The 115,343-nt window shown below is 39.3% G+C and carries 117 protein-coding genes, 1 other RNA gene, 3 pseudogenes and 3 other annotated features (2 of these 124 only partly in view); of the genes and pseudogenes, 16 read left to right on the top strand and 105 right to left on the bottom strand.

The genetic code is table 11. The features are described from left to right. The 7 genes from grpE to gpr all read right to left on the bottom strand — a co-directional run. Positions 1–332, bottom strand: partial view of a nucleotide exchange factor GrpE gene (gene grpE / locus BR30_RS0102060; RefSeq protein WP_026563527.1) — the 5' portion only. Its footprint begins 268 nt before the window's first position; only the first 332 of its 600 coding nucleotides appear in the window; the start codon lies at positions 330–332; its stop codon lies beyond the left edge, outside the window. Between the two features lie 105 nt (positions 333–437). Further along, on the bottom strand, positions 438–1,469 hold the full coding sequence (gene hrcA, locus BR30_RS0102055; protein WP_026563526.1) for a heat-inducible transcriptional repressor HrcA: 1,032 nt from the start codon (positions 1,467–1,469) through the stop codon (positions 438–440). Between the two features lie 132 nt (positions 1,470–1,601). Continuing rightward, complete coding sequence (gene hemW / locus BR30_RS0102050) at positions 1,602–2,735, bottom strand: radical SAM family heme chaperone HemW (protein WP_026563525.1); 1,134 nt, start codon at positions 2,733–2,735, stop codon at positions 1,602–1,604. A gap of 79 nt (positions 2,736–2,814) precedes the next feature. Next, the gene (gene lepA, locus BR30_RS0102045) at positions 2,815–4,650 is read right to left on the bottom strand and encodes a translation elongation factor 4 (RefSeq protein WP_026563524.1); all 1,836 of its coding nucleotides are present in this window, start codon (positions 4,648–4,650) and stop codon (positions 2,815–2,817) included. Between the two features lie 116 nt (positions 4,651–4,766). Beyond that, on the bottom strand, positions 4,767–5,093 hold the full coding sequence (locus BR30_RS0102040) for a DUF3679 domain-containing protein (protein WP_026563523.1): 327 nt from the start codon (positions 5,091–5,093) through the stop codon (positions 4,767–4,769). Between the two features lie 19 nt (positions 5,094–5,112). Further along, positions 5,113–6,309, bottom strand: coding sequence for a stage II sporulation protein P (gene spoIIP / locus BR30_RS0102035; protein ID WP_026563522.1), 1,197 nt, complete (start codon positions 6,307–6,309; stop codon positions 5,113–5,115). 126 nt (positions 6,310–6,435) lie between these two features. Continuing rightward, a complete protein-coding gene (gene gpr, locus BR30_RS0102030; protein WP_026563521.1) occupies positions 6,436–7,560 on the bottom strand; it encodes a GPR endopeptidase in 1,125 nt (374 codons plus the stop codon). A 210-nt stretch (positions 7,561–7,770) separates the two neighbouring features. On the opposite strand from gpr, the gene rpsT reads away from it, so the two are divergent. Next, entirely contained in the window at positions 7,771–8,031 is a 261-nt protein-coding gene (gene rpsT, locus BR30_RS0102025) for a 30S ribosomal protein S20 (protein WP_026563520.1), read from the top strand. A 43-nt stretch (positions 8,032–8,074) separates the two neighbouring features. Here the strand turns inward: rpsT and holA are convergent, their stop codons facing one another. After that, the gene (gene holA, locus BR30_RS0102020) at positions 8,075–9,091 is read right to left on the bottom strand and encodes a DNA polymerase III subunit delta (protein ID WP_026563519.1); all 1,017 of its coding nucleotides are present in this window, start codon (positions 9,089–9,091) and stop codon (positions 8,075–8,077) included. Positions 9,092–9,395: 304 nt separating this feature from the next. Between holA and BR30_RS35590 the strand changes: the two genes are divergently transcribed. Continuing rightward, positions 9,396–9,530, top strand: a complete 135-nt coding sequence (locus tag BR30_RS35590; protein ID WP_026563518.1) for a YqzM family protein — start codon at positions 9,396–9,398, stop codon at positions 9,528–9,530. A gap of 72 nt (positions 9,531–9,602) precedes the next feature. On the opposite strand, the gene BR30_RS0102010 is transcribed toward BR30_RS35590, so the two are convergent. The 3 genes and pseudogenes from BR30_RS0102010 to BR30_RS0102000 form a co-directional block, all read right to left on the bottom strand. Then, on the bottom strand, positions 9,603–11,930 hold the full coding sequence (locus BR30_RS0102010; RefSeq protein ID WP_026563517.1) for a DNA internalization-related competence protein ComEC/Rec2: 2,328 nt from the start codon (positions 11,928–11,930) through the stop codon (positions 9,603–9,605). A gap of 91 nt (positions 11,931–12,021) precedes the next feature. Further along, positions 12,022–12,468, bottom strand: a pseudogene (locus tag BR30_RS0102005) (ComE operon protein 2); the annotation flags it as partial. 74 nt (positions 12,469–12,542) lie between these two features. Beyond that, complete coding sequence (locus BR30_RS0102000; protein WP_026563515.1) at positions 12,543–13,184, bottom strand: helix-hairpin-helix domain-containing protein; 642 nt, start codon at positions 13,182–13,184, stop codon at positions 12,543–12,545. Positions 13,185–13,271: 87 nt separating this feature from the next. Between BR30_RS0102000 and comER the strand changes: the two genes are divergently transcribed. Beyond that, a complete protein-coding gene (gene comER / locus BR30_RS0101995; RefSeq protein WP_026563514.1) occupies positions 13,272–14,096 on the top strand; it encodes a late competence protein ComER in 825 nt (274 codons plus the stop codon). Positions 14,097–14,151: 55 nt separating this feature from the next. Here the strand turns inward: comER and BR30_RS0101990 are convergent, their stop codons facing one another. The 8 genes from BR30_RS0101990 to BR30_RS0101955 are packed head-to-tail and all read right to left on the bottom strand — an operon-like array spanning position 14,152 to position 19,201. Beyond that, entirely contained in the window at positions 14,152–14,913 is a 762-nt protein-coding gene (locus BR30_RS0101990; RefSeq protein WP_026563513.1) for a class I SAM-dependent DNA methyltransferase, read from the bottom strand. After that, complete coding sequence (rsfS, locus tag BR30_RS0101985) at positions 14,910–15,266, bottom strand: ribosome silencing factor (RefSeq protein ID WP_026563512.1); 357 nt, start codon at positions 15,264–15,266, stop codon at positions 14,910–14,912. Before rsfS ends, BR30_RS0101990 begins: the two co-directional genes overlap by 4 nt. A gap of 3 nt (positions 15,267–15,269) precedes the next feature. Then, positions 15,270–15,836, bottom strand: coding sequence for a bis(5'-nucleosyl)-tetraphosphatase (symmetrical) YqeK (yqeK, locus tag BR30_RS0101980; protein ID WP_026563511.1), 567 nt, complete (start codon positions 15,834–15,836; stop codon positions 15,270–15,272). Beyond that, on the bottom strand, positions 15,826–16,395 hold the full coding sequence (locus BR30_RS0101975) for a nicotinate-nucleotide adenylyltransferase (protein WP_026563510.1): 570 nt from the start codon (positions 16,393–16,395) through the stop codon (positions 15,826–15,828). The genes yqeK and BR30_RS0101975 overlap by 11 nt, the downstream gene beginning before the upstream one ends. Before the next feature lie 24 nt (positions 16,396–16,419). Beyond that, entirely contained in the window at positions 16,420–16,710 is a 291-nt protein-coding gene (gene yhbY, locus BR30_RS0101970; RefSeq protein WP_026563509.1) for a ribosome assembly RNA-binding protein YhbY, read from the bottom strand. Then, positions 16,704–17,543, bottom strand: coding sequence for a shikimate dehydrogenase (gene aroE / locus BR30_RS0101965; RefSeq protein WP_026563508.1), 840 nt, complete (start codon positions 17,541–17,543; stop codon positions 16,704–16,706). The genes yhbY and aroE overlap by 7 nt, the downstream gene beginning before the upstream one ends. 32 nt (positions 17,544–17,575) lie before the next feature. Then, the gene (gene yqeH / locus BR30_RS0101960) at positions 17,576–18,682 is read right to left on the bottom strand and encodes a ribosome biogenesis GTPase YqeH (protein ID WP_026563507.1); all 1,107 of its coding nucleotides are present in this window, start codon (positions 18,680–18,682) and stop codon (positions 17,576–17,578) included. Between the two features lie 3 nt (positions 18,683–18,685). Beyond that, positions 18,686–19,201: a YqeG family HAD IIIA-type phosphatase gene (locus BR30_RS0101955; protein WP_026563506.1), complete on the bottom strand. Its 516-nt coding sequence runs from the start codon at positions 19,199–19,201 to the stop codon at positions 18,686–18,688. A 471-nt stretch (positions 19,202–19,672) separates the two neighbouring features. On the opposite strand from BR30_RS0101955, the gene BR30_RS35585 reads away from it, so the two are divergent. Continuing rightward, positions 19,673–19,813, top strand: a complete 141-nt coding sequence (locus BR30_RS35585; RefSeq protein WP_081825323.1) for a sporulation histidine kinase inhibitor Sda — start codon at positions 19,673–19,675, stop codon at positions 19,811–19,813. Between the two features lie 45 nt (positions 19,814–19,858). Here BR30_RS35585 and BR30_RS0101945 read toward each other — a convergent pair whose 3' ends face one another. Next, on the bottom strand, positions 19,859–20,638 hold the full coding sequence (locus BR30_RS0101945; RefSeq protein ID WP_026563504.1) for a phosphatidylserine decarboxylase: 780 nt from the start codon (positions 20,636–20,638) through the stop codon (positions 19,859–19,861). A 128-nt stretch (positions 20,639–20,766) separates the two neighbouring features. Here BR30_RS0101945 and pssA point away from each other — a divergent pair, with 128 nt between their 5' ends. After that, a complete protein-coding gene (gene pssA, locus BR30_RS0101940; protein ID WP_026563503.1) occupies positions 20,767–21,306 on the top strand; it encodes a CDP-diacylglycerol--serine O-phosphatidyltransferase in 540 nt (179 codons plus the stop codon). 163 nt (positions 21,307–21,469) lie between these two features. Continuing rightward, positions 21,470–22,183, top strand: coding sequence for an RNA polymerase sporulation sigma factor SigK (sigK, locus tag BR30_RS0101935; RefSeq protein WP_026563502.1), 714 nt, complete (start codon positions 21,470–21,472; stop codon positions 22,181–22,183). A 20-nt stretch (positions 22,184–22,203) separates the two neighbouring features. Here the strand turns inward: sigK and BR30_RS0101930 are convergent, their stop codons facing one another. Beyond that, complete coding sequence (locus tag BR30_RS0101930; RefSeq protein ID WP_051633425.1) at positions 22,204–23,181, bottom strand: F510_1955 family glycosylhydrolase; 978 nt, start codon at positions 23,179–23,181, stop codon at positions 22,204–22,206. 35 nt (positions 23,182–23,216) lie between these two features. After that, entirely contained in the window at positions 23,217–23,900 is a 684-nt protein-coding gene (locus BR30_RS0101925; RefSeq protein WP_026563500.1) for a response regulator transcription factor, read from the bottom strand. Positions 23,901–24,082: 182 nt separating this feature from the next. On the opposite strand from BR30_RS0101925, the gene BR30_RS0101920 reads away from it, so the two are divergent. Further along, on the top strand, positions 24,083–25,879 hold the full coding sequence (locus BR30_RS0101920) for a M3 family oligoendopeptidase (protein WP_026563499.1): 1,797 nt from the start codon (positions 24,083–24,085) through the stop codon (positions 25,877–25,879). 451 nt (positions 25,880–26,330) lie between these two features. Here the strand turns inward: BR30_RS0101920 and BR30_RS35580 are convergent, their stop codons facing one another. From BR30_RS35580 to cymR, 27 genes are all read right to left on the bottom strand, one after another. Next, on the bottom strand, positions 26,331–26,471 hold the full coding sequence (locus BR30_RS35580; protein ID WP_081825322.1) for a YrzI family small protein: 141 nt from the start codon (positions 26,469–26,471) through the stop codon (positions 26,331–26,333). 44 nt (positions 26,472–26,515) lie between these two features. Then, positions 26,516–26,656 (bottom strand): YrzI family small protein, encoded by a 141-nt coding sequence (locus BR30_RS35575; RefSeq protein WP_081825321.1) that lies wholly within the window; start codon positions 26,654–26,656, stop codon positions 26,516–26,518. 43 nt (positions 26,657–26,699) lie between these two features. Beyond that, the gene (locus BR30_RS35570; RefSeq protein ID WP_081825320.1) at positions 26,700–26,840 is read right to left on the bottom strand and encodes a YrzI family small protein; all 141 of its coding nucleotides are present in this window, start codon (positions 26,838–26,840) and stop codon (positions 26,700–26,702) included. A gap of 487 nt (positions 26,841–27,327) precedes the next feature. Then, positions 27,328–28,464: a bifunctional cystathionine gamma-lyase/homocysteine desulfhydrase gene (locus BR30_RS0101895; RefSeq protein WP_026563498.1), complete on the bottom strand. Its 1,137-nt coding sequence runs from the start codon at positions 28,462–28,464 to the stop codon at positions 27,328–27,330. Between the two features lies 1 nt (position 28,465). Beyond that, positions 28,466–29,389, bottom strand: a complete 924-nt coding sequence (locus BR30_RS0101890; protein ID WP_026563497.1) for a PLP-dependent cysteine synthase family protein — start codon at positions 29,387–29,389, stop codon at positions 28,466–28,468. A 13-nt stretch (positions 29,390–29,402) separates the two neighbouring features. Further along, positions 29,403–30,098, bottom strand: coding sequence for a 5'-methylthioadenosine/S-adenosylhomocysteine nucleosidase (gene mtnN / locus BR30_RS0101885; RefSeq protein ID WP_026563496.1), 696 nt, complete (start codon positions 30,096–30,098; stop codon positions 29,403–29,405). A 295-nt stretch (positions 30,099–30,393) separates the two neighbouring features. After that, a complete protein-coding gene (locus BR30_RS0101880) occupies positions 30,394–31,089 on the bottom strand; it encodes a YrrS family protein (RefSeq protein WP_026563495.1) in 696 nt (231 codons plus the stop codon). A gap of 113 nt (positions 31,090–31,202) precedes the next feature. Then, positions 31,203–32,963: a peptidoglycan D,D-transpeptidase FtsI family protein gene (locus tag BR30_RS0101875; protein ID WP_026563494.1), complete on the bottom strand. Its 1,761-nt coding sequence runs from the start codon at positions 32,961–32,963 to the stop codon at positions 31,203–31,205. 88 nt (positions 32,964–33,051) lie between these two features. Continuing rightward, positions 33,052–33,528 carry a transcription elongation factor GreA gene (greA, locus tag BR30_RS0101870; protein WP_026563493.1) on the bottom strand — a complete coding sequence of 159 codons (477 nt, stop codon included), beginning with the start codon at positions 33,526–33,528 and terminating at the stop codon, positions 33,052–33,054. Between the two features lie 161 nt (positions 33,529–33,689). After that, on the bottom strand, positions 33,690–34,325 hold the full coding sequence (gene udk, locus BR30_RS0101865; protein ID WP_026563492.1) for a uridine kinase: 636 nt from the start codon (positions 34,323–34,325) through the stop codon (positions 33,690–33,692). A gap of 1 nt (position 34,326) precedes the next feature. Further along, a complete protein-coding gene (locus tag BR30_RS0101860) occupies positions 34,327–35,598 on the bottom strand; it encodes a peptidase U32 family protein (protein ID WP_026563491.1) in 1,272 nt (423 codons plus the stop codon). Between the two features lie 14 nt (positions 35,599–35,612). Continuing rightward, positions 35,613–36,542 (bottom strand): peptidase U32 family protein, encoded by a 930-nt coding sequence (locus BR30_RS0101855; RefSeq protein WP_026563490.1) that lies wholly within the window; start codon positions 36,540–36,542, stop codon positions 35,613–35,615. After that, complete coding sequence (locus tag BR30_RS0101850) at positions 36,539–37,189, bottom strand: O-methyltransferase (RefSeq protein WP_026563489.1); 651 nt, start codon at positions 37,187–37,189, stop codon at positions 36,539–36,541. Before BR30_RS0101850 ends, BR30_RS0101855 begins: the two co-directional genes overlap by 4 nt. A gap of 303 nt (positions 37,190–37,492) precedes the next feature. Beyond that, a complete protein-coding gene (gene mltG, locus BR30_RS0101845; protein WP_026563488.1) occupies positions 37,493–38,629 on the bottom strand; it encodes an endolytic transglycosylase MltG in 1,137 nt (378 codons plus the stop codon). 166 nt (positions 38,630–38,795) lie between these two features. Next, entirely contained in the window at positions 38,796–39,107 is a 312-nt protein-coding gene (locus BR30_RS0101840) for a DUF1292 domain-containing protein (RefSeq protein ID WP_026563487.1), read from the bottom strand. Positions 39,108–39,119: 12 nt separating this feature from the next. Next, positions 39,120–39,536 (bottom strand): Holliday junction resolvase RuvX, encoded by a 417-nt coding sequence (gene ruvX / locus BR30_RS0101835; protein ID WP_026563486.1) that lies wholly within the window; start codon positions 39,534–39,536, stop codon positions 39,120–39,122. A gap of 2 nt (positions 39,537–39,538) precedes the next feature. After that, complete coding sequence (locus tag BR30_RS0101830; protein ID WP_026563485.1) at positions 39,539–39,805, bottom strand: IreB family regulatory phosphoprotein; 267 nt, start codon at positions 39,803–39,805, stop codon at positions 39,539–39,541. Between the two features lie 73 nt (positions 39,806–39,878). Continuing rightward, positions 39,879–42,515 (bottom strand): alanine--tRNA ligase, encoded by a 2,637-nt coding sequence (alaS, locus tag BR30_RS0101825; RefSeq protein WP_026563484.1) that lies wholly within the window; start codon positions 42,513–42,515, stop codon positions 39,879–39,881. A 52-nt stretch (positions 42,516–42,567) separates the two neighbouring features. Beyond that, positions 42,568–42,796 (bottom strand) — a binding site (T-box leader). Positions 42,797–42,859: 63 nt separating this feature from the next. Beyond that, the gene (locus BR30_RS0101820; protein WP_026563483.1) at positions 42,860–43,939 is read right to left on the bottom strand and encodes an AI-2E family transporter; all 1,080 of its coding nucleotides are present in this window, start codon (positions 43,937–43,939) and stop codon (positions 42,860–42,862) included. Between the two features lie 86 nt (positions 43,940–44,025). Next, the gene (locus tag BR30_RS35565) at positions 44,026–44,160 is read right to left on the bottom strand and encodes a YrzQ family protein (RefSeq protein WP_081825319.1); all 135 of its coding nucleotides are present in this window, start codon (positions 44,158–44,160) and stop codon (positions 44,026–44,028) included. 81 nt (positions 44,161–44,241) lie between these two features. Beyond that, positions 44,242–44,433, bottom strand: a complete 192-nt coding sequence (locus tag BR30_RS0101810; RefSeq protein WP_026563482.1) for a hypothetical protein — start codon at positions 44,431–44,433, stop codon at positions 44,242–44,244. Between the two features lie 11 nt (positions 44,434–44,444). Beyond that, positions 44,445–44,918 carry a PRC-barrel domain-containing protein gene (locus BR30_RS0101805; protein WP_026563481.1) on the bottom strand — a complete coding sequence of 158 codons (474 nt, stop codon included), beginning with the start codon at positions 44,916–44,918 and terminating at the stop codon, positions 44,445–44,447. A 33-nt stretch (positions 44,919–44,951) separates the two neighbouring features. Then, positions 44,952–47,402 carry an SF1B family DNA helicase RecD2 gene (gene recD2, locus BR30_RS0101800; protein WP_026563480.1) on the bottom strand — a complete coding sequence of 817 codons (2,451 nt, stop codon included), beginning with the start codon at positions 47,400–47,402 and terminating at the stop codon, positions 44,952–44,954. A gap of 32 nt (positions 47,403–47,434) precedes the next feature. Further along, a complete protein-coding gene (locus BR30_RS0101795) occupies positions 47,435–48,088 on the bottom strand; it encodes a tetratricopeptide repeat protein (RefSeq protein ID WP_026563479.1) in 654 nt (217 codons plus the stop codon). Between the two features lie 96 nt (positions 48,089–48,184). Continuing rightward, positions 48,185–49,303 (bottom strand): tRNA 2-thiouridine(34) synthase MnmA, encoded by a 1,119-nt coding sequence (gene mnmA, locus BR30_RS0101790; protein ID WP_026563478.1) that lies wholly within the window; start codon positions 49,301–49,303, stop codon positions 48,185–48,187. A gap of 40 nt (positions 49,304–49,343) precedes the next feature. Continuing rightward, positions 49,344–50,486 (bottom strand): cysteine desulfurase family protein, encoded by a 1,143-nt coding sequence (locus BR30_RS0101785; protein ID WP_026563477.1) that lies wholly within the window; start codon positions 50,484–50,486, stop codon positions 49,344–49,346. A gap of 45 nt (positions 50,487–50,531) precedes the next feature. Continuing rightward, positions 50,532–50,951, bottom strand: coding sequence for a cysteine metabolism transcriptional regulator CymR (gene cymR, locus BR30_RS0101780; protein ID WP_026563476.1), 420 nt, complete (start codon positions 50,949–50,951; stop codon positions 50,532–50,534). A 164-nt stretch (positions 50,952–51,115) separates the two neighbouring features. Here cymR and BR30_RS0101775 point away from each other — a divergent pair, with 164 nt between their 5' ends. Continuing rightward, a complete protein-coding gene (locus BR30_RS0101775; RefSeq protein ID WP_026563475.1) occupies positions 51,116–52,387 on the top strand; it encodes a replication-associated recombination protein A in 1,272 nt (423 codons plus the stop codon). A 53-nt stretch (positions 52,388–52,440) separates the two neighbouring features. Here BR30_RS0101775 and BR30_RS0101770 read toward each other — a convergent pair whose 3' ends face one another. Both BR30_RS0101770 and BR30_RS0101765 read right to left on the bottom strand, forming a co-directional pair. Continuing rightward, positions 52,441–53,385, bottom strand: a complete 945-nt coding sequence (locus tag BR30_RS0101770) for an ABC transporter permease (RefSeq protein ID WP_026563474.1) — start codon at positions 53,383–53,385, stop codon at positions 52,441–52,443. Then, positions 53,378–54,307 (bottom strand): ABC transporter ATP-binding protein, encoded by a 930-nt coding sequence (locus BR30_RS0101765; protein WP_026563473.1) that lies wholly within the window; start codon positions 54,305–54,307, stop codon positions 53,378–53,380. Before BR30_RS0101765 ends, BR30_RS0101770 begins: the two co-directional genes overlap by 8 nt. A 175-nt stretch (positions 54,308–54,482) precedes the next feature. On the opposite strand from BR30_RS0101765, the gene BR30_RS37625 reads away from it, so the two are divergent. Continuing rightward, entirely contained in the window at positions 54,483–54,869 is a 387-nt protein-coding gene (locus tag BR30_RS37625) for a nuclease-related domain-containing protein (RefSeq protein ID WP_231507606.1), read from the top strand. 285 nt (positions 54,870–55,154) lie between these two features. Beyond that, positions 55,155–55,391, top strand: a complete 237-nt coding sequence (locus tag BR30_RS37620; protein WP_231507605.1) for a hypothetical protein — start codon at positions 55,155–55,157, stop codon at positions 55,389–55,391. 698 nt (positions 55,392–56,089) lie between these two features. Here the strand turns inward: BR30_RS37620 and BR30_RS0101755 are convergent. The 5 genes from BR30_RS0101755 to BR30_RS37210 form a co-directional block, all read right to left on the bottom strand. Then, positions 56,090–56,857 (bottom strand): tRNA threonylcarbamoyladenosine dehydratase, encoded by a 768-nt coding sequence (locus BR30_RS0101755; RefSeq protein ID WP_026563472.1) that lies wholly within the window; start codon positions 56,855–56,857, stop codon positions 56,090–56,092. Positions 56,858–57,017: 160 nt separating this feature from the next. Beyond that, a non-coding RNA gene (gene ssrS / locus BR30_RS35560) (6S RNA) lies at positions 57,018–57,216 on the bottom strand. 66 nt (positions 57,217–57,282) lie between these two features. Next, complete coding sequence (gene aspS / locus BR30_RS0101745) at positions 57,283–59,052, bottom strand: aspartate--tRNA ligase (protein WP_026563470.1); 1,770 nt, start codon at positions 59,050–59,052, stop codon at positions 57,283–57,285. A gap of 13 nt (positions 59,053–59,065) precedes the next feature. Then, entirely contained in the window at positions 59,066–60,337 is a 1,272-nt protein-coding gene (hisS, locus tag BR30_RS0101740; protein ID WP_026563469.1) for a histidine--tRNA ligase, read from the bottom strand. A gap of 98 nt (positions 60,338–60,435) precedes the next feature. Continuing rightward, positions 60,436–60,677: a binding site (T-box leader), on the bottom strand. Positions 60,678–60,737: 60 nt separating this feature from the next. Continuing rightward, on the bottom strand, positions 60,738–60,914 hold the full coding sequence (locus BR30_RS37210) for a hypothetical protein (RefSeq protein ID WP_026563468.1): 177 nt from the start codon (positions 60,912–60,914) through the stop codon (positions 60,738–60,740). Positions 60,915–61,081: 167 nt separating this feature from the next. Between BR30_RS37210 and BR30_RS0101730 the strand changes: the two genes are divergently transcribed. After that, positions 61,082–62,620, top strand: coding sequence for an N-acetylmuramoyl-L-alanine amidase family protein (locus BR30_RS0101730; RefSeq protein WP_026563467.1), 1,539 nt, complete (start codon positions 61,082–61,084; stop codon positions 62,618–62,620). 40 nt (positions 62,621–62,660) lie between these two features. Here the strand turns inward: BR30_RS0101730 and dtd are convergent, their stop codons facing one another. The 6 genes from dtd to BR30_RS0101700 form a co-directional block, all read right to left on the bottom strand. Further along, entirely contained in the window at positions 62,661–63,104 is a 444-nt protein-coding gene (dtd, locus tag BR30_RS0101725) for a D-aminoacyl-tRNA deacylase (protein WP_026563466.1), read from the bottom strand. 10 nt (positions 63,105–63,114) lie between these two features. Continuing rightward, positions 63,115–65,313 (bottom strand): RelA/SpoT family protein, encoded by a 2,199-nt coding sequence (locus BR30_RS0101720; RefSeq protein ID WP_026563465.1) that lies wholly within the window; start codon positions 65,311–65,313, stop codon positions 63,115–63,117. Between the two features lie 179 nt (positions 65,314–65,492). Further along, positions 65,493–66,005 carry an adenine phosphoribosyltransferase gene (locus BR30_RS0101715; RefSeq protein ID WP_026563464.1) on the bottom strand — a complete coding sequence of 171 codons (513 nt, stop codon included), beginning with the start codon at positions 66,003–66,005 and terminating at the stop codon, positions 65,493–65,495. Beyond that, entirely contained in the window at positions 65,996–68,359 is a 2,364-nt protein-coding gene (recJ, locus tag BR30_RS0101710) for a single-stranded-DNA-specific exonuclease RecJ (RefSeq protein ID WP_026563463.1), read from the bottom strand. The genes BR30_RS0101715 and recJ overlap by 10 nt, the downstream gene beginning before the upstream one ends. Positions 68,360–68,459: 100 nt before the next feature. Further along, positions 68,460–70,724 carry a protein translocase subunit SecDF gene (secDF, locus tag BR30_RS0101705; RefSeq protein WP_026563462.1) on the bottom strand — a complete coding sequence of 755 codons (2,265 nt, stop codon included), beginning with the start codon at positions 70,722–70,724 and terminating at the stop codon, positions 68,460–68,462. 144 nt (positions 70,725–70,868) lie between these two features. Continuing rightward, complete coding sequence (locus tag BR30_RS0101700; protein ID WP_026563461.1) at positions 70,869–71,165, bottom strand: post-transcriptional regulator; 297 nt, start codon at positions 71,163–71,165, stop codon at positions 70,869–70,871. A gap of 138 nt (positions 71,166–71,303) precedes the next feature. Here BR30_RS0101700 and spoVB point away from each other — a divergent pair, with 138 nt between their 5' ends. Then, positions 71,304–72,851 (top strand): stage V sporulation protein B, encoded by a 1,548-nt coding sequence (spoVB, locus tag BR30_RS0101695; protein WP_026563460.1) that lies wholly within the window; start codon positions 71,304–71,306, stop codon positions 72,849–72,851. Positions 72,852–72,883: 32 nt separating this feature from the next. On the opposite strand, the gene BR30_RS0101690 is transcribed toward spoVB, so the two are convergent. Continuing rightward, positions 72,884–73,543, bottom strand: coding sequence for a DUF421 domain-containing protein (locus BR30_RS0101690; protein WP_026563459.1), 660 nt, complete (start codon positions 73,541–73,543; stop codon positions 72,884–72,886). A 227-nt stretch (positions 73,544–73,770) separates the two neighbouring features. Here BR30_RS0101690 and BR30_RS35555 point away from each other — a divergent pair, with 227 nt between their 5' ends. Next, positions 73,771–74,163 (top strand): TIGR04086 family membrane protein, encoded by a 393-nt coding sequence (locus BR30_RS35555; protein WP_331280757.1) that lies wholly within the window; start codon positions 73,771–73,773, stop codon positions 74,161–74,163. A 50-nt stretch (positions 74,164–74,213) separates the two neighbouring features. On the opposite strand, the gene yajC is transcribed toward BR30_RS35555, so the two are convergent. From yajC to BR30_RS0101650, 8 genes are all read right to left on the bottom strand, one after another. Further along, a complete protein-coding gene (gene yajC, locus BR30_RS0101685; RefSeq protein WP_026563458.1) occupies positions 74,214–74,504 on the bottom strand; it encodes a preprotein translocase subunit YajC in 291 nt (96 codons plus the stop codon). 29 nt (positions 74,505–74,533) lie between these two features. Continuing rightward, complete coding sequence (gene tgt, locus BR30_RS0101680; RefSeq protein ID WP_026563457.1) at positions 74,534–75,673, bottom strand: tRNA guanosine(34) transglycosylase Tgt; 1,140 nt, start codon at positions 75,671–75,673, stop codon at positions 74,534–74,536. A 27-nt stretch (positions 75,674–75,700) separates the two neighbouring features. Beyond that, complete coding sequence (gene queA, locus BR30_RS0101675) at positions 75,701–76,729, bottom strand: tRNA preQ1(34) S-adenosylmethionine ribosyltransferase-isomerase QueA (protein ID WP_026563456.1); 1,029 nt, start codon at positions 76,727–76,729, stop codon at positions 75,701–75,703. Positions 76,730–76,763: 34 nt separating this feature from the next. After that, positions 76,764–77,765: a Holliday junction branch migration DNA helicase RuvB gene (ruvB, locus tag BR30_RS0101670; RefSeq protein WP_026563455.1), complete on the bottom strand. Its 1,002-nt coding sequence runs from the start codon at positions 77,763–77,765 to the stop codon at positions 76,764–76,766. A 10-nt stretch (positions 77,766–77,775) separates the two neighbouring features. Further along, on the bottom strand, positions 77,776–78,387 hold the full coding sequence (gene ruvA / locus BR30_RS0101665) for a Holliday junction branch migration protein RuvA (RefSeq protein WP_026563454.1): 612 nt from the start codon (positions 78,385–78,387) through the stop codon (positions 77,776–77,778). Between the two features lie 373 nt (positions 78,388–78,760). After that, positions 78,761–79,315, bottom strand: a complete 555-nt coding sequence (locus tag BR30_RS0101660) for an intercompartmental signaling factor BofC (RefSeq protein ID WP_026563453.1) — start codon at positions 79,313–79,315, stop codon at positions 78,761–78,763. Positions 79,316–79,445: 130 nt separating this feature from the next. Next, positions 79,446–80,141, bottom strand: coding sequence for a YhcN/YlaJ family sporulation lipoprotein (locus BR30_RS32535; protein ID WP_197032277.1), 696 nt, complete (start codon positions 80,139–80,141; stop codon positions 79,446–79,448). A 105-nt stretch (positions 80,142–80,246) separates the two neighbouring features. Further along, positions 80,247–81,239, bottom strand: coding sequence for a phosphotransferase (locus BR30_RS0101650; RefSeq protein WP_231507604.1), 993 nt, complete (start codon positions 81,237–81,239; stop codon positions 80,247–80,249). A 1,739-nt stretch (positions 81,240–82,978) separates the two neighbouring features. On the opposite strand from BR30_RS0101650, the pseudogene BR30_RS38785 reads away from it, so the two are divergent. Continuing rightward, positions 82,979–83,068, top strand: a pseudogene (locus tag BR30_RS38785) (pentapeptide repeat-containing protein); the annotation flags it as partial. A gap of 167 nt (positions 83,069–83,235) precedes the next feature. On the opposite strand, the pseudogene safA reads toward BR30_RS38785, so the two are convergent. From safA to nadB, 4 genes and pseudogenes are all read right to left on the bottom strand, one after another. Further along, positions 83,236–83,370 (bottom strand): annotated as a pseudogene (gene safA, locus BR30_RS38780) (SafA/ExsA family spore coat assembly protein); the annotation flags it as partial. A 173-nt stretch (positions 83,371–83,543) separates the two neighbouring features. Next, the gene (nadA, locus tag BR30_RS0101640; protein ID WP_026563451.1) at positions 83,544–84,638 is read right to left on the bottom strand and encodes a quinolinate synthase NadA; all 1,095 of its coding nucleotides are present in this window, start codon (positions 84,636–84,638) and stop codon (positions 83,544–83,546) included. A 1-nt stretch (position 84,639) separates the two neighbouring features. After that, complete coding sequence (gene nadC, locus BR30_RS0101635; protein WP_026563450.1) at positions 84,640–85,488, bottom strand: carboxylating nicotinate-nucleotide diphosphorylase; 849 nt, start codon at positions 85,486–85,488, stop codon at positions 84,640–84,642. Then, positions 85,457–87,040: an L-aspartate oxidase gene (gene nadB, locus BR30_RS0101630; RefSeq protein ID WP_026563449.1), complete on the bottom strand. Its 1,584-nt coding sequence runs from the start codon at positions 87,038–87,040 to the stop codon at positions 85,457–85,459. The genes nadC and nadB overlap by 32 nt, the downstream gene beginning before the upstream one ends. A 125-nt stretch (positions 87,041–87,165) precedes the next feature. On the opposite strand from nadB, the gene BR30_RS0101625 reads away from it, so the two are divergent. Together BR30_RS0101625 and BR30_RS0101620 are read left to right on the top strand one after the other, a co-directional pair. Then, entirely contained in the window at positions 87,166–88,317 is a 1,152-nt protein-coding gene (locus tag BR30_RS0101625) for an IscS subfamily cysteine desulfurase (RefSeq protein WP_026563448.1), read from the top strand. A gap of 55 nt (positions 88,318–88,372) precedes the next feature. Continuing rightward, positions 88,373–88,912, top strand: a complete 540-nt coding sequence (locus BR30_RS0101620; protein WP_026563447.1) for a transcription repressor NadR — start codon at positions 88,373–88,375, stop codon at positions 88,910–88,912. A 45-nt stretch (positions 88,913–88,957) separates the two neighbouring features. Here BR30_RS0101620 and pheA read toward each other — a convergent pair whose 3' ends face one another. The 30 genes from pheA to BR30_RS0101475 form a co-directional block, all read right to left on the bottom strand. Continuing rightward, a complete protein-coding gene (pheA, locus tag BR30_RS0101615; protein ID WP_026563446.1) occupies positions 88,958–89,812 on the bottom strand; it encodes a prephenate dehydratase in 855 nt (284 codons plus the stop codon). A 56-nt stretch (positions 89,813–89,868) separates the two neighbouring features. Further along, complete coding sequence (locus tag BR30_RS0101610; protein ID WP_026563445.1) at positions 89,869–90,309, bottom strand: ACT domain-containing protein; 441 nt, start codon at positions 90,307–90,309, stop codon at positions 89,869–89,871. 40 nt (positions 90,310–90,349) lie between these two features. Then, complete coding sequence (obgE, locus tag BR30_RS0101605; RefSeq protein ID WP_026563444.1) at positions 90,350–91,645, bottom strand: GTPase ObgE; 1,296 nt, start codon at positions 91,643–91,645, stop codon at positions 90,350–90,352. A gap of 50 nt (positions 91,646–91,695) precedes the next feature. After that, the gene (locus tag BR30_RS0101600) at positions 91,696–92,247 is read right to left on the bottom strand and encodes a Spo0B C-terminal domain-containing protein (protein ID WP_026563443.1); all 552 of its coding nucleotides are present in this window, start codon (positions 92,245–92,247) and stop codon (positions 91,696–91,698) included. A gap of 207 nt (positions 92,248–92,454) precedes the next feature. Next, complete coding sequence (gene rpmA, locus BR30_RS0101595; protein ID WP_026563442.1) at positions 92,455–92,748, bottom strand: 50S ribosomal protein L27; 294 nt, start codon at positions 92,746–92,748, stop codon at positions 92,455–92,457. After that, positions 92,749–93,093: a ribosomal-processing cysteine protease Prp gene (locus tag BR30_RS0101590; RefSeq protein ID WP_026563441.1), complete on the bottom strand. Its 345-nt coding sequence runs from the start codon at positions 93,091–93,093 to the stop codon at positions 92,749–92,751. It lies immediately after the preceding gene. A 15-nt stretch (positions 93,094–93,108) separates the two neighbouring features. Continuing rightward, complete coding sequence (rplU, locus tag BR30_RS0101585; RefSeq protein ID WP_026563440.1) at positions 93,109–93,417, bottom strand: 50S ribosomal protein L21; 309 nt, start codon at positions 93,415–93,417, stop codon at positions 93,109–93,111. 13 nt (positions 93,418–93,430) lie between these two features. Next, positions 93,431–93,513, bottom strand: a sequence feature (ribosomal protein L21 leader region). Positions 93,514–93,582: 69 nt separating this feature from the next. Continuing rightward, positions 93,583–95,046 carry an Rne/Rng family ribonuclease gene (locus tag BR30_RS0101580; protein WP_026563439.1) on the bottom strand — a complete coding sequence of 488 codons (1,464 nt, stop codon included), beginning with the start codon at positions 95,044–95,046 and terminating at the stop codon, positions 93,583–93,585. A gap of 37 nt (positions 95,047–95,083) precedes the next feature. Next, complete coding sequence (locus BR30_RS37615) at positions 95,084–95,239, bottom strand: hypothetical protein (RefSeq protein WP_231507603.1); 156 nt, start codon at positions 95,237–95,239, stop codon at positions 95,084–95,086. 4 nt (positions 95,240–95,243) lie between these two features. Then, positions 95,244–96,113 carry a M50 family metallopeptidase gene (locus BR30_RS0101575; protein WP_026563438.1) on the bottom strand — a complete coding sequence of 290 codons (870 nt, stop codon included), beginning with the start codon at positions 96,111–96,113 and terminating at the stop codon, positions 95,244–95,246. Then, a complete protein-coding gene (locus BR30_RS0101570; RefSeq protein WP_026563437.1) occupies positions 96,106–96,894 on the bottom strand; it encodes a M23 family metallopeptidase in 789 nt (262 codons plus the stop codon). The genes BR30_RS0101575 and BR30_RS0101570 overlap by 8 nt, the downstream gene beginning before the upstream one ends. A 123-nt stretch (positions 96,895–97,017) precedes the next feature. Beyond that, the gene (gene minD, locus BR30_RS0101565) at positions 97,018–97,821 is read right to left on the bottom strand and encodes a septum site-determining protein MinD (RefSeq protein ID WP_026563436.1); all 804 of its coding nucleotides are present in this window, start codon (positions 97,819–97,821) and stop codon (positions 97,018–97,020) included. A gap of 1 nt (position 97,822) precedes the next feature. Beyond that, positions 97,823–98,503, bottom strand: coding sequence for a septum site-determining protein MinC (gene minC, locus BR30_RS0101560; protein ID WP_026563435.1), 681 nt, complete (start codon positions 98,501–98,503; stop codon positions 97,823–97,825). A 152-nt stretch (positions 98,504–98,655) separates the two neighbouring features. Beyond that, positions 98,656–99,174 (bottom strand): rod shape-determining protein MreD, encoded by a 519-nt coding sequence (gene mreD, locus BR30_RS0101555; protein WP_026563434.1) that lies wholly within the window; start codon positions 99,172–99,174, stop codon positions 98,656–98,658. Then, the gene (mreC, locus tag BR30_RS0101550) at positions 99,171–100,052 is read right to left on the bottom strand and encodes a rod shape-determining protein MreC (RefSeq protein ID WP_026563433.1); all 882 of its coding nucleotides are present in this window, start codon (positions 100,050–100,052) and stop codon (positions 99,171–99,173) included. Before mreC ends, mreD begins: the two co-directional genes overlap by 4 nt. Positions 100,053–100,136: 84 nt before the next feature. After that, a complete protein-coding gene (locus BR30_RS0101545) occupies positions 100,137–101,159 on the bottom strand; it encodes a rod shape-determining protein (protein WP_026563432.1) in 1,023 nt (340 codons plus the stop codon). A gap of 161 nt (positions 101,160–101,320) precedes the next feature. Then, on the bottom strand, positions 101,321–102,010 hold the full coding sequence (gene radC / locus BR30_RS0101540; RefSeq protein ID WP_026563431.1) for a RadC family protein: 690 nt from the start codon (positions 102,008–102,010) through the stop codon (positions 101,321–101,323). Positions 102,011–102,052: 42 nt separating this feature from the next. Next, entirely contained in the window at positions 102,053–102,625 is a 573-nt protein-coding gene (locus BR30_RS0101535; RefSeq protein WP_026563430.1) for a Maf family protein, read from the bottom strand. 279 nt (positions 102,626–102,904) lie between these two features. Continuing rightward, positions 102,905–104,263 (bottom strand): IS1182 family transposase, encoded by a 1,359-nt coding sequence (locus tag BR30_RS0101530; protein WP_026563429.1) that lies wholly within the window; start codon positions 104,261–104,263, stop codon positions 102,905–102,907. Positions 104,264–104,401: 138 nt separating this feature from the next. Continuing rightward, entirely contained in the window at positions 104,402–105,496 is a 1,095-nt protein-coding gene (locus tag BR30_RS0101525) for a hypothetical protein (RefSeq protein WP_026563428.1), read from the bottom strand. 135 nt (positions 105,497–105,631) lie between these two features. Further along, positions 105,632–106,417: a hypothetical protein gene (locus BR30_RS0101520; RefSeq protein ID WP_026563427.1), complete on the bottom strand. Its 786-nt coding sequence runs from the start codon at positions 106,415–106,417 to the stop codon at positions 105,632–105,634. Then, the gene (locus BR30_RS35080; protein ID WP_051633423.1) at positions 106,414–107,277 is read right to left on the bottom strand and encodes a PilN domain-containing protein; all 864 of its coding nucleotides are present in this window, start codon (positions 107,275–107,277) and stop codon (positions 106,414–106,416) included. The genes BR30_RS0101520 and BR30_RS35080 overlap by 4 nt, the downstream gene beginning before the upstream one ends. Next, positions 107,277–108,272, bottom strand: coding sequence for a type IV pilus biogenesis protein PilM (gene pilM / locus BR30_RS0101510; protein WP_026563426.1), 996 nt, complete (start codon positions 108,270–108,272; stop codon positions 107,277–107,279). Before pilM ends, BR30_RS35080 begins: the two co-directional genes overlap by 1 nt. A gap of 16 nt (positions 108,273–108,288) precedes the next feature. Beyond that, positions 108,289–109,050: a prepilin peptidase gene (locus BR30_RS0101505; protein WP_035444936.1), complete on the bottom strand. Its 762-nt coding sequence runs from the start codon at positions 109,048–109,050 to the stop codon at positions 108,289–108,291. Between the two features lie 34 nt (positions 109,051–109,084). Continuing rightward, the gene (locus tag BR30_RS35075; RefSeq protein WP_081825331.1) at positions 109,085–109,591 is read right to left on the bottom strand and encodes a type IV pilin protein; all 507 of its coding nucleotides are present in this window, start codon (positions 109,589–109,591) and stop codon (positions 109,085–109,087) included. A 144-nt stretch (positions 109,592–109,735) separates the two neighbouring features. Beyond that, complete coding sequence (locus BR30_RS0101495) at positions 109,736–110,953, bottom strand: type II secretion system F family protein (protein ID WP_026563424.1); 1,218 nt, start codon at positions 110,951–110,953, stop codon at positions 109,736–109,738. Beyond that, positions 110,946–111,995 (bottom strand): type IV pilus twitching motility protein PilT, encoded by a 1,050-nt coding sequence (locus tag BR30_RS0101490; RefSeq protein ID WP_026563423.1) that lies wholly within the window; start codon positions 111,993–111,995, stop codon positions 110,946–110,948. The genes BR30_RS0101495 and BR30_RS0101490 overlap by 8 nt, the downstream gene beginning before the upstream one ends. A gap of 12 nt (positions 111,996–112,007) precedes the next feature. Beyond that, positions 112,008–113,669, bottom strand: a complete 1,662-nt coding sequence (locus BR30_RS0101485) for a GspE/PulE family protein (RefSeq protein WP_026563422.1) — start codon at positions 113,667–113,669, stop codon at positions 112,008–112,010. 15 nt (positions 113,670–113,684) lie between these two features. Further along, the gene (locus BR30_RS0101480; RefSeq protein WP_026563421.1) at positions 113,685–115,013 is read right to left on the bottom strand and encodes a G5 domain-containing protein; all 1,329 of its coding nucleotides are present in this window, start codon (positions 115,011–115,013) and stop codon (positions 113,685–113,687) included. Positions 115,014–115,086: 73 nt separating this feature from the next. Beyond that, a protein-coding gene (locus BR30_RS0101475; RefSeq protein WP_026563420.1) for a hypothetical protein crosses the window boundary here: on the bottom strand, positions 115,087–115,343 show its 3' end. Its footprint extends 550 nt past the window's final position; only the last 257 of its 807 coding nucleotides appear in the window; its start codon lies off the right edge, out of view; its stop codon occupies positions 115,087–115,089.

Here is a 115,343-nt window from a genome sequence, read left to right as displayed (position 1 = left end):
GCTCTTTCAAAGTTGTCAATTGCAGGCAATAAATCTGTAATAAGTTTTTGTGCTCTATATTTTTGGCCCGCTTCTAGATCTAATCTAGAACGTCTCCGGAAATTATCAAAGTCTGCTTGCAAGCGTAGATATCGATTATCTGCTTCCTCTAACTTTTCTTTCAGCAATTGAATTTCTTGGTCCTTTTCATCAACCACTGAATCCTCTGCTTGTTCTGCTGCTGCACCTTCGTCAAAAACAGTCTCAACCGTTTTTTCTTCGGTAAGTTCAACATTATCAGTACTTTCAACTTCCATTTCTTCATTTAACGTTTTGTTATTCTCATTTGTCAACTTACTCACCTCCCTTAAAGCATTTGCTGTCATTTATAGGATAATTCATCTTCATAGTAAAGGGGGGTGAAACAGGTATTTCACCCATATTCAATATTACCCGAGCTATTTATTTTGATACAATTTCGTCCATACAGCCGTTAAATCCTTACTTAAAAATTGTAATAAGCTAATGACTCGGGAATACTCCATCCTTGTAGGGCCTAGAATGGCGATCGTCCCTAAATTTTCAACACCAGCCGAGTAGGTAGCTGTGATTAAGCTGCAATTATCCATGACACTATTATTATTTTCCGTACCAATTTTCACCTGAATTCCAGCCGAATCATTTCTGATTAAATTATAAATCCACTCTTCCTGGTCAATCATCGTTAATAGGCTGCGGAGTTTTGTTACATCATGAAACTCTGGCTGGCTTAACATATTGGTCTTTCCAGCGAAGAAAAGTTTTTCATTAACTGGCATTTTTAATGAATCTGCGATAGTATGCAGCATGAAGTCATAACCATGGATATGCTGCCTTAAAAGCATTGCTACTTCTTTATAAATCTTATCATTTAGGTCTTCAAGAGGAACGCCTGATAAACGATCGTTCAAAATATTTACTGTTTTTTCTAAATCACTGGCATCTACTGATGCTGGTAAAGAAAAGGTCCTATTTTCTACATGGCCCGTATCAGTAACAAAAATAGCTACGGCTGTTTCTTTGTTTAACGGGATAATTTGAATTTTTTTCAACTTATTAATACTAACAGCCGGACCTAGAACAATTGATGTGTAGTTCGTTAAGTCCGATAATATTTTTGCGGACCTTTGGATAATTTTTTCAAATTCAAAAATTTTCTCTGCAAAAATCGACTGAATGATAGATGTATCATGTTGATTTAATACCTGCGGAGACAATAGATGATCCACATAATAGCGATATCCTTTTTCCGACGGGACACGACCTGAAGAGGTATGTGTCTTTTCAATATACCCCAACTCTTCAAGGTCGGACATTTCATTTCGAATGGTTGCCGAACTGAAAGAAATCTCTTTCTTTTTTGACAAACTTCTTGAGCCGACTGGTTGGGCAGATCGAATAAAGTCATCAACAATAACCTGAAGAATTAACAATTGACGATCTGTTAGCAACATTCATCACCTCTGTTAGCACTCTTAGTTAACGAGTGCTAATTATATTAATAAATTATCAAATGAAGGGGGATGGTGTCAATCAAAAAGAACAGTAAACCTCTTTTATCAAGACAATAATTATTATCTTGCTTACCTTAAAAATGCCTGGAATACCTCATTTCCTAGCAGTCTCCCCTTTTTCGTTAAAAATATATGATTTTTTCCCACATCTAACCACTGTTTTGCCGTTAATTCACTAATCTCTTTTTCGAATAATTGAAGGGGGTCTTTCGCAAATTTTTCAATAAAATGAGGAATGAAAACACCGGCAGTTTTTCGCAGCCCCAAAAACATTTCTTCTTCCATTTGCTCAATTTTTGAAGTTTGATGTTCTTCCATTACCGGCAGGATCCCATTGTTTATTTGCTCCATATACCTTTTTAAGGGACCAATATTCGAACGTCTTATCCCATTTAAATAGCTATGTGCACCTGCCCCAAACCCATAATAGGAATCGTTATTCCAATAGGTAAGGTTATGTCTGCTCTCATACCCTGGTTTAGAAAAATTACTAATTTCATATTGGTTGAAGCCATGCTTTTCCATTTCTTCCATTAGCAATTCGTACATCGCAGCTTCCACATCCTCACCAGGAGTTGGCAGTTTTCCTTTTTTCAGTAAATTATAAAAAACTGTTTTTGGTTCAATGATTAAGGAATAGCCAGAATAGTGTGTGATATCAAGCGAAAAAGCCTCTTTTAATGTTTCTTTAAAATCTGAGAGAGTTTGAGAAGGTAAACTAAAGATAAGATCAATACTGATATTTTCAAATCCTAAAGATTTTGCGTTATCAATTGTTTGGTATACATCTTTCGCTTTGTGGACACGGCCGATTTTTTGCAGTAGTTCCTCATTAAACGTTTGAACTCCAAGGCTAATCCGGTTAACCCCAGCCTCTTTTAATATTTCTAATTTCCCTGCCGTTAAGTCACCAGGATTCGCCTCGAAGGTAAATTCTATAGTCTCATGCTTTGGTAAATTTCTGTTAATACTTTCACAAAATTGATAAAGTTGCTTCTCATTTAACGATGTCGGTGTACCCCCACCAACAAATATCGTTTCAAGAGCAGTTGTTGGAAATTGGGCTAAAGTCAGTTTCATTTCTTGTTCAAGTGCTTTTAAGTAGTCATCAACCGGCTGCCCCTTTAGATATACTTTATTAAAATCACAATAATGGCAAATATGCTCACAAAAAGGGATATGGAGATAGGCTGATTTAATCATTTCGTTCACTTCCTCATTCTTCAACAAAAAGAGGCTAGAATTCGCCTGAAAAAATGGCTTGTCCTAACCCCCAGCTAGTTTATTTTTTTGTGTTGCTATCGTCCATTTTTAAGACAGCCATAAATGCTTCTTGTGGTACTTCAACGGATCCTACTTGCTTCATCCGCTTTTTACCTTCTTTTTGCTTTTCTAATAATTTTCGTTTACGGGAAATATCTCCGCCATAACATTTGGCTAAAACGTTTTTACGCATAGCCTTAATTGTAGAACGTGCAATAATTTTCTGACCTACTGCTGCCTGTATAGGAACTTCAAACTGCTGCCTTGGAATTAGCTCCTTCAGTTTTTCAACAATAATCTTCCCTCGTTCATAGGCGAAGTCTTTATGGACAATAAAGCTTAATGCATCCACTTTTTCAGCATTTAACAATATGTCCATTTTAACAAGGCTGGACGGTTTATAACCAATGAGCTCGTAATCAAAGGATGCGTAACCTCTAGTGCTTGATTTCAATTGATCAAAGAAATCATAAACAATTTCTGCTAATGGCATCTCATAGATAATACTTACCCTATTTTCTGCCAGGTATTCCATTGTCACAAAAATACCACGTTTTTGTTGGCAAAGTTCCATAATGGTCCCTACATAATCATTTGGAGCCATCATAGTAGCTTTAACATAAGGCTCTTCGACACGGTCAATTTTTTGTGGATCCGGTAAATCTGATGGATTGTCGACCCTTATTTCAGAGCCATCTGTCATATGAACATGATAGATAACACTCGGTGCTGTCGTAATTAAATCAATTTTAAATTCGCGTTCAATCCGTTCTTGAATAATCTCCATATGAAGCAATCCTAAGAATCCACAACGGAAACCGAATCCAAGTGCTTGTGAAGTTTCTGGTTCAAATTGAAGGGAAGAATCATTTAACTGAAGCTTTTCAAGTGCTTCACGCAGATCATTAAACTTCGCTGTATCAATTGGGTAAAGTCCACAGTAAACCATTGGGTTTAGTTTCCGGTAACCTGGAAGTGGCTCTGTTGCCCCATTTTTTGCATTTGTAATCGTATCCCCCACACGAGTGTCGCCGACATTTTTTATTGATGCTGATAAAAAGCCAACATCACCAATGGTTAACTCATCACGCATGGTTGCTTTTGGTGTAAATACGCCTACCTCATTTACTTCAAATTCTTTCCCGGTAGCCATCATTCTTACTTTATCGCCCACCTTAACTGTTCCTTCGACCACACGAATGTACGCGACAACACCACGGTAGGCGTCATAAAGAGAATCGAAAATAAGGGCCTTTAATGGTGCTTCTGGGTCTCCCTGTGGTGCAGGGACTTTTTGAACGACTTGTTCAAGGATTTCTTCAATCCCAATCCCAGCCTTTGCTGAAGCTAACACGGCTTCCGAAGCGTCCAAACCGATGACATCCTCAATTTCTCCTCGAACACGCTCTGGATCTGCACTAGGTAAGTCAATTTTGTTAATGACTGGTAAAATTTCAAGGTCGTTATCAAGGGCTAGATAAACGTTGGCTAGTGTCTGTGCTTCAATTCCTTGTGCAGCGTCAACGACTAAAACAGCCCCTTCACATGCTGCAAGGCTCCTTGATACCTCATACGTAAAATCGACATGTCCCGGTGTATCAATTAAATGGAAAATATATTCTTCTCCATCTTTTGCTTTGTATGTTAACTGGACGGCATTTAATTTAATGGTAATTCCACGTTCTCTTTCAAGGTCCATCGAATCAAGGAGCTGATCTTTCATTTCCCGAGAGGTCAATGCATTGGTTTTCTCCAAGATTCGGTCAGCTAATGTTGATTTCCCATGATCGATATGGGCAATAATTGAGAAATTTCTAATCTTTGATTGTCGTTTGAGTCTTTCATTATTGTTCACGGTCTTTCACTCCTACTATACTCGCACATATACACTATTTTGAATTATATCAATAGGATTAACAAGATTCAATCAAAATCGAAAAGCGGCACCCAACTGGTGCCACTTCGATTATTTTAATCAGCAATAAGATGAACTAATTTTTCAGAAACCCCTGATATCCCCTCAGACATCTTCTTCCCCATAGAAGAGAAAAAATTATATGCACTTATTTGTTCGAGTTTCTTTTGCTTAGCCTCAAGATCATGACTTGAGATTTCGTTTCCCAAGAAGGTAGCTTGAAAGTTATTGTCTGTCCCATTTAAACGAACAGCATTTTGAAAGTTTGGATCATCATAGCCTTTCATTTTATGAATACCATCATTAGCCAATTGCATACCTACTAAAACAGAGATTAACATGAGAGCAGCCAAGCATAAGCTTTTTAACATGAACATCTTCATAAAAAATGCTCCCTTACATCTATTGTTCTTTTGTTGATTGTTCAACATCCTGGTTAACTTTTTCAGCCTCCCAGTAAAAATCACTAAACACATCGGCAAGGGCATCAGCCGAACGATTTAATTCTTCAAACGTATTATCAACACCGCCAAATTCAATCAAGATTACATTATTTGATAGGTTTTGATTATAAACAGCATTCCCACTATATTTCACGAAAACACCTCTGCTTAAACCTTTATACTTTTTTTCTAAACTTTTATGCAGTTCGGTTGCTAATTTCTCGTTCTTCTCATGATTTGGATTTTTACCGCCGATGATAAAGGCGAGCTTTGCATATGACTTTCCGTTAATTGTAATGGTTGATTTATCTTTGCGGTTAGAATCCCTATGAATATCGATAAAGTAATGTAAATCACGATCCGATGCCATTGCCGTTTGAACAACTGAGCGGGATTCCTGGTAAGAACTAGGATATTTCAAACCTTTTTTATTGAGGTTTGCCTGAACATCCGTTTTATCTAAAAAGGTTCCAATTCCTCTATCTTCCAAACTTGTCTTTAAGTGATCACCAATTTTTGTTACGTTGATTTTTGAATGAAAGGCTAAATTCGGATTGGTAACACCCTTTAAATAGGGCAAATAAGATTCCCTGTTATGTGTAAAGTATAGATAGACAACCTTACGTGAGCCTGTTGTCTGACTAGGTGCAGGAAGTGAATTTTCATCCTCAGGCTTTTCTAAACCCTCTAAATTTTGTAACGATGCCTCTCGCTCTGCTTTCATTATTTCAATGGGCGGGGCAGATTCAATTGGCATATTTGTGTAGTTTGTCCCTTCACCAGCCACTAGAATTTTACCATCAAATTGATAAAATCCTGGCAGCTCTCTACCAAGGAGACTGCGGGGATCATTTAAGTTAATATTGCTTGATAACTTAAATACCAAGTTCGTTAAAGTAGGAGTTGAAGTCCAATCTTGTTCAACCGACAAGAAATGATGATTTTCCCAACCCATTAATTGATAGAGCAATTCCCCATTCACATTTGTTGCTGCCTGATTAACCGAAGACGACATAAGTCGATATTGTGGCTTTAACGAGGTTAATAATCCACTAATAGAGAAAATCAATAGTATAAATAGTAACAATAATCCAGCGGCTTTAAGTAGACTTGTCCCTTGCACCATAACAAAAGTTCCTGAATTTCTAGCTTTCATGGTTCCACCTCGCAAAACGTATTCTAGTAAATGATATGAAGCTACTAGAATTGGTAGAACCCGAATTTTAACTTAAGAGGCATCCTTTCAAATAAATAGATTTGAAAGATGCCTCTCGTCGTTCCTTTATTTTGTATAGTAGCCAGCATTCCCTTGGTCAACAGCACCATGAAGTGAAGAATTTAAACCGTTGGCAATAAGATTGGCCATATCTTCAATAAAAACATCAACTTCCTTAGGAGTAACCATTAAATTATGACCAATTGGAGATAAAACTTCATAAATTAATTTTCTTTTCTCCTCATCTTCTAAGGTCCCAATCATTCCAAGAAAGGTTTTCCTGTGCTTTTCTTCCGGTAAGTCCTCTTCAGTCAACTTTCGCTTTTCACCGAAACTCATGCCTGCTGGTGCAAGTGATCTTGAAGGACGATTGCCCTCCTTAAGCTCTTTTCCAAAGTGCTTAAGTATAAAATCGATGGTGTCACTTGTAATGGACACAGCATCTACCACGGTCGGAACCCCAATTGCAATAACAGGTATCCCTAAGGTTTCTTTACTCAATTCTTTTCTTTTATTACCAACCCCCGAACCAGGATGTATACCTGTATCGGAAATTTGGATGGTTGAATTAACCCGTTCAATCGAACGAGATGCAAGGGCGTCAATAGCAATAACAAAATCAGGTCTTGTTTTTTCCACTACACCAAAAATAATATCGCTTGTTTCAATCCCCGTTAATCCCATAACACCTGGTGAAAGGGCACTAACGGACCTGAAGCCTTCCTCTACATTTTCCGGCTGCAACTGAAACAGATGGCGGGTAACCAGCAAATTTTCACACACCATCGGTCCTAGGGCATCCGGGGTCACATTCCAATTACCTAGACCCACCACAAGACATGAATCTGTTTTTTTTATTCCAGACCCCTCCAAAAAGTAGGAGAACTCTCTAGCAAAAATTTCCTCCACCTTTTGCTGTACCTCTGTATTTTGCTGGCGAATCCCTTGTACTTCAACAGTTAAATACCTGCCTGCTTTTTTTCCCAGATGCTGTTCGCCTTGTTTTGTCACTTCGACTAAAGAAATCTTTATGTCATCCACATCTTTTTCCTTAATAATCACGCCTTCAATTTGCGAAAGATCTTTCTCTTGCCCGACTGACCCTTTTTGCTGTGTAAGGACCATCTCTCTAGCTTCAATCGCCAAATCCGTTCGAACAGAATATTGACTTAAGTCAATTGACTTATCCATTAATATTCACTCCCATCAAATCTTTCAAAAGTCTAGCAACTATTTCCTATTTTTGCCCTTACCATCTTAAATCATGCAAATGATATTCTTCTGTGAAAACAGTATTGCATTATAGCCTTCCATTTGATAAAATATTTCATGTTCTGAATTATTTTTAGGAATGTTAAGTCGAGTTCATATAGTCTCGATTCTTTGTAGGAGGTGAAAGTAATGCCTAATATTAAATCTGCTATTAAGCGTGTAAAAACAAGTGAAGCTCGTAACGCTCAAAATACAACTGCGAAATCTGCAATGCGTACTGCTGTTAAGAAAGTAGAAGCTGCAATTTCTACTAACGACGGTGCTGCTGCTAAAGAAGTATTTGCTGCTGCTGCTAGTAAATTAGACAAGGCTGCTGCAAAAGGTCTTATCCACAAAAATGCTGCTGCTCGTAAAAAATCTCGTCTAATGAAAAAGACTAACTCTCTTTAATTTAGTAAAAAAAAACGATTCCCTTTCAAAGGAATCGTTTTTTTTATTTCTTCAAATGAAAGAGAAACATTTCAATTAATAAAGATTTATTCATGCCCCCGGTTTTCATTTGGTAATCTGCTTCTGCGAGGAGATCCATTAAATGGGCTAATTCTTCATCAGTAAATTTATTCGCTTGTCCGAGTGCCAGCTTAACACGGAAAGGATGCGTTCTTAAGTAACCAGCAATTTGCTGCTGCCCATACCCTCTCCTCGACAGTTCCTTTACTTGGTATATTAACCTAAATTGCCCTGCAAGTAAGGCCAAAATCTTTATCGGTTCTTCATTTTGTTTTAACAAATCGTAATAAATCCTTAACGCTTCATCAAGTTTTCGCTGGACTACTTTTTCAATTAGTGTAAAGATATTCTGCTCAAGGGATCGTGCCACTAATTTCTCTACTAAACCTATGTCTATTCTTTTTTCACCGGCTGCATATAATGCCAATTTATCTACTTCACTGGTAATCATAAACATATTTGTTCCAACTAATGCCAATAATTGGTCGATCGCATCTGGTTCGAATTCAATCCCACTGTTCTTTGCCCTGCCCTTAACCCAGTTCTTTAAGTCATGTTCATTTAACTTTTTAGCTTCAACAACTTCAGCATGTCTTTTTAATTCCTTCGTTATTTTCTTCCGTTCATCCAACTTTTCATATGGCGCCGAAATGACTAACACCGAATAAGGTGAGGGCTCTTTCAAATACATTTCGAACCTGGATAAGTTGTGGACCGCCTTATCCTTGGATTTTTCTGCTGTTAAAAAAACAGGATTATGTAAAAAGATAACTTTTTTTTCTCCTAAAAAAGGAAAGGTTTCAGCATCTTCGATGGCAACCTCGATTGATGTTTCCTCTAAATCATAACTAGCAAAATTAAAATCCTTCTCTTCTTCGGTCAAAATATGATTGAGTAGTAATTGCTTTGTTTCATTAATTAAAAAAGACTCAGTTCCAAATAATAAATAAATAGGAGCAAATTCCTTTTTTTTGATTTTTTTCCAACTATCCATTACCATGTTTCAGCGCTCCCCTTCTTTCCATTCATACCTATGGTAAAGAAGCTTGGCCATTTTGACAAGCATTTTAAAGGGAATTAACACCTATTTGAAAAGTGCTAATTCCCTATCTATAATGAACGCCTGCAATAGAAGCCCTAGGATATTCTATTGTCTGGCGGAGTTCCTTAAGTAACTATAGTTTAGCCGTTTATCAGTCTCAGTATTTTGACAACTCTTGTCAGTTGTGGAAAGCAATTTGAAGTATGCTGGATTTTTTTTCGAGAATGACTTATACTATAATGTGAAATAGGAGGGGTAGACTGTGAATGAATTTGAAAAAGATGTGCAAAGTAAACGAAACGACGCGATCGATTCTGGGGTAGGATTTGGGGTTTCTTTTGGTTTTTTTGCCATAATGTTTATTGTTGCAACAGTCATTAAGGTAATCGGTTCGTAATGATTGGCTACATATGTGTTAGGCAGAAGACTGCATTGCTGCAGTCTTTTTTTATTAGTAAGATGCTTTATCCTATGGTAAATAAGGTAAAAAGGTTCCTTTCTGATGATAAAATTTATAGGTGATTGCGCCTTGCTGATCGGTTCGAAAAATAATCGTATTTGTTGTTTCTAAGCGCTCAAGCACCTCTTGATGGGGATGACCAAAGCGGTTATTTTCCCCTGCTGAAATGAGGGCAACTTTGGGTTTTATTTGATTAATAAAAGAAACTGCACTTGAAGTTTTACTGCCATGGTGACCAGCTTTTAATACATCAATATGTAAATGGGGATATTGATGTATGATTTTCTCTTCCCCTGCTTGATTTAGATCCCCTCCGAAAAACCAACTTACGCCTCCTAATTGAGCAATAAAAGCAATGGATCCACCGTTCCTTTCTCCCGTATAATTCTTTTCTGGTGAAACAATATAAAAGCCATTTTCTTCATTTGTCCACTGATCGCCTGCCGAAACTTTTATGACAGGAATATTTAATTTTTTGGCCTCCTTAATAATATCAAGTTCAGTACTCGATGGTTCAACCACAGCAGGCATTAAGATTTGTTTAACTTTAAGCTCTTTAATAATCGAAATTGTCCCCCCAATATGATCCATATCCCCGTGTGTTAAAATTAGTTTATCAATTTGCGTTATTCCCTTTCCTTTTAAAAATGGAACAACTACATCCCTTCCCACTTCAAAGGCTTTTGCACGTTCTCGCCATTTTTCTTCAGCAAAGTGCATGGTTCCACCTGTATCGATGAGATAGGTCCCTTTTGAATGTGGTAAATGGATTAAGATACTATCCCCTTGACCAACATCAATCATTGTTACCTCCCCATATGGAGATAACCAGTTCCAACTTTTTTGTGAAATTACCAACAGGATACTTAAAAAAATCAGGAAAGCCTTTCTTTTGGGATACGTTTTTGACTCCCAAAGATAAAAAATAGCAAGCAGCAGTAAAATATAAGTGATGAGGAAAATCAAATTTGGTCTCCCGGGGATAAAATGGAAGAAAGTAAAATCGGCGAGATATTCAATAAGGTGATTAGCGACAGTAATAATGGCTAAAAAGAATTTATTAAGTAGTAGTGGAGTTTTTCCGAAAATAAACTGAATAAAAAACAAAAGATATAATCCCGGAAGATATAGGAATGAAAAAAGCGGAATATAGACCATATTGGCAATGATGCCGATTAATGAAACCTCAAAATAATGATATAGCAAGAAAGGCAGTGCCCCTAATTGAGCAATCAATGAGGTCGCAAGCATTCGCGTTAAATTATTTGCATAATCTGTAAGAATACTATTGGCAGATAAAATGATGACCAGACTCACTGCAAAAGATAGTTGAAAGCCAGCATCAAAAACCACCATTGGACTAACTATCAAATAAGCAATAAAAGCCAAACTAATGGCATCATGCGGGAATAGCTTTAGGCGGGTGCGCCACTTCACAGTAAGTAAGACAAGAAAAATCATTAGCCCTGAGCGAATAACAGAGGGCGAACTACCAGTCAATATCACATAGATTGGAAGAAGAATTAGAAGGAAATTATTCATGAACTGTCTCGTAAGGCCGAAGCGGATTCCTAGATAAAAAACCATCGCAATTAATAAGGAGACATGAAGACCAGATATCGCAAGCAAATGGACAATACCGGTTTTTTGGTAAGCAGATAATACATCTGGGTCAAATAAATTTCTGTCACCAAAAATTAAAGCGGCTGAAAGGGAAGCGATTTCCTGTGGAAAGTGCGACTCGAGATAGTTAATTCCTTTATAACGCAGTTGTTTGATTATCACGAACGGAGATGGTTTTAGCGGAGTGCAATGTTGTAGCAGGTTTTCTTGCACTTCTATTATCCAATAAATATTCTTCCTTGCTAAGTAAGTTCGGTAATTAAATGCATTAGGATTTTTGGCAATCGCCGGTTTTTCCAAGGTACCAGATACACTGCATAATCTTTGATAAAACATTTCTGTTTTTAGATTTATTTTTTCCTGTTCAGATGGAATGTTGTAGCGGATTAAGATACTCTCCTTGTAGCGCTGTTCTACCGCTTGCACTTGTAATAAGTCGCCATCGATTTTGGGATCTTGAGTATATTGAAGAGTAAAGGTTGTTGTAGCAGCGGGGATAACCGATTGATTCATTGAATTAGAATGAAGGCCAATAAACAAGAATATCAAAAAACATATGGTGATGCTTGTTAGTTGTAGGGCGGAGAAACGTTTGTATTTATATAGAAGATAAAGAGTAAAGACTTGTAATAAGAAAAAAGGAAGGAACTTATAAAGTGCAGATAATACACCAAATATAGCGGCAATTGCAAAATAAAGATATTTTCCATTCATTTGATTTTCTCCATATAAGTTTCTAATAATAAACATTATGGAGCCGGCAGATAACCGGCGCCCATTTTTTGAAGTATTATTGTTTAACCATTCGTAAATCAATCACGGACTCGTTTAGAGCAACCTTTTCAATGGTTACGTTTGCCTGTTTAAAAAGGTCGATTGCATACGGATGATTTTTGTAATCCTCCGCGTAATAAACCGTTTTAATCCCTGCTTGAATAAGCGCTTTACAGCATTGAAGACACGGGAAATGGGTGACATAAATTTCAGCGTCAGCGGTTGGAACTCCAAATTTAGCACACTGTAGTATTGCATTCATTTCAGCATGGACCGTCCTGACACAATGATTGTCAATCACAAAACACCCCTTATCAATACAATGGTCACCGCCCGCTATGGAACCATTGTAGCCCCCGGCAATAATTCGTTTATCTCTAACGATGGTTGCACCCACTGTCAACCTGGTACATGTGCTTCTAAGTGCGAGCAAATGGCTTTGTGCCATAAAATATTGATCCCAAGAAATTCTCTCCACTTCTCCCACTCCCTTTTTTGATGGTTCACTATAAGTGTAATAGTGCTTGTCCTTTTTGGTCAAATAAAGATTTTTTATATAGCAATCAAATCCTTTAATTTTTCAAATGTTTTGTCCCCAATCCCGCTGATATTTTTTAAATCTTCAACGGTTTTGAAGGGGCCGCTTGTATTCCTATATTCGATGATAGCCGCTGCCTTAGCTGGACCGATGCCAGGAAGATTCTGCAGTTCTGTTTCATCTGCCTTATTAATGTTAATTTTTGCTTCATTTTGACTGCCAACTGACGAGGCTGGGTTACCCGGTGAGGTAATAGGTGATGAAATCCCCTCCTCTCCCTTTGCAGGTATGTAAATGATCATTTCATCCTTGACGTGTTCGGCAAAATTCACCATGCCTTGGTCTGCTTTGTCCGTTAAACCACCAGCCCGGCTAATAACATCAATCACTCTTTCACCCGTATTTGCTTGATAAACTCCAGGCTGTTTAATTTGTCCTTTCACATCGACCATAATTTTTTCTGGTAATTCAGGTTGTTTGTCGGATTGGATACTTCCTTTTTCTTTCTCATCCTCTTGAACCTTTTCTTCTATACTAAGTGTGTTAACGGGTGAAGTGGCTGCAGAATCACTAACATAAAAATAATAAATACCACCTAATGCTAATAAAGCCCCCAGCAAAACAGAAATCTTGTGTTCAATCAACCAGTCTTTCACTTTGATCCTTCCTTTCTAAAGGTATATTTCACTATCTGATTTCATATGGTTATAAAAGAATAATTGCATGCGAGGAGGGTCGGAACAATGAATATAGGTATTATCGGTACTGGAAATATGGGGAGCATGTTGGTAGAAGCCCTGATTGAAGGAAAAGCCATTTCCCCTGCTTCTATGATGATTACCAACAGGACAAAATCAAAAGCCTTGTTGCTTAAAGATAAATATAAAGAAATAAAGGTTGGGGCAAATCCAGGAGAAGTAGCTGCTGAGTCCGACTTGGTATTTGTTTGTGTCAAACCATTAGATGTATATAAAATTTTACATGAAATTAAACCACGGTTAAGTCCAAAAAAATGTGTGATCACGATAACGAGTCCTATCAGTACAAGCCAAATTGAAAAAAAGGTTTCCTGTTCAGTCGCCAGGGTAATTCCAAGTATTACGAATCGAGCCTTATCTGGGGTAACGCTGATTACCTATGGAGAAAATTGCAGTGAGCGATGGAAGAGGAAAATCGAAGAATTAATTACTAAAATTGGAGTGCCAGTCCATATCAACGAAAAAATAACGAGGGCTGCCTCTGATATCGTTAGTTGTGGTCCTGCATTTTTCAGTTATCTACTCCAAAGTTTCATTAATGCAGCAGTTAAAGAGACTGAAATTGATGAAAATGATGCAACTACGATGGCTAGTGAAATGATTGTCGGACTAGGTGAATTATTAAAGCAAGGGCATTACACCTTGCCGTCACTACAAGATAAGGTATGTGTTAAGGGCGGAATTACAGGTGAAGGAATAAAAGTATTGGATAATGAACTCGGGGATGTTTTTGAACATATCTTCCAGGCAACAAAAGCAAAATTTAAAGACGACCTTGATAAAGTGGAATCACAATTCTCAAATTATTAATTTCGCCATGAACTGACAATATTCCTTTTTTATTATGATAAAAAAGCCATCTTTTTTATAGATGGCTTTCTTTATGTTTTCTTGCTACAAAAAAGATTCGTTCTGATTGTGAGTGAGGGTCTGAGTTTTCAAAATCAGCACTGACTTCCAGCACTTCAAAACCGGCCTCGATCAACCAGTTTGAATATTGCTGTATGGTATATGTACGTTGAAAATGAAGTTCATCAAAGCGGTCATACTTACCGGTCTGTTCGTCCAAAACAAAGAAACTTAACTCATGCTCGACACTATTTAGACTTTTTCCAGCAAAGCTATTCCAAATAAAGGAAACATATTCCTCACTTGAAGCATATGTTTGATTTATGAATAGATGAGCTATTTTATAAATGGAATGCACATCAAAGAGGAAAATCCCCTGATTGCTCAAATGCTGAAAAACGTTTGAAAAAGTTGCTCTAACTTCTTCCTCAGTTTGCAGATAATTTAACGAGTCACATAAAATGCCAATGACATCAAATTCCGCCTGACCTTCCAAATCTGCCATATTCTGCTGAAAAAATGGAATTCGCAGCCCTGTCTCCTCAGATTTAGCCTGGGCTACAGCTAACATATCCTCAGATAAATCGACACCCGTTACTTGAAAACCGTCTTGGGCTAAACGGACGGATAATTCACCTGTGCCACATGCCAAGTCAAGTAAGCGAGTGCCCTCAACCTGATATTTTACGCACCTATCTTTAACGAACTCGACCCACTCCTCATAGGGTGCATCCTTCATTAATTCATCATAAAGATAAGCGAATTGTTGATAACTCATGTATTTAACTCACTAAGGATATCTTCAGTTGGTGCATCGCCCCATAAGCGCTCTAACTTATAATAGCTTCTTTCGTCACGATGAAATACATGGGCTACGACATCGCCAAGGTCAATTAATACCCATCTTGCTTCATCAAAACCCTCAATTCTTTTTACTTCACAGCCTTGCTCTTGCGCTTTTTCTTTTATTTCCCTTGCAATTGCTTGTACTTGTTTATCTGAATTACCATGACAAATGATAAAATAATCGGCAATTAGGGAAATTCCCTTCATATTTAATGCAAGAATATCTTCCGCTCGTTTGTCATCTGCAGCCTTTACAGCTATTTTTAGTAGTTCATGATTATCCATGAATCAATCCTCCAGTTTCTCGATTAGGTCATTGTACGTATAGAATGTATCTGGGTAAACCGTTTGATTCTTTTTTAATAAAAAACTGATTGTGTTTTTGATAGCCATAATTAGTGCTTTATCTAAGTTTTCTTTCGCCATTTCTCTTACTTCTTCCACACCTGGAAAATGACGGCCTGGTTCAATGTAATCTGCCAAATAGATTATCTTCTCTAAAAGACTCATTCCTGGTCTTCCTGATGTATGAAAGCGAATGGCAGCTAACACTTCTGGATCGTTTATGCCCGCTTCCTTTTCCACCAAGTACCTACCAACAGGGGCATGCCACAATTCCGAATTGAAATGAAGTAAATCCTCTGGAAATCCTTGACTAGCGATAATTTCCTTCATTTCTTCTTTAGGCCGAAATTTTGCATAATCATGAAAAATGGCAGCTAATTCGGCTTTCTGTGCATCACCGCCATATTGCTGTGCAAGTACGATTGCTGCCTCCATTACTCCTAGGGTATGCTGATAGCGATGGTCGGTTAATTGTTTCTTAACAAGCTCTAATGCTGCTTCACGTTCCATACAAATGCTTCTCCTCGATAAATTGAATGACCGAATCCGGCAATAGATACCGAATGGTCTGTTTGTTTTTTACCCTATCTCTTATCATACTTGATGATACATCGATTGCAGGCACATCTACATAAAGGACAGGGTAATCGGTTTGACTGCTATATGCAGGTCTTTCAACTCCAACAAATTGGACCAGTCTAGTCAGTTCGTCAATTTTATGCCATTTTGGCAGGTATTCTATCATATCCGCGCCAATAATAAAGAAAAATTGATGTTCAGAATGCTGGGCATTAATCATTTTCATCGTATCGACTGTATAAGAAGGGCCTTTTCTATGAAGCTCAATCGTTTCGACTCGAAAAGCATCATTTCCTTGGATGGCTAATTCAAGCATTTGCCGGCGGTCTTCATTTGTTATCGATTCCGATTTTTTCTTATGTGGAGGCTCTTGATTTGGCATAAACCAAATTTCATCTAGATGAAGGGTGGAAAGAACCTCATTTGCAATTAAAAGATGTCCGTAATGCGGAGGATCAAAGGTTCCTCCCAATATCCCCACCTTTTTCATGAGCTCGTCTCCTTATACATTCAATTATGGAAGCTTAATTGTTTTCTTTTCTACAGACTCTTTATAGAGGACTATCGTGTTCCCAATAAGTTGCACAATTTCTGCTCCTGTACCCTCTGCTAATTGCTCAGCAACGACGGTTTTGTCATCTTCACAATTTTGCAAGACGCTGATTTTAAAAAGCTCTCTTGCTTCGAGTGCATCAGCAATTTGCTTAATCATATTTTCATTTACTCCCCCTTTACCTACTTGAAAAATAGGATCTAAGTGGTGAGCCTTTGAACGTAAGAATCTTTTTTGCTTTCCTGTTAACATGTTCTTCCTCCTAGTTGTTTTAACACATTTTCTCTCATTCTTTCTACATCCGGGAATATACCTGTCCATTTTTCAAAAGCAAGGGCTCCTTGATAGACAAACATATCTATTCCGTTTTGGATTCTTGCACCATTTTGACGTGCTTCTTTTAAAAATTGTGTTTCAAGTGGATTGTATATGATATCACAAAAGACTGCCTGTTTCCTTAAATTATTTAGAGCGATTGGCTGCTCATAAATTTTTGGGGACATGCCGATCAAAGTTGTTTGAATAACTAAATCATATTCCCCCAATGATTCAACCGCTTCTTCAAATGAACACGCGCGAGAATCAACGGAATATGGACAATCATTGATTAGTCTAATAGCCCTATCAATTGTGCGATTTGCAATATCTAATCTCTGAGTGTTTTCCTTTGCCAATGTAAAATAGATGGCTCTCGCTGCGCCGCCCGCTCCAATAATCAAAACTTTTTGACCTGTTAAATTAGGTAATATAGCATTTAACCCTTTTAGAAAACCAGGACCATCTGTGTTATAGCCAATTAATTGACCATTCTCATTCACAACCGTATTGACCGCTCCGATATTTACCGCTAATTCATCTATACCATCCAGAAAGGGAATAATGTTGCTTTTATGTGGGACAGTTACATTAAATCCACCGACCCCCACCGCCTTTAAACCCTTGACAGCATCGTGTAAATTCTCAGCCTTCACATGAAATGGTAAATAAACGGAGTCCATGTTATAAAAGGAAAATAAATCATTAAGCATAAACGGAGACATTGAATGTCCGATTGGATCCCCCAAAACAGCAAATAATTTCTTCACCAGTATTCCCCCACCCATTAAGCATTGTCTATTTATATTAAGGATTTCCGAATTAATGCTTGCACCCCTTTAGGAACGTAAGCAGCTACCTTTGCGCCAGGCTCATTGACAGTAATCCATCCAAGCCCAGAGAATACAATGTCTGTTTTTGCTTCTTTTATGATAAATTCCTGTTTCACAAGTTCCGGAAAGGAATCGATTTGATGCATACGAGGCGGAGTTAACATTTCCCCCACATGTTTTTGATAAAGCTCATCGGCATTCTCCATTTTAGTTCTGTGAATATTTAATTCATTGGAAACATAACAAACAAATGACCTACGGCCGCCGCTAATATAATCAAAGCGAGCTAACCCGCCGAAGAACAAAGTCTGCCCTTCGTTTAATTGAAATACCTTAGGCTTGATTTCCTTTTTAGGGGTAATAATTTTTAAATCCTGCTTATCTACAAAATGAGCCATTTGATGATGGTTAATAATACCAGGAGAATCAATTAATGACTTTTCATCATCGAGCGGAATTTTGATAATATCCAATGTCGTTCCTGGAAAATGAGAGGTGGTAATTACATCGGTTTCACCTGTTACCTCTTTAATAATTCGATTGATAAACGTAGATTTCCCAACATTTGTACAACCCACGACATAGACGTCTTTACCGTTTCGATGCTCATCAATTGCGGCCGCGGTTTCTCGAACAAACAGCCCCTTCGCTGCACTAACAAGGAATACATCTTCCGGCTTTAATCCGAGTTCTTTTGCCTCATGTTTCATCCAATGAATTAATTTGCTATGCTTCACAGATTTGGGTAACAAATCTACCTTGTTTCCGACAAGGAGCACTTTATTGCTTCCAACAAAACGGTGTAATCCAGGGAGCCAGCTGCCATTAAAATCAAAAATATCGACGATCATGACAATTAAAGCATCTGACTTACCCATTTCATTTAATATTTTCAAGAAATCATCGTCCGTTAAGCTGACATCTTGAACTTCATTGTAATGCTTAAGACGAAAACATCGCTGGCAGATAATCATTTCCTTTTCCAAAGCCGATGTTGGTGCATATCCTAGTTCCTCTGGGTTTTCGGTTTGAACTTTTACTCCACAACCCATACATATATATTGATGTTCACTCACAAATTAATCCTCCCATTGAAGCATACCTTTTTTTCGAAACCAATTTAAAATTCTTCTTTCAGCAAAACGGTTAAATTTTGTCCAAAAGCCATCCGTTTGCGCAACAGGGACAACCAGGATAGTATGAAATCCACCCCGGTTTCCGCCAAGTACATCTGTCAGTAACTGATCTCCAATTACTACAGCTTCTTCCTTTTTTATTCCCATCTGTGAAATTGCTTTATGAAAAGCGACTGCAAAAGGCTTCCTCGCCCTAAAAATAAACGGAATTTTCAAAGGATCAGAAAAAGCTTTAACTCGTTCTTCATTATTATTAGATACAATTGTCACGAGGATATTGTGTCTTTTAATTTCCTCAAACCACTTAATTAGTTGAGGAGTAGCAAAGGGACGGTCCCACTCTACTAAGGTATTATCTAAATCCGTAATAATCCCTTTAATTCCCTTGGCACTTAACTGTTCAGGAGATATATCAAGAATGCTTTTGACATGCTCATTCGGTAAAAATTGTTTTAACACTAAGCCTACACCTCATTGACATCTAAATTCGTTCATTATTTTTTCACATGTACCATCATAACCAATTTTAACCTTTGTTTCAAAGATTAAAAGAAGTTTTAAACTTATTATTCAACAAAACATGATAATACATGATTAATACTTTTTGCTCTGTCTTCATCCGCAGAATCACTTGCTTGGAGCATTAATCAATAAAGATGATAAAAAAATATAAATATTTTTCGACATATTTCGTCATTTCCAAATATTGTGGATAAAGTTATTAACATTATACCGATTGAATCATACACTTTTCATCATTTTATAAACAAAATAATCACAAGTTATCCACTAGATTATGTGGATAAATGGAACGATTGTTCTATAGGAATAAATTTGGTAGATTTAGGGTACACCAATTGAACATACCATTTTATGTTTATCATTCCTATAATAGAACACTTTATTTGCAAATCGGAGGTGGAATTTGCTGTGCGAAAACTATCAGATGAATTACTAATTGAATCATATTTTAAAGCAAGAGAATTAAACCTAAGCCCTGAATTTATTGGACTAATTGAGTCAGAAATGCTCCGCCGTTCCTTATACCATAAAATAAAAATATCTTCATAACCTGGCCCAAATTGGGCTTTTCTTTTTGCCCATTTTTCTTTCGTACTATTTAAAAACTCCAATTTTCTCTCCGACTTTAATGTCTTTCGGGGTATGAATGGTTGAATCGATTTGAAAAATATCTTTTTCGAATAACAAGACAACCGTTGAACCGAAACTAAAGTAAGCCAATTCTCCGCCCTTTTCTAATTCGGACCCCTTGTGGGTGGTTTCAATCGAATTAACAAACATTGCCCCAACCTTAACAATGGCTACATGCCCGTAATCTGTTTTAACTTCAGTCATTACCCGATAATTCTTGGCAAGCGTTCGAACCCCATATTTTAATCCCAGCTTATTGACAGGATATGATTTAGAGCCAAGTGTCCATTGCTTGGTGACGACTCCATTAACAGGACTGTGAATACGATGATAATGACTTGGGCTTAAATAAAGGATCATATATGTACCATGTAGATATTTGGCTAATAATTCTTGGTCACCGAGCATTTCTTCAATGGAATACGTCTTTCCTTTGACAAGAATATCACTTGCCTCTTTTATTGGGCCAACATCTTCAATAACTGCATCCACAGGGCTAACAACGGTTTCTTTGTTTTTATCAATTACTCTTGCTTCCTTTTTCAATGTCCTAACAAATAAATCATGAAGAGTAGGATAGTCAGACAAGCCCTTCTCCATTTCTTCTAGGTTTAAGTGATAAATCTTGGCGAAGGATGGTATCATAAAACGACTGACAGGTGAACGAGCAAAACTTCTTAAAATAACTGAAGTCCACCTGCCATTTGTTAACTCAATCATGAAACGATAAAGACCTTGAATCATCGAACTACCCCCAAATAGTGTAAAAATACTCTTTACGAAAAGACATAAAACGCTTAAAATTAAATATTATAGAATAAATTAACAATTTTGATTTCCCTTTTGGCTAAAAAAAAGGAGTGATGTGGAGCATGTTTTTGTTGGACGTACTTGATCAAACAATAAAAAAACTTAAATCCCAAACAGCTAATGTACTCACCTTAACAAACTTATCACTTGGCGGATTTGCAATCATATTCGGGCTTCATGGGAATCTAAGATTAAGCTTGCTGTTAATTTTTATTGCGGCATTGGCAGATCGTTTTGATGGTATGGTTGCCCGAAAGTTTAATATCGAATCGGAACTAGGAAAACAGTTAGATTCCATGAGTGATATTATATCATTTGGTGTAGCACCTGCACTATTACTATATCAAGGAATTTTACATGAATTTGGCGGACCGGGTTCATTTTTCACCGTTTTCTACATTGGTTGTGGTGCCTTCAGATTAGCACGGTTCAATATATCGGAAAGCAATGGATACTTTACAGGTTTACCCATTACCGCAGCAGGTTGCTTGGCAACTCTTAGCTATTTGGCCATACCTTATATTCCATCGCAATCATTCTTATTTATAACCATCATTCTATCATTCCTTATGGTAAGTCCATTTAAACTGAAAAAAGTCTAATAATTGAACTTAAAGCATCCATCACGCCAACGATGGATGCTTTTTTATTTTCAAAAAAAAATGTCTCTCAAATAAAAAAGTTTATGGACAGACACAATTTCCCTTTTCCTTCATAGGAATTAATAATAGGCGAAATGGCCAAAAAAGACGGGGGTAGATGCGGATGTCAGGAATCTTAACAGCTCTCGGATATTTAATGAAAGAATTTTTATTTCTTGTCTCCTATGTAAAAAATAATGCTTTTCCTCAACCCCTATCTGCTGCAGAAGAAAGAAAATATCTTCGGTTAATGGCAGAAGGGGATTCACATGCGCGCAATATGTTAATTGAACACAATTTGAGATTGGTCGCGCATATAGTCAAGAAATTCGAAAACACAGGGGAAGACTCGGAAGATTTAATTTCGATTGGAACAATTGGTTTAATTAAGGCGATCGAGAGTTACTCAGAAGGAAAAGGAACAAAGTTAGCAACCTATGCCGCACGTTGTATCGAGAACGAAATTTTGATGCACTTACGGGCCCTTAAAAAAACAAAAAAAGATGTGTCCTTACATGATCCGATTGGTCAAGATAAGGAAGGAAACGAAATATCATTAATCGATGTACTAAAATCAGAATCTGAAGATGTGATTGATACGATTCAGTTGAACATGGAACTTGAGAAAGTAAAGAAATACATTGAAGTTCTCGATGACCGAGAAAAAGAAGTAATTGTCGGACGCTTCGGACTAGACTTACAAAAGGAAAAAACACAACGAGAAATTGCGAAAGAATTGGGCATATCAAGAAGCTATGTCTCTAGAATTGAAAAACGCGCCTTAATGAAAATGTTCCATGAATTTTATCGGGCTGAGAAAGAAAAAAAGAAAAAATAACAAAAAACAGAGCCGAAAGTTTATTTCAGCTCTGTTTTTCCATTCTGCATCGGATTATTCCATTTAACTCCACCATCTATCGATTCATATATATCATTATTTATGGTGGTGAAAGCTATTTGCTTTGGATCTTGAGGATTGACTGCTAAATAAGTTATTGGATTTTCATAATCAAGGAATGGAATCTCGATATTTTTTTGTTCACCAGTTGCAGGATTAATCGTTTTTAATAATATTTTCTTGTTTTCCACACTTGAAAATAAAACTGAATCTCCGCTAAATGTAAGTGATGTTACCATATATGGATTTGTAATTTGTTTCATCGTATTTCCGTTATCGGTCGAATAGTAAATACCAGACCGCGTCGGCATCGCGATGATATCCCCATTTATTGGATGAACGGCAATCCTCCCATAGGAATCCGCATTAAAATTATTTAATGTACTTTTTTTCCACGTCTTCCCATTATCCTTAGAGTAGTTCAGGCCTTGGCCTAAGGTTTTTTCTTTGGGCTCTTCTTTAATGACATAGAGACCTTTTCCTGAATAACTTGCGCCCATGAAATGAAAAAGCGACTGACCGTAGAAGGATAATTTACTGATAGTTTGCCCTTTATTGACACTTTGAATAATACCAAGTGGGTCCTTTAATCCCGATCCTTTTTGCGCGTGTCCGCTTGTAATAAAACCAGTACTTACAGCTTGAAAACTATAGTATTCATGTTGATTCGTTGTTGTTTCAAACCAATTTGAACCGTTAAACATTTTTAAGCCCTTATCTGTCGCAACGTACAAAGCAAAATCATTTCCTGGATAACCAATACCAAGAATCTGGTCTACTTTTAATGATTTCGCTTGAATAATATCATAGGTAACTTTTTCTTTCTTTTCTGGTTGTGGCTGCTGCTTTTGTTCTTGGCTTGTATCTTGGCAACCTGAGGCCACTAGCAGCATGATTCCGGTCAACATTGCAAGAAAGACTTTCATTGTTTTCTTCACTTTTTTCCCTCCATATTAAACTATGAGGTATTCATTTATGAATCCTTATCCATCCACTTATACCCCAGTCCCCATACGGTTGTCAAATATTCATCAACGGGAAATCCTGTTTTTCGTAATTTATCTCGTAAATTCCGAACATGGGAATCAATCGTCCGGTCCTCTGCCTGAGCAGCATAACCCCAGATTGTTGTCAATAAATGTTCACGGGTAAACACTTTATTCTGATTTTTAAGTAAAAGTGCTAATAAAGCAAATTCTTTTGGTGTCACAGGTATTTGCTGATTATTGAAAGAAACATTGAAAGAGTCCTCGTTCAATTCAAGACCCTTAAAGTCAATTAATCCTGTATGACCTGTTTTTCTTCTTAAAACGGCATCAATACGAGCAAGTAGTTCTTCTTCATCAAAGGGTTTTGAAATATAGTCATCTGCACCCATGTTTAAACCCTTTACAATATCATTTTTTTCACTTCGTGCGGTCAGCATGATGATCGGGATGTCCCAGTTTTTTCGAATTTCCTGACATGCTTCCCAGCCATCCATTTCAGGCATCATTACATCTAACAAAATGATTTCAGCTTTCTTCTCTTCTTGCAAAAAATGAATGGCCTGACGAGCAGTGGTCATTTTTATGCAGGTATATCCCTTGGGAGTTAGATAAAGGGAAAGTAAATCTAACATTCTTGGTTCATCGTCTACGAGTAGTATTTTTTTCACGAACTTCCACTCCCATAAATTGAAATCTAGAATTAAATTATACTATATACTAACTAATACAAATATGAAGATAATAGTAATTTCCTACGCTTTGGATCTATCCTTCGGAAAGCGTAGTGTATAGAATTTTTCAAAAAATATTTATATAATAATATTGTAAATACATTAAGGGGGTATATAGAATGACAACCACTCCATATTTGGATGTTTGGGACCTGGACGTAATTTTTAAAGGTGGCAGTGATTCCGCAGAATTTGCAAACCACTTAATCCTCACCTTAGAATTAATTGAGCTATTCCAAGCAAAAGTGAATAACTGGTCGCCACTCAATTCCACTGAAGACGCAAAACTCTTGAAAGAATTACTTGAAGATTTTGAGTATGCTGCTAAAAAGCTGCGTCAGGCAGGTGCCTTTGTTGGGTGTTTGCAGGCACAAAATACAGACGATAAAAAAGCTAATAACCTGGACGCGAAAGTAACCAGCTTAAGTGCTGCCTTCCAAACAGCTCTTAGTAAGTTTGACAGTTCATTAACATCAATTACTGATGAAGTTTGGACGAAGCTGTTAGCGGATGAACAATTAAATGTACTTTCTTACATATTAACGGAACGACGTGAACGTGCAAAAGATAAACTCTCTAAAGAAGAGGAAGCATTAATTAGTGCCCTTGGTGTGGATGGTTATCATAGTTGGGGTCAGTTGTATGATTTAATCGTTGGAAAAATAAAAATCCCTTTTAACGAAAACGGAGAAGAAAAACAGCTGTCAGTCGGTCAGGCTTTTAACAAATTTTCAAGCCCTGACAGAGAAATCCGCGCAGCGATCTTTGCGAATTGGGAGAAGGCTTGGGGAGAACAGGCTGATTTTTTAGCCAAAACCCTTAATCATCTTTCTGGCTTTCGCTTAAATGTTTACCAGAAAAGAGGCTGGGAGGATATATTGAAAGAACCACTCAGCATTAACCGTATGGAAAAGGAAACGCTGGAAACCATGTGGGCGGTCATTTCGGATAATAAACAAAAACTCGTTAAGTATTTAGAGCGGAAAGCCTTGCTCTTAGGTATTGAAAAATTGAGCTGGTACGATTTAGATGCCCCATACGGAAAAACGGCTTCAAAGGTTACTTATCAAGAGGGAGCTAAATTTATCGAACAGAACTTCGCGATTTTTGGAGAGAAAATGGCTTCTTTTGCTCGAAAAGCATTTGAGGAGCGATGGATTGAGGGGGAAGATCGTCCTGGAAAAGCACCTGGCGGTTTTTGTACATTCTTTCCGGAAAGTAATCAGTCCCGCATTTTCATGACTTACTCAGGGACACCGTCAAACGTTTCAACATTAGCTCATGAACTTGGTCATGGCTTCCACACATTTGCCATGAAGGGTGTCCATCATCTCAACCGCAATTATGCAATGAATGTCGCTGAAACGGCTTCAACCTTTGCTGAAATGATTGTTGCAGATGCAGCAGTGAAAAATGCGAAGGATGAAGAAGAAAAGCTCGTTCTATTAGATGACAAAATCCAAAGAACGGTTGCCTTATTAATGAATATCCATGCCCGCTTCTTATTCGAAACACGTTTTTATGCGGAAAGAAAACAAGGTCCTGTTGCGGTGGAACGCTTAAATGAGTTAATGCTTGAAGCTCAAAAAGAGGCATATAGCGATGCATTAGAAGAGTATCATCCATTATTCTGGGCTTCGAAACTACACTTCTTTATTACAGGAGTTCCGTTTTATAATTTCCCATATACATTTGGTTTTCTTTTCTCACTTGGCATTTATGCACAGGCGTTAGAGGAAGGTAAAGGTTATGAAGAAAAGTACATTGACCTGTTAAGGGATACTGCATCAATGTCAGTCGAAGAACTTGCAAAGAAACATTTACAGGTTGATTTAACTCAACCAGATTTCTGGGAGAAAGCTGTTCGAATTTGTCTTGATGATATTGATGAATTCTTAATGCTAACAGAGAAATAAGGAAAAATAAAAGCATCGACCGATTCGTGTGGTCGATGCTTACTTTTATTCTACACTAAGTTCAGCTGAAATTACGCAACTGATTGCCGCAGTAATGACGATCGCCATCACAACCATGAACATATTCTCCACCCCTTAGATAGATCCTGTTCTTTCTAACTTGAATTTATCATATTTTCACAGTATCTATCAGAGGGAGATTTGAACATTTTGTTAACAAAAACTTTAAGCTATTAGCAATTATTTTTACCTATGATATCATTAAGAACTTTTTTTCTTTGATTTAAAGAATAGCGACAATAATAAGATATGGAGCGGCATCTCGTTACCTCCTAATTTTTATCCTCAGCTAGGTGGTATCCTTCATAATCCAGAAACTTGCACCCCGACCTTGCATTAATAAAAACACCATATATAAAACCACCTTTCTTGTTACCAAATTTTTTGCTAATTACATGCTACGGAACATGGATGCTTGACGATCTTTGTTTTGTTCATAAAGCTTTTCAACCATTTCTTGATGAATAGCTTCTTCTGTGCTTACTTTTCTTTTCTTAATCGTGATCGTAAAAAAGATGATATTTAGAGTCATTTCTGTTCACTTCCTTGTTTCATTCTTTTAATTAAGGATTTCCATTACATATAGCGGTACATGGAAATTTGCTTATCCTTGTTTTGCTCATAAAGCTTTTCAACCATTTCCTGATGGATAGATTCATCTGTGCTTACTTTTCGTTTCCTAATTGTGATCGAAAAGAAGATAATATTTAGAGTCATTCTGTTCACTTCCTTAATTTTCTCGTTTAATTAAGTATTTCCATTACATATAGCGGTACATGGAAATTTGTTTATCTTTGTTTTGTTCATAAAGCTTTTCAACCATTTCTTGGTTTGCAGCCTCTTGAAGACTTATCTCACGTTTTTTAAATGTAATCGTGAAGAAGAGTATATTCAGGGTCATTGGGTCCCACCTCCTTAAAAAACCTTCATAATCTAGCCGCAACAAGTTTAATCTATGCTGCACATATCCAAAATGCTCTCAAAAAGGGCACAAAAAGGCCGCAGAAGATTATCCCCTGCGGTCCGGTGATTTTTAGGCACAAAAATACCGCAAAGAGTCATTCTCCCTGCGGCATGGATATGTATGGGTAACTTAACGTAATCTTAAGCAATCCATTCCAGTCGGGTCGAATGTTTGATATTCAAATATACAGTTGTAGATGCTAAAGTCATGCCAATTGGTGCAACAGTCTTGCCAGTTAGAGCTAACATCATTTTCTTCGACCTCCTTTTTGGAATAATTTACTTACTACGGTAATTATATCCACACACCATTACTTTGTAAACCTTTTTTACAGAAGTTTTTTTAAATTAATTAATAAGCCTAATTTTAAAAAAGGGTGTCAGGTACCATGTGAATTCTTCACATGGTACCTGACACCAAAGGTTTAAGCTTTTAATGCATTGTCTAGGTCCTCAATGAGGTCTTCTGCGTCTTCTAATCCCACTGAGATTCTTACGAGGCCATCTGTGATGCCAAGTTCTGCTCTGCGTTCTGCTGGAATTGATGCATGTGTCATTCTTGCTGGTACTGAAATCAAGCTTTCTACTGCTCCAAGACTTTCAGCTAATGTAAAATATTTCACCTTACTAAGTAATTTATCAGCGTTCTCGGCGCTTCCAACATCAAATGAAACCATCCCGCCAAAACCTCTTGTTTGCTTTTTAGCGATTTGATGATTTGGATGTGTTTCAATCCCAGGGTAATAAACTTTTTTCACATTCTCGTGTCCTTGTAGAAATTCTACAATAGCTTTTGTATTGGCTTCCATCTCTTCCAAGCGAACCCCTAACGTACGAATCCCACGAATTAATAAATAGGAATCTTGCGGACCTAAGATTCCTCCTGTTGAATTTTGCACAAAATGGAGATCTTCGGCGAGCTTTTCACTGTTTACAACAGCTAATCCTGCGACGACATCGCTGTGCCCTCCAAGATATTTGGTGGCACTATGCACAACAATATCTGCACCAAGTTCAATTGGATTTTGCCAATAAGGTGTCGAAAATGTATTATCGACGATGGTTAACAGGTTATGTTCTTTTGCAAGCTTTGCAACTGCCTCAATATCAGTAATCTTTAGAAGCGGGTTGGTAGGTGTTTCTAAATGGATCGCTTTCGTATTTGGTTTAATTACACTTAAAATATTTTCGGCTTTACTTGTATCAACAAAAGTAGAATCAATTCCTAATCGATTCAAGACTTTAGTCATAACACGAAACGAGCCACCGTAAACATCATCTGTTAAAATGACATGATCACCACTGTTAAACAGCATCATTACTGCTGTCATGGCCGCCATCCCAGAGCCAAAGGCAAATCCTGCTTTGCCTCCTTCAAGCTCCTTAATCAATTCCTCAAGCGCAAATCTTGTTGGATTACCGGTACGAGAATATTCATAACCCTTATGTCCACCGACACCTTCTTGCTTATACGTACTCACTTGATAAATGGGAAAGGTAACCGCCCCCGTTGCAGGGTCATTACTTATTCCGCCATGAATCAATTGTGTTTTCCTTTTCAATCTAAATACCTCCTTCAAAAATCTTCTTGCTTAAATAACGTTCGCTTCCGTCAGGGAAAATAACCACGATATTTGTGCCAGGCTCCGCTGCCTCAGCTTCTTTCAATGCAGCATGAAATGCAGCACCCGAAGAGCTGCCCACCAGTAAGCCTTCTTTCATAGCTATTTCCTTTACCAAGGCAAAAGCAGTATCATCCGGTACAGTATGAATTGCATCAAAATAATCTGGATCCATATATCCTGGCAAAAATTCCATTCCAATCCCCTCGGTCTTATGCGGACCTGATTCTCCACCGTTTAGGATGGAGCCCTCAGGCTCAACAATCACTGTTTTCACTGAATTCTTTTGGTCCTTTAAGTAACGAGCAGTTCCCATAAATGTTCCGCCAGTGCCTGCTCCCGCAACAAAGATATCAATTTGACCGTCCATTTGATCCCAAAGCTCCGGGCCAAGTGTTTTATAATACGTTTCAGGGTTAGCAGGGTTACCAAATTGCTGTGGACAATACGAACCAGGCATTTCCTTCAGTAGCTGTTCAGCCTTGGCAATTGCCCCTTTCATCCCTTGCTCAGTTGGAGTATGAACGATTTTAGCCCCTAGTGCTTTCATTAAATCTTGCTTTTCTATGCTAAACTTTTCAGGAACACATAGTATCACCTGTACTCCTTTGTTAATAGCAGCAAGTGCTAAACCAATCCCGGTATTCCCGGCGGTGGGTTCAATTACAATCCCACCGGTCTGCAATTTTCCAGATGCAAATGCTTCCTGTAATAGCTCGACCCCAAGACGGTCTTTTACACTGCCGCCTGGATTCATAAATTCTAGCTTCGCAAAAATACGAACTCCGTCAGGCAAAGGAAACTGTGAAATTTCAACAATCGGTGTATGCCCGATGAGTTCATGAACATTTTTGTAAACCTTCATGTTTTCACCTCTACTATCGTAAAGCTGCCACCATTTTCATTACAAGAGTTGCAGAATTGGTCGCCGCTTTATCAATAAATTGATCAAACGAAAGTTCGGATTCTTTTCCAGCAATATCTGAAAGCGAGCGAATAATTACGAAAGGAACATCAAATCGATGGGCCACTTGCGCAATCGCAGCTGCTTCCATTTCCACAGCTTGCAAGTCATTAAATTTGGAACGGACAAAATCAACTCGGACCGGGTCTTCCATGAATGAGTCTCCTGTGACAATTAAGCCTTTAACAATTTGGAAATTATCAAGCTCTTGTGCAGCTGTTTCAGCGACTGTAATTAATTTTTCATCTGCCAAAAATGCAGCAGGCAGCTGTGGTACTTGACCATATTCATATCCAAATGCCGTTACATCGACATCATGGTGTCGGACTTCAGTCGAAATAACCGCATCTCCAACATTAAGTGAAGGGTTAAAGCCACCTGCAGAACCAGTGTTAATGATACAATCAGGCGTATATTTTTCTAGCAGGATAGTTGTTGACATGGCCGCATTTACTTTACCGATTCCAGAGCGGAGCAAAATAACATCCGCCCCATGCATTTGCCCAAAAGTAAACTCACATCCTGCGACGGTTTCTTGTGTTTGATTGTCGATATTGTCTCTAAGTAAGGTAACTTCTTCTTCCATTGCTCCGATAATTGCTATTTTCATACTTGGACCTCTTTCTCATTTTTTTACGCCTTTTATAGCTCTATTGCTTTGTTTAAAGGTCGTAACGTTTCTGCTTATAATCTTCCTCGGATTCATTCATCGTATCCGCAAACACTATTCTACCGTTTTTGAAAAAAGCATGCTAATAAAACAGCAAGTACTTCTCCAATTTTTCCCCCACCTGAACTATATCACCAATCCTATAAGTATAATATGGGTTAGTGAAAAACCTGTTCCCAAGAAATACATCCATACAAAAAACCTCTCGAAAATCTCGAGAGGTTTTTCTCAATCATTACTGGCCTGTTCCTGATAGATCTTCTACCTTGGTAGGTTTCCAGCCTTGGCCATCAACCCACTGAAGGTAGACATTGTACTTCTGCTTATTATCTTTTGAAGCGACTGTGCTAAACGAGCCATTTGTGGTAGATTTATCTCTTCCAAGCCAGTATACTGTCATGTTTGCTTTATCTAAGCCAGTGGCATACGAAATGGCATTCAACATTTCTTGCCAGTCAGCGGAAGAACTATCATAATTAGCAGTATGTTCGCCTGTTTGAGTTGTACCAACAGGCTGCCAAGATGAATTTTCAGTCTCTTTTACCCCGTCACCCTCTGCTACCACTTCCTGTGATTCATCCGCTTCCTCAGTAGCCGAAGTATCTTCTGTCGTTGCGGCTTCCTCCGTTGTTGAAGTCTCTTCACTTAGTTTGTCTTCTTCGGTAGCAGTATCAGTAACATTGTCGTCCTCATTTGAGGTGACATCTTCTGCCTTTGTTTTCTCCGTATCCTTTTGTACTGTTTCTTTTTGTTCTGTTTTCGTCGTTTCCTTTTTTGGTGAAGCATTATCATTTCCAGTTGCAAAAATATTGTATGCGACAAAAATTATGAGTAAGAGCACAACGACGATTAAACTATTTAAGACGATATTAGTCTTTTTTCTTTTCGAACGATAACCTGAACGCGAATTAGAATTAATGTCATTAGTCAATTTTATTCCCTCCTAAGTAAAATCAGAAACTCCGCTTTAGACTGGAGCCAGACATTTATAGACTCTCAATATTCTAACATGATTTTAAGAGAACTTGAAGGAAAAACCATTTCCTATTGCAATCCATGATCTTTTTGATACAGCATTTTTACCATCTCAGCAAATAACAAATTTACCCCGCCCTCCGAATCGAGCACATCTAAATTCACGGCAACAAGGACATATTTTGGATTTTCGTAAGGGAAATAACCTGCGAACCATTTATTATGCAGCTGCATCCCCGCTTGATATTTTCCAGTCTCTGCTGTTCCGGATTTCCCTGCGACCTCGTAGGGCAAGTTCTTAAACCATCTTCCCGTTCCATTTGGGTTTACTACAACTTCCCGCAGTAATCTCTGAAGTTTCATTGCGGTATAAGGAGAGATGTTATCACCTTTTAGGTTTTGCTTTGGGAAATCAGCCATAGTCGTCCCATTCTTATACTCTATTTTTGAGACGGCTCTTACCGTCTCCTTTTCTCCACCTCTTGCGATTGTTGCCATCATATTAGCGACTGCCAATGGCGTTGCCCGTACCTCATGCTGTCCAATGCCAGACATGGCTGCGATATTAGCATCCTTTCTTGCATCATCCGATAGAAACACTCTTCCTTTATCTTCATCAGCCATTTGTTTAAAATCATTTGTATGAAAAATATCACCATGCCAGCCAACAGAACTTGTAAGCGAAAGTTTTTCTGCATAGTCTTCTAAAAGGTGTGGATTTATTTTTTGCAATTCCTTTGCTACTTCTCCGAAAGTCCGATTACAGCTTCTCGCAAAACTATTGGTAAAGTCCAACATTCCGTAATTATATCTTAACTCTGGTTTTCCATTAATTTTTTTACTACAATCAAACAATCGCTTCGCATTATCAAGATTATGATCAATTGCCGCTGCTGCAACAACCGTTTTGAAAACTGAGCCCATGATCTGCTGTTTTAGCATCATATTTGTCATTCCTGCACCATTATAGGGGTCATTTTTATTGATGGTTGGCCGCGAAACAAGTGAAAGGATGCTATTATCCTCAATATTAAGAAGAACCAGTCCCCCTTTTTTAATTTGAAATTGATCCACTAAATCCTCCGCTTTTTGCTGCAGATTCTTATCAAGGGTTGTCCGAATATTAACAGGATAAAACGGATTGGCCGGATCCACATATTTCACATTAATTCCAAACAGGGGTGCCCCGCCTCCATCAACATGATAAACTAGCTTAGACTTTCCTTCAGGAAGGAGGAATTCATCAAAGCTTTCTTCCAGCCCTGATACACCAATCAAGGTTTTCTCCGCTAGTTCTTTATCCGGGTAACGTTTCTTTAATTCGGTTGCATTTTCTCCTGTAAGCCCAATTAGCTGTTCTGCTGGTACTTCTGAACGCTCAAATTTCTTTTCAATCGCAAATACACCTGGGATCTTCAAACTATTGATTCTTTCCTTTTGTGAAGTCGTAAGTTCTACTGGTTCAGGGTCACCATAGGCAAATGGCTTCTTCGCTCCCTCCACAGCCATTTTAAGGACCTCTACAGGTACACCAGAGATGTCAGATACCCGGTCAGCATCCCAATCCATTTTTTTTAAAAAAGGGAAAAGGACGAGAACGGACACCTTTTTATGCGTTAGCATGTCACCATTTCTGTCTAGAAAATTTCCCCTGCCATTATCAATAACTAGTTCCTGTGTTCGTTGTTTTACACTTTCTTCTAATAAATTTACATTATGTTTCGAAAAAGTCTCCGTCTCAATTAACTGTATTTGCATTAAACGTGCTAAAAGTAATAGCAAACCGGTTATAGAAATAATAAGCCATCCTATCGCTCGTTTTCGCCACATAAAAAAACACCTCGTCAAAAGTTTTGACGAGGTTTTCTTATTTCAATCAATTATTCAAATGAAAGACCAAAAATAGTTATAATTACGATTATTTTATACTAACGATTCGGACGCTCATTTCTCCGCCAGGAGTTTGAACTGATACTTGATCGCCTACTTTTTTACCTAAAAGGCTTTTGGCGATTGGGGAATCATTAGAGATTTTCCCTTCAAATGGATCAGCTTCAGCGCTGCCAACAATCGAATACGTTTCTTCATCGCCATCTGGAAGCTCAACAAACGTAACAGAACTTCCTAATGTTACAGAGTCACTTGCCATGGCAGCCTCTGCAATGATCTTGGCATTACGAATCATATTTTCTAATGTGGTAATTCGGCCTTCAACAAATGCCTGTTCCTCTTTCGCGGAATCGTACTCAGAGTTTTCAGACAAATCACCAAAACTTCTCGCGATTTTAATTCTCTCCACCACTTCTTTACGTTTCACAGCTTTTAAATATTCAAGTTCTTGGATAAGTTTTTCTTTACCTGCTTGTGTCATCGGAAATACTTTCTCTGTAGCCAAAACCCTCACTCCTTCTAGTCCTTAAGAATTGTGTATGTACTTTATGTAATTCTATGCCAATCAGCATAATAGATAGTAGCGCGTCCTCTTTTAAAAGGGCGCGCGACAGAAAATATTTTTTCAGTCTGAAATTTATATTTAGACTATTCTTTGCTATTGTTTCATAAAAATGACTTTTGTTCAAGAATTGTTTGAATTTTTGTGACCATTAAATCAATCGCCACATGGTTATGGCCGCCTTCAGGGATAATGATATCTGCATATCGCTTAGTAGGTTCGATAAATTGATTATGCATCGGACGAACAACATTTAAATATTGTTCAATAACGGAATCAAAGGTCCTGCCCCGCTCACTGATATCACGAGTCAAACGGCGGATAATTCGTAAATCCGCATCCGTATCTACGTACAATTTAATGTCCATTAAATTTCGGAGGCGTTCATCTTCAAGTACTAAGATTCCCTCTAAAATGATAACATCTTTTGGTTCTACAGGGATGACCTTGTCTGAACGTGTATGGATTGAATAGTCATAAACAGGTTTTTGGATGATTTCATATCGTAAAAGTTGTTCGATATGTTCAATTAGTAAGTCATTATCAAAGGCGAGCGGGTGATCATAATTTGTTTTCAAACGCGCTTCAAATGGTAAATTACTCTGGTCCTTATAATAATAATCCTGTTCTAGCACTAAAATGGAATGATCTTTCAACGTTTCATAAATGGATTTTGTTACACTGGTTTTTCCGGAGCCGGAGCCGCCGGTTACACCAATAACAACCGGTTTGCGCATCATGCTAGTTCTCCTTTCGCATCATGTTGTTAGGGTAGACCGGTTTGTCCACTTTAAATTGTACAATTTGAAGTGGATGTCTTGCAGCGTCCAATTCATTCCCTTTTTCATCCCAAATTTTATCAATTACATGTGTAAAGTTTTGAATTTCAGGTCCAAAAAATTCCACTTCTTCACCTGGTTTAAAATGGTTACGCTGCTGAAGAGTAACCATTTGGGTTTCTGGATTATAATCCAAAACAAGACCTACAAATTCAAAATTTGTCTTCTTGCTATGATTACCAAACATTTGCTCTTTATACCCCGGAACACCTTCAAAAAATGCTGGTGCTGTTTCCCGATTGGCACACTTGTCCAGCTCTGTTAACCATTCCTTCTGTATGACAAAATTCTCAGGATCGGCGCAATAGGCATCGATGACTTTGCGATATACACTAACGACTGTTGCAATATAGTGGATGGATTTCATTCGGCCTTCAATTTTTAAACTATCGATTCCAAGTTCAATCATTTGCGGGATTGCTTGAATTAAGTTAAGATCTTTCGGGCTCATTGCAAACGGAGCGTCCCCCTCTTCATAGAGAGCCACTTCTGCATCGCTTCCTTCAAGTTGGTAAAGATCATAATCCCAGCGGCATGATTGACAGCAGCCACCACGATTCGAATCCCTTGCAGTCATATGGTTGCTCAATGTACAACGGCCGGAATAAGCGATACACATGGCACCATGAATAAAGGTTTCAATCTCAACGTCGACCTTTTCTTTCATTTCTTTAATTTCATCAGCACTTACCTCACGTGCTAAAACGACTCGCTCTGCCCCGGCCTCTTTCCAGAACTGAGCTGCCTTCCAGTTAGAAAGTGATTGTTGTGTACTAATATGGATTTCAATTTCCGGCGCAAGACGGCGGCAGGTTTCAATAATTAACGGGTCTGCGACAATAATTCCCGCAATTCCAGTTTCCTTCAAGCCTAGGATATATTCTTCTAATCCATCCAAATTTTCATTATGAGCAAAAATGTTAGTGGTCACATAAATCTTTGCTCCGTAGCTCTTAGCAAACTCAACCCCTTCTTTCATTTCTTCGAAGGTAAAGTTGTCTGCATTTGAACGAAGTCCATACTCTTGGCCGCCAATAAACACGGCGTCGGCACCATAATGGACAGCAATTTTTAATTTTTCGAGATTTCCAGCTGGAGCAAGGAGTTCCGGCTTCTTTACAATGACACGTTTTCCATCGATAATTTCAGAAATCTTATCTTTAACTGTATTCATAGTTGAACCCCTCCTTAGTACACTGTCTCTTTAAAATAGAATCCTGTATCTAATGAACGATTTTCTGGCTGAATTTCTTCAATTGCAGCTAATAGCTCGTCCTTTTTATCTTCATATGCGTCTGGATCTTCACTAAACAAATCGATTGCTTCACGGTAAGCCTTTGTTACTGCAAGAATATATTCAGCGCTTTTTAAGATTCCATCTATTTTAAACGAGTCAACACCCGCTTCTAGCATCTCTTGCAGTTCATCAATGATACAAATATCATTTGGGCTCATAATATGTGTGCCATTTTCGTCTTCAAAAATGGGATATTTATTTTCACGCTCTTTATCATGGAGAAACATGTTCTTTTCCATTTTGCGGTTTTCGATTTCCAATACCTTCCCTTGGTATTCATAATAATTCCCCAGCAAGGAGCGTTTCGATTGGAACATACAACTCATCCCATGAACTTGGACTTCGATTTCCACTTCTGCATTTTCTTTTGTTTCCACAACGGCATCCATATTTATTTCTCGTGCTAGGACAGCTCTTTTCGCCCCTTTTGTGCCCCAATAGTTGCAGGTAAACCAGTTAGTTCCAGTGGTTTCCGTACTCCAATGGAGTTTCATATCAGGAGCAACTTCTCTGACGGTCATTAATACAGCCGGATCACCAAAAATAATTGCATCAGCCTTAGCATCTGATACAAATTTAATATAATCATCTAATTCAGCAATTTTTTCATTATGAAAAATCGCATTCAAGGCCACATAGACCTTTTTATCTTTTGAATGAGCTAGTTCAATTGTTTTTTGTACATCATCACGGGTAAATTCACCAGCCAGCCTCAGCCCATAGCGTTGTTCACCAATTACAAACGCATCTGCTCCTGCTTCAATTAATGGCAAGATATCATCAACTGTCAAGGGAGTTACAAGTAATTCCGGTTTTTTCATTTACTCTCACCTCTTCTTTTACTTATCGCAACCCCATCCCCTACGGGTAGAATGACCGAATGGTAATCTGGGTGGCTCATTAACCAGTGGTTAAATTCATCAATTTTTTTAACAAGATTACGGATTCTTTTTGTTTCAATTTCTGGTTCGGCAACCAGTCCTTTAAATAAAACATTATCAGTAATAATCATTCCATCGTCACTTAAATATTTTGAATACATTTCGAAGAACTTTTTATATTGACCTTTTGCTGCATCAATAAAAATGACGTCAAATGTGGCATGTTCTTTCACAGCATCCTCAACCTCTAGTGCATCACCTTTGATCAAAGTAATTTGATTATGATGTTCCGAACGTTGGATAAATTCTTCTGCCACTTGCAGCCGTTCCATATCTCGTTCTATGGTAACTATATGGGCTTTTGGCAGTGCATCAGCCATTCGTAATGCTGAATAACCGATTGCCGTGCCTACCTCAAGTATTCTTTCCGAACGATTAATTCGCAATAATTGAAGCATGGTTTCTATACCAGAGAGTTCCATAATAGGAACATTATGAATACTAGCATAGTTTTCCATTTCTGTTAGTAACGGATTTCGTTCTGAAATAAGACCTTCTATATAAGAATGCAGCTTTTCATTTAACAAGCTGCCCTCACCTCTATCCTTAAATAAGAATTGCACTCATGTAGCAATTCTCTAAGTAAAATACTTTTATTATCTCTATCCATAATGCTCTTTAGACATGAAAAAATAGCGTTCACAGTAATCTTCAGCATTTAACGGTAAAAATCCGCCATCATGCGTTCCAAGCAGTTGTTGCTTAGAGTACCTTTACTGTGAGTTACGCTATGGATCCTTTATTAAAACACTTGAACTATTTTATCATAAACCAATTGTAAATTTCAATACAAAAACGAGGGAAAGCGATAGTTTCCCTCGTGGAATCCATTATTTTTTACTAGTAATATGTTTTGCTTTTTCTATATTATGTTCTTCGAGTGTTTTTGTAAAAATAACATCTCCGTCAGCTGTTGCTATGAAGTAATAATAATCTGTTTGCGCAGGATTAAGTGATGCTTCAATCGAAGACTTTCCGGCATTGGCAATTGGACCAGGAGGTAAACCGGTATTTTGATAGGTGTTATAGGGAGAATCCACTTCAAGATCCTTATATAATACCCTTGCCTTGTGTTTCCCTTGGGCATAGAGAACGGTTGGATCCGTTTGGAGCATCATTCCCTTTTTTATGCGATTATAAAATACACTTGCAATCGTTTTGCGGTCTGCTTTTTCGGTTGCTTCCTCTTCGACTAAAGAGGCCATTGTCAAAAGTTGATGAACAGAAAGCTTTTTCTTCTCACTTTGTTCCGCATAATCAGATAATACTGCCCGCGTTTTCGTAAGCATAGCGGCAACCATTTCCTCTACTGAGGGATTGTTTTTATAAAACGGATAGGTTGCAGGGTATAAATACCCCTCAAGAGGATATTTCACTGAAGAATTTAAAATTTCTTCTGTTAAGATATCAGGATATTTAGCCATCAATGTTTTAATAAATTCCTGATCGTTCAATTTATTAAACACATCATTTTCATTCTGTTTAGTAGCTTTCGCCATTATCGCAGCGATTTCTTTTAGTTGTTTTCCTTCAGGTATCGTAATTTTGAAGCTGGCTTGTGCCAGTACTTTTCCTGTCTTGAGGCGATTGACGATTTCAGGAACATCCATAGACGGACTTAGTTGATATTGCCCTGCCATAAACCCGCCTTCATTTTTTAACTTAACATAATATTTGAATACTTTTGCACTCTTTATTATGCCATTTGATTCTAATGTTTCGGCAATACCAGTGACCGATGAACCCAACGGAATATCAACCTGTTTAAACTTCTTACTACCTGCGTCAATAGGTTTAAGCGCTGAATCTATATACAAATATCCTCCACCACTAATTAAGAGTATAAATAATAGCAATAAAATGGAAATAATCAAAACTATCTTTCTGACAACTTTTGCTTCTTTTTGATGTTCTAACATTTTTTTACGAATAACATCTTTTTTTGTATCTGTTTTGTCTGTTGTCATCTGACTCCCCCTTTCCTTTGACTCATAGAACGACGCACGAAAAAATAGACCATCTTAATTATTTCAGCATATAGTAAGAAAAATGTCAATTTAACAATAAATTTGTCGGATTATAAAACGCAATCTATAAAAAAACCGGCCATGGAAATGGCCGGTTTTTCACTTTCTATTCTTCGTCTTCTTGGTCTTCGTTGAAGGTATTGAAAACTTCTTCAACCATATCCCATTCTTCATCCGTTTCAATTTGCATTAACGGACCATATCCGCCGTCTTCTGTTGGAATGTAGGCATAGACATGAATGTCGACATCCTCTTCATCATCATCAAAAGATCCGACTGGATAAAAGAATACATAGGATTTTTCGAATTCCTCAGAATCAAAAGTAAAAAGTACTTCATGTAATTGTTCATTACCATTTTCGTCTACCAATGTAATATATTGTTCCTCATCATGTTCGTGTTCGTGCTCGTTTACCATTTCTTCACCTCATTAATTTTTACTATCTAGATAGCCTTGCAGAATCATTACCGCTGCCATCTTATCAATAACTTTCTTCCGTTTTTTCCGACTCACATCGGCTTCAAGTAGCACTCGCTCAGCTGCCATGGTTGTAAGACGCTCGTCCCAAAGAATTGTTTGAACCGCAAATTGCTTTTCAATTTCATTGGCATATTGCATACTCGCTTCTGCACGCGGTCCGATGGTCCCGTTCATGTTCTTAGGCAGACCGATGACAACTTTCTCTACTTGATACTCTTTTATTAATTGACCAATTTCCTCAAAACCAAACTCATTTCTTTCTTCATTGATTTTGAGAGTGGTGAGGCCCTGAGCAGTCCAGCCAAATTCATCGCTTAACGCAACACCGACTGTCTTCGTGCCTACATCTAAACCCAATACGCGCATTATTAACCCTCTCGCTGTTGTTTAAGATAGGATTTTACCAATTCCTCAATAATTTCATCACGTTCAAGCTTGCGAATTATATTGCGGGCATCACGATGACGTGGAATATAGGCAGGATCTCCAGATAAAAGATAACCAACAATTTGGTTGATCGGGTTATAGCCTTTTTCCTGCAAAGCTTCATACACTTGATTAAGAACATCATTAATATCATGTTCAAATGGTTCTTCAGGAAAATTGAATCGCATCGTTTTGTCAAATGAGCTCATTGCATGCACCTCGCTTTTTATTTGAGGAAAATTATTCTATATTAACTACATTTTACACTACTTTATTTCAATATCAAATGGATTTTACCCATTCCTCTACGGATTGAAGCGCTGCATCCAGCTTTTCAGGGTCTTTACCACCAGCTTGAGCCATGTCAGGACGACCACCGCCGCCACCGCCGCAGCGTGTAGCAACTTCTTTGATTAACTTACCAGCATGGTAACCTTTTTCAATAAGATCCTTCGTTACCGCTGCAATTAAGTTTACCTTTCCTTCCTGTGCACTTCCCAAAACAATTACAACAGAGCCTAGCTTTTGCTTTAAATCATCCGCCATATTTCTGAGGTTATTCATATCAGCACCTTGAACATTTGCCGTTAATACAGTCACCCCATCAATTTCTTTTGCTTTTGTTACGAGGTTTCCAGCTTCAATATTTCCAAGCTTCGTCGCAAGAGATTCGTTTTCTCTGTGAAGTTGTTTGATTTCAAGCATCAAACTATCAATTCGGTTAGCGATATCTTTAGGATTGGTTTTTAGTTTCTCAGCTGCATCCTTTAATAAACCAACCTGCTCATTTAGAGACTTGTATGCCGATTCACCGGTTATTGCTTCAATCCTTCTTGTACCAGCACCAATTCCACCCTCAGAAACAATCTTAAATAATCCAATCACAGAGGTATTTGGCACATGGCATCCCCCGCAAAGCTCAAGGCTGTAGTCTCCCACCCTTACTACACGGACAATATCTCCATATTTTTCGCCAAAAAGAGCCATTGCTCCCATTGCTTTTGCTTCAGCAATCGGTTTTAAGCTGATGTCCAGTTCGATATTTCTCCAGATTTTTTCATTGACGATTTGTTCAACCTGTTCAAGTTCTTCTGGCTTAATTTGACCGAAATGCGAAAAATCAAAGCGGAGACGATCTGGTTCTACAAGGGAACCAGCTTGATTCACGTGCTCGCCAAGAACGTCTTTTAAGGCTTGGTGTAACAAATGTGTCGCTGTATGGTTTTTAATAATCTTGACACGATTCTCGGCATCCACTTCAGCTTTCACCTTGTCATTCGTTCTTAAGGTTCCAGCTGTAACCATGACTTGATGAAGGTTTTGACCATTAGGTGCTTTTTGTACGTCCTTAACAGCAACGCTGCTACCTTCACCTTCGATCACTCCACGGTCCGCAATTTGACCGCCGCTCTCGGCATAGAATGGTGTCACATCAAGAATTAATTGTACTTCCTCACCACTAGTCGCACTGTCAACAAGTTCACCATTTTTAATAATCGCGGCCACAGTGGAATTTGTTTTGAGTTCATCGTAGCCAACAAATTTACTCTCGACCTTTACATCACGAAGAACTCCACCTTGAACCTGCATCGAATCGACATCTTGTCTTGCCGCCCGTGCACGTTCACGCTGCTGCTCCATTTCGACCTCGAAGCCGGCATGATCTACCTTCATACCCTCTTCTTCTGCATATTCCTCTGTTAATTCAACAGGGAATCCATAGGTATCGTAAAGTCGGAAAATATCAGCACCTGTGATGATATCACTGCCTTTTTCTTTTTCCTTCTTAATGACAGTAGCAAGAATCGCTAAGCCTTCATGAAGAGTCTCATGGAAGCGTTCTTCTTCGCTCTTGATGACTTTTTGAATGAAATCTGTCTTATCCTTAACTTCTGGATAAAAATCATCCATAATCTCGCCAACCACAGGTACGAGTTCATACATGAATGGACGATTAATGTTGATTTGTTTTGCATACCGAACAGCTCGGCGAAGCAGGCGGCGAAGCACATAGCCACGGCCTTCGTTGGAAGGCAATGCTCCATCTCCGACAGCAAAAGCAACCGTCCGAATATGGTCAGCAATAACTTTGAAAGCAACATCGGTTTCTTTGTTTTGACCGTACTTTTCATCAGAAATCTCTTCTGTTGCACGAATAATCGGGATAAATAAATCTGTATCAAAATTGGTAGGGACGTTTTGTACAACAGAAGCCATACGTTCTAATCCCATCCCCGTATCAATATTTTTCTTTGGCAGTGGTGTATAAGTGCCATCAGGATTATGATTGAATTGAGAAAATACAAGGTTCCAGACTTCAAGATATCGGTCATTTTCACCGCCCGGATAAAGCTCAGGGTCTGATGGATTATTTCCATACTCTGGACCGCGGTCATAAAAAATTTCAGTATTCGGGCCGCTTGGACCTTCTCCAATATCCCAGAAATTCCCTTCCAAACGAATAATCCGCTCTTCTGGCAAACCAATTGTGTTTCGCCAAATGTCATATGCCTCGTTGTCCTCAGGATGGATCGTAACTGATAGCAGTTCTGGATCCCAGCCAATCCATTTTTCAGATGTTAAGAACTCCCATGCCCATTCAATCGCTTCCACCTTAAAATATTCACCAATGGAAAAGTTACCTAGCATCTCAAAGAATGTATGGTGTCGAGCCGTTTTCCCAACATTCTCAATGTCATTGGTTCTGATTGATTTCTGTGCATTTGTAATTCTCGGATTTTCAGGAACAACACGCCCATCAAAATATTTCTTTAAGGTTGCGACACCACTGTTAATCCATAAAAGTGATGGATCATCATGAGGCACTAGTGATGCACTTGGTTCGATTGTGTGACCTTTTTCTTTACTAAAAAACTCTAAAAACATGGAACGAATTTGTGAACCTGTTAAATTCTTCATATGTAGTCCTCCTTTATATAAATAAGCATACAAAAAAGCCCTCATCCCCAAAAACAGGGACGAGAGCTTGTCTCGCGGTACCACCCTGATTATGGATACAATAAAACGTATCCATCTCTCAAAAATCCCTTAACGCAGGCATACGGCAGTGATTAGCTGCACTCCAGATTAGCTTTCTGTCGTCCTTCATCTAGAGCTTCTTTCAGCTAGGGAAGCTCCTCTCTTCTTCGCAAATGCGATACAGATGGTCTACAACATACTTTATCCTTCAACATTTTCATACAATTACTCTATATCACGAATTATAGACACCCGAAAAAAGTTTGTCAAATCAATCTTTCCGCTTAAGTGGAAGGTTCTTTTGCATTCCTTCGGATAAAATGATTTTTCGCGTGAATAATGGCTACTTTGATGACAACAAGGACAGGGACGGCCAAGATTAATCCCAGAATCCCGCCTATTTCTCCTCCAGCTGTTAATGCACCCATAATAATTAAGGGGTGCATATGAAGACTCTTCCCGACAATCATGGGGGATAGGATGTTTCCTTCTAGAAATTGGAGACCAAACACAATGACTAATGTAATCAATACCAATTTTACGGATGATGTAGCCGCGATAATGACGGCAGGGACTGCTCCGATGATGGGTCCAAAATAAGGAATGACATTTGTAATCCCAACTATTAAACCTAATATCAACGGGTAATTTAAATGGAACAGCCAAAACAAAAGGGCAGAGACACTGCCTATAATGATACATACCAAGAGTTGTCCCCTAATATAGCTGCCAAGGGATTCATCGACATCTTTAAGAAATAGTGTTCCTTTTCTCCGCCATTGTTTAGGTGTTATATACCAAAGTGCCCGTTTTATCAAAGGAAAATCCTTTAACATATAAAAGGCAATAAAAGGTATAATCATCATAATTAAGGCCGAATTAAGAAACTTAATTAATATATTGACGATTACTGTTAATAAGGAATCCAGTTTTTCTTCAAACGCATCAATGCCTTCATCCATTCTAGTCTGCAGACCATCTGGCCATTCCCTTGTGTGCGATTGAAGCGTAGTAATCCATCCTCTGTATTGCTCTGCTAATACTGGTGCACTTTCAGAGAGGTCTTTTATCTGGTCAATGATTGCCGGAACGCCTTTATACACGCAAAAGCCCAGTCCGCCAAAAAATAAAATATAAATAAGAAAAATAGCAAGCCCTCGGTGGAGGCCCTTTTGATGTAGTTTCTCCACAACTGGATGGAGTAAATAAGTGATAAATCCTCCAATGGCAAACGGAAGGATAATAATGACAGCGACTCTTAGGATTGGCAGCCATACAAAGCGGATTTTTAGAAAAACATAAATGGCAATTAATAAAAGGAGTAAAAAACCGATGCGGTAATACCATTTCATTCGAATTTCCACGTTCCAAGCCTCCTTCAGATTAGTTTTAGAGACACTTGGGTGAAATATACATTTAAAATCCCCCTCTGGTTTGAGGGGGATTCGTTCTAAAATATCGCTCGTTTCACTTTCCTTGTCATTCTTTTCATATTGCGGGTGGACATCATATTATTTCTTTGGGCGACATTATAGGCCGCCATCCCCGCACCAAACGCAATCATCGTCGTCATCATTTTATTCATACGTTTCACCTCTTTAATAGACGTTAAATAAGTTTCTGCTACTTTGATAACGATCTAGCTCAGCGTTTCCGCTTTTCTCTCTTAAAGGGTGTAACGACGCTCTTCTTCTTCAAACAAATCGTCCAAGGAACTAAGTGACCCGTCTTCTTCGACTTGATGGGTATTGATTAGGCCTTTGTTTACTGAAAGTTCAATAAAGCAATTCCAACAATAATATTGGTTAATACCAATCTTACCGATATCCTTGCTTTGACAATTGGGACACTTTAACATGAAAAGACACCTCACGTATTATTTACGTCAACGATAATGGCATCCTTTCCGATTGCTAAGGGCTTCCCGGATTGAATGACTTGTTTGCCTTCCGTAAGATCCGAAAAGAAGCCATCCGTGATTTCGTACCCTATGATTGTGCCCAATTCCTCCTGAAAATATACATCTTTTAACAAACCGAGGGATTCTCCGCTTTTTGAAAGCATCATCATCCCGTCTAATGGCTGTTGATGTGTAAGTGTATATTGGGGGTCTTTCAGTTTTACTAAAGAGTCGTTAGCCTTAATCATTACCCCATCTGCACCGAAGGAAGCCACTTTTTGGATATCCAAAAAAAAGGATTGTTTGAAAAAAACGCCTTTTTTTACCAATAGACCGTCTACCTTACCGGTGCTCGAGATACATAAATCACTTACCTCGCCAATTTTTTGTCCGCTGTTTGTTTCAAAAACAGGCTGTCCTTTTAATAAAGAGAATGTCCGCAAAGAGTGTCCCACCTCCTGTGAACATTCATAGTGTTAGTCATTTAACATAAAATCATAAGGTGAAACGTTTTCCATACCAACCATTGGATTAGCCTGCATGAATTTTTCTTCGTAGGACAAGACAGAGCCTATTTCTTCACCTTGGTCAATATTTTCTTTAGATGTATTTGACTCAAGCTTTTCGCCAATAAGTGTAGCAGCTGTAATCGACTCTTGCAGCTTTTGACACAAGGTAGTTTGGCGGGAAAGTTCATCCGCCCTTTCTACACCCATTTTAAGGGCATCTACTTCGCCGCAGAGAATCAAGGATTGTTTACTTCTGGTAATGGCAGTATAGATTAAATTCCTACGTAACATCCGATAATAGCTTCTTGTCACAGGTAAGATGACAATCGGGAATTCACTGCCCTGCGATTTATGGACGGAACAACAATAAGCGTGAGTAATTTGAGTTAAATCCTGCCTGGTATACTCGACTTCATTGCCTTCAAAGGAAATGTAAATCATATCCTGTTTTTCGGTGTTTTCCTTCGCATAGATAATCGAGATAATTTCCCCAATATCCCCGTTAAAGACATTGCTTTCTGGTTGGTTTACCAGTTGGAGTACTTTATCACCAATCCGATATTTTACCTCACCAAAAGCAATTTCCTTTCTTTTACCATCAGGATTAGGATTAAAAATTTCTTGCAATAAAACATTCAAGCGGTCAATTCCGGCCGGCCCCCTGTACATAGGGGCTAACACTTGTATATCCTTCGCCGAATAGCCTTTATTTTTGGCATTAAAGGCGACTTTCTCAACCACTTGTGCAACCTGTGTTGTTGAACATTTAATAAACGAACGATCTGCTTGCTTTACTGTAATATCGGCGGGCAAGTAGCCTTTTTTAATTTCATGGGCAAGTTCAATAATCGAAGAGCCTTCTGCCTGTCGGTAAATATCCGTTAAACGTACGGTTGGAATCCGTTCAGATGTGAGCAAATCTTTTAAGACCTGTCCCGGTCCAACCGATGGCAATTGATCTTCATCACCTACCATGATGACTTGTATGTTTTCGGGAAGCGCCTTAAACAATTGATTTGCGAGCCATATATCGAGCATCGAGGTTTCATCTACGATGATAATTTTCCCTTCGAGCGGACTTGCATCGTCACGGTCAAATCCTTCTTGACCATTAAATCCAAGTAAGCGATGTATGGTTACAGCTGGGAGGCCGGTGGATTCACTCATCCTTTTTGCGGCTCTTCCTGTCGGGGCTGCCAATAAGAACGGAAAGGGTTCGCCTTTTTTCTGGTAATCCTTAAGCTCTAAGGAGCAACCATGCAGTTCTGAATAAAGTTCTACAATTCCTTTGATAACAGTTGTTTTTCCTGTTCCTGGTCCACCGGTTAGAATCAACATCGGCGACATTAACGCCGTTTGGATGGCCTCGCGCTGCGAGGGTGCATATTGCACACCCAGTCGTTCCTCTAAACTTCCTAATGAAAGTAGAAATTCAGATTCCGGAAATTGATCCTTATATTCTGTTTGTTCGAGGATACGCTGGATATTTGTTACTAGCCCTTTTTCGGCAAAATATAAGGATGGCAAGTACACGCGTTTCTCTTCACCAATTAATTTCCCCTCTTCTTGCAGCTTGATGACTTCATTTGAAATATCTATGTATTCTATTTGATCGCGCTTGTTCTCTTCTAAAAGTGCTTTTACTTGTTCTAATAAGTCCTCAGCATGAATGTATACATGACCCGTCTGCATGCTTTCATTTTCAAGGATATAGAGACAGGCAGCTTTAATCCGGTCAGGGTGATTCCCTGAAATCCCCAGTTGGTAACCTAGCTCATCAGCCCGGCCAAAACCGATTCCTTCGATATCTTCAACAAGTTTATAAGGATTTTTCTGCATAATTTCAAGCGTCTCATCTTTATAGGCTTGATATATACGCATCGAGATTTGGGGTCCGAAGCCATATTGATTTAAAGCAACCATAACTTGCTCTAATCCTTGATGCTCCATTAATGTATCGTAGAGCATTTTTGCTTTTTCAGGAGGGAGTTTTGGAATGGATTCAAGCAAGGACGGCTGGTTGAGAATCTTTGAGATGGCGTCTTCTCCTAAGGTTTCAACAATGTTTTCAGCCGTCTTTTTCCCAATACCTTTAAACATCTCTCCCGATAAATAGTTGATGACCCCTTGTTTCGATTGGGGCATGTCTTTGCGGAAGTGATTGGTATGAAATTGCAGTCCAAACTTAGGATGATCCTTAAATTCACCGAAAAAGATATAGGTCTCCTGTTCATGGACTTTTGGAAAATAACCGGTGACCACAGCTTCTTTGTCCTCATAAGGATGATTTGTTTCATCAACTCTTATCCGTAAAACCGTATAAAGGTTTTGTTCATTGTGAAAAATGGTGACAATCGGTCTGCCTTTTACAAATTTCCCCTGTTCAGCAAATAAATCCAACGCGTCTTGCTTTTCCATTTAGCTCCCTCCCTTCTATAAAATAATGATTATTATTGATTGCTTTCTAATAATTTTTTCGCATGACCTGCAAGCAGATGGTCCGGTTGAATGTCGAGTGCTTTATTTAACATTTCTAATGCTTTTGTCAGATTGTCTTGAAAGGCGTAGGAGACACCTAAATTATAAAAAGCATCGGAATGAGTTGGATCCAATTCGATACATTTTTCAAATTGAATGACAGCCTCGGGGATTAATTCTAACTGCGCCAAACATAATCCGTATTGAAAACGAGCTTCAGCATCGTTCTCATTTAACTCCACACTTCTTTGTAAGTAAGGGAGCGCAAATTTCCCTTGATCCAACTGAACAAGAGTCAGCCCTAACATGAAATAATTATCACTGGATTGCAAACCCTTTTTCATGGCAGTCTCAAACATATTCTTAGCTTCGTTGAATAGGTCCCTGCTAAATAACAAAGTCCCAATACTATAATAAGCCGCCGCAGCGTTTTCATCTATTTCAATTGCTTTTTGATAAAAATTAAGAGCCTTTTCGTCGTCCCCAACCGCGGAAAGTACATTTCCGAAATTTATATAGGCAACAGGGTCTTTTGGGTTTTCTTGAATGGCTTCATTAAAGGCCTTTGCCGCCTCTTCCAGATTGCCATCCTGCATGTATTGTACACCTAATTGGTTTTTATCCATTATTACCACTCCAATCTAAGAGAAAGTATATCATATTTTATAAAAAAATAACCTGAACAAAAAAACCCGACTCCAAATAAGGAATCAGGTCTTCTATTATCCGACATAGGTTAAACGTTCACCATTTTTAAAAACTTGATCAATCGTCCCACCGCCGAGACATTCATCACCATTGTAAAAAACAACCGCTTGTCCTGGTGTAATCGCTCGAATCGGTTCGTCGAAAATAACTTCCACTTGATTATCTTCCAAGAGACGAACGGTTACGTTATTGTCTTCCTGACGATAGCGGAATTTTGCAGTACATTTGAATTCAGTTGGCTTTTCCCGGTCGGATACCCAGCTGACACCTACAGCCGTAATCGAGTCTGAATAGAGTTTTTCATTATGAAAACCTTGACCGACATAAAGGATATTTCTTTCTAAATCCTTACCAATCGCAAACCATGGCTCACCCGAACCACCAATCCCTAGACCATGACGCTGACCAATCGTATGGTACATCAAGCCTTCGTGTTTACCTTTGACTTCACCAGCGAACGTCTCCATGTTCCCTGGCTGGGCCGGCAAATATTGACCTAAGAACTCTTTAAAATTCCGTTCGCCAATAAAACAAATCCCAGTGCTATCTTTTTTAGTAGCTGTGGCAAGGTTTGCTTCCCTAGCAATTTCCCGGACTCTTGGTTTTTCAAGATTTCCAATAGGGAACATCACCTTACTTAATTGTTCCTGGGTCAGTTGGTTCAAGAAATAGGTTTGATCCTTATTTTCATCCAGACCGCGGAGCATTTTATATTCTCCATCCCGATACTCAACTTGTGCATAGTGTCCGGTCGCTAAATAGTCCGCCCCTAAATTCATTGCATGTTCAAGGAAGGCTTTAAATTTAATTTCCTTATTACACATAACATCCGGATTTGGGGTCCGACCTGCTTTATATTCTTCAAGGAAGTAGGTAAATACCTTATCCCAATATTGTTTTTCAAAATTAACTGCATAATACGGAATGCCTATTTGGTTACAAACACGGATGACATCTTCATAGTCTTCTGTTGCTGTACAAAAACCGGTATCATCGGTGTCATCCCAGTTTTTCATAAAAATACCGATGACATCGTAGCCTTGCTGCTTCAACAAAAGTGCTGCCACCGAAGAATCTACTCCACCAGACATTCCGACCACCACTCTAGTGTTTTTCGGATCTTTTGTTTCCAATGAATTTCACCTCTCTATTGCCCAAAAGCTTAACTAGATTTTATTTTTTCAAACGTGAAACAATTCTTGCCGTTTCTTCCGCTGCCTTAACAACTTCTTCAATTGTTGTATTATAGCCAAAGCTGAAACGAATCGAATTAGTCAATCGTTCTGAGTTTTTACCAAACATGGCAACAAGCACGTGGGAAGGTTCAATTGAGCCCGCCGTGCAGGCTGAACCGCTCGATACAGCAATTCCCGCTAAATCAAGATTGACTAGCATTGCTTCCACACTTGTCCCAGGAAAGCTTAAGTTTAATACATGTGGCAAAGAGTTTTCAAGTAATCCGTTTATGTCAAATTCTACATCTAGCTCTCGCAGCTTATCGATTAACGTTCGTTTCAGTTCAAGGAATTGTTCACGCTTAGCCAGTCGATTTTCATTTGATAGTAAAACTGCTTCATGAAAACCAACAATCGCGGCAATATTTTCAGTCCCTGCCCGTCTTTTTCGTTCTTGCTCACCACCGAAGGAACGTGGAGAAAGCTTAATATTTGATTTTGAAAAAAGGAACCCTACTCCTTTTGGTCCATTGATTTTATGGGCTGAGACAGATAATAAATCAATGAAGCTATGATTGACATCAATTTCTTCAACGCCATATGCTTGGACAGCATCCGTATGGAAGATTGCTTGATGATCTTTTAATAACAGTCCAATTTCCTTGATTGGCTGGAGCGTCCCTACTTCGTTGTTACCATACATAATTGACACTAGAATGGTATCTTCCCTTAGTGCAGCTTGAAGGTCAGCCAACGAAATTTGGCCTATATCATCGACAGGTAAATAAGTGATCTCATATCCTAGTTTTTCTAATTTTTGGCATGCATGAAGGACAGCATGGTGCTCCACTTCAGTGGTGATAATATGTTTGCCCTTATGCTGATACGTTTCAGCGGCTCCAAATAACGCCATATTATCTGCTTCTGTTCCGCCACTTGTAAAAATAATCTCGGTTTCCTTTGCGCCAATGCTGCCTGCTAGCACCGAACGTGCTTGGTCAATCAGGTGACGGGCTTCCCTCCCATAGGAATGGATACTTGAAGGATTTCCGAAAGTTGATTGCATCACCTCAAGCATTTTTTCAATAACCATAGGATGCATAGGCGATGTTGCCGCATGGTCGAGATAGATTCGTTCCACATTTACACCTTCTATCAAAATAATTCTCAATGTTTCTTTTTTACCCTAAATATAAAACATATATCCTTCTGGCGTTTCGTCATTACTATGATTCGCTAGATCCTCTAAGGTAGTATTGTCCAATACGTCCTTAATAGCATCTCGAATTCGAATCCACAATTCCCGCTTAGCAGGTTCTTCATCCTCTATCCCTTCAACGGGGGCAATTGGTCCTTCCAGGACACGGATCACATCACCAGCAGTAATTTTGGATGGGATGTTCGTTAGAATATAGCCACCGTATGCTCCTCGAATGCTTTTTACTAAACCTGCATTACGCAACGGAGCTATTAATTGTTCTAAATAATGTTCGGACAAATCATTCGCTTGTGCAATTGTTTTTAATGAAGTTGGACCCTCACCGTGCTTTTTAGCAAGTTCAATCATAATCGTTAGACCATAGCGACCCTTTGTTGATATTTTCATATCGCACCTCTATTCGTATCTATTAAATAAAATTTAAAATCCATAGTAATTTGATAGGCATTAATTATATCATATTCTTCTTTAATATGCTTTTTCAATGGAAAATGGTAAAGTAGGGCTATAAATAGTTAGATTGTTATTCGAATTTTTGGAGAGATGTAACCATGCAGCAAAAGCCTTTAGCATTTCGGATGCGGCCTAGAACGATCGAAGAAGTTGTCGGGCAGCAGCATTTGGTTGGCGATGGAAAAATCATATCAAGAATGGTGAAAGCGAAACAACTGACCTCGATGATTTTATATGGTCCGCCCGGTATCGGTAAAACGTCCATTGCCAGTGCAATTGCCGGCAGCACCAAATATGCCTTTCGGACACTTAACGCCGTCACGAATAATAAAAAGGATATGGAAATTGTTGCCGCCGAGGCAAAAATGTCAGGAAAAGTTATTTTGCTCCTTGATGAGGTCCATCGTTTGGATAAAGGGAAGCAGGATTTTTTATTACCTTACTTAGAAAACGGAATGATTGTCTTAATTGGTGCCACCACGAGTAATCCGTATCATGCCATTAACCCTGCAATTAGGAGTAGATGTCAAATTTTCGAGTTAAAGCCGCCAACACCTGATGAAGTAAAACTAGCATTAAAGCGTGCACTCGAGGATGAGGAACGCGGGTTAGGTAAGATAATGGTAGAAATGGCTGATGAAGCTTTGCTGCATTTTGCCCAAGGATCCAATGGGGACGTAAGAAGTTCTCTTAATGCCTTAGAATTAGCTGTATTGTCAACGGATAAAGACGAAAATGGGATCATTCATATCGATGTGGAAACAGCAGAAGAATGTTTGCAAAAAAAGAGCCTCGTTGCCGATAAAGACGGGGATGGGCATTATGATGTCCTATCAGCCTTTCAAAAGTCCATCCGCGGAAGCGACGTCAATGCTGCACTCCATTATCTCGGCCGATTAATCGAAGCAGGGGACCTGCCGAGTATCAGCCGAAGATTAATCGTGATCGCCTATGAAGATGTCGGGTTAGCTAACCCACAAGCAGGTGCACGCACGTTAGCTGCGATTGAAACAGCTGAGAGAATTGGCTTTCCAGAGGCAAGAATTCCACTGGCCAATGCCGTGATTGAATTATGTTTGTCGCCAAAATCAAACTCGGCTGTTGTAGCTATTCAGGCCGCACTCGAAGATATTCAAAAAGGCATTGTCGGGGAAGTGCCTGATCATCTCAAGGATGCTCATTATAAAGGAGCAAAGGAACTTGGCAGAGGAATCGACTACAAATATCCTCATGACTACGAGAATGGCTGGGTCCCGCAACAATATCTACCCGACCGGTTAAAACACAAACAATACTACCAACCAAAGAAAACCGGAAAATTCGAACAAGCACTTGCAATAGTATACGAAAAGTTAACAAGGAAAAAATAGGGTGTCAGGCACCATGTGAATTCTTCACATGGTGCCTGACACCCTTTTCTTTTTTATGAGGCCACATCCCGTCTGTTGAAAACTATGAAGGCTAGGAATTGGAATATGACAAAGTAGATGAGCAGCATGATGATTGAGAATGTCATCGACATTCCTTCCACCATGGGTGTCCCGTCCACATATTGCATAAGGTTAGTGTTTGCAAACAAGATGTATTTTGCCCAGCTAAATTTAAGGGCTAACAAAACAGTAAATTGAGACCCTGTGAACAATAAAAACAAGGATAAGCCGATGGCTAAGGAACTGTTCCGGAATACTGATGAAATCATGAATGCCATCGTCGCTAACATAATCGTATCAATCGAACTTAATCCATAATAAATCAACAAGTAGATGACAATCGGTTGTTCAGTTACTTGACCATTAGAATAATTTAGATATGGTACTGCATGGTCTGGCATTCCGAAAAGAAGTGCCCCTAGCAAAGCCGAGAAAACAAATAAAATGCCGAGCATTGATAACGCGAACAATAATACAGTCAAATATTTGGAGATCAATATCTTGCTGCGATTAAATGGTCGAATTAATAACAATTTGATGGTTCCCCAGTTGAATTCACTGGCGACAATCCCTGCTGAAATGATAATTGTAAATAATCCAGGCAGGATAATCAGTTGGGACGCATCTTTTACAAATGTCCAGACATTATATTTTTCATTAAAGGGAATATGATGCTTGATGCGGTAATCATTTATCGCGATTTCTTCTTTGAAAAATTGCTTCTCCAGCTTTGAATTGCTTTGTTTCATCTGCTTCTTTAGAGCATCATTTTCCTGCTGTAATGTCTGTTCCCAATTTTTATCGAGGGTGAAATCCTTTTCTTGATACTTATGAAAAATACCAAAGATAGCAGTGATAACTACTAGGATGGCAATCATTACATAGGTCCCAGGCCGTTTAAAAATTTTCATCCACTCATTTTTAATTAAATTAACCACGACTTGGCGCCCCCTTTTCGGTTGTCAATTCAAGGAAACGATCTTCTAACGTCTTGGCAACTTCCCTGATTCCATAAACTTGAATATCCTCGGTTACGAAAGTTTTAATTAGGGTTGGAATTTGTTCCTTCGGAAGTTCGATGGTTATTCCATTCCTTGAAAGGTTTGCTCGAACATTTGGATAGTGAACTCCAATCAGGTTCAAGGCTTTATCCGCGGGGACTACTTCTAGTTCATAGGTCATTTCAGAGGCTCCATGAACAAGTTCCTGAACAAGCTGCACATCAATTAAGCGGCCATTTTGGATAATGCCAATCCGATCACACATCATTTCCATTTCTAAAAGCATATGGCTTGAAACAATTACAGCGAGATTTTTTTCACGTGCCAGTAAGCGGACATAGTCGCGGATCTCCCGGATGCCAGCAGGATCTAATCCATTTGTTGGTTCGTCCAAAATTAAGACTTGGGGATCATGTAAGAGACACTGAGCCAATCCTAGTCTTTGGCGCATTCCAAGAGAATAGGTTTTTACTTTGTCGTGAATCCGATCAGTTAATCCTACTAGTTCTACTATTTCAACAATCTTCTCTTTGGAAATACCATTTGCCATTCTTGCATAGTGAATTAAATTTTGGTACCCCGTCAAAAATTTATACATTTCCGGGTTCTCTACAATTGCACCGATATGACGAACAGCCTCTTCAAAATTAGTCTTTATACTGGAACCGCCAACCTCGATGTCTCCAGATGTAATCGCCATTAATCCTACAATCATTCGAATTGTCGTTGTTTTTCCTGCGCCATTTGGACCTAAAAAGCCAAATACCTCTCCTTTATTTACCTGAAAGCTAATATTATCTATGATGGTTCGACCTTTAATTACCTTCGTTACATTTTTCAACTCAACGATTTTTTCCAAACTCTCTCTCCTCGCTATATATTCTCACACTAGTTTATCTTATTCTAGAAAAATTTACCTCTATAATGATAACATCAAAAATTGATTCGCCAAATTTTAACAAAATATTCATACACATCACACCTAAGGTTTTATAAGATTAGATTGGGTTTTATTAAATGAGAGGAAGTAGACCATGCCATTAAAGTATCGTTCTGAATCAACTGAATTAAAAATTATGAGAGCTTTAAATGCACGAAGTAATCTCTCTTCAAAAGAAAAGAAATACTATTTTAAACTTGAGAAAGGTTACCAAGGTGAATTAATGTTTGATCTTTTAACAGAAAAGCTTCAAAGTGATATGTTTGTTATAAATGACTTATGCCTTGAGATTAACGACACAGTATTTCAAATTGATACGTTAATCATTGCTCAAAATACAATTTATCCATTTGAGATAAAAAATTACTCTGGAGATTATTTTTACGACTCTGAAGGATTTCATAAAATAGCCGGGAACGATATTACTAATCCATTAGACCAGATAAAACGTAGTAAATTATTACTCCACCAGTTGCTTTAAAATCTCGGTTATAACATATCCATTAAAACAACTGTCATTTTTATAAACCCCACGTTTACCTTATATCAAGCGCCTCTTAACCAGCCGATTGTTTATCCAACTCAGATTAATGGATTTATGGAAGATTTCGACAGGACACCATCAAAACTAAATGACAGACACAAAAAGTTAGCTGAGCGTTTAATATCATTGCATTCAAATAAATCCCCCTATCCTAATCGGTTACCTACTTATGAATATCGAAAACTGACGAAGGGAATTGTCCATACAAAATGCAACTCATTTATGGTTTCTGATGGAGAAAAGGTTGTTGTTTGTGAAAAATGTGGAGATGTAGAATCTATCGAATCAGCAGTACTACGTACCGTGGAAGAACTAAAGTTTCTTTTTCCTGATATAAAAATTACCACTAGTCTGGTTTATGAATGGTGTAGGGTGATTAAGTCAAAGAAGATGATTAGGAGAATATTAATGAAAAATTATAAAGCAATTGGTTATGGTCGATGGTTCTACTATGAATGAATGGTGGAGGCTATTTCCAAGAATTTGGCATGCACGTTACCTCGTTCTTCTTTTCTAAGTTTGGAGCACATAGACTTTTCTATGTTCCCCTCCCAACTTACTTTACACGAGTTTGGTAACGTTGAACCTTCCTACGTTACCCACTCACACTTTTTCTCATGTGGTCGGGTACGTAGAACCTCCCTACGTTACCCTTTACCACTTTATCTCATGCGGCTAGGCACGTAGAGCCTCCCCACGTTACCCTTTTATCCTTTTCTCACGCGTTCGGGCTCGTAGAACCTCCCTACGTTACTCTCTACCACTTTATCTCATGCGGCTAGGCACGTAGAGCCTCCCCACGTTACCCTTTTATCCTTTTTCTCACGCGTTCGGGCTCGTAGAAGCTCCCTACGTTACACTCTACCACTTTATCTCATGCGGCTAGGCACATAGAACCTCCCTATGTTACCCTTTTATCCTTTTTCTCACGCCTTCGGGCTCGTAAAACCTCCCTACGTTACCCTCTACCACTTTATCTCATTCGATTAGGCACATAGAGCCTCCCCACGTTACACTCTTATCCTTTTTCTCACGCCTTCGGGCTCGTAGAACCACCCTACGTTACCCTCCTACCCTTTTTCTCATGTGGTCGGGCACGTAGAATCTCCTCTAGAAAAACCCCAAACCAATAAATGTTCAGGGCAAAACAAAAAAGCTTATTTCTCATCCGATACACGTTGAATTTTAATGCTGCTTAATAATTGTCGCACCACATAGCTTGCCATAATCAAACCAGCAGCTGATGGAACAAAGGCATTTGATGCAGGCGGCATTTGCGCTTTGCGGATTGGTGCATTTTCATTTCCTACTTCTTTTTTAATATCTTCACGAATCACAATCGGGCTTTCATCAGAGAACACGACCGGAATTCCTTTGTGGATTCGTTCCTTACGCAGTTTCGTACGGATGACTTTGGCAATTGGATCCGTATGAGTCTTTGAAATATCAGCAATTTTAAAACGGGTTGGGTCCATTTTATTAGCTGCTCCCATACTTGAAATGATTGGAATATTTCTTTTTAAACATTCCTTCATTAAATGTATTTTATAAATAATCGTATCAGAGGCATCAACCACAAAATCTAAATTATGGCTAAAAATCTGTTCATAGGTTTCTTCTGTATAAAACATTTTTAAGGAAATAACTTCGCAGTCAGGATTAATATCTCTAATCCGCTCCTCCATAATTTCCACTTTCGGCCTACCAACAGTGGAAAGCAAAGCGATCAACTGGCGGTTGATATTGGTAATATCTACATCGTCTTTATCTATTAAAATTAACCGGCCGACCCCTGAACGGGCCAATGCTTCGGCTGCAAAAGAACCGACACCGCCGATACCTAAAACAGCGACCGTACTGTTTTTCATAATTTCTAGGCCTTCTTTACCGATGGCAAGTTCGTTACGTGAAAATTGATGCAACATAATGTTCACTCCAATTATTAAATTCGTTATGTTTCTTTTTCCCGATTAAAAATATATCATACACTCCATCAAAAACAAGTATCTTGATAGGATTAATATAGTAAAAAGCAAAATAAAACCTCCCGATACGTTCAGGAGGTTGAGCATTTTGCAAATAGAAAAGAGTCCCAATTATGCCGTCACTTTTAACATCCTTAGTTTTGATCCCGCATTCAGCAGGTGGGTGTCCTGTTCCCGAAATTGTAAGTCCCCTTACCCGTATTAGAGTGGGGCATTTACGCAATCAGGAAACTCTAGACTCCCGGATAATTAATGTTCGGTCAAAACTTCAGGCAACGCAACGTACATCTCAGGACTCTTCTTTGTTGCTTTTATAATAGCATATTAAAAAACCTGATTCAAGGATTCATGAAAGCGAATTCCTGCTATTTTTTAACATTTAGTGACAAATATAATTCCTTCAATTGGGCCTCAGAAACTTCACCCGGAGCGTCCGTTAACAAGCAGCTGGCACTAGCGGTCTTAGGAAATGCAATGGTATCTCTTAGGTTGGTGCTTCCAGCAAGAAGCATCACCAATCGGTCCAATCCAAGCGCGACCCCGCCGTGTGGCGGTGTGCCATAATCAAACGCATTTAATAAGAAACCGAATTGCTCATTTGCCTGTTCCGGTGTAAATCCAAGAATGTTAAACATTTTTTCTTGGATCGGACGTTCGAAAATACGGAGTGATCCGCCGCCAAGCTCATATCCATTTAAGACAATATCATAAGCCTGCGCACGTACTTTGGACGGGTCAGAATCTAAATATTCAAGGTCTTCCCTAAACGGCATTGTAAATGGATGGTGGGCCGCATAATAACGTCCTTCCTCCTCATCGTACTCAAGGAGCGGCCAGTCTGTTACCCATAAGAAATTGAATAAACTTGGGTCAATTAAATCTAAATCTCTAGCCAACTTTTGGCGAAGGGCACCTAAAGCATCGGCGACAACCTTTTTCTTGTCGGCAACAAATAGAAGTAAATCTCCTTCTGCTGCTTCAAGGGTCGCTTTAAGCGCTTGGGCATCCTCTTCTGAGAAGAATTTAGAGATAGGACCCTTTAGCCCTTCAGAATCGACTTTAAGCCACGCAAGCCCCTTCGCGCCATATACAGCAACAAACTCTGTTAAGGCATCAATGTCTTTACGTGAGTAGTTGTCAGCGGCGCCTTTCACATTGATTGCTTTTACTTGACCGCCATTTGCGACTGCAGATGCGAATACTTTAAAGCCTGAGTCCTTAACGATTTCGGAAAGATCGACGAGTTCTAATCCAAAACGAGTATCAGGTTTATCTGAGCCATAGCGGCTCATTGCCTCGTCATAGGTCATCCGTGGGAATGCCTCAGGCAGGTCTACACCTTTTACTTCTTTCATTAACTTTGTCATCATTTTTTCCATCATGCCCATGATATCTTCTTGGCTTAAAAAGCTTGTCTCGATATCGATTTGGGTAAATTCTGGCTGACGGTCAGCACGTAAATCCTCATCACGGAAGCAGCGGGCAATTTGGTAATAGCGTTCAATGCCGCCGACCATAAGCAATTGTTTAAAAAGCTGTGGTGATTGTGGCAGGGCATAGAACTCGCCAGGATGAACACGGCTTGGCACTAAATAATCCCTTGCTCCCTCAGGAGTACTTTTTGTCAAAATTGGTGTTTCAATATCTAAGAAGCCTTCTCCATCAAGAAAATCTCTGATTTGCTTGGTCACTTGATGACGCATCTTTAGGGTTTCAAAAATAACCGGACGACGGAAATCAAGGTAGCGGTATTTTAAGCGGATATCTTCAGACGCATCTGTTTTATCAGAAATCATAAATGGCGGTGTCTTTGCTTCATTAATGATTGTTACTTTTTCTGCCTGCACTTCAATTTTCCCAGTTTTTAAGTTATCATTGAAGGTTGCTGCATCACGCGCGACAACAGTTCCAACTATATCTAAAACAAACTCGTTACGAATTTTTTCAGCAATTTGCAATGCTTCTTGTGATAAATCCGGATTAAAGACTACTTGAACAATCCCTGAACGGTCGCGGAGATCAATAAAAATTAATCCGCCTAGGTCGCGTCTTTTTTGGACCCAACCCTTCAAGGTTATTTTTTCACCGACTGCTGATTCTGGGACTTCCCCACAAAAATAAGATCTGCCAAACATAATTATCCCCCTCTTAATCCTGTAACTCTTTAAATTGTGTAATAAAAGCTGCTAAATCAATTTCTACTTGCTCACCTGTAGCCATATTTTTTACATTGATTTTATTATTTTTAAGTTCTTCATCGCCTAAAACTGCTACAAACTTAGCTTTTAGACGATCAGCCGCTTTAAATTGAGCTTTAATTTTTCGATCCAAATAATCTCTTTCTGTTGAAAAACCTGCCCGCCTGAGCTGCTGTAACAATCCAACGGTGTAATCCTTCGCTTCCTCCCCGAGTGCGGCTAGGTAACAATCAATGCCTTCGTTGACGGCAAGCTCAATCCCTTCTGCTTGAAGAGCCGCAATAAAGCGTTCAATACTTAAGGCAAAGCCGATACCTGGTGTTTCAGGACCGCCAATTTCTTCAGCTAAACCATTATAACGGCCTCCGCCGCACAATGTGGTGATCGCACCAAACCCTTCGGCATTACTCATAATTTCAAATGCCGTGTGGTTGTAATAATCGAGTCCACGAACTAAATTGGCATCGACTTCGAAAGGAATATCCAATTGGGTTAAATACTTCTGTAATTTTTCAAAATAATCTTTTGAAAAATCATTTAGGAATTCAAGGATCGATGGTGCTGTTTGCATCAATTCATGCTCGCGGTCCTGCTTACAATCCAAGATTCGGAGTGGATTTTTTTCAAGACGATTTTGACAGTCATGACAAAACTCACCGATTCTTGGTTTGAAGTGGTTTACAAGAGCATCGCGGTGAGCACTGCGACTTTCCTTATCACCCAGGCTATTAATAATTAGCTTAAGCTTTTTTAAACCCATTTCTTTATACAAGTTCATCGCAAGGGAAATGACTTCTGCATCAATGGCAGGGTCATTACTGCCTAATGCTTCAATTCCGAATTGAACAAACTGGCGAAAGCGGCCTGCTTGTGGACGTTCATATCGGAACATCGGTCCCATATAGTAAAGCTTGACCGGCTGATTAGCTAGCCCAAACATTTTTTTCTCCACATAAGAGCGAACAACCGCTGCGGTACCTTCTGGTCGAAGGGTTAGACTTCGTTTGCCGCGGTCTTCAAATGTGTACATTTCCTTTTGAACAATATCTGTACTATCGCCAACGCCTCTTGAAAAAAGATCTGTATGTTCGAATATTGGGGTGCGAATCTCTTTATATTGATATTTCTCACAAAGTTCACGCGCTTTAGCCTCAATCAGTTGCCACTTTTCTACCTCTCCAGGTAAAATGTCTTGCGTTCCCCGAGGAATGCTTATGGACATAGTGGAAAACCTCCTTATTTTTTCTTATGTAAGTAGATGGAGTTATTACTACTTTCCTAAATAAAAACAAACAAAAAACTCCCATCCCTTGTATGAATACAAGGGACGAGAGTTTGAATAATCCCGCGGTGCCACCCTAGTTGAAGGCATAAACAACATGCACTTCCTCTTTAACAGTTAACGCCTGCTACGTTCTTCTCCTACTAGAGGGTACCCTTTTTCAGAGAGAAGCCTACGGAGTGTTCATTCATTAAGTTCCATGTAGAAATGCTTTCAGCCCAGGACATTTCCTCTCTATTCATGAGTTTGCTTAATTACTATGCTCCATCATTGGTATATCACAATATGTCATTTTATTTAATTAATATTACGGAGCATCGCAGCTATTGTCAATAGCCAATTATGATCTTTCTAAATGTTTTTTTAACTTTCTGACATCACCAATTGTTATTCCGAATTCTGATGCAAGTTCAAACGAGTTTGCATGCTGTTCTTTTTGAATAAAATCATGAAAATCAACACCGAAAAGCCGTCCATCCATAGATTGGATGTTCATTCCTTTTTCACTTGCTCTCATTACTAATCACCTCAGCCTTTTCTTCATTACTGATATTATCTCCACCATTGGTGAAAAACTTGCATCCTAGATAAGGATTTCTCATCAAATTGGTCAATATTAGCAATTTAGGAATGATTTTCAGCTTTTTATACGCTAAAATAAAATAAATAGAAAAGGAGGGTGTTATGGTCAAAAAAGGTAGTTTATGGCTATTATCTATTATTCTTATTATTGGAGTCTTTATTCCTCATAGTAAAAGTGTGGCAGCAACAGAGTCCATTACGATTTCCACCGATTTTGTCAATCTTCGCGGCGGTCCGGGTCTGAGTTACCCTCTAATAAAAATAGTAAATCGGGGCGAAACGTATCCGATTGTGAAAGAACAAGGCGATTGGATTGAAATTGAACTTGATAATGGGCAAACGGGCTGGCTCGTTAATTGGCTCGTCACCAAAGAAACAGATTCAAATAATTCTGGTGTCACAACAGATTCGGCTATAAAACTTAATTACGGTATCGTGAATGCTGATACCTTAAATATGCGCCAGGAACCTTCCGCATTCAGCCCAGTTGTTGGGAAACTTACCTATGGGACAAGCGTAACCATTTATTCAAAACAAGATAATTGGCTGGAGATTGGCTTTTCAAATGTAAGAGGCTGGGTTATTTCTGAGTTTATTGACGGCCAAGCAACAGGTGACTCATCCTCAGGTACTGCACAAAAGAGTGGCTTGATTGGAACAGTAACTGCTGACAGCCTTAGTGTCCGCTCCAGTGCCTCATTGAATTCCAACCTCATTGGGACTGTAACCATGGGGCAAAGTTTTACGATCGTGGAAGAAATGAATAATTGGGCAAAGATAGAGTACGAGTCTGGTAGTTTCGGGTGGGTAGCCGGTTGGTTTCTCGAGAAAGAGGCTTCTAAATCTCAAACTGGACAAGCCGAGAAGGAAAATATTGTTACGATAATAAATAACGGGACCAATATCCGCAAAGGACCAGATGTACAATCAGATGTCATCGAACGGACCAATACAGGCGCAACCTATTCCGTAAAAAGTATCATCAATGACTGGTATGAAATTAAGTTAGAAGATGGAAGAAGTGGTTATATTGCTGGCTGGCTGGTTTCCATTAACGGAACCAAACCACAGATTAAAAAGCCAGGCGCTGAAGGCTATCTTAAAAATAAAACGATTGTCCTTGATCCAGGGCATGGCGGTACGGATAAAGGGGCAACTGGAGTCAGCGGAACATATGAAAAAGACCTCACACTACGGACGGCACAGCTTTTGTCAGATAAATTAATGGCGGCAGGTGCTAATGTATATGTAACGAGAATGGATGATTCGTATTTACAACTTGCCTCTCGCGTGAATATGGCAAGTACCTATAATGCAGATGCCTTTATCAGCCTCCATTACGACAGCAGTGTCGACCCAAGTACCCGTGGTATGACTGGCTATTATTATCACTCCTACCAGCAAGCCCTTGCAGAGTCCATTTTCGCATCAACCGTTTGGAATACGAAATTGGACAGCCGCGGGGTCCGTTTTGGCGATTTTCATGTCATCCGTGAAAATAGTCAAAAAGCTGTTTTAATGGAACTAGGCTATTTAAGCAATCCGGCTGAAGAAATGATGATAAAATCTGCTGGATTCCAAGAAAACGCCGCTTCGGGTGTATTTGATGGATTGGCACGATATTTTAAAGAAAATCCATAGCCAAAAAGGCTTAGCACTTCATATAAGTGCTAAGCCTTTTTTATGCTTTACTTTCAATAATCAACGTCACGGGACCGTCATTGATTAGTTCTACATCCATCATGGCACCAAATATGCCAGTTTCAACACGGATCCCTTTTTCCCGAAGCAGGCCATTAAAAACCTCATAAAGTTCAACAGCCTGTTCTGGACGTGCCGCGTCCATGAAGTTCGGCCTTCTTCCCTTTCGACAATCACCGTAAAGGGTAAATTGTGATACTGAAAGAATTTCCCCACCAACATCCATTAAAGAAAAATTCATCTTTCCATCTTCATCTTCAAAAATACGGAGATTGGCAATTTTATCAGCTAAATAGGCCGCATCCTCTTCTTTGTCCTCATGAGTAATACCGACAAGTAAGACAAGCCCTTTGGTTATTTGCCCGGTTACTTCCCCAGCAACGGTTACGCTGGCATTTTTACTTCGTTGAACAACTACACGCATTTTAAACTCCTTAATTCATCATTCGACGTACTGAATAGATATCTGGGATCTGTTTAATGCGCTCGACCACCTTTTGTAAGTGCGCCACATTATGGATCGCAATCGACATGTTAATTGTAGCCATTTTATTCCGATCCGTTTTACCAGAAACAGCAGAAATATTCGTTTTCGTTTCATTTACCGCTTGAAGCACCTCATTCAGAAGCCCTCTGCGGTCATAGCCGCTAATTTCTATGTCAACATTATATTCTTTCCGGTCATTTAAAGAAGATTCCCATTCAACTGGGATTAACCTTGACTGGGCATCATTCGAATCGATATTCGTGCAGTCCGAACGATGAACAGATACCCCGCGGCCCTTAGTAATAAAACCTACGATTTCATCTCCAGGTACAGGGTTACAGCATCTTGATAAGCGAATCAATAAATTATCGATGCCGGATACACGGACACCGGATTCACGCTTTTTCGTTGCTGGGAAGGTTTTTAAATCCGTTATGGCATTCGTAATATTCGAACTTTGTTCCTGATCCCTCTTTTTACGCCATTTCTCAGTCAGACGGTTTGCCACCTGTAAGGCCGTTACTCCATTATAGCCAACCGCTGCATACATATCTTCTTCATTGGAAAAATTAAACTTTTCAGCAACTTTTTTCAGATTGTCTGTGGTTAATATTTCTTTAATATCAAATTCCATATTACGAATTTCTTTTTCAACTAACTCTTTACCTTTATCAACATTTTCATCACGGCGTTGTTTCTTAAAGAAGGCCCGGATTTTGTTTTTCGCTTGCGATGTTTGCGCAAGCTTCAACCAATCCTGACTTGGACCGTATGAATGTTTCGAAGTAAGGATTTCAATAATATCGCCAGTCTTGAGTCGATAGTCAAGGGTAACCATTTTGCCATTCACTTTTGCACCTATCGTCTTATTGCCAATTTCAGAGTGAATTCGATAAGCAAAATCAATAGGAACAGAACCAGATGGCAACTCGATCACATCGCCTTTTGGCGTAAAAATAAACACCATATCGGAAAATAAGTCGATTTTCAATGACTCCATAAATTCTTCCGCATTGGCAGTATCATTTTGAAATTCAAGAATTTCTCTAAACCAGGTTAGTTTTTGTTCAAAAGTAGTGGTATCGTTGATTGCATCTTTGCCCTCTTTGTATGCCCAGTGAGCAGCAACCCCGAATTCCGCAATCCGATGCATTTCCTTCGTCCTAATCTGAACCTCAAGCGGATCTCCCTTTGGCCCGATTACCGTGGTATGTAATGATTGATACATATTCGGCTTCGGCATCGCAATATAATCCTTAAATCGGCCAGGCATCGGCTTCCAGCAGGTGTGAATAATCCCTAAGACAGCATAGCAATCTTTAATACTGTTCACGACGATACGTACGGCCAGTAAATCATAAATTTCACTGAACTGTTTATTTTGCAAAGCCATTTTTCGGTAAATACTATAAATATGCTTAGGGCGGCCAGAAAGCTCTGCTTTAATAGCCACTTCTCCCATTCGGCTTTTTACTTCTTCAATGACATCCTCTAAATATTGCTCGCGTTCGGCTCGCTTCTTTTTCATTAAGTTAACAATTCGATAGTATTGCTGCGGATTTAAATACCTTAATGCAGTATCTTCGAGCTCCCATTTAATCTTAGAAATCCCAAGACGATGTGCCAAAGGTGCAAAAATTTCAAGTGTTTCATTTGAAATCCGACGCTGCTTTTCTAAAGGAAGGTGTTTAAGTGTCCGCATATTATGCAAACGGTCGGCAAGCTTAATCAGAATAACCCGGATATCCTGAGCCATGGCCACAAACATTTTTCTGTGATTTTCTGCTTGCTGTTCCTCGTGAGATTTATATTTAATTTTCCCTAATTTTGTTACGCCGTCGACAAGCATCGCCACTTCGTCATTAAAAGCTGTTTCTATATCTTTTAAGGATACACTCGTATCTTCTACGACGTCGTGAAGAAAACCAGCAGCAACCGTAGCAGGATCCATCTCCAAGTCAGCTAAAATGCCCGCAACCTGGATGGGGTGGATGATGTAGGGTTCTCCCGATTTTCGATATTGTTCACGATGAGCATGTTTTGCGAATTCGTATGCATTTTTTACTAATTCAACATGTTCCTCATTTAAGTAGTTCCGAGTCTTGTCGATGACTTGGTCGGCTGTCAACACTAAATCATTCGCCATGAAATCACCTTTATTTTCGTCTCATTTTATTTATATAAATGTCATTCGCTAAAAATTAGTTCCTTGAATATGAATGATTGTTACTATTATCGAAAAAAATAGCCAAGTTGTAAAGGGATTGAGAAGTTTTTTTATTATATAAAGAGAGCACTCGCGCTTCGAGTGCCCTCACTAATGGTTTAATAATGCATTAATGTTAAAACATCATAACCATCAAGTTTTTGTCTGCCTTCTAAATAGCTTAACTCAACTAGGAAAGCGATACCGGCAACTACACCGCCAAGTTGCTCCACTAATTGAATCGTAGCATCAATTGTTCCACCAGTAGCTAATAAATCATCCGTGATAAGGACGCGTTGCCCTGGCTTAATAGCATCTTTATGGATGGTTAGAATATCCTTCCCATATTCAAGACCATAACCAACCTTAATGGTTTCTCTAGGAAGCTTTCCTTCTTTACGGACTGGGGCAAAACCAATACCTAAGGCATATGCCACTGGACAGCCAATGATGAAACCACGGGCTTCAGGTCCAACGATAATATCAATCTTACGTTCTTTGGCGTATGCAACGATTTGGTCAGTTGCATATTTATATGCTTCACCATTATTCATTAAAGGCGTAATATCTTTAAATTTAATTCCTTCTTTTGGCCAGTCTGGCACAATTGTAATAAATTCCTTTAAGTCCATTCTGTAATTGCCTCCTCAAATTCAACCGACTCTTGAATTACTTGATCGAACCAGCCTTTTAATTCCTGAAAGGACGAAAACAATAACTCTCTTTCAAGTTCATATTGTGCTTGTTTTAACTGATAGGTTCGAGAGTCCGTTAAGTCACGCTTTTGCGCTCCAGTTTTTAAAGTGATAAATCCATTGTTTATTGTAACAAAATCCAGGTCAGAAAACACCTTTGACATAAAGTTAATGGTTTCCTGCGACCAACCGCGGTGCTTAGCAAGGTCATCAGCATTACGTTTAAGATCAATCGGCCCTTTCTTTAAGAGAAAAGCATAAAACCATTTAAAATGATCACGAGTCGGAACCGTGCTGAAGAAATCACTCGATTCTTTATAAAAATAAGCATAAATCCTCGCAGGTTGTTTCCCTTTAAATAAAACCTTGAGGATCTCTTTCGATGATGGAAAATCAACCAGAACAATATTCGCCTTTTTCCCATCGAAAGCTTTTGCTGCCTCAATATCGTGAATTAGAATGGTCTCGGCCATCAAATTAGGATTTATTTTTTCAAGGTGCTCTTCATTAAAAATAATAAATTTCCGGTTTTCTGCTGGGACTGTATTTGAAAGACTGTTTATTCGCTTTTGTCCCCGATAATCAAATAATTGCCATGACTCTACTGAGATATCATGGATAAAAATTTGTGGTTTACGTATATTGTTCCATTCGTTGACAGATAATTCTCCAATTAACGAAATTTTTGATGCTGGTGAGATATGGTCCACCAAGTGGCCTAACCCAAAACCGACACCATCCAGATTTGCATCCTTCTCTTTTACAAGGAGCTTTAAATGGTTTTGCTCACTGCCAATTTTTCTGATACTTGTAATATCAACATTATTTATTAAAACCTTTGGCTTGGGGTTGTCCATGCCAAAAGGAGCTAAAAGACTCATTTCATCTAATGAAGATAAAGTTACATGTTCCAGTGGGATTTCCTCATCAAGATATGTCACCGGAATAAAATCTTCATCGGTAAGTTGCTCTTCTGCTAGTGTATTTAATCGTGTGCGAAGTTCAGCAACATCTTCTAGTTTTAAGGTCATTCCTGCTGCCATGGGATGTCCGCCAAAGTGAGGCAAAATTTCACGGCAGGTTGATAAATTCTTAAAGAGATCAAATCCAGCAATACTACGGGCAGAACCCTTAGCTACTCCCTTTTCTGAATCAAAATTTAAAACAATCACCGGCCTGTAATACTTTTCAACTAGCCTTGAGGCGACAATACCTATTACACCAGCATTCCAGCCTTCCTTACCAATGACAAGAACTTTATTGGTCTCAATGGGGAAGTGCGTTTCAACCTCTTCCATTGCCTCAGTCGTAATCGTATTAACAATAGACTGCCTGGATTTATTAAGGTCATCCATTTCCGCGGCCAAGTTCTCCGCCTCTATTGGATCATCCGTTAAGATTAGCTGGACGGCAAGGTCAGCATCTTCCAAACGGCCCACGGCGTTAATCCTTGGTGCGAGGGTAAAACCAATCGTTTCTTCATTTATTGACAGAGGGTCAGCCCCTGCCAGTTTTAATATGGCTTTCAGGCCAATATTTTTAGTTGTTTTTAACTTTTCAAGTCCTTTTTTAGCAATTAGACGATTCTCATCTTTTAGTGAGACTAAGTCAGCAATTGTACCAATTACAGCAATCTCCAATAAATGCTCTGGTACTTCTCCATAGAGGGCATGGGCTAATTTAAAGGCTACACCTACTCCAGCCAACTCACGAAACGGATAGGTACTATCAGGGAGCTTTGGATGAATAATTGCAATTGCCGTTGGTAATACCGGACCTGGCTCATGGTGATCGGTAATAATTAGATCCAATCCAAGCTCTTCGGCAATGGCTGCCTCATGGACAGCCGATATTCCAGTATCCACAGTAATAATCAATTTTATTCCATTTTCCGCTGCATGTCGGAATGCAGTCTCATTCGGACCATATCCTTCAGTGAAGCGGTTAGGGATATAAAATTGTACATTGGCACCAAGGTCTCGAAGCGTAATCATTAATACGGATGTACTGCTTACTCCGTCCGCATCATAATCACCGAAAATAAGAATCGGCTCTTGTTGTTCAATGGCTTGACGAATTCTTTTAACTGCTATATCCATCCCTTTTAAAAGAAAAGGATCGTGGAACTTTTCCTTTCCAAATAAAAAATACCGTGCTGATTCAACGGTATCATAGCCACGGTTAACAAGCAGTGAAGCGACAAGAGGCGTAATTTTTAATTCAGTTTCTAGCTTTTTGATTAGTTGCTCATCGGATTTCCGAACAATCCATCTAGTTTTCGAACTTAACATGTGTATGTTCACCCCTCAGACTTTCTCATTATACAGGAGTACAGGACAGGATTCAATCAAAAGAAAAAACCGCAGAGGGTCTGCGGTTTGATTCGAGAACTTATACTTGTGGTTGATCTGAATATTTTCTTTTTTCTTTTACCGTTTTAATAACGCCTTTCTTCTTCAACTCTTTACATTTCATAACATACCATAAAGAACCTGCGACAAAGACGGAAGAATATACACCGATAACCAATCCCACAAATAAGGCGATTGAGAAATTGAAAATTGACGGGCTTCCAAAAATCATTAAGCATAATACCGTAATGAGGACTGTTAACACGGTGTTAAATGACCGAGTTAACGTTTGACGAATACTTACATTTACCACATCAGCAATATCCTGAACTGTTTTAAGCCGTTTTTTCTTTTGCATATTCTCACGAACCCTATCGAATGTAACAATCGTATCATGGTTTGAGTATCCGATAATGGTTAATATCGCCGCGATAAAGTTTAAATCGACTTCAAGTCTTGTAATACTAAAAAAAGCAATCATAAAAAAGGCATCATGAAGGATGGCCGCAATCGCTGCGATTGCCATATATGCTTCAAATCGAATCGAAACGTAGAGAATGATACCGATTGATGCAATCAATACCGCGAAAAAGGCATTTTTCGCTAGTTCTTTCCCAATAGTCGGAGAAACGGTGCTGACATTTGGCTCATAGCCAAATTGCTTTTTAAAATCTGCTTTTAAATTGGCAATTTCATTTTTTGACAGTACCCCTATCATTCGGACTGCCCCAATTTCCTTTTTCTCACCAGAAATGACAACATCATCTGGTGTTAAATTTAGTTTAGTAAAAGCATTTTCAACTTGAGTAGTTGTTAAAGGTGTTTTTGATTGAACCTCAACACGTGTACCACTTGAAAAATCAATTCCTAAATTCATACGGAATATAGAAATAGCAATAATTCCAGCAACAATGAGAACTCCCGATAGGACGAATACTTTATTCCTAAGTTTAACAAAATCAATTTTATCAAATCGAGTCGGAAGATCGATAGTATCTACATTATCGTTAATAGATTTAATTTGGGACTTGCGTACAGCAAACCATCCTGGTTTGTTATTTAATAAGCCACTGTGAACCCATAGCCCAAGTAATAGCCTTGCACCATAAACATTCGTAAGAAAGCTCATAAGGACACTCACGATTAACATAGTTGCAAACCCTTTTACAGAGCTTGTTCCGTAAAAGAATAATACACATGCAGTTAAGATAGTTGTTAAGTTTGCGTCAAGAATGGCTGTAAATGCATGCTGCTCACCAGCTTGGAACGCAGATTTAACACTTCTTCCTACCTTTAGTTCCTCTCTTATCCGTTCATAGGTAATAATATTGGCGTCAACTGCCATACCGATTCCGAGAATAATCGCGGCAATTCCCGGTAAAGTAAGAACCCCATTCATCCAATCGAAAATTAATAAAACTAGATAAGTAAAAATAGTTAATGTAACGGTCGCAATAAGGCCTGGAAAACGATAATAAAAAATCATAAACAGATAAATAATGATGACACCAATGATACCAGCTAAAACCGTATCATGTAATGCCTGTTCCCCGAACTTAGCTCCAACAGAAGTGGAGTATACCTCATCAAGCTTAACTGGTAACGACCCAGCATTTAATAGCGAAGCCAAAGTTTGCGATTCTTCAGTAGTGAAACTTCCAACGATCGAAACGGTGTTTTGATTAAAAATTTGTTTTACTGTTGGTGCTGATAAGTATTTTGGGTTCTCTTTTGTTACTTCTTTTTTAAAAGAGTCTTTTCCTTCTACAAAATCAAGCCAAATAACAAGGACATTATTTGGAGCCATATTCATAATTTGTTCGGACACCTTACGGAATTTGTCCGCACTCTTTAATGTTAGAGAAACGCTTGGGGCTCCATTTTCATCAAAGGTTTGCTTAGCACCGCCTTGTTTTAAGTCAGAGCCATCCATCATCAATTTATCATTAGCATCTCGGAAAGTTAGATTTGCCTGGGTAGATAAAATCTCACGTGCTTGATTTTGATCGGTAACCCCAGCTAGTTGAACACGAATCCGGTTATTCCCCTCAATTTGAATATTCGGTTCGCTTACACCAAGAACATTAATCCGTCTGTCAAGTGCTTCAGCAGTACTTGCTAATACCTCTTTGTCAATTTTTTGACCCTTCTTAGCTTCCTTAACATCGTACAAGACCTCAAATCCACCTTGCAGGTCTAGACCGAGTTTAATATTGTTTATTATGTTCTTTGTAGTTGCTCCCATTGTGCTTCCGATAATTAGGACCACAAGTAAGAAAGCAATGATTCTACTGCGCTTTACCATTATGTATTGTTCCTCCTTAATGCATGTACATCAGCACTGTTCCGTCTAATCCTTATATAAAAATAAGAAAAAAGTCACTTCCTTCATTATGAAAGAAGATGGATTGGCTGTCAATTTACAATAATATGAGAATCTATCTTATTTCTATTTTAAAAGTTCCTTTAATTCATCTTCATTATCCATGGAGAAGTCGGAAGCTTTATAGGCCTCAATTGTCGCAAAATTGATAAAATCACTTGCTTTAACAGACAGTATTTCTTGGATCATTTCGTACAGTTTCATTTCTTTCTTGATTTTTTTCCACTTTTTCTTAATTAAAAAATCCCAAAATTCCTCCTCCGTTACCGAATCAAGCCCTAGCAACTGAAACTCTATAAGTTTACTCGCTACGGCTGGCTGGACCTGGGAGCGAAAATGTTCGAATCTGTGACGTTCATCCATTACGACTGCCTCCTTGGAGAATCTCCCCTTTAATTGAACCTTGCCAAAAAGCTGATACAACTTGTCATGCTTTGTCCACCCTTACGCATATAGTTAATTGTATATGAATTCTTCTTATTTGAGAAGGTGGGAATCAGCATGTCGAAGTTTTTAAAAGGGACCTTTATCCTATTAATCGCAGGCCTTATCACAAGAGTCCTTGGTTTCATAAATCGAATTGTTATAGCTCGGAGTATAGGGGAAGAAGGCGTTGGCTTATACATGATGGCGTTTCCTACCTTTATCCTTGTAGTGACGCTCACACAGATGGGACTGCCTGTGGCTATTTCAAAAAATGTGGCTGAGGCAGAAGCCAAAGGCAATTTTGCAGAGATTAAAAAAATTCTTGTCGTTTCCCTTGCGATAACAATTTCACTGTCTCTTATTTTTACCCCAGCTCTATTATTACTTGCACCACTGCTCTCGAAAACATTGTTTACGGACCCACGGACCTTTTATCCCTTAATTGCCATAGCTCCAGTCGTTCCTGTGATTGCTATTTCCTCGGTACTAAGAGGATACTTTCAAGGAAGACAACAGATGCGTCCTTCTGCAATCTCACAAATTTTAGAACAATTTGTACGAATTTCCCTGATTGCCGTTATGACAAAAGCGTTCCTTCCTTATGGAATCGAATATGCAGCCGCTGCTGCTATGATTTCTTCTGTGATTGGTGAACTTGTATCACTCATTTATTTAATGACTACCTTTAAATTAAAAAAACGTTTTAGGCTCCGGAAAAAATTCTTTCAATTTGTTCACAGTGGGAAACAAACATTTAAAGACCTAATGGATATTGCCCTGCCGACCATGGGAAGCCGGATGATTGGATCGGTGGCATGGTTTTTTGAACCAATTGTTGTGGTTCATAGCTTAGCCCTTGCGGGTGTCGTCACCGTCGAAGCCACTAAACAATATGGGGCCTTAACCGGTTTTGCCATGCCACTATTGATGTTACCATCATTCATCACTTTTTCTTTAGCCACTTCACTCGTCCCTGCGATTAGTGAAGCCAATACCCAAAACAACAAAAAATTAATTGAATACCGATTACAACAAGCCCTAAGATTTGCCTTCTTATCAGGAGGATTGGCGGTCGTTGTGCTTTATGTATTGGCCGACCCTTTAATGGAGCTGATGTATGGCTCTTCTAAAGGCTCTTATTTCATCCGATTGATGGCTCCTTTCTTCTTATTCTATTACTATCAAGGACCATTACAGGCAGTATTGCAGGCATTGAATCTTGCCCGGGCGGCTATGATTAATAGTCTGATTGGTGCCATCGTTAAAACAGCAGTCATCTTTTTACTGGCATCCCAAGCCTCCTTTGGTATTAATGGGGTGGCAATAGGAATTCTCGTCGGCTTTGTTTTAGTGACCATTCTTCATTTTGCCACTGTACTAAAAAAGATTTCTTTTTCGTTTTATGTTCGCGATTATATAAAGGGATTTCTTGTTATGGGTGGATCTGGCTGGCTTGGTTATTGGTCATTTGCACACCTATTTCTTAATGAATCGTTAGCCATAAGAGTCCTTCTATCTTTGCTAGCCATGTCCATTTCCTATACTGTTTTGGTACTTATGTTAGGTTTAATAAAAAGGGATGAACTAAAACGAATTCCTTGGATTGGAAACATTTTTGCCTAAAGAAATAAGACACGCATGCGCGTGTCTTTTGTTCATTCATCCTTTAAGTCGATAAAGAATTTTCCGTTTTCAAAACTACAAAAAGAGATCTTCTTAACATCTCGATAGCCCTGTTTTTTCAACTCCTGACGCAGCCAGAGATTTGTTTTATTAATTCTTATTAAATTTTCATCATCAATATTCCCATCTAGTATTAAAGGGATTGTAATATCTCCTTGCTGAGATTCTGCGTTTTCATTCTTTAGCTTTTCAATGACGGACAAACTTCCCGAGGATTCAAGAATCGCAAATTCAACGTCGGCAATACTACGAATGTCTTTTTCACGGAGCTGTGTCATTAAATCATCAAAATTATACCGCTGCTTCCTCATCGCTTTCTCATCAATTTTCCCTCGATTAATAATAATGCTTGGCTGCCCATCAATGAGATTACGGAATTTTTTACTTTTTAAAGAAATGAGCGCTAGAAGTATTTGAATGATCATTAGTAAAATCATAGGCACAACTGTATAAATCAAAGGATCTTTTGGTTCATCGATTGAAACAACAGCCATTTCACCAATCATGATAAAAACAACGAGATCCAGAATACTTAATTCTCCAATTTCCCTTTTCCCCATTACACGAAAAATAACTAGGATAAGTACATAAAAAAACAATGTTCGATACACAATCGTCACATATTCTTCCATAACTGTCGCCCCTTTTTTTACATTCAACGATATTGTTTGCATTATAAAGTGAAAAATTAGCGGAATAAAATACCAACACCCTCTTCCATTAAAAAATCATATAAAATTTATTCTACTTTTCCCCTTTCACGAATACGCTTGTACTAGGAAGAAACTTAACTAGGGGCAGGCACGAAAGAGTTTATATAAATGCCAGCCTAAAGGGCAATTGAAGGGGGAGAGTTAAAATCGAATCGAAAAGCTTTGGCACTTCCATTCTGTACGGATTAATTTTTATTCTCGTTTTTGCTGTAATTAGCAGCCTAATATTTGCGTTTATTCTTAGGTTTACGTCTGCACGTGAGGTATCACTTCAATACGTAGTTACGGCACTATCTTTTATCGGGCTATTCGGAGGCGGTTTTTTATCTGGAGGAAAAAGAAAAGAAAAGGGTTGGCTTATTGGGGGAATGACTGGCTTAATCTACTCAGTCATTGTCTTTTTATTCCAGTACTTAGGATATGATCGCTTGTTTGATAGCGAACAAGTCATTTACCATACTTGCTACACATTAATTGCGATGATGGGTGGTATTTTAGGAGTAAACATATCTACGAATAATTCTCGTAGATCTGCTTAGCTAACAATAGTAAAAGGAAGCCAACACCGCGGCTTCCTTTTTGTTTGATATTATTTTGATAGGTTTACGCTTTCGCCTGCATCAGCAGTGACTTCACGAATAGCATTACGGTCAAATGTAAGACGGCTTCCGTCACCACATTTAATGACGGCTTTATTGTCATCAATTGAATCTATAAAACCATGTAATCCACCAATCGTGACTACTTTATCACCCTTTTTTAAATCACTTTGCATTTTCTGAACCGCTTTTTGGCGCTTTTGTTGCGGGCGAATTAATAGGAAATAAAATAACACAAACATTAATATTAATGGAATGATTGTACCAATTCCTCCAGACATCCTGTTTCCCTCCTTTCAATAAACATCTATTAGAAATTTTTCGCGTTCGGTTTGTTAAAACCATAACGTTCAAAAAATTCTTCTCTAAAATCACCAAGCCGGTCTTCCATGATGGCTTGTCTGACTTTCTCCATTAATCTTAACAGAAAATAGAGATTATGGTAAGACGTTAAGCGAATTCCAAACGTTTCATCACATTTTATTAAGTGGCGGATGTATGCACGGCTGTAATTTCGGCATGTGTAGCAATCGCAATTTTCATCAAGCGGGCCAAAATCTCTTGCATATTGTGCATTTTTCACGACAAGTCGGCCCGTGCTGGTCATCAATGTTCCATTTCTGGCAATTCGTGTTGGCAATACACAGTCAAACATATCAATCCCGCGAATCGAACCGTCAATTAACGAGTCTGGCGATCCCACTCCCATTAAATATCGTGGTTTATCCGATGGTAACAGTGGCGTCGTAAACTCTAGTACACGGTTCATGACATCTTTTGGTTCACCGACAGACAAACCTCCAACAGCATAGCCAGGAAAGTCTAAGGAAACTAGGTCTTTTGCACTCTGCTTGCGAAGTTCCTCATATTCTCCCCCTTGAACGATTCCAAATAAGCCTTGGTCATTTGGTCGGCTATGGGCCGTTAAACAACGCTCAGCCCAGCGTGATGTTCGCTCCACAGACTTTTGCATATATTCGTAAGTGGCAGGAAATGGCGGGCACTCATCAAAGGCCATCATAATATCGGAACCAAGAGCATTTTGAATTTCCATCGCCTTTTCTGGTGATAAAAATAATTTTTCACCACTCATATGGTTGCGGAAATGTACTCCTTCTTCTTCAATTTTACGGAATTCACTTAAACTAAATACCTGAAACCCACCTGAATCGGTAAGGATTGCCCGGTCCCAGTTCATAAATTTATGTAATCCGCCCGCTTCCTTGATGATTTCATGCCCTGGTCGAAGCCATAGATGATAGGTGTTACTTAATATGATTCCTGCACCCATTTCCTTTAGATCTTCGGGTGACATTGTTTTTACAGTAGCAAGTGTGCCAACAGGCATAAATGCAGGAGTATCAAATGATCCGTGCGGGGTATGGACTCTGCCTAGCCGGGCCCCTGTTTGTTTACATGTCTTAATTAATTCATAACGAATAGCAGTCAATATTTTGTCTCCTTCCTAATGCAATCCTTAGATGACTAACATCGCATCACCAAAACTAAAAAAACGATACCTCTCAGCTACAGCAGTTTGATAGGCATGTAGCACATGTTCTCTGCCTGCTAACGCACTGACAAGCATAATCAAGGTTGATTTCGGCAAGTGAAAGTTCGTAATCATTCCATCAATGGCTTTAAATTCATAGCCGGGATAAATAAAAATGTTTGTCCAGCCGCTTCCTTCTATAAATTGCCCATCATTTGCCGAGGCAATGGTTTCAAGTGTGCGAGTGGAGGTTGTCCCTACTGAAATGATTCTGCCCCCATTACTTCTAACCTCATTTAGCAGCCTGGCTGTCCCTTCTGTCATCATATAAAATTCAGAGTGCATATCGTGCTCTAATACATCATCTACACTCACAGGACGGAAAGTCCCCAGTCCGACATGGAGGGTAATAAAGGCAATATGGACACCTTTTGCTTTAATCTCTTCTAATAAGCGGTCTGTAAAATGAAGACCAGCAGTTGGCGCTGCGGCTGAACCAGGTTCACGCGCATACACAGTCTGATATCGATCCCGGTCCTCGAGCTGCTCTTTTATGTATGGTGGGAGCGGCATTTCGCCTAATTGGTCAAGCACCTCATAAAAAATGCCTTCATATTTGAATTCTAAAACACGCCCGCCATGTTCCGAGGTTCCAGTGCAAACGGCTGTAAGTAATCCATCGCCGAAATCGATTTCGGTTCCTTCTTTTACTCTTTTTGCTGGCTTAACAAGTGTTTCCCAACTGTCTCCTTCCAGCTGCTTCAAGAGTAAAACTTCAATTTTTGCACCTGTATCTTTTTTGACACCAAAAAGACGTGCAGGAAGTACCTTTGTATCGTTTAAGACAAGGCAATCTCCTTCACGCAAATACTCAATCACATCTTTAAATACTTCATGCTTTAATTCACCGGATTGTTTATCAAGGACCATTAAGCGGCTGTCGGTCCGATTTTGCAATGGGACCTGCGCAATTAACTCCTCCGGTAAATGAAAATCAAATAAATCTACCTTCATATTATGACACCCTAATCTATTTTTTAATAATTAATCAAGTGGCCGGCATATCCATCCCAAAATGGTTATAAACCAGCGGGGTTACCACCCTGCCACGTGGAGTTCTTTGTAAAAAACCAATTTGTAATAAATATGGTTCATATACATCTTCGATGGTTTCAGATTCTTCTCCAATGGAAGCTGCAATCGTATCCAGTCCGACGGGACCACCGCGGAATCTTTCGATAATGCCCTTCAGCAGTTTATGGTCGATATGATCTAATCCTAGTTTATCGACTTGAAGCAGTTCAAGTGCTTCTCGTGCAAGAGCAAGATCAATTGTTCCATCCCCTCTTACTTGGGCAAAATCTCTCACCCGGCGGAGGAGACGGTTCGCAATCCTCGGGGTCCCCCGTGATCTCCGAGCAATTTCTGCTGCTGAAAGGCCGTCAATTTCGGTACCGAACACTTCAGCTGTTCGCAGGACAATATTTTTCAATTGGTCTTCCTTATAATACTCGAGACGACTTAAAACTCCAAACCGGTCGCGTAATGGAGCCGATAAGGAACCTGCCCTCGTTGTCGCACCAACCAGAGTAAACGGTGGGAGATCAAGGCGTACAGACCTCGCGCTTGGTCCCTTGCCGATAACAATATCAAGGCAAAAATCCTCCATCGCTGGATAAAGAACTTCTTCGATCGTCCGTTGCAATCGATGGATTTCATCAATAAATAATACATCTCCAGGCTCCAGTGCCGTAAGAATCGCTGCTAAATCACCGGGTCTTTCTATTGCTGGTCCTGAAGTGGTTCGGATATTTACACCCATTTCATTGGCGATAATGACGGCAAGTGTCGTTTTTCCTAATCCGGGCGGACCATAAAGCAATACATGATCTAACGTTTCCTTCCGCATTTTTGCAGCCTTTATATAAATATCGAGATTTTCCTTTACTTGATCTTGCCCTATATATTGACTGAGAACTTGCGGCCTAAGGCTCTGTTCAATGCTCATCTCGCTCTCGTTAACTTCACTAGAAATAATCCGATCTTCCATGAATCATCACCTATTTTAAAAGCCGCTGCAGGGCTTTTTTAATGTATTGGTCCGTAGACATTTGTTCTTTTCTTAACTCAGGTGTTATCTTTTTGATTTCTTTCTCGGAATAACCTAATGCTTTCAGGGCAAGAATGGCTTCTTCTAAATTTGAATTACCCTTTTGTGTATGCAGCTCAAGTTGGTCAGCATTAAATAAGTTAGGGAAGTAATCTGGAACAATGTCCTGCAATTTTCCTTTTAGGTCCAGGATCATTTGACGGGCTGTTTTTTTGCCAACTCCCGGGAATTTGACAAGGAAACTCTCATCCTCATTTTCAACAGCCGTAACCACCTGCTGCACTTCACCAGAAGCAAGTATGGCGAGTGCCCCTTTTGGACCAATTCCTGAGACATTTAATAATTTTGTAAAAAGCTTTTTCTCTTCTCTAGTTTCAAAGCCGTAGAGGGCATTGATATCCTCACGAACATAATGATAGGTATATACTGTTACCATTGTTTCCATTTTACCCGCATAGATAAACGGATTGGGTGTTGCGATTTGGTAGCCGATTCCGTTGTTTTCAATCACGATATATTCTGGACCGACAAATTCGACGGTCCCTTTAAAAAATTCGTACACTTGCATTCTCTCCCCTAGTTTTGCACTGTATTTCATTCTACCATACAATTTTACGTAAGTTATAGAAAATAACTATTGGGAGAAACATCGAACTATTCGGAATACGGCTTCGCAAGGAGGGGGATTTTTCGATTCGCTGATAGAATTGCGATATTCGCCGATTGAAGTTGGGAATTCGCTGATAGAATTGCGATATTCGCTGATAGATGCTTGGAATTCGCTGATAGAAATTGGATTCGCTCATTTTAGTGCGGAATTCGCTCATTGAACATCGAAATTCGCTCATTGCACCACTGAAACACCCTAATCGATCTCTATTTTTCAAAAAAAAACCAGGCTGAAAGGGCGGCATCAGTCTGATTGATAAGTATTTCTATTCTTTTTTTAAAGAATAAGGCTTAAATGTCTCTAACACTTCTACATATCGATTCTTATTTTTGATTGGAATGCCTTGAATTAATTCTTCTTGCTTTGTGCTCTCGAGTCTCTTAATATCTATTTGAAAAAATGATTGGATAATTCTTAATTGGTCAGGTTTTCCATTAAAAATGCTCAAAACACCCTCTTCGGTAATTCCAAAAAAGCCATTTGCTTTCAGCAAGGGAGATATGTCATTGACTTGTTTTTGAAAAACCAATGTCGATCCGTCAATGTCGATCGGCTGCCATTGGTCATACTTAGCCCAAAAGTTCTCCAAGGACCAGCATGTCTCATTGACCACTTCTTGACTTATTTCCCCATCCAAATATACCCTTTCCAAAATAACCTTAATATTTAAAGGTTCAGTTTTTTCCTCTTTCTGATGGTAATCCATGGGTGCGGCTGAGCCAATAATGGTCATTTCCTTGGCATTAATAATAAACATGAAGAGAAGAACAGCGAATCCGGCGAACATATACCTAAACCATGCCATCCAATGATACCTCATGCTACTCACCTCTTATTGTTAAAAATTGAACCTTCTATACAGTAATAGTTTAGCCTTATTTTGCCTTTTTATCCTCCATGACATGTTAAAAAGGGTAAAGCTAAATAGCTTTACCCTCAACCTGGAAGAATTATCTTCCGCCTTTTTCCTGCTGACTATCATTATAAAAGTTACGATCGCGGCCAAGGGTTCCCTCATCAATGATGACCTTTACCGTTCTTCCATTTGCGTATGGCTGTACTGCTTTCTGAATCGCTCTTTTGGTAGCTGCGGCTTTGCCATGGTTATTTAAATTCACGGAAACAATGATTGTATTTCCATAGGCAACGGATCGAACCGCCTGTACATTAGGAACCGCACCTACTTTGTTTCTGATTTTATTCGTAACATTATTTTGAAAGTCAGGGTTAGTAGCCACCCCAGTATTTCTGGTGTTTACATTTAAATGACCGTGATAATTCATATCACTCGAACTAAAGCGATTATCTCGTTGGAAAATATTACGGTCATTGGAAGCTAAAGGTTTTGTTGGATTCTTTGGATTCCCATTTCCATCTTTAGTTTGAAGCTGCCTTCTTTTGTTTTCGTTCGTAACTTGATCCTCATCCCCTAGAGAATGATCCATCATTTCCGTAATTGCCCCGTCGTCATCTCTAAAAAGATTATTATTTGAGGTTGGGTGGTTTTCATTGGAGTAATATCCGACCGGATTTAAAGAATTTTTATTGTTATCGTTAACCCCTGCACGATCATTATTACTTGCACATCCAGCCAGCCCCAACATTAATGTGGCTGAAAGAGGAATCATCCACTGTTTCTTGTTCAAGCGAAAAACCCCCTCCATTAACATCCTGAGCATGTGAAACCTATGCTCATTATTAGGGTGTTATTTTTGAGGGGATTTCATTCAGACGGATAATTCCAACTCAGTTTAGTCCACTAACTTCTTTAAATGATCAATAAATTTTTTCCTAGCATAAAATTGACTGATTGTTAAGTCCATTACTTGTTTATATTTCATATGGTCCATATATGATTTTTCACGAATCATTCGATTCCATTCCCGAAAAATATCTGCTGGATAGGCTAATGCATATAAAAAAGCGGCTTCGTGTAAGTATTTCTTAATTTGTTTAAGACTTGACAGTTTTTCGAATGACCAATCAAGATAAGGTAAAATCCGATTGGCGTATTGTAAATAATCAAAGGAAGCAGGACCAATGCTGATTAAATCAAAATCAATGAGATTTAATTGTCCCCCTGTATCCCTTAAGAAATTATGATGGGCTACGTCCCCATGGAGAATGAGAGGGGGTTCAGTTTGAAAGAAGCTCCGGTTATTTTCCATCCCTTCCAGTGACCAGTCAGCCCAAGCAAGCATTTCCGTGATTACTGGCTCATTGATAAAATAGCCAAGATAGGGAAGATTATTAGTAAATACATTTAATCGTTCCGACCATTTTTCGATGAGATGTCCTTTTGGAAGTAAAGTTCGATAGCGTGCTTCAAACGATGCCGTGGTTTGGTGAAATTGTTCTAATAACTCAATTCCTTCTTGGCGATTCTTATGCGAGTGGAACGAAAATACCGATTTACTTGGAGGTATGTACTCCATACATCCAAAGTAGGTTCCTTCAAAAAAAAGCTGTTCTCTCACTTGGGAAGTCAAAAATAAATAGGTCTTTCCAAATCCTTCTTTTTTCAGAGTGGCTGTAAAGGCTTCTTGGAGTCTTAGCCTATTGTTGGTATGATACCCTTTTAGGACGTAAGTATTTTTATCTGTTCTTAAATAAATAACAGATTTTCGAATCGGAACCATCTGAAGGATTCGTTCATAGAACTGAGATTGAAAATAAGAGAGGAGACGATCAAAATAATCATCGTCTCCCTTTTTATGATTTGGTGTATTAAAGGCTCTCATCATGGTAACCAGGCATCCCATAAGGACTTGTTCCCACCGGACCCATACCATATGGATTCATATAAGGAGGCTGTGCTGCATTAACAGGCCCTGTATATGGTGCACTGTATATTGGCGGGGTTGGCGGCACAAAGTTTTGTGCCATTGGTGCTTGCTGTTGTATTGATTCCCGCTGTTGCATTGGTGCTTGTTGCGGCATTGCCATTGGTGCTTGCTGCGGCATTGCCATTGGTGCTTGCTGCGGCATTGCCATTGGTGCTTGCTGCGGCATTGCCATTGGTGCTTGCTGCGGCATCGCCATTGGTGCCAACATTCCCACTGGCATTCCTGATGGTGCCCCTCCGCAGCCGCAATCACCTCCAGCTCCTGCTGGAAAACCTTGAGGTGGCAGCATGAACGAACCAGGTCCAGCCATTTCTGGAGATTCAAAATGTGCAGGTACACCCATTGGACCACTCATTTGCGGGTAGCCGAATGGCATTTGGCCATACGGTGCGCCCATTCCATACGGATTTCCCATCGCAGGATTTCCGAACATGCTACCAGGCATTACTGGAGATGGGGCAAAGCCAGCTGGATTTTGTGCTATCTCAAATCCAGAAGGACTTTCCATTGGGAAACCGGTTGGCATTTGACCAAATCCTTGTGGCATTTGTCCAAATCCTGCTGGCATTTGCTGGCCAAACCCTTGTGGCATTTGATCAAAGCCTGCTGGCATTTGCTGGCCAAACCCTTGTGGCATTTGATCAAAGCCTGCTGGCATTTGCTGGCCAAACCCTTGTGGCATTTGACCGAAGCCTGCTGGCATTTGCTGGCCAAACCCTTGTGGCATTTGTCCAAATCCTGCTGGCATTTGCTGATCAAATCCTTGTGGCATTTGACCTGTGCCTGCTGGCATTTGCTGGCCAAACCCTTGTGGCACTTGACCTGTGCCTACTGGCATTTGCTGGCCAAATCCTTGTGGCATTTGACCTGAGCCTACTGGCATTTGCTGGCCAAACCCTTGTGGCATTTGTCCAAAGCCTCCTGGCATCGTTGGCTGGCCATAGCCTTGTGGCATTTGACCGAATGCTGACGGATCCATGTAAGGGTAGCCCATTGGCGCCTGTGGTGATTGAGCGCCCATTACTGCACCCGGATTATAGGCTGGGTTCATAACAGGCAATTGCGGCATAAAGGATGATTCCTCATCGAAATGCGGTGCAACAAACGATGTTCCTGCAACAGATGGCACTGTCCCTGGACTTCCCGGGAACCCACTTGGCATTACTGGCGGCATTGGAATCACCCCACCTTGCCCTTGTGGGTAAGGCATGAATGGTTGCATAGGCATCGGGAATCCGCCATATGGAGGACAGAATCCTGGTCCAGGCATGATTGGAGTAACTGGAACACAATAATCCTGTTGCGGTGCTACCTGTTCAGGTGCTTCCATCACTGGAGGCGGTGCAGGAACAAGGGGTGTTTCTTTGATTGGCATTTCTTTGATTGGTGCTTCTTTGATTGGCATTTCTTTGATTGGCATTTGTTTTATAGGCATTTCTTTAATTGGCATTTCTTTAATTGGCATTTCTTTCTTTGGTACTTCTTTGATTTGAGGCAGGATATTGGCAGGTTTAGGCGGCAATTGTGGTTGTTGTACTGTCATATTTTGCATGTTCATCATGTAATAGTTGTTAATATCAATTTCTGGGACGATTTGTAGGGGCATTTTTGGAGTATAAGGTGCTATTGGTGCCTCTTTGATTATTGGTGCTTCCTTGATTGGAGCCTCTTTAATTGGTGCCTCCTTAATTGGCGCTTCTTTGATTGGTGCTTCCTTAATCGGCATTGCTTTGATTGGTGCTTCCTTAATCGGTGCTTCTTTTATGGGTTTCTCTTTGACTAACGGCTGCTCAGCAAGCGGCTGTTCTTTCTTCGTTCCTAAAGTGATTTTTGTACCTGGTTTAGTTCCCAATGGTGCTTCTTTTTTTATTGTTCCACCTGAAGTTGGGACCTTTATTTTCATACCGGGCATAATCATATCAGGGTTGCTGAGCTGTGAATTCATCTTTTTCAGCTCTTCAAAATTCACGCCGTACTTCTTGGCAATCTTCCAAAGAGTATCCCCTTTCTGTACGATATGGATCTTCACTCTGATTTCCCCTCCTATGGCATAAGTCCATATAGTCTATGTGAAAATGGGCAAAGTGCTATCCTTCTTCACAAAAACTTATGCTATTTTTCAAAAGAATATGAATCCCGCCTGATGAATTCATGAAATATAAAAAGATGCAATCAGGAAAAATTGCATCTTTTTATCTCTATTTATGAATTAATTAGCATCCGCTCGAGCGCCAATTTTGCATTCTCGGCAACCTCAGGACTAACTTGAATGATATTATTTGTCTCCTCAAGTGTATCAAGGCTCCAGACCAAATGCGGCAGGTCAATCCTGTTCATCGTTAAGCATGGACACATATGCGGATTTAATGAAATGATGTTTTTATCCGGATGAGTTTGAATTAAGCGATTGACAAGATTCATTTCTGTACCGATTGCCCAAGCCGTTCCAGGCTCTGCCTTTTCGATAGCATTAATAATATAACTCGTTGACCCTGCCATATCGGCTAATTCTACTACTTCGCGGCGGCATTCCGGATGAACAATGATTTTCATATCAGGATATTTATAGCGAGTATCAATCACATTTTGTACTGTAAAATTTTCATGAACCGAACAATGACCTTTCCAAAGGATAACCTTAATTTCTGAAGTGTCACCTTCAAACTCCAGTTCATTCGTAATTGGGTTCCAAACCGCCATTTCGTCTAGGCCAACCCCTAATTCGACGGCTGTATTTCGGCCAAGATGCTGATCAGGTAAGAATAAAATTCGTTCCTTCATTTCAAATGCCCACTTAACCATCGTCTCGGCATTAGAAGAAGTAACCGTTGCCCCGCCATGTGCACCAACAAACGATTTAATTGCTGCTGTTGAGTTAACATAGGTTAATGGAAGAATTGTATCTCCAAAAAGTTCCTGGAGCTTTTCCCAAGCTCTTTCAGTTTGCTGAAGATCAGCCATATCAGCCATCGAACAGCCCGCGCGCATATCAGGCAGGATAACCTTTTGATTTTGATTCGTTAAAATATCTGCTGTCTCTGCCATAAAATGAACACCACAGAACACAATAAATTCTGCGTCTGTATTTTTTGCTGATAATTGTGCAAGTTGTAAGGAATCACCAGTGGCATCTGCAAACTGGACAACCTCGTCTTTTTGATAATGATGGCAAGGAATATAAAGACGAGAACCAAGTTCCTTTTTCACCTCAATGACCCGGTTTTCGAGCTCTTCTCTCGACATTTGTTTGTATTTTTCAGGAATCATATTTTTTTGTAACGTTGCTAGTAGATTCATGTTACTCATCTCCTTTATTCCATTGCACTTTAACACTAATATCTAGTGCTTTGTAAGAATGAGTTAAGTACCCAAGGGAAATATAATCGACACCCGTGTCGCGGTAATCAGCAATATTAGCTAATTGGATTCCGCCTGACGCCTCAGTAATAATCGTCCCTGGAACCAATTGAATGAATTCTTTAATTTCATCCGGAGTCCGGTTATCAAACATGATTACATCTGCCCCTGCATGTACCGCTTCCAACACCTGATTTTCCGATTCCACTTCGACTTCCACTTTCACCATATGACCAGCCTTTTTTCGAACCGCTTCCACTGCCTTTGAAATGGAACCAGCAAATGAGATATGGTTATCCTTAATCATGACCCCATCATATAAACCGAAACGGTGATTATATCCGCCTCCACAGCGAACGGCATACTTTTCAAGCATTCGAAGCCCTGGAGTAGTTTTCCGGGTATCACATATTTTCGTATGGCCGCTATCCAGTGTATCAACCGTCTTTCGTGTGAGCGTGGCAATCCCGCTCATACGTTGGACTAGGTTCAGGATCACTCTTTCCCCTTTTAATAAATCAGCTATTTTCCCAGAAACTTGGGCTAACTTGTCGCCATAGTTGATTGCTTGGCCATCCTTCACAAACACACGCGTGGAAATCTCGTTATTTAGCAACTGGAACCCTGTCTTAATAATTTCCTCTCCACAAAAAATCCCATTGTCTTTTGCAAGAAAAACAATTTCTCCTTTTGTTTCATCTGCAAAGATTAAATCAGTGGTAATATCCTGTTCCCCGATATCCTCAATAAAAAACTTCTCAAGTTGCGAGCGCAGTTTCAATGTGTTCATTGGACTTTTCCCTTCCATGTTTAAAGTTATGAATGATTGATTTTCTTAACCAATGGTGATCATCTTCTTTTGGGCAATCACTTCGAAAGTGTCCGCCCCGGCTTTCTGTCCGTTTTAAAGCTGCATCTGTAATTAGCTTGGCAGTGACCAGCATAAAAATCTTTGTTATCTGTTGAGTCGTACACGTATCTAAATGGATCGTTTCGGCCTTGAATTGCTGTAACCAAGCTTGCTGTTTCTTTAAATTCACTTCATTACGAACAATTCCTACCCGTTCCATCATCGAATCTTTAATTTGTTGGACATGCGGTAAATGAATGACTTTCTTCTTTTTAAGATAAAAATCATGATGTTTTGGTTCAACTTTGGGACTTTTCGTTACTTCATTTATCCACTTCGATAACTGTTCCCCTTGAAATAATCCCTCTAACAAGGAATTACTTGCTAGACGATTGGCACCGTGTAGACCTGTACAGGAGGCTTCACCAATTGCATAAAGTCCATTTAGGGAAGAGCGGCCGATTAAATCAGTTTTAATTCCGCCCATTAAAAAGTGGCTGCCTGGAGCTACAGGGATTTTCCCATCTGCAATCCGGATCCCGTTGTCTTCACATAGGGATGTAATCGAAGGAAATCGTTTCCTAAACTCTTCAATGGAACTTATATCTAAATAGATCTGTTTTCCTTTTTTCAAGTATTCATATATTCGTTGGGAGACGATATGCCTCGGTCCGAGGTCTTTTAAGGGGTGAACCCCCTCCATGATGCGGGTCCCATCTTCTGTAACGAGAATGGCACCTTCTCCCCTTACTGCTTCAGAAATTAAGCCGTTTGTTTCACCGTTTATATATAAAAGTGTGGGATGAAATTGGTTAAACTCCATATCGACGATGTCCGCGCCGGCTAAATAAGCCATTGCAATCCCATCACCCGAAACTGTTTTGGCGTTGGAAGTATAAGTATATAACTGACCACAGCCCCCCGTTGCGATGATGACATGCTGTCCATAAAATCTTTGGATGGAACCGGTGGCTGTTTTCGCTTTAACACCAATACAAATGTTCTGTTCGCTATTGAGGAGTAATTCATAAGCGAAAACATTTTCTTCGACAGTGATATTTTGCTTTTGCTTGAGTTCAGTGATCAGATACTCCATGACGTTCTTACCTGTAGCATCACCGCCGCCATGAACAATTCTCTTTTCACTGTGTGCCCCTTCCATCCCAAGAAACAATTCACCATGTTGATTTTTATCAAAAACCTCACCTTGTCGTGCCATGTTCTTGATAAGCTCCGGCGCCGCAGTAATGACTTCCTGAACCACATCTTGATTGTTGTGAAATCTTCCCGCTTCAAGTGTATCGACCACGTGCTTAGAGGGGTGGTCGTTCTCCCCCAGTGCAGCCGCGATCCCGCCTTGAGCAAGATAAGAATTGGCCGTTCTTAATTTTTCCTTTGTGAGTATCCTCACATTCAAATGGCTAGATAACTGAACAGCCAGCTGCATGGCGGCTATTCCACTTCCAATTATTAATACATCTTCATTTGTCATGTTGACCCTCCTGACATAACAGGTGTCTTGACATATATATTTACATAGAATTAAACTAAAAACAAGTATTTTTATAGAAAAGTAGAAACACCCCGTCCTAAAATAAGAAGAATGGGAGAAGAATCATGAAATATTTTGATTATGCAGCGACCACTCCACTAGACCCCGAAGCAGCTGAGGTGTATTTAAAAGTGGCAACAGAATACTTTGGCAACTCCAGCAGTCTCCACGATATAGGTGGACAATCAGCTGCCTTACTTGAAAATTGCCGCGAAGAATTGGCCAGTCTAATGGGAATTGATAAAAATGGGCTGTTCTTTACAAGTGGCGGGACAGAAGCGAATTTTTTAGCAATCGAAGCTTTGTTGTCCTCCACTAAAAAAGAGGGTAAGCATATAATCGCTGGCATGGCGGAGCATTCATCCATCCATGGAGTCCTAACTAAATTACAGGAAGCGGGATATGAAATCACCTTGCTTCCGCTTAATGAAAACGGCCTGATTGATCATGAACAGTTGGTCGATTCAATTAAGCGAGAAACCATTTTAATCACCCTGCAGCATGTGAATTCTGAAATTGGCACCATCCAGCCAATCGGTAAAATTGCCAAGATTTGCAAGGACAACGAAATCCATTTCCACAGTGATTTTGTTCAGTCGTTTGGAAAAATAGATATAAAAAGACTAGCTCCACTTGTCAGCAGTTTTACTTTTTCAGGTCATAAAATCTATGGCCCAAAAGGAATTGGCGGAGTATACGTCGATCCTCAACTTAAATGGGAGCCTTTTTTTCCAGGAAGTTCTCATGAACGCGGATTCCGTCCAGGTACAGTAAATGTTCCGGCCATTGCAGCGATGACAGTTGCTGCACAGAAAATAACCGGAAAATTGCCAGAGGATATAAATAGATATGGATTACTGAGGAAAGCTTTTATTCAAACACTTGAGCCGATTAAAGAAAAGGTGAAAATACATCAAGCGGCCGATGCCTCTCAGCAACTCGCAAATATCATCGGGCTCCGGGTTTCTGGTATTCAGGGTCAATGGATGATGCTTGAATGTAATCGGCTTGGATATGCCATTTCAACCGGCAGTGCCTGTCAAATCGGCATGCAATCCCCGGCAAAAGTGGCTCAGGCACTAGGATTATCCAGTGACGAAGCAAAAGAATTTATCCGCATTTCTTTCGGTCAGTCAACAAGCTTGGAAGACGTGATAGAACTGGGTGAGAGGATCGTGAATATCGTTCATGCCTTCAAGGCAACTGCGGTTATATAAAAAAATTAAACTATGCTAAAATAGGGAAACAGCAATAGAAAATAGGGGGAATTATATGGTAGAGCAAAAAAAAATATTGGGAGAGGAAAGGAGGTCTTTCATTTTACAACTGCTAAAAGACAGTCCTATCCCGGTGACAGGAAGTGAATTGGCCAATCGAACCAATGTAAGCAGACAGGTGATTGTCGGTGATATCACGCTCCTTAAAGCCAAGAATGAACCCATTATTGCAACGAGCCAAGGTTATATTTATTTAAAGCAAAATACCAGCACTTATTCCTTTGAAAGAACGATTGCCTGCAAGCATTCTCCTGATGACACCGAAAAAGAATTGAATTTGCTAGTGGACCATGGGGTACTAGTGAAGGATGTCAAAATTGAACACAAGGTGTATGGAGATTTGACGGCGTCAATTATGGTTTCTAATCGCCAAGAGGTGAAACAATTCTTGGCAAACATACAAAAGACAGGAGCAGCACTATTATCTGAGCTAACCGAGGGAATCCACCTTCACACGATCTCAGCATCAAGCACCCAAGTCTTAGATGAAGCTGAAACAGCCTTAAAAGCAGAAGGCTTTTTAATTGAATCATAAGTAAAACCACACATAAAAAGGACCCGAATCGGGTCCCTTTTATGTTTAGTCTAAACTCACCAAAACAGATGGATAACTGCCTAGTAATGTAACACCGCAGCCTAATGCTTCTATTTCTGCTATTGCTCCGGGAATCAATACTTCATCCACTTTCATTTCGAGATCAATAATGAAAAAATAATTGCCAATTCCTGTTTTCATCGGTCTCGATTCAATCTTTGATAAGTTCAATTTTCTCCAAGCAAAGGCGGATAATACCTGATGAAGAGCCCCAGCCTGGTCCGATGGGAGTGTAACCATCAGCGTTGTTTTATAATGGGTTGATCCGCTAATCGCCTGAAAATCAAGTTCTTTCTTGGAAAGAACAACAAACCGCGTATGGTTATAATCAAAATCGTGTACATTTCTTTTTACAATCGATAACCCGTATTCCTGTGCAGCCAGTTCATTGGCAATCGCAGCAATTTTCAAATCAGGGTGTTCCATTACCATTAATGCTGCTGCCGCTGTTGATGAGACGCTTTGAAATGGGACACCTTTGAAATGGTTATGTAGAAATTTATGGCATTGGGCAATCGCATGAGAGTGGCTATACACCTTACTGACATCCTGCCAATTTTCCTGATTATCTGGATGTACCATCAAATGCTGCTTGATTGGCAAGGTGATTTCACCAATTATTGGTATTTGGACTTCCTGTGTTAAATAATCGAGGGTAATGTTCACAGAGCCTTCTAGCGCATTTTCAATTGGAACAACAGCCAATTCTACTTCTTTATCAACTATGGCATCCATGCTTGCAGGAATTGTTTGATAGGGCTCGTGTTCATATCCTTGAAAAACCTTTTTTACGGCTAATTCTGTGAATGTAGCTTTTGGTCCTAAGTATCCAACTTTCACTGTTTCCCCACTCCTTATTTTATAAAAAGAGCGCTGAGAGCCAGGTGTAGTTTGTCCTACACACCTGTTCCCAGCACTTCTACCTTCTCTACAAATTCGAGTTTCCTAAGTACCTCAAGTAACTCATCTATTTCCATCGTGATGTTTGAAGTGTTTAATGAGAGTGTTACATTTGCCCTGCTTTGCAACGGAATCGTCTGATGAAGAGTAACAATATTGCAGCCTGAGTTTGCAACGACACTGAGCAAGTGTGACAGCGTACCTGAGCGATCTTCCAAATGAAAGAAAAGCGAGACAATCTTTTCTTTTTTTATCGTTGAAAAAGGAAAAACAGTATCTCTGTATTTATAAAAGGCACTTCTGCTTAAATCGACTTTTTGAACAGCATCTGCAACGGATTCTGCCTTCCCTCTTTCCAGCATCTCTTTCACATCAATTGTTTTTTTCATCGCTTCCGGCAAAACATCTTCACGCACTAAATAAAATTTTTTATCCATTTTATCACTCTACCTTACTCTCTTTTGGACACGTTCCCTTCTACTCAATAAACTCAAATTCAAACTCCATTAATTTCACAATATCCCCGTCTTTTGCTCCTCTTTCCCTCAAGGCTTCATCTACACCAAGACCACGAAGTTGACGTGCAAAACGGCGAACGGATTCTTCTCTCGAGAAGTCTGTCATCTTAAAGAGTTTATCTGTCTTTTCACCAGAAACAACAAATGTGCCATTCGGTTCTCTTGTAATTTTAAATGCTTCCGGTTCTGCCTCGTGCTTATAAAGAACACGGTGCACACCCGTTGTTTCTTCTTCTTCCTCATGCTCCAGTGGAAATTCAGGTGTTTCCTCAATCTTATCTGCAACAGCATACAATAATTCACGAAGACCTTTTCTTGTTACTGCTGAAATCGGGAAGATCGGATAATCCTCATCGAGCTGTTCTTTAAACTTTTTCAAATTTTCCTCTGCTTCCGGCATATCCATTTTATTGGCGACAATAATTTGCGGACGTTCGGTCAAGCGCAAATTATATTCACTTAATTCACGATTGATGGTCTGGTAGTCCTCGTATGGGTCCCTGCCTTCCATCGCAGACATATCAATGACATGAACAATTACTCTTGTCCGTTCAATATGGCGTAAGAATTGATGCCCTAAGCCCACACCTTCACTTGCCCCTTCAATCAAACCTGGTAGGTCTGCCATGACAAAGCTGCGGCCATCTTCTGTTTCGACCATCCCAAGATTCGGAACAATCGTTGTAAAATGATACTCAGCAATTTTCGGTTTTGCCGAAGATACAACGGATAAAAGCGTTGACTTCCCTACGCTTGGAAATCCAACAAGACCGACATCAGCAAGTAATTTTAATTCAAGGATTACTTCCCGCTCTTGACCTGGTTCTCCATTTTCAGAAAGCTCTGGCGCAGGGTTTGCAGGGGTGGCAAATCGTGAATTTCCACGCCCGCCACGGCCGCCTCTGGCAATAATTGCTTGTTGTCCATTTTCAACTAAATCAGCAATCACTTCTTTCGTATCTGCATCTATCACCACTGTTCCAGGCGGTACCTTGACAATCATATCCTTTGCACCGGCACCGTGCTGGTTTTTGGACATGCCATGCTCGCCACGTGGTGCTTTAAAATGACGCTGATAACGGAAATCCATTAATGTGCGCAAGCCTTCATTTACTTCAAAAACAACATTGGCACCTTTCCCGCCATCCCCACCTGCTGGACCGCCTTTTGGTATATATTTTTCTTTACGGAACGCGACCATACCATTACCGCCGTCTCCGCCTTTTACATAAATCTTCGTTTGATCAACAAACATCTTATTCCTCCAGTCTGCATTTCAAATCAAAAAATGTCACGAAAAGTGTTTTAGCTTTTCCTATTTTTTTGATAAGGTACATAAACTTCTAATGCGAATTCGCTTTCTGATAAGTCTTTGACCACGATGTCAAGTAGACTATTTGGTTCTGAAAGAAATTCATTCATTACTTCGCTTTTTATTATTATCCCGCTAAAATCAAAAAAGAAACGAATCCCCTTTGATTCCGGGTCAATTGTTACGGATAAATGATTTTCTTGAAAGGCTTCAATCGTCTCATTTAAACATGTAAATAAATGGGATGTCCACTTTGTCAACAGGTCCTCATTGATTTGATGAACTTTCGTATCATGAAGGACTTCATATTCAAGTTTAAAGGAAGGATTCTCCCAATTTGATTTTAACAACAGTGAGGCAAACAAAGGCATTTTCAAATTCGAAAGCTTTGACTCATGCTGCGTTTCGATAATTATTTCATCGATGACCTCTTTTGCCCGGTCGATTCGGTTTAAATCCAAGTTCCCCTTTATTAATTGAAGCCTATTTAACCAATCATGCCGAGCATGCCGCAGCACTTCAACAATATCCCAATCTTTCTCCATACGTACACTCCCACATTAAGTGTCACAACACTAGTTTGCTGATAGTATATCAAAAAATGAACCATGAGTAAGCTTATTTTGTGATGAAAGTTAATTAGAGGCAAAAAGAAGCATCTACGTAGCGTTTCCCGAAGTATAATATGGAAGGAAAAATTCGCTGGCAAAAAGAAAACTCTAACCAATCAGGTTAGAGTTTTCAAAGAATCCTTAAGCTTCTTGAGCTACTGGATAAACGCTCACTTTTTTGCGATCACGGCCGACACGTTCAAATTTAACAACGCCGTCAACTTTTGCAAAAAGAGTATCGTCGCCTCCACGGCCAACGTTTTCACCTGGGTAAATCTTTGTACCGCGTTGACGGTAAAGGATTGAACCACCAGTTACGAATTGTCCGTCTGCACGCTTAGCACCAAGGCGCTTTGCGATAGAGTCACGTCCGTTTTTTGTAGAACCTACACCCTTTTTAGATGCAAACAACTGAAGATCTAATTTTAATAACATTTATTCCACCTCCTGCTTTTTGAAGGTAATCTTTATGTGCTTTCCGTATTCTTCTTCAATCGTCCGTAATGAAACAGCCATTCCTTCGAGAAGAATCTGCACTTTCTCTTGCGTGTTTTCTGGAAGAGTTTCCGGAATCACACAGCGGAGAAAACCATCTGCCCGATGTTCCAAATCAGGTGTGACACCAGTTAGTTCATGCACCGCATTAATCGCACCAATAGATACGGCTGATACGCCTGCACAAACAATGTCTTTCCCGCGATCTGCAAACAATGCATGTCCGCTCATTTCAAATGATTGAATCGTTCCGGACTCAGTACGATTAATCGTAATGTTTATCATCTATAGTTCAACACCTTACGCGTTGATTTTTTCGATGACTACTTTAGTGTAAGGTTGACGATGACCTTGCTTCTTACGGTTGTTTTTCTTCGCCTTGTACTTGAAAACAATGATTTTCTTTTGACGGCCTTGTTTTTCAACTTTAGCTGTAACTGTAGCACCTGCAACAACAGGAGAACCTACTTTTACGTTTTCACCGCCAACGAAAAGAACCTTGTCAAAAGTAACTGTTTCACCAGCTTCAACATCTAATTTTTCAATGTAGATAGCTTGGCCTTCTTCGACTTTCAATTGCTTACCGCCAGTTTCGATAATTGCGTACATGAACTGCACCTCCTTATAAACTCAGACTCGCCATACACAGGCGCTTTAAACTTAAGTTAAAGACTTAAGACCTGTTCTGTGCGGTTGTAGCACGGGTGCGCTACAAACATAACATTGAAATACTAACATATTCTAGGCAAAAGTGTCAATAGAAATTTAGGAAGATCATTTATAATCCAATCCTTTTTGAGCAATCTCATTTTCATTGCCTAACTGCTTTATTACATAATAATGGCGGGCAGACGGCTGAATGGAGAAAAATAACTTAAGATGTAACAGCTCTTCTAATGCTTCCTGATGGGCCTCATTCGGCCCTAGCAGCTGTTCTTTCACCTCAGCGGTCGTTTCCACTAGGACAGCTTCAAATTCAGAATAGCGGTGCTCTAATAGCTCTCTTTCAAGTCGAAAGCCAACCGTTTCTGGGCTGAGAATCCGGCCCGTCCCATCACAAACAGGACACTTCACCTCGAGTGCCTCTGAAAGAGTAACCTTCGTTTTCTTTCGTGTTAGTTGAAGAATGCCTAACGGGGTAAAGCCAATAATCTTTGTTCTTTTTTGGTCCTTGGTTAATTCCGATTCGATTAGATCATGAATAGCCTGCTTGTCCTTTTCACGTTTCATATCGATAAAATCGATGAGGACGATTCCACCAATATCACGCAGACGCAGCTGACGCACGACTTCCTTCGCAGCCATCTGGTTTGTTTTTAACACCGTTTCCTGATAATCTGTCTTCCCGGAAAATTTGCCTGTGTTCACATCAATAATCGTCAGCGCCTCCGTTTCATCAAAAATCAGGTAAGCGCCTTGATCAAGCCAGACAATCCGTTTGAGGGCTTTATCAATTTCATGCTCAATCTTATGTACTGAAAATATATTCTCCTTACCATTGTAATAACTGTGTTTAACCCGATTATTTTGCTTCTCAGCCAGCTTTTTTAGTGGTAAGTCATCGACGATTACCTCTCCGTCTGACATTCTCCCCACTTTATCCAAAATCATTTCGATGAAAGTATCTTTTTGAAAAACAATCCCTGGCTTTTTTAGGCCTGCCGTTTTCTGCAGCAGTTGTTGATACTGCTCGCGCAGGTTTTTTAGTTCAGTGTGTATTTCTTCTTCGATACTGGAAAGGGAGGAGGTTCGAAAAATCATCCCTTCTTCGTCTGTCTTTAAGTGACTTCCGATTCGGCGTAGTGATGCTTGTTGTCTATCATCAGCAATTTTTTTTGAAACGGCTACATAACGACCCTTTGGCATGTAAATGAGATTGAGCCCCGAGATTTCAATAATCCCCGTTACTCGGGCTCCTTTCGTGCCAGTCGCATCCTTATCAACCTGTACAAGCATTTTTTCTCCTTGATGGACGAACGAGCTAACGTTTTTTTGTTTTTCAGAGGATAGGAGATACGAGGGAAGAACATCCCGGTGTAAATACGCATTTTTCTCCTCGCCTATATCAATGAACACGGCATTCATCCCAGGCAATACTTTCGTCACAGTCCCAAAATAAATATTACCGACCAGTGATCGATGTTCTGGTCGGTCAAAGACGATATTTTCTACACGGTTATCTTTTATATAAGCCAATCGCTTTTCCCGTGAGTTGTAGTTAATAATTAATGTTTCCAAACAAGCGACCTCACTTTTTTCTTTTCATTATACCTTTTTAATTGGCTACGTTAAACTTGTCTGTTGATTTCCGTTCCAGGCACTTCGCTTTCCGCGGGCGTGACGGGGAGCCTCCTCGTCGCTTTGCTCCTGCGGGGTCTCCCCTGCCCCGTCCTCCCGCAGGAGTCTTCGTGCCAGGAACGAAGGTCAACATATTATCAATAATAAGAAAAGAAAAGGTCGCTGATTTTGTCGGTTAGGCGTTTTTCGGTAAAGTAGGCGTGTAAAAGTTCGTTTTCATCTAACATCCCTTTTTCCTTGCCATCGGCTTCGACGATAATTGGGTGTTTGCAGCCGCGTTGGAACTTTTCTAAGACGTGAATAAGCAAATCCTCTTCATTGGCCTCAATTGGTTTCAATGTTTGCAGACTTGATTTCTTGCCATAATGGCGCTCCAATAAAAATCTCATAAAGATAAAGCGGCGCTGCTTCCACTCATGGTAGAGCGAAAAATAAAGGAAGGCGATGATGACCCAGACATTAATATGGGTTGGGGCTGCTACCACAATAACGAGCGAAAAGATCGACAAGCTAACCAAGGAAAGGATAAGCGTTAAGCGATGGGCGTTCGGGAAGGAACTTTTTAATGAAAGCAGTAAGAATACCAGTTTCCCGCCATCAAGCGGCCAAACAGGAAAGAGATTGAATACGAGTATCATCAGATTATAACTAAAAAACAGGTGAAAAAGGTCCACAGAAATCAGGTCCATGCTAATCAAACCATAGGCTAAGGCCACCATCCACACATGCTGGAGCGGCCCTGCTAGAACGACAATCATCTCTTCTTTTAACGGGCGATTGCCATGCTCATCCATTTCGGCAACCCCGCCAAACGGCAGCAGGGTAATTTTTTTGATTCTCCATGAAAAAAAAGAAGCCGCAGCTGCATGCCCCAATTCATGGATGAAAATGATTCCTAGTAATAAGCAAACCTCAAGGAAATGAGCTGTGGCAACTGCAAGTGCAATGACAATCCATAATAATGGATGAATAGTAATCAGTCGTAGTAAATTTATAGCTCTATTCAAAGCGTATCACCTGAATTGGGTCGATAAATTTATCGTCTTTTTTAATGGCAAAGTAATATTTACCTTTGCTTTTATCTTCACCTGTGGATCCTGAGACGGTGCCAACTACTTGTCGCTTTTCGACATACTCATATAATTTAACGTTGATTTCATCTAAATTTCCATACCAAGTTTCCGTTTTATCGGCATGTTGAACGACGACTGTTTTCCCAAGACCTTCTTTTACACCTGCAGACATAACAAAGCCCTCATTAATTGTTTGTACGGACGCCCCTTTTCCCGTTTCAATCATAATTCCCTGCCCATTCTTTTCGAAGTTTTCGAGGATTTTCCCCATAGCTGGGACGGAAAACTCTGTTTCAGTCACCTCTTTTTTCTCCGTTTGATCTTTATCCGAAAAAGGCAAAAGGGCTAAAGGTTTCCCAAATTTGCTTTCGTACCAGTTTGATACGGTCGCAAACTTAAAATCCTGGTCCATTGTTTTAGTCACCATGGCTCTTGCAGGGTCAAAGGCAGTGGAATGGTTCCGAAATAATATCCCAATCACTAAAAACAGGAGGACAGAAGACAAAATTTTGAAAAAGAAAACTTCCTTCTTAAATAATGGATGCCCGTCCTCGCCGTCGCTCCCTCCTGGAGCGGTATACTGATTAAAGCCATATTTTTCATCGTCACTAGGCCAATCAATTTGGCGGTCGGGACTTTTTACAGATGTAGTGCCTTTATCATTTTTTCGCTTTGCGATTCGTCGCCGAATTTCTTCCGGTGTAGACCGCGCCATTTCCATCCACCCTTTTCACACTAATTTGTACAAGTCTATGAAGAGGAATGAAAGAGTATGTCTTTAAAATAAAACAACCTGTCCACAAGTGAGTGGACAGGCTGATATATAGTGCCGCTTTTTTTAACGGACACCAAAGAATTTCTTTAGTTTAGTAAACATTCCCTTGTCTGTATTTTCGAGTGACTGCAGCGGGATTGATTCACCAAGAATTCTTCTTGCAATATTTCGGTAGGCAATCGATGCTTTGTTATTCGGATTGAGGGCAATCGGTTCCCCGTGATTCGAAGCTTTAATCACTTCATCATCATCCGCAACAATGCCGATGAGTTCGATAGAAAGATGCTGAGTAACCTCATCAATCTCAAGCATATCCCCATTCTTCACCATATGATTTCGAATCCGGTTGATGACTAATTTAGGCGACTCCATATTCGGCTGTTTCTCTAAGAGACCAATAATTCGGTCCGCATCACGGACGGCGGAAGCCTCTGGTGTTGTCACGACGATTGCCTTGTCAGCCCCAGCGATGGCATTTTGGAAACCCTGCTCAATACCTGCAGGGCAATCAATAATAATATAATCGTAGTCCTGCTTTAATTCGATGATTAGTTCTTTCATTTGCTCTGGCTTCACGGCCGATTTATCAACGGTTTGTGCTGCTGGCAATAAGTATAATAACCCATCAAAACGTTTATCCTTAACAAGAGCTTGATGGATTTTGCATCTTTTTTCAACAACATCGACGAGATCATAAATAATTCTATTTTCAAGTCCCATGACGACATCCAAGTTACGAAGACCGATGTCAGTATCTACTAAACATACTTTTTTACCTTGAAGGGCTAATGATGTGCCGATATTAGCAGAAGTTGTTGTTTTTCCTACTCCACCCTTACCGGATGTAATTACGATTGCCTCTCCCACTTTAATGTCCCCCTTCTAATCTCGTTAAATTAGGTCTTAATTGGATTAACACTTGTAATCTATCAACAATGATTTGACGGTTTTCATCGAGGTAAGCACATTCCATTTCCCGCTTTTCATTGCTTTGAAGGCTTTCTGGTTCACTATTTAAACAATCACTAATTCGAAGCTGAGATGGTTTCATACTAGAGGCGGCAATGATCGCTTCATCATTGCCATAGCAGCCCGCATGTGCTATCCCCTTTAAGATTCCCATGATAAAGATGTTTCCACCTGCAATGACCGTCCCGCCTGGATTGACATCACCAATTAACAGCAAGTCACCAGGGACTTCGAGGACTTGACCGGAACGAATAATTCTAGAAACAGTCATTACCTCCGTTTCGGCCAATAATTCCTCAGCTTCATCCTTCGTGATTACATTCGATTCAATTTCATCCACAACAAAATTCTTTTTTTGGCGAATTAATTCTTTTAGTTCTTCTCGCTGTGGTTCGGTTAAATAACGGTTACCTATTTCCACTTTGACAGAGGTTAAATGACGCTCATCCTGTGTACTGGAGTTGGCTGAAAGTTTATGATCAAGTTCCCTTTTTAGTTCTTCGTAAGAACAACTATCATCAAGATGAAGGACAAGTCCTTCCTTCGTCCCTTTTATTGTAACATTTTGCCGTTTTTTCATGGAGAATTTTTCACCTCATAATAAGAAAGCAATTTCGAAACAAGCCAGTTCGAGTGGAATATGAACACTCTAGCGTATTCCGAATCAATAGTCATACTATCCTAATAAAATTTCGACACGATGCGTCCATTCTCCTCTTTTTTTATCAAAAATCATTCAGCTCTTATTGCTTCCGAATGTTTTTCAAAAAGCCACTTTAACGGGTAGGCAGCAATGAGCGTAACCACTGCATTTAGGATAAGACTTGGATAAAAGCGCAAATTCATATAACCGATAAAATCAAGGTCTGTTACATGGATTAAAAAGTTCATTTCATAAACACCAATCTCTAATAGTGAGACACCGAGAACGGTCGCAAGAAATGCCGTAATAATATTGGCTTGCAAAACCTGCAATAGTTTATATATCAGATAAGAGATAAATGGAAATAGGAAAAAGTAAATCCCGATAATTTCAACGTATACGACATCAAATAATAGTCCAAAAATGGCAGCATAAATAATTCCATGTTTTCTTCCGACAAAAATCGTTAAAAACAAAATGGCGATAAAAAGAAAGTGTGGGACAAATATTCGTTCAAACCCGAAAACCTTCTCGGGTAAATACTCCACAAAAAGACTTTCTACAATAAAAAGCAACAGAAATAAAAGAGGAAGAAGGAATTTTCTCACAAATCTTTCTCCTTCCCATCTGTTGATTCCAAATTTACTGGCTGGGTCATTAATCTTTTTATGACAATAACATTTTCGATATCATAAAAATCTGCACCAGGCTGCACTAAAGCCGTTTGATTTAATCCATACTGATCGGGCTTTACATCAACCACTTTTCCAATCAGCAGCCCTTTTGGAAAGACTCCACCTAGGCCCGATGTAATCACTTTTTGCCCTTTTTCAATTTTTTCACCGGATGGTATTGCCTTAATTAATAGTAATTTTCGTTTGTCATCAAATCCTTGGACAAATCCATAGACATCTTTCTTGCCCTGCACAACAGCAGAGATTCGATTTTTTGGATCCATTGCACTTAACAGTTGAATGGTCGAACTAAATTGTGTTACATTTTTGACTTTACCAACCAAGCCGGTTGCTGTAACAACAGCCATATTTTTTTTGATGCCGTTTAGTTTGCCTTTGTCGATAATAATCATTTCATGCCAACGATCAGGGTTTCTGCCAATTACGGTAGCTGGTAATGGTTTGAAATCTCTCAGGGTTCTTTTTTCACCGAGAATGTCACGTAATTCTTTATTATCTTGTTTCAACTCTTGTACTTGTGCTTCAAGATTGACAAGATTTTCGACCCGCGATTTTAGTTCTTTATTCTCATCGTATGTATTTTGCAAATCCTGGAGATTTTCAAAAAAGCCTGTCACAAAATGAGTAGGCTTTGAAACCAGGGATTGAACCCAGCCGGTGGTATCTTTTAGAAATTGCTCCGGCCAGGATAGTTTACTTCTCTCCCTTAAAGAAAACCCAATCAATGCCACGAGAACAATGATGCTGACAAGCAAAATAATCAGACGTTTATTCAGAAAGAACTGTGGCATGATTATACACCTCTATTTTTCTAGATAAAAAGTATCGTTTTTTAATTTGAAATATGCCTTATGTGCCGAATAGCACAATCTAAACTAACGCGAATCTCTTGATTTATTTCTAAATAAATGAATATGATCCAATGCTTTTCCTGTACCAATGGCCACACAATCAAGCGGATTCTCAGCAATCAGCACCGGCATTTTCGTTTCTTCGCTAATAACCTTGTCCAAATTGCGGAGTAGTGCACCACCGCCGGTTAGAACAATCCCGCGGTCCATAATATCTGCCGCAAGTTCAGGAGGTGTTTTTTCCAATGTATTCTTGACTGCCTCAACAATAGCAGAGACGGTATCTCTTAATGCACCGGCAATTTCTTTGGCCGTGATTTCAATCGTCTTTGGAAGGCCAGTTAATAAGTCTCGTCCGCGAATTTCCATATTGTCGACACCTTCAGCATCCCCAGCCGAGCCAATTTCCATCTTAATAGTCTCTGCCGTACGGTCCCCGATCATTAAGTTATAATTTTTTCTAATATAGGTAATAATCGAATCGTCCATTTCATCGCCAGCGACACGGATCGATATGCTTGTAACGATTCCGCCTAATGAAATAATCGCGACCTCGGTAGTTCCTCCGCCAATATCAACCACCATGCTGCCGGTTGGTTCCCAGACTGGTAAATTGGCACCAATCGCTGCTGCAAATGGCTCTTCAATCGTATACGCATCCTTAGCCCCAGCTTGTTTCGTTGCGTCGATGACAGCACGTTCTTCAACTGCGGTAATCCCAGAAGGTACACAGACCATAACGTAAGGATTCCCAGTAAACACGTTTTTACTTTTTTGTGCTTGGCGAATATGGTACTTCATCATGGACGCTGTTGTTTCAAAATCAGCGATGACGCCATCCTTCATCGGTCTTAGTGCGACAATATTCCCCGGTGTCCGTCCAATCATATTTTTCGCGTCGTTTCCAACCGCGACAATGTTCTTAGTATCAGTCTGCATCGCCACAACCGATGGCTCGCGCAGGACAATTCCTTTTCCTTTTACATATACAAGGGTATTTGCAGTCCCCAAGTCAATCCCAAGATCTCTTGCTCTAATTCCAAACATAGTTTTGTATCTCCCTTTCTGAACCGTAATGCAAAAACTCCAATAGGTAATTAATCACTTTACTATCTTGTCTTTTTTCTTAATATTTATCTAGGTAGTTCTTAAGTAGTCCTAAAAAATCATAAGCATTATTATAACTCAACGTTAAATAAATTCATAGTTTATAAATAACCTTTTTCCTTTAGACTCACAAACTTATTTTCGCCGATGATCAGATGATCGAGGAGATCGATGCCAATAATCTTTCCGCATTCAACCAGCCGTTTCGTCACCTCAATGTCTTCACGGCTTGGAGCTGGATCACCACTGGGATGATTATGGGCCGCAATAATTGAGGCGGCGGACCGCTTTAACGCCTCGCGAAACACCTCCCGGGGGTGAACGATCGAGGCGTTTAAGCTGCCGATGAAAATGGTTTGTTTATGAATGACTTGGTTCTTTGTGTTTAGGTATAAACAAACAAAATGCTCTTGTGATAAAAAGCGCATATCATTCATGACATACTTTGCTCCGTCTTCTGGGGAGCGGATGACATAGCGGTCCTTATAGTCGAGGTTAGAAATCCTCCTGCCAATTTCGACGGCGGCGAGGATTTGGATGGCCTTGGCTGAACCAATCCCTTTTATTTCGGTCATTTCTTCTAAAGTAGCTGCTTTTAAAAGACGTAATCCTTCAAAATGAGTTAACAGCCGGTTCGATAATTGCAGGACTGATTCATCTTTTGTTCCGGTCCGAAGCAAAATAGCAATCAGTTCATGATTCGATAAGCTTTGTGGGCCATGTTGAACAAACCGTTCTCTGGGTCTTTCATCTTGAGGGAAATCACGGATCATTAATGTATTAGTGGACACTTTTTTTCCTCCCTTATTTAGGGAGTTAATGAACAAAAAAGTTTAATACGGCAACTGGTAGCCTGCCTTTTTCAATTCTCTAATCGTTCGTGAAACAGGCAGTCCGACAACCGCAAAATAGTCTCCATTTATTTTTTTGACAAGCATGCTTCCGAGCTGCTGAATGCCATATGCACCTGCTTTATCAAGCGGTTCACCACTTTTTACATACGCCCGTATTGAGTCGTCCGTTAACTCCCAAAACCAAACTTCTGTTCTTTCATAAAACTTAGTTGTACCTGTTTTCGACACAATTGAAACACCTGTAAAAACTTCATGCTGACGACCTGACAAGCTTTTTAACATGGCAAACGCTTCTGCTTCATCTGCGGGCTTTCCTAAGATTTGATTATTCGCAACAACAATGGTGTCCGCGCCAATCACAAAGGCATCCTGGTTTTCTTTAAAAACGGTCTGTGCCTTTCGGTCGGCTAACTCCATCACTACATCTTTAGGAGCGAGAGCTGGGTCAAAACTTTCATCAACTTCACTACTTGAGATCGCGAATGTTAAACGGAGAGTTTCTAGAAGTTCTTTTCGCCGTGGAGAAGAAGAGGCTAAAATGAGGTTCTGCATTCGATCACCTTACCTTTATGGTACGTATTAGGGAGATACAATTCAATCCTATCAGAAATTACAGTAGCAAACAATTTTTATATAATTAAATTTTGATGGAATTTGTAAAATTATGCAGATTTTTTCTTTTTTTTGGAAGACAAAAAGCCTATCAAGAATTTGATAGGCTCAGATTGTCGACAAAAGGGGTTCGGAATGTGTACATTCCGAACCCCTTTTTGACTTATTTTCTGTTTTTCCACCTATTTAGTCAGAGGGAGACCTCTCCGAGGTTTCTACTTAGACAATTTGTGGACCTTGCCAAGTCCAGTTGGCCAATTTCTTTAAATTCATGGCAGCGAAAGTAAGCATCGCCTGCATCGACAATTTTTTAAGTCCCCTTAAAGTTGTCCAACGCATGCCATGCTTTTCTTTTGCATCTGCGAATACACGCTCTATTGTTTCTTTGCGTTTCGCATAAATTGGTTTTACATCTTTGTGATGACGGAGATGGTCTGCTTCTTCCACATATGCTTGCCAAATATGACGTGTCACCACTTTTTGATGGTCTTTACTTTCGGTACACTGTGCTAATAAAGGACATGTAGTACAGATGTGTTTTGGGGATTTGTATTCTCGATATCCCTCCTTATTCGTTGTGGAGTATTTCAAGACCTCACCCGCCGGGCAAAGATAACAGTCAAAGTGTTCATCATACACATACTCGTGTTTTCGGAAGAACCCTTCTTTTGTACGTGGGCGTGTATATGGTAGAGCAGGAGTTATCTCGTTTTCTAATAAATAATTTGTAATGGCAGGTGTTTTATAAGCTGCATCAGCCGCAACAGCTTTAGGTTTTCCGACATTCTCAACTACTTGTTCAACTAATGGCTCTAACATATTACTATCATGTGTATTACCCGGTGTCACAATCGTGCCGAGGATAAAACCGTTTCGGTCTGCGGCCGCATGAAATGAATAGGCGAACTGTTTTGTCCGTTCGTCTTTGACGTAGTAACCACTCTCTGGATCAGTTGTACTCTCTTTGATTTCTTTCGAATCATCCTTATCGAACTTATCAGGTGGGAATGGCTTTTTTCCATGGTCTTCCCGATCTTGATTAATCTCTTCTTGAAGGCGTTCTTGATATGCGCGTGTCTCTTTGCGAACGACTTTCTTTTCAAATTTGCGTTTATTCGCACTGGCTTTCACATGGGTGGAGTCAACGAAGACGTGCTCCGCACTAATCAGCTTTTTCTCGGTAGCTATCTTTAATATACGATAGAAGATCTGTTCAAATAGGTCTGTATCTTTAAAGCGACGCTCATAGTTTTTTCCGAATGTGGAGAAGTGCGGTACTTTATCATGGAAGCCGTAACCCAAGAACCAACGATAGGCCATGTTTGTTTCAACTTCTTCAATCGTCTTACGCATTGAGCGAATACCGAAGGTATATTGAATGAAGGTCAATTTAATCAAGATGATTGGATCGATACTTGGGCGACCTACTTCTGAATACATATCTTTCACCAAGTCATGAATAAAAGAGAAATCAATTGCCGACTCAATTTTACGAACCAGATGGTTCGTTGGTACAAGCTGGTCTAAAGCAATCATTTCAATTTGATCTCGTTGAATAGAATTATGTTTCGAAAGCATTGTCATCACCTCAAGATTTTATTACTACTATTTTACAACAAAAAAACTGTAGGCAAGCTCGTTTTTTTCGAGTTTGTCTACAGTCTGAGCCTATCAAGAATTTGATAGGCTATATTTCCCGGAAAATGTCGATATTGATTATTTAGAAAAATATACTGACATGAAGGTAAGTAAATGCTGCTGTGCGTCACTAAGATTCTTCTCGTCCTTTGATTCTTGAAATGCCTTCACTTTTTCGTTTGCACTGACTAATTCTGCTTTTAGATCTTTTATCTTTTCGTTTTTCACACTAGTTTTTAATGGTGCTTCTATGTCTGAAAGGACTTTACTAGCCTCCTCGGAAAGTTCCTTGGTCACAAGCGCATTAGAAGTGGTAAGAGATAACGTTCTATAAATAGTCGGTATTGCTTTTAAAAAGGTCTTTTCTTTATCCGTGATACCAGAGAACTTTTTTTCATCTAACAACAATGGCTTAGCAAATACATCTTCAATACCATCTTCTTTATACTGGGCCCCTAATGCTTTTGCTCCTTCTATCGAATCTGCTACACCTAGAAATAAAAAATACTTGCCATCCATTTCTACTGTTTCGGATGGAACATTTTTCGAGGATAGGTTATCCGAAGTTGCTTTAGCTCCAGAATCCGACGAAAAAACACCGCCTTGAATGACATAGGTCGTTAACTGGGAGACGGAAGCAGATGAAGTATTTTTGGCATCTGCTGTTTTCGTTTCGGTGCTGCTGGCAGGCTTGTTCGTGACCTCAGTGGGTACAGTTGTCACCGTCTTCTCAGATGGTGATGTGATGACTAACTTCAGCATCACAACACCAATTGTTGTTCCGATTAATATAGCGAATGCTGCAGAAATTAAGATTGATCCTAAAGGCCGGCCATTTTTCTTTTTGATATTCGATGTGAATGTCGTTATTTTGGGCAGAGACGTTTTTTTGCTCGTTTGACTCGGTATTATTTTGAACTCCTCAATGTCATTGTCGGAGGACTCAGGAATAATCCAATCAAAACTTTCGTCAACCGATTCTTGTGCTGCCGCCGTCTCACTAATTACATCTGATTCTGATTCTGATTCTGTATGCTCCGTATTTATTTTTATTACTCTAGGAATAGGGTCACTGTTAGTTTCAATCTCATTTTTGGGAGGAACTTCTTGAATGTGCGGGTTTTCTCCATTTAATTTGATCTTAATTGTATTGCCTTTGTTAGGCTTGTCCACGAAACCGTACTCCTCTCTCTACCGATGGGTCATTGGCTTCATCCTATCATAAAGACAAAAAAAAATAACAAGACTTTTGTCGTCTTGTTATCGTAGACTTTCGCCAAATTATTTACTAGTTTGCCATGGTGATAATTATGGTTGTGTGTCGGTTGTGGCAGAGAATTGGCTTAGTGGATTGTCTTTACCAGCTGGTTTGGGTGCATCGATTTTTGGTAATTCTCCTGCTAAGTCATCTAAAGTTGGCATGTAAAATGCAGAAATTGTCAGACTGTAGGTTAACGGCTGATCTTCTTGGTCTAAACTTGTGATTTCCTGGCCGCCTGAATAACTAATCGATTCAACCACGATAATCCGTTTTAATGATTCGAGTGTTTCAATAAACTTTTCTAACTTCTCGTAGTTTGGTGATTCAACACTCAACGAGACGGTCATTTTCTTCATGCCCGCAGTCTGGGTAGAAGTTGCTTGTTGTGTCGCCGCATCTTGATTAGTTGTTGCTTGAGTAGTGTCAGTTTGATTCGTTGTAGTTTGTTGACCATTAGCATTTTCAGCAGTAGATTGGTCAGCAGTAGCAGTGGTAACATCCACGTCTTTTGAAAAACTCATCGAACTAATCTTACTATTAGAAATGTTTTCTGCTTTTTCTAAGTCCAAGATTAACTGTTCTTGCAAAGGTTTTACAGGTAGCTTCTTCTGTAATTCTTTCGTATCTTCAGAAGTTTTTTGGGTTTCTTCTGCGTTTTTTTGACTTACAATTTCTAATAGTTTTTGTTCTGACTCAAGTGACTGCTGCTTCATTTTTAAATCTGATTTTAATGGAGCCAGTTTAAAGAATTGAGAATAAACAATGAATAATACAAGTATAAGAGCGACCGCACCAATTATTAGGCCTTGTTTTTTTGAGAAACGGAGTTTCATGAACCTGTCACTCCTTCATCATTGTTCTTGCTCTTTTTGATATTTTTCTTAACAACTTCTTTATTCAACTTAATTTCAAATTGACCGGTATAGCGTGGAAGGATATTATCCTTCTCTTTCTTACTCGTTGTACTGCTGGATGCAGTCGTTGAGTTATTTGTCGTATTTGTATTTGAAGTCGATATAGTGGTATTTGTTTGCTCACCAGTTGTTCCCGATGTTGAATTCGTTTGACTACTAGTATCGATAGATGAATTCTGATTTGTCCCATTTTGATTCGTATCTGATTGATTTGTTTGTGTCGTTGTTTGAGTTGTAGAATTCGTTGAATTGGATTGACTAGTTGTTGCAGTAGTAGAGTTATCAGCCGTCGATTCTTCAGTCGCTGCAGCAGATAGCGAACTCAAACTTGATTCTTCAATCCATTTTGATTCATTAAGATTATCTAAAAAGTACGCAGCTTCTCGAGCACTATCAAATTGAACGGTTAACGAAATTGTCCCTGCTTCCGTATAAGCAAAACTCTGGATAAAGCCACGCTCAGGTAGCAGTGATGTCAGATGGCGCATGACAGGAAGCGTCTGAATCGGATATTCATTTGCCCATTCAATCGCACTCTTTAATTGACTAACAGAGCTAGTAGCTGCAGCTGCTTCTGTACTTTTATTTTCATTATCAGCAATCTTTTTTGTCATCGTGATTTGTCTAGCTATCGTTGCAATTTCATTTTTGGCATCATTGGTTTGCCAAAAGTAAAATGCACCGATAAGTAACAGTAAGGTTGTTAAACTAGACAGAGTTATAATAAAGCCAATTTTTTTCGGTTCCTTTTGGGGAAGCAGGTTAATTTCTACTAACATTATTGCACCCCTTTTAATGCCAGACCTAAAGACAGTAATTGACTAGGAGGTAAATTTTCTTTTTTTCCTTTAGCATCTGATTCAAGAGAAATCATATCAACAGGTACATCCAATCTCTCAATCATTTCATCATAAATTGCTTGAAGCATGGGATGATCACCGTTCAGTAAAAACTTTGTAATATCACTTTTTTCATTGTTAAGTGTATATCGGTAGAAGTCACTTAGTTTATTAATCTCCCTAAAAATGTCTTCAAATTGAATCACTAACTCCTCTGCCTCGCCGGTATACTTAAATACCAATTTACCAGTCATGTTTGTCTTAACATCCCAAATATCTACATTAAACGGTAAAGAAAATTGACGCATAACAAGCGGCACATTTTCTTCAAAAATACATAGGTTTACACTGGTTAAGTCAAATTGGACAGAGAATATTACTTCATTAGTACTTGCATTATCAAGTTGATGATACAAACGGTACAGTGCAAGCGGAGAAATATCTGCCGCAATCGGGTTAAGCTTCAGCTTAGAAAGTAAGTTTGCATACTCCATTACCTGCTGCTCCGGAGCTACAAACAAAAGCAAATCCCTTGTTTTTCCATCACTTTTTAATGGGTAAAAGTCAAAGACAGGTTCTTCAAAAGGTAAGTGAATACTAGAACCAAGTTCTAGATACAAATATCCCTGAATTTCATCATCCTGGATTTCAGATGGAATCGAAACTTTCCGGATAATCACGAGCGGGTCTGGTACTAGAAAGCGAACTTGCCTTCTTTGAATTTTCCATTCATCAATACACTCTTCCAGTATATTTGATAAAGAATCGATATCGGTAATTTTCCCATCACTGATAATACCTGGGGGAAGAAAACGCTCGTTCCATCTTTGAGCAGAAAGTGGATTCGCCTGCTTTAATTCTAGCAAGCGAATAGAATGATCATTTAAAACCAGATTAATTATTCGGTTTTTAGGTGTAAAAAGGGAAAAAGCCATGTAAAAAACCCCTTATTTAAAATCCTTGGTTAAGGAAATGTATATACAAATTAATTAAATCGGATCCCCAATAATAGGCTGTTAATGTTCCAGCTGCAATAAACGGTCCGAATGGAATTGGCTGACGCCTGTTCACAATTTTAAGAAGTAATGCCAATCCGCCAATAACAGCTCCAAACAATGTCGAAAGAAAGAAGGACAAAAGGACTAGTTTAAACCCTAATACCAATCCAAGTAAGGCATACAGCTTAACATCCCCGCCTCCCATTCCACCGTTGCTGACAACAGCGATGAGAAGGAGAAGTATAAATCCCGTTACGGCACCCAAGAGGCTGTCCCACCATGGGTTTAACGGCCAAAGAATCCGTTCCAATAAAAAAAACCCTGCAAACCAGATTAGAATTTTATCAGGGATGAGCATATAGTGAATATCTGAAACTATGATAATCATAAACATCGAGATTAGTGTTAATGCAACCACTAATTCACCAGACCATCCGATAACTAACGGTGCTGTCATAAATAGTAATCCAGTAAGCAATTCAAAAATTGGATAGATAGGAGAAATCCGCGACTTGCAGCCGCGGCATTTTCCTTTTTGAATCATATATGAAAGTACTGGGATGAGTTCAAATATTTTTAAATGGTGCCCACATGTTCGACACGCAGATCTAGGTTTGACAATGGATTTTTTTACTGGGAGCCGAAGACCAACTACATTGAAAAAGGAGCCTAAAATACAACCATATATTAATATAATAAAATAAATTATCCCCATTTTATCTATATTATTCTCCCCAAATATATATTATTTATTGGTCTACTACGTCACCACGATCAATGTCTTTTGTTGTAATTATAGTGCCAGCTGTGATTTCTTCAGCAGTTCTAATTATACTAATTTTCTTATCAGTAGTTGCATCAGTAATTAATTGAATTCCAAAAATCTTTCCATCAATTAGCTTTACATAAGAAACAGTAGCATCAACTGAAGTACTTGCTGCAGCAGCCGGATCAAAAGTGCCTGGTACATATGTTCCTTCTGGACTTTCTACTTTATCCAAGTAATTCTTATCTTGCAAAGCCTTTAAAGTTAAATATTTTGTACCAGTTTGATAAGCAGGTTCAGAAGCAACTACCATTTTTGCGGAACTTATCATTTGCTGTACATTTGCAACATGGGCATCCTTTTTTGAATTTCCAATTAAACCTAAAATTGATGGTACAGCAATCGCAGCAATGATCCCTAAAATAACGATAACTGCAAGTAATTCAATTAATGTAAATCCTTTTTGATCTTTTAGCCTATTTTTTAACATTTGACGCATTAATTTCATCTCCCTTTATAGTTCTATAAACCTAGTAATATTGTCTCTTGTAGTATACATTAATTGCCATAGAAATGAAAAGAGAATTTTTCGGTATTTTGTCCTATATTCTCAGAATTTTTGTTTTCTTGTCTGTTATTGATTCATTTGTTGAAATTGGTCGAACATGCTAAACATTGGAACCATGATGGAGGTGACTATAGTTCCTACTAACCCCGCCAAAAAGACTATCATTAATGGCTCAATTAACGATTTTAACCGATCTGTGCCATTCTCTACTTCTTTTTCATAGAATTCAGCAATTTTGGATAACATTGCGTCCAAAGCACCAGTTTCCTCGCCGATGGCAATCATTTGAGTAACCAATGGAGGAAAAGCCCAGTGGCTTTCCATGGGTCCTGTCATGGAACGGCCTTTCTCTAATGAATCCCGTGACTCTCGAATGACCTTTGCTAGAACTTCATTTTCAACGACTTTTTCTACAATGGACATCGCTTGTAGAATCGGTACTGAACTCGAGAACAACGAGCTGAGTGTTCTCATCATCCGAGCAAGTGCGGCTTTTTGAAGCAAATTACCGAATATCGGCATCTTTAACAAAAAATAATCAAAATAATATTTAGTTTGATTACTTTTCTTAATATAGGTAATTAAAAGGACTACAGCAAAAATCAACAAGAAAACAATCCACCAAAATGATTGCATAAAGTCACTTGCTGACAGGACAAACCTTGTAATTGCAGGAAGTTCCCCGCCCATATCGTCAAACATAGAAACAAATGTAGGTACTACGGCCACTAATAAGAAAATAACTACTATAATAGCGATAATTCCAACCGCAATCGGATAGGAAAGGGCTGAAACTATCTTTTGACGTGTGTAATGTTGTTTTTCGAAATGCTCAGCTAAACGATCAAGCGTCTCATCTAAATTACCGCTGACTTCCCCTGCCTTAACGAGGTTAATAAACATTTGATTAAAAATTTTCTTGTGTTTAGCCACAGCTTCTGAAAGAGGATTACCTTCCCGCATCTCCTGTTCTACATCTAGTAGAGCTTTCTTTAAAGCTTTGCTTTCAGTTTGGTAAGCTAAAATAGCTGTTGCTTCGACAACAGTTACACCTGCTTTAATTAACGTCGAAAATTGTCTTAAGTAAATAACAAAATCCTGTAGTTTCACTGGAGTTCCAAGCGTTAAATCTTTAGTCATAAGAGTCTCAGGTACTTGAGTCATTTCAATTACCCTAATTCCCTCTTCTTTCAACTTTTCCATCGCTTCCCGCTTAGAACCTGCATTTACAGTGCCCTGTCGTTTTCCTTTTCGGTCTCGTCCACTATATTTAAATCTAGCCATTCATCATCATCTTTTCATGCAAATATTGCGATGCAGCTTCTTTTTGAATCAGGTTTCGGTCCAATAGATCTCTGATACTCATTTCAAGTGTATGCATTCCTTGGGCTCGGGACGTTTGCATAGTGCTTTGGATTTGGTGGATTTTTTCATTTCTAATTAGATTTGCAATTGCAGCGTTATTTACCAATATTTCAGTCGCTGCTTTCCGTCCTTTTTTATCAACCGTTGGAAATAAACGCTGAGAAATAACTCCAACTAATACAGAAGCTAACTGTACACGAATTTGAGGCTGTTGTCCCGATGGGAAAACATCAATTATACGGTTAATAGTTGTTGGCGCACTTGATGTATGAAGAGTCCCTAACACAAGGTGACCAGTTTCTGCTGCGGTAATGGCGATTGACATTGTCTCTATGTCACGCATCTCCCCCACTAGAATAACGTCAGGATCTTGACGGAGTGCAGCTTTTAAGCCACTTGCATAATTATTTGTATCGAAACCAACTTCCCGCTGATCTATAATCGAATTTCCATGTCGGTGAAGATATTCAATTGGATCTTCTAAAGTAATGATATGTTTACGCATCGTTCGGTTCATGTAATCAATCATCGAAGCTAGTGTCGTTGATTTCCCACTCCCTGTTGGTCCTGTTACGAGGATTAGCCCCTGTGGCTTCTCAACCAATTTAGAAATGATATCTGGTAAATCTAATTCTTCAATTGTCGGTGTTTTTGAGGCAACTGTCCTTAAGGCAATCGAAACACTTTTCCGTTGATGATAGGCATTAACACGGAATCGTGAAATCCCAGGAACACCATAAGAAAAATCCAGTTCACCTTTTTCCTTAAATATTTCCCATAAGCCTTCAGGGATGATCGCCTTAGCCATACCTTCAGTATCATCTGGCATGATTTTATCAGTTCCATACCGTCTTAAGTCACCATTTATACGCATCACTGGGGGGACACCGACCGTTAAATGAATATCTGAGGCTTTATATTCAATTGCAGCGCGTAATATTGCGTCAATTTTTTCTTTCATCTTCATGCTCTCCTACTCCAGAATTGCTACTTTTAATACTTCTTCAGTTGTCGTTAACCCTTGTTTTATTTTTAATAATCCATCATCTAATAAAAAGATGGTCTTATTTTTATTAGCCAATTCCTTCATTTTTTGAAAAGATTCCCCGTTCATCATTGCCCGGCTCATTTCGTCATTTATAACCAGCACTTCATGAAGAGCTAACCTGCCTTTATAGCCAGTCATGCTGCAAGAGGAACATCCTTTTCCTCGTGTAATTTTGTCAATCTTCATTCCGCGCTTGGCAAAAATCTCGAACTCACGCTTTGATGGCTCTTGAATTTCTGCACAATCCCGACACACCTTTCGGACAAGCCGCTGGGCAACGATGCCGCTTAAAGAAGATGCCAATAGAAATGGTTCTACTCCCATGTCAATTAGCCGAGTAACTGTTCCAATAGAATCATTTGTATGGAGGGTACTTAATACTAAGTGGCCCGTTAACGAAGCACGGATAGCAACTTCGGCCGTTTCTTTATCACGAATCTCCCCAACCATGATAATATTCGGGTCTTGACGAAGAATCGATCGAAGTCCTGCCGCAAAGGTCATCCCGACATTCGGGTTGACCTGAATTTGATTAATCCCTTCCAATTGGTATTCAACTGGGTCCTCGACAGTAATAATGTTAACAGCTTCACTGTTAAGCTTATTAAGTGCAGCATAAAGGGTTGAGGACTTTCCTGATCCTGTTGGCCCTGTTATAAGTACAATTCCAGTTGGCCTTTCAATCATCTCATTAAATCTCTTCAAATTTAAGGAATTGAAACCAAGCTTGTTTAAATCATTTAAAGTGGACCCCATGTCTAGTAAACGCATTACTATCTTCTCACCATACACCGTTGGCAGCGTTGAGACACGAAGGTCGACAGGATGAAAGTCGAGATTTAACTTAATTCGACCATCCTGTGGCACCCTATGTTCAGTTATATCAAGATTAGACATGATTTTTATTCTTGCTGTTAATACACTTTGCATATTTCGCGGGAGAATTCTCTCATTCCGTAGAACTCCATCAATTCGGTAACGGACAACTACCTTTGTCTCTTGTGGATCGATATGAATATCGCTCGCTCTATGAATCACTGCATTCGTCAAAATCTGATTGACTAAACGAACAATTGGAGAATTTTGATCGGTTACATCTTCATTTCTGTCACGATCATTTAGTGGAAGTGCGTCTAGTAATTCATCGAGCCCATCATCCACATCATAATATTTATTTATGGTCCGGAGAATATCGTCCTTCGTAGCAATGGCTGGTTCAATATGAAAACCTGTAGACAATCGTAAATCATCAATCACAATAAAATCCATTGGATTCGCCATTGCGACGAAAAGCTTATTCCCATCCCGTTTAAGTGGGATAATTAAATTTCTTTTTGCTGTTTCTTTTGTGATTAGTGAAAAGAGATTTGTATCAAATGGATATTGAAACAGACTCACATGTGGAATTCCTAATTGATATTGAAGCACCTCAACTAATTGTTGTTCTGTTAAGTAGCCTCTTTGTAAAAGGGCATCTCCAAGTTTTTGAGAAGCATCTTTTCCATCTAATGTAGCTTGAAGTTGCTCAAGCGTAATTAAACCTTCTTCAATTAACAAATCTCCTAGTCGTTTTCGTGATTGCTTCATTTTGCATCCCTGCTTTTATTTTGGTTGTTCATTTGGCTTTCCCCATAGGTCATTATCGTTAGAATCTTGTTGGGTATTATCTGTTGTAGTTGTCGTTTGAGTACCATCAGGATTGGAGGAATCTGTAATCTGGTTACTGCTGCTATCTGTATTACCAGTTGTACCAGTCGTTTGGGTACCTGCTTGTACACTGCCAGCAAGTCCATGAACTTCAATCTGGTAGGAAGGAGGATAATAATCCTCTGAAATCAGTTCACTTTTAAGAATTTCGTCACCTTGATAAACTTCCCGATAAACTTTAATAATTTGCCCCTTCTTACCCTTCGTTTGAATCTTTGATTTTCCTGGGAGAAGTAGCGGACTATATTGAATGATTGTCTTGAATGCTAAATCTTGTTTTTCTTTGGTTTTAATTTCATATTTATTCACTAACTCTTCACCCGTCAAAGAAACCTTCAATTCTTTATTTTCTAAGAGGAGTTTTAGTTTATACTTTGATTTATTAGGATTTTCTATTATCAAGTCGGTCTTTTTAGTTAGATTGACCATAGCTTCATATCCTAACTTCGAATATGCAGGTAAAGTGCTGCCAATGTTTCTTTCTAGAATCTTGAAGTTTGAAGGTAAGATTGCTTGATAAATACCTGTGGCAATTACGTTTAAAGAGTCTAGATCATCAATTTTTTGCTTTTTTGCAAAATCTAACAGCGAAAAAGTCGCACTTTCTGAAATTTCTATTTCAGGGTTTTTATCAATGATAGTTCCCAAAGCAAACGGCACATCTGTCATTGAGATCACGGCGGAATTTATGACAGCATTCTTTTTAATTTTTCCTGCAAGTAAGAAGTCATTAGGAAGGTCCAAAGTCTGTGAACCTGATTCGAATAAGGAAGCTGTCGTATTTAAGCTCGATGTGAGCTTAATGATATCAAAATCACTTGTTTTTATTTGAGAAAATAATAGTTCTAATTGCTCTTTAACCTTTAATTTATCTACCGTAATATAGGCAGGATTTTTCTGCCCATCCTTAATTGAATTGATCGTCTGCCCGGTATCTAGGTGAAATTGGTTTAAATCAAATGAAGCTGTTTTTTCTCCATATTGAAGTTGGATCTTTGTTTGTTTAACCCATTCAACGTATTTTTCCTCTAACAGACTTTTTGCTTCCTCTTCTGTCTTTCCTGAAACATCTAAAGCACCGATTGTGGTACCATCGGAGAATTTTCTATCTGCATTTGTCATTTTTTCAAATGCTTTTGCCCCAAAATGGGAGAAACTAAAAATAAATGCTGTACTAAATAGTAAAACAACAAACAATTTGATCATTTGCTGATTTTTGTCCAAAAGTTCTGTCTCCCTTCAAACACTCACAATATACTTCATCTATTAATCTAAGATAGATAACAATTATTGTTAGTTACTTTTGTAGAACTACCTTTTCTTTCGATTCAATTACATCTAAGGTTTCTTCACGATCTGCAGCTGCCTCTTTTTTAGCAAGAAGAAAATCGAAAAGTGAGTCATCAGAAAGCTCCTGTTCCTCCTCTTCGAGTTCTGCAGCTAATTTTGTTTCTCCTCGAATCGGGGAAAGATCCAGTGTATCTTCATGTGAATCCACTTGCTCCGTTCTTGATTCAAGCTCTAGTAAACTTTCAATATCAGATAAATAGTCAT

The sequence above is a fragment of the Bacillus sp. UNC41MFS5 genome, assembly GCF_000686805.1.
The sequence above is the reverse complement of the archived record's forward strand: the minus strand, read 5'-3'. Positions and strand labels throughout refer to the sequence as shown.

Excerpts from the sequence above, each read along its gene's own strand:
- BR30_RS35075 (WP_081825331.1), bottom strand. The coding sequence starts at position 109,591 with ATGTTAAAAAATAGGCTAAAAGATCAAAAAGGATTTACATTAATTGAA.
- BR30_RS0101485 (WP_026563422.1), bottom strand. The coding sequence starts at position 113,669 with ATGAAGCAATCACGAAAACGACTAGGAGATTTGTTAATTGAAGAAGGT.
- BR30_RS37615 (WP_231507603.1), bottom strand. The coding sequence starts at position 95,239 with ATGTTGACCTTCGTTCCTGGCACGAAGACTCCTGCGGGAGGACGGGGC.
- cymR (WP_026563476.1), bottom strand. The coding sequence starts at position 50,951 with ATGAAAATATCAACAAAGGGTCGCTATGGTCTAACGATTATGATTGAA.
- secDF (WP_026563462.1), bottom strand. The coding sequence starts at position 70,724 with ATGGTAAAGCGCAGTAGAATCATTGCTTTCTTACTTGTGGTCCTAATT.
- ruvB (WP_026563455.1), bottom strand. The coding sequence starts at position 77,765 with ATGGAAGATCGGATTATTTCTAGTGAAGTTAACGAGAGCGAGATGAGC.
- BR30_RS0101600 (WP_026563443.1), bottom strand. The coding sequence starts at position 92,247 with ATGGAGAAAGATTGGGATATTGTTGAAGTGCTGCGGCATGCTCGGCAT.
- BR30_RS0101660 (WP_026563453.1), bottom strand. The coding sequence starts at position 79,315 with ATGAGGTATCATTGGATGGCATGGTTTAGGTATATGTTCGCCGGATTC.
- recJ (WP_026563463.1), bottom strand. The coding sequence starts at position 68,359 with ATGTTAAGTTCGAAAACTAGATGGATTGTTCGGAAATCCGATGAGCAA.
- aspS (WP_026563470.1), bottom strand. The coding sequence starts at position 59,052 with ATGTTTGGCAGATCTTATTTTTGTGGGGAAGTCCCAGAATCAGCAGTC.
- BR30_RS35575 (WP_081825321.1), bottom strand. The coding sequence starts at position 26,656 with ATGACTCTAAATATTATCTTCTTTTCGATCACAATTAGGAAACGAAAA.
- nadA (WP_026563451.1), bottom strand. The coding sequence starts at position 84,638 with ATGAATCTACTAGCAACGTTACAAAAAAATATGATTCCTGAAAAATAC.
- BR30_RS0101730 (WP_026563467.1), top strand. The coding sequence starts at position 61,082 with ATGGTCAAAAAAGGTAGTTTATGGCTATTATCTATTATTCTTATTATT.
- sigK (WP_026563502.1), top strand. The coding sequence starts at position 21,470 with ATGTCAGGAATCTTAACAGCTCTCGGATATTTAATGAAAGAATTTTTA.
- nadB (WP_026563449.1), bottom strand. The coding sequence starts at position 87,040 with ATGACAAATGAAGATGTATTAATAATTGGAAGTGGAATAGCCGCCATG.
- gpr (WP_026563521.1), bottom strand. The coding sequence starts at position 7,560 with ATGGATAAGTCAATTGACTTAAGTCAATATTCTGTTCGAACGGATTTG.
- recD2 (WP_026563480.1), bottom strand. The coding sequence starts at position 47,402 with ATGGAAAAGCAAGACGCGTTGGATTTATTTGCTGAACAGGGGAAATTT.
- rpsT (WP_026563520.1), top strand. The coding sequence starts at position 7,771 with ATGCCTAATATTAAATCTGCTATTAAGCGTGTAAAAACAAGTGAAGCT.
- BR30_RS0101625 (WP_026563448.1), top strand. The coding sequence starts at position 87,166 with ATGAAATATTTTGATTATGCAGCGACCACTCCACTAGACCCCGAAGCA.
- BR30_RS35565 (WP_081825319.1), bottom strand. The coding sequence starts at position 44,160 with ATGAATAAAATGATGACGACGATGATTGCGTTTGGTGCGGGGATGGCG.
- BR30_RS0101545 (WP_026563432.1), bottom strand. The coding sequence starts at position 101,159 with ATGTTTGGAATTAGAGCAAGAGATCTTGGGATTGACTTGGGGACTGCA.
- BR30_RS0101890 (WP_026563497.1), bottom strand. The coding sequence starts at position 29,389 with ATGAAGGTTTACAAAAATGTTCATGAACTCATCGGGCATACACCGATT.
- BR30_RS0101860 (WP_026563491.1), bottom strand. The coding sequence starts at position 35,598 with ATGAATACAGTTAAAGATAAGATTTCTGAAATTATCGATGGAAAACGT.
- nadC (WP_026563450.1), bottom strand. The coding sequence starts at position 85,488 with ATGAACACATTGAAACTGCGCTCGCAACTTGAGAAGTTTTTTATTGAG.
- BR30_RS0101520 (WP_026563427.1), bottom strand. The coding sequence starts at position 106,417 with ATGAAACTCCGTTTCTCAAAAAAACAAGGCCTAATAATTGGTGCGGTC.
- queA (WP_026563456.1), bottom strand. The coding sequence starts at position 76,729 with ATGAAGGTAGATTTATTTGATTTTCATTTACCGGAGGAGTTAATTGCG.
- hisS (WP_026563469.1), bottom strand. The coding sequence starts at position 60,337 with ATGTCCATAAGCATTCCTCGGGGAACGCAAGACATTTTACCTGGAGAG.
- BR30_RS0101620 (WP_026563447.1), top strand. The coding sequence starts at position 88,373 with ATGGTAGAGCAAAAAAAAATATTGGGAGAGGAAAGGAGGTCTTTCATT.
- BR30_RS0101945 (WP_026563504.1), bottom strand. The coding sequence starts at position 20,638 with ATGATTCAAGGTCTTTATCGTTTCATGATTGAGTTAACAAATGGCAGG.
- comER (WP_026563514.1), top strand. The coding sequence starts at position 13,272 with ATGAATATAGGTATTATCGGTACTGGAAATATGGGGAGCATGTTGGTA.
- BR30_RS0101530 (WP_026563429.1), bottom strand. The coding sequence starts at position 104,263 with ATGCTTTCGAAACATAATTCTATTCAACGAGATCAAATTGAAATGATT.
- rplU (WP_026563440.1), bottom strand. The coding sequence starts at position 93,417 with ATGTACGCAATTATCGAAACTGGCGGTAAGCAATTGAAAGTCGAAGAA.
- ruvX (WP_026563486.1), bottom strand. The coding sequence starts at position 39,536 with ATGCGCGTATTGGGTTTAGATGTAGGCACGAAGACAGTCGGTGTTGCG.
- BR30_RS0101775 (WP_026563475.1), top strand. The coding sequence starts at position 51,116 with ATGCAGCAAAAGCCTTTAGCATTTCGGATGCGGCCTAGAACGATCGAA.
- BR30_RS0102040 (WP_026563523.1), bottom strand. The coding sequence starts at position 5,093 with ATGAAGATGTTCATGTTAAAAAGCTTATGCTTGGCTGCTCTCATGTTA.
- BR30_RS37620 (WP_231507605.1), top strand. The coding sequence starts at position 55,155 with ATGGTTTCTGATGGAGAAAAGGTTGTTGTTTGTGAAAAATGTGGAGAT.
- BR30_RS0102010 (WP_026563517.1), bottom strand. The coding sequence starts at position 11,930 with ATGAATGGAAAATATCTTTATTTTGCAATTGCCGCTATATTTGGTGTA.
- BR30_RS0101610 (WP_026563445.1), bottom strand. The coding sequence starts at position 90,309 with ATGGATAAAAAATTTTATTTAGTGCGTGAAGATGTTTTGCCGGAAGCG.
- BR30_RS0101795 (WP_026563479.1), bottom strand. The coding sequence starts at position 48,088 with ATGGATAAAAACCAATTAGGTGTACAATACATGCAGGATGGCAATCTG.
- minC (WP_026563435.1), bottom strand. The coding sequence starts at position 98,503 with ATGAAAAAACGGCAAAATGTTACAATAAAAGGGACGAAGGAAGGACTT.
- BR30_RS0101755 (WP_026563472.1), bottom strand. The coding sequence starts at position 56,857 with ATGTTGCATCAATTTTCACGTAACGAACTTGCCATCGGTAAAGAAGGC.
- BR30_RS0101810 (WP_026563482.1), bottom strand. The coding sequence starts at position 44,433 with ATGTTAAAGTGTCCCAATTGTCAAAGCAAGGATATCGGTAAGATTGGT.
- BR30_RS37210 (WP_026563468.1), bottom strand. The coding sequence starts at position 60,914 with ATGAGAGCAAGTGAAAAAGGAATGAACATCCAATCTATGGATGGACGG.
- mtnN (WP_026563496.1), bottom strand. The coding sequence starts at position 30,098 with ATGAAAATAGCAATTATCGGAGCAATGGAAGAAGAAGTTACCTTACTT.
- udk (WP_026563492.1), bottom strand. The coding sequence starts at position 34,325 with ATGATGCGCAAACCGGTTGTTATTGGTGTAACCGGCGGCTCCGGCTCC.
- BR30_RS35080 (WP_051633423.1), bottom strand. The coding sequence starts at position 107,277 with ATGTTAGTAGAAATTAACCTGCTTCCCCAAAAGGAACCGAAAAAAATT.
- BR30_RS35570 (WP_081825320.1), bottom strand. The coding sequence starts at position 26,840 with ATGACCCTGAATATACTCTTCTTCACGATTACATTTAAAAAACGTGAG.
- hemW (WP_026563525.1), bottom strand. The coding sequence starts at position 2,735 with ATGATTAAATCAGCCTATCTCCATATCCCTTTTTGTGAGCATATTTGC.
- BR30_RS0101875 (WP_026563494.1), bottom strand. The coding sequence starts at position 32,963 with ATGTGGCGAAAACGAGCGATAGGATGGCTTATTATTTCTATAACCGGT.
- spoVB (WP_026563460.1), top strand. The coding sequence starts at position 71,304 with ATGTCGAAGTTTTTAAAAGGGACCTTTATCCTATTAATCGCAGGCCTT.
- BR30_RS0101990 (WP_026563513.1), bottom strand. The coding sequence starts at position 14,913 with ATGAGTTATCAACAATTCGCTTATCTTTATGATGAATTAATGAAGGAT.
- obgE (WP_026563444.1), bottom strand. The coding sequence starts at position 91,645 with ATGTTTGTTGATCAAACGAAGATTTATGTAAAAGGCGGAGACGGCGGT.
- yqeK (WP_026563511.1), bottom strand. The coding sequence starts at position 15,836 with ATGGAACGTGAAGCAGCATTAGAGCTTGTTAAGAAACAATTAACCGAC.
- spoIIP (WP_026563522.1), bottom strand. The coding sequence starts at position 6,309 with ATGAAAGCTAGAAATTCAGGAACTTTTGTTATGGTGCAAGGGACAAGT.
- BR30_RS0101920 (WP_026563499.1), top strand. The coding sequence starts at position 24,083 with ATGACAACCACTCCATATTTGGATGTTTGGGACCTGGACGTAATTTTT.
- BR30_RS0101570 (WP_026563437.1), bottom strand. The coding sequence starts at position 96,894 with ATGGCGCGGTCTACACCGGAAGAAATTCGGCGACGAATCGCAAAGCGA.
- BR30_RS0101495 (WP_026563424.1), bottom strand. The coding sequence starts at position 110,953 with ATGGCTAGATTTAAATATAGTGGACGAGACCGAAAAGGAAAACGACAG.
- rpmA (WP_026563442.1), bottom strand. The coding sequence starts at position 92,748 with ATGTTATTAAAATTAGATCTTCAGTTGTTTGCATCTAAAAAGGGTGTA.
- BR30_RS0101590 (WP_026563441.1), bottom strand. The coding sequence starts at position 93,093 with ATGATAAACATTACGATTAATCGTACTGAGTCCGGAACGATTCAATCA.
- BR30_RS0101840 (WP_026563487.1), bottom strand. The coding sequence starts at position 39,107 with ATGGTAAACGAGCACGAACACGAACATGATGAGGAACAATATATTACA.
- BR30_RS0101535 (WP_026563430.1), bottom strand. The coding sequence starts at position 102,625 with ATGCAGAACCTCATTTTAGCCTCTTCTTCTCCACGGCGAAAAGAACTT.
- BR30_RS0101720 (WP_026563465.1), bottom strand. The coding sequence starts at position 65,313 with ATGGCGAATGATTTAGTGTTGACAGCCGACCAAGTCATCGACAAGACT.
- BR30_RS0101690 (WP_026563459.1), bottom strand. The coding sequence starts at position 73,543 with ATGGAAGAATATGTGACGATTGTGTATCGAACATTGTTTTTTTATGTA.
- BR30_RS0101855 (WP_026563490.1), bottom strand. The coding sequence starts at position 36,542 with ATGAAAAAACCGGAATTACTTGTAACTCCCTTGACAGTTGATGATATC.
- dtd (WP_026563466.1), bottom strand. The coding sequence starts at position 63,104 with ATGCGTGTAGTTGTTCAACGAAGTAAAAATGCCAGCGTAACCGTTGCT.
- BR30_RS37625 (WP_231507606.1), top strand. The coding sequence starts at position 54,483 with ATGCCATTAAAGTATCGTTCTGAATCAACTGAATTAAAAATTATGAGA.
- mltG (WP_026563488.1), bottom strand. The coding sequence starts at position 38,629 with ATGACAACAGACAAAACAGATACAAAAAAAGATGTTATTCGTAAAAAA.
- yajC (WP_026563458.1), bottom strand. The coding sequence starts at position 74,504 with ATGTCTGGAGGAATTGGTACAATCATTCCATTAATATTAATGTTTGTG.
- BR30_RS0101490 (WP_026563423.1), bottom strand. The coding sequence starts at position 111,995 with ATGAAAGAAAAAATTGACGCAATATTACGCGCTGCAATTGAATATAAA.
- BR30_RS35580 (WP_081825322.1), bottom strand. The coding sequence starts at position 26,471 with ATGACTCTAAATATCATCTTTTTTACGATCACGATTAAGAAAAGAAAA.
- rsfS (WP_026563512.1), bottom strand. The coding sequence starts at position 15,266 with ATGGATAATCATGAACTACTAAAAATAGCTGTAAAGGCTGCAGATGAC.
- BR30_RS0101830 (WP_026563485.1), bottom strand. The coding sequence starts at position 39,805 with ATGAGCTCATTTGACAAAACGATGCGATTCAATTTTCCTGAAGAACCA.
- BR30_RS0101700 (WP_026563461.1), bottom strand. The coding sequence starts at position 71,165 with ATGGATGAACGTCACAGATTCGAACATTTTCGCTCCCAGGTCCAGCCA.
- BR30_RS0101715 (WP_026563464.1), bottom strand. The coding sequence starts at position 66,005 with ATGGACTTAAAGGAATTTATTACAATTGTGCCAGACTGGCCAAAAGAA.
- alaS (WP_026563484.1), bottom strand. The coding sequence starts at position 42,515 with ATGAAGAATTTAACAGGTTCACAAATTCGTTCCATGTTTTTAGAGTTT.
- BR30_RS0101975 (WP_026563510.1), bottom strand. The coding sequence starts at position 16,395 with ATGAAAAAGGTGGGGATATTGGGAGGAACCTTTGATCCTCCGCATTAC.
- BR30_RS0101650 (WP_231507604.1), bottom strand. The coding sequence starts at position 81,239 with ATGATGAGAGCCTTTAATACACCAAATCATAAAAAGGGAGACGATGAT.
- holA (WP_026563519.1), bottom strand. The coding sequence starts at position 9,091 with ATGGTAATGGATAGTTGGAAAAAAATCAAAAAAAAGGAATTTGCTCCT.
- mreC (WP_026563433.1), bottom strand. The coding sequence starts at position 100,052 with ATGCCACAGTTCTTTCTGAATAAACGTCTGATTATTTTGCTTGTCAGC.
- pilM (WP_026563426.1), bottom strand. The coding sequence starts at position 108,272 with ATGGCTTTTTCCCTTTTTACACCTAAAAACCGAATAATTAATCTGGTT.
- pssA (WP_026563503.1), top strand. The coding sequence starts at position 20,767 with ATGTTTTTGTTGGACGTACTTGATCAAACAATAAAAAAACTTAAATCC.
- BR30_RS0101505 (WP_035444936.1), bottom strand. The coding sequence starts at position 109,050 with ATGGGGATAATTTATTTTATTATATTAATATATGGTTGTATTTTAGGC.
- yhbY (WP_026563509.1), bottom strand. The coding sequence starts at position 16,710 with ATGTTAACAGGAAAGCAAAAAAGATTCTTACGTTCAAAGGCTCACCAC.